At 44.5% G+C, this 115,343-nt stretch carries 109 protein-coding genes and 1 other RNA gene (2 of these 110 cut by a window edge); 71 read left to right on the top strand and 39 right to left on the bottom strand.

The features are described from left to right. The 11 genes from gyrA to INP77_RS00810 form a co-directional block, all read left to right on the top strand. Positions 1-16, top strand: partial view of a DNA gyrase subunit A gene (gene gyrA / locus INP77_RS00860; protein ID WP_194746829.1) — the final stretch only. It extends 2,558 nt beyond the left edge of the window; only the last 16 of its 2,574 coding nucleotides appear in the window; its start codon lies beyond the left edge, outside the window; its stop codon occupies positions 14-16. Positions 17-40: 24 nt separating this feature from the next. Further along, on the top strand, positions 41-1,120 hold the full coding sequence (serC, locus tag INP77_RS00855) for a 3-phosphoserine/phosphohydroxythreonine transaminase (RefSeq protein WP_194746828.1): 1,080 nt from the start codon (positions 41-43) through the stop codon (positions 1,118-1,120). A 23-nt stretch (positions 1,121-1,143) separates the two neighbouring features. Next, positions 1,144-2,226, top strand: a complete 1,083-nt coding sequence (pheA, locus tag INP77_RS00850; RefSeq protein ID WP_194746827.1) for a prephenate dehydratase — start codon at positions 1,144-1,146, stop codon at positions 2,224-2,226. Positions 2,227-2,240: 14 nt separating this feature from the next. After that, positions 2,241-3,362, top strand: a complete 1,122-nt coding sequence (gene hisC / locus INP77_RS00845) for a histidinol-phosphate transaminase (protein WP_194746826.1) — start codon at positions 2,241-2,243, stop codon at positions 3,360-3,362. Further along, positions 3,359-4,441 carry a 3-deoxy-7-phosphoheptulonate synthase gene (locus tag INP77_RS00840; RefSeq protein WP_194746825.1) on the top strand — a complete coding sequence of 361 codons (1,083 nt, stop codon included), beginning with the start codon at positions 3,359-3,361 and terminating at the stop codon, positions 4,439-4,441. The genes hisC and INP77_RS00840 overlap by 4 nt, the downstream gene beginning before the upstream one ends. Before the next feature lie 251 nt (positions 4,442-4,692). Next, positions 4,693-5,634, top strand: a complete 942-nt coding sequence (pqqB, locus tag INP77_RS00835) for a pyrroloquinoline quinone biosynthesis protein PqqB (RefSeq protein ID WP_194746824.1) — start codon at positions 4,693-4,695, stop codon at positions 5,632-5,634. 9 nt (positions 5,635-5,643) lie between these two features. Further along, on the top strand, positions 5,644-6,405 hold the full coding sequence (gene pqqC, locus INP77_RS00830; protein WP_194746823.1) for a pyrroloquinoline-quinone synthase PqqC: 762 nt from the start codon (positions 5,644-5,646) through the stop codon (positions 6,403-6,405). A gap of 14 nt (positions 6,406-6,419) precedes the next feature. After that, on the top strand, positions 6,420-6,704 hold the full coding sequence (pqqD, locus tag INP77_RS00825) for a pyrroloquinoline quinone biosynthesis peptide chaperone PqqD (RefSeq protein ID WP_194746822.1): 285 nt from the start codon (positions 6,420-6,422) through the stop codon (positions 6,702-6,704). Positions 6,705-6,718: 14 nt separating this feature from the next. After that, the gene (pqqE, locus tag INP77_RS00820; protein ID WP_194746821.1) at positions 6,719-7,900 is read left to right on the top strand and encodes a pyrroloquinoline quinone biosynthesis protein PqqE; all 1,182 of its coding nucleotides are present in this window, start codon (positions 6,719-6,721) and stop codon (positions 7,898-7,900) included. A gap of 65 nt (positions 7,901-7,965) precedes the next feature. Next, positions 7,966-9,165 carry a multidrug effflux MFS transporter gene (locus INP77_RS00815; protein ID WP_194747476.1) on the top strand — a complete coding sequence of 400 codons (1,200 nt, stop codon included), beginning with the start codon at positions 7,966-7,968 and terminating at the stop codon, positions 9,163-9,165. A gap of 177 nt (positions 9,166-9,342) precedes the next feature. Beyond that, on the top strand, positions 9,343-10,035 hold the full coding sequence (locus INP77_RS00810) for a hypothetical protein (protein WP_194746820.1): 693 nt from the start codon (positions 9,343-9,345) through the stop codon (positions 10,033-10,035). A gap of 66 nt (positions 10,036-10,101) precedes the next feature. Here INP77_RS00810 and INP77_RS00805 read toward each other — a convergent pair whose 3' ends face one another. Together INP77_RS00805 and ppsA are read right to left on the bottom strand one after the other, a co-directional pair. Further along, on the bottom strand, positions 10,102-10,905 hold the full coding sequence (locus tag INP77_RS00805; protein ID WP_194746819.1) for a pyruvate, water dikinase regulatory protein: 804 nt from the start codon (positions 10,903-10,905) through the stop codon (positions 10,102-10,104). Positions 10,906-10,949: 44 nt separating this feature from the next. Beyond that, complete coding sequence (ppsA, locus tag INP77_RS00800; protein ID WP_194746818.1) at positions 10,950-13,322, bottom strand: phosphoenolpyruvate synthase; 2,373 nt, start codon at positions 13,320-13,322, stop codon at positions 10,950-10,952. 203 nt (positions 13,323-13,525) lie between these two features. On the opposite strand from ppsA, the gene INP77_RS00795 reads away from it, so the two are divergent. The 8 genes from INP77_RS00795 (at position 13,526) to miaA (ending at position 20,864) form a co-directional block, all read left to right on the top strand. Then, complete coding sequence (locus tag INP77_RS00795) at positions 13,526-14,500, top strand: hypothetical protein (protein WP_194746817.1); 975 nt, start codon at positions 13,526-13,528, stop codon at positions 14,498-14,500. A 120-nt stretch (positions 14,501-14,620) separates the two neighbouring features. Beyond that, entirely contained in the window at positions 14,621-15,514 is an 894-nt protein-coding gene (locus tag INP77_RS00790; protein WP_194746816.1) for an NAD(P)-dependent methylenetetrahydromethanopterin dehydrogenase, read from the top strand. 7 nt (positions 15,515-15,521) lie between these two features. Continuing rightward, positions 15,522-16,631, top strand: a complete 1,110-nt coding sequence (locus tag INP77_RS00785) for an ATP-grasp domain-containing protein (protein WP_228518625.1) — start codon at positions 15,522-15,524, stop codon at positions 16,629-16,631. Further along, a complete protein-coding gene (gene mch, locus INP77_RS00780) occupies positions 16,597-17,592 on the top strand; it encodes a methenyltetrahydromethanopterin cyclohydrolase (RefSeq protein ID WP_194746815.1) in 996 nt (331 codons plus the stop codon). The genes INP77_RS00785 and mch overlap by 35 nt, the downstream gene beginning before the upstream one ends. Positions 17,593-17,668: 76 nt before the next feature. Continuing rightward, a complete protein-coding gene (locus INP77_RS00775) occupies positions 17,669-18,565 on the top strand; it encodes a RimK family alpha-L-glutamate ligase (RefSeq protein WP_194746814.1) in 897 nt (298 codons plus the stop codon). Between the two features lie 9 nt (positions 18,566-18,574). After that, the gene (locus tag INP77_RS00770; protein WP_194746813.1) at positions 18,575-19,435 is read left to right on the top strand and encodes a triphosphoribosyl-dephospho-CoA synthase; all 861 of its coding nucleotides are present in this window, start codon (positions 18,575-18,577) and stop codon (positions 19,433-19,435) included. A gap of 62 nt (positions 19,436-19,497) precedes the next feature. After that, entirely contained in the window at positions 19,498-19,872 is a 375-nt protein-coding gene (locus tag INP77_RS00765; protein WP_194746812.1) for a 4a-hydroxytetrahydrobiopterin dehydratase, read from the top strand. A 38-nt stretch (positions 19,873-19,910) separates the two neighbouring features. Then, complete coding sequence (miaA, locus tag INP77_RS00760; protein ID WP_194746811.1) at positions 19,911-20,864, top strand: tRNA (adenosine(37)-N6)-dimethylallyltransferase MiaA; 954 nt, start codon at positions 19,911-19,913, stop codon at positions 20,862-20,864. A 264-nt stretch (positions 20,865-21,128) separates the two neighbouring features. Here the strand turns inward: miaA and INP77_RS00755 are convergent, their stop codons facing one another. Beyond that, positions 21,129-22,466: an undecaprenyl-phosphate glucose phosphotransferase gene (locus INP77_RS00755; RefSeq protein WP_194747474.1), complete on the bottom strand. Its 1,338-nt coding sequence runs from the start codon at positions 22,464-22,466 to the stop codon at positions 21,129-21,131. A gap of 366 nt (positions 22,467-22,832) precedes the next feature. On the opposite strand from INP77_RS00755, the gene epsL reads away from it, so the two are divergent. The 32 genes from epsL (at position 22,833) to INP77_RS00595 (ending at position 54,966) form a co-directional block, all read left to right on the top strand. Beyond that, positions 22,833-24,029, top strand: coding sequence for an XrtB/PEP-CTERM-associated polysaccharide biosynthesis outer membrane protein EpsL (epsL, locus tag INP77_RS00750; protein ID WP_194746810.1), 1,197 nt, complete (start codon positions 22,833-22,835; stop codon positions 24,027-24,029). A 46-nt stretch (positions 24,030-24,075) separates the two neighbouring features. Further along, positions 24,076-24,981, top strand: a complete 906-nt coding sequence (locus tag INP77_RS00745) for an EpsD family peptidyl-prolyl cis-trans isomerase (RefSeq protein ID WP_194746809.1) — start codon at positions 24,076-24,078, stop codon at positions 24,979-24,981. 68 nt (positions 24,982-25,049) lie between these two features. Continuing rightward, positions 25,050-26,072 carry an SLBB domain-containing protein gene (locus INP77_RS00740; protein ID WP_194746808.1) on the top strand — a complete coding sequence of 341 codons (1,023 nt, stop codon included), beginning with the start codon at positions 25,050-25,052 and terminating at the stop codon, positions 26,070-26,072. Positions 26,073-26,086: 14 nt separating this feature from the next. Further along, positions 26,087-27,481 carry a chain length determinant protein EpsF gene (gene epsF, locus INP77_RS00735; RefSeq protein ID WP_194746807.1) on the top strand — a complete coding sequence of 465 codons (1,395 nt, stop codon included), beginning with the start codon at positions 26,087-26,089 and terminating at the stop codon, positions 27,479-27,481. Between the two features lies 1 nt (position 27,482). Then, on the top strand, positions 27,483-28,349 hold the full coding sequence (epsG, locus tag INP77_RS00730) for a chain length determinant protein tyrosine kinase EpsG (protein WP_194746806.1): 867 nt from the start codon (positions 27,483-27,485) through the stop codon (positions 28,347-28,349). Positions 28,350-28,356: 7 nt separating this feature from the next. Next, positions 28,357-29,220 (top strand): exosortase B, encoded by an 864-nt coding sequence (xrtB, locus tag INP77_RS00725; protein ID WP_194746805.1) that lies wholly within the window; start codon positions 28,357-28,359, stop codon positions 29,218-29,220. Between the two features lie 4 nt (positions 29,221-29,224). Beyond that, positions 29,225-29,896 (top strand): exosortase-associated protein EpsI, B-type, encoded by a 672-nt coding sequence (epsI, locus tag INP77_RS00720; protein ID WP_194746804.1) that lies wholly within the window; start codon positions 29,225-29,227, stop codon positions 29,894-29,896. Positions 29,897-29,921: 25 nt separating this feature from the next. Then, positions 29,922-31,211 (top strand): oligosaccharide flippase family protein, encoded by a 1,290-nt coding sequence (locus INP77_RS00715; protein WP_194746803.1) that lies wholly within the window; start codon positions 29,922-29,924, stop codon positions 31,209-31,211. Positions 31,212-31,246: 35 nt separating this feature from the next. After that, a complete protein-coding gene (locus INP77_RS14995; protein ID WP_194746802.1) occupies positions 31,247-31,810 on the top strand; it encodes a CatB-related O-acetyltransferase in 564 nt (187 codons plus the stop codon). Then, positions 31,803-33,017 carry a Coenzyme F420 hydrogenase/dehydrogenase, beta subunit C-terminal domain gene (locus INP77_RS00705; protein WP_194746801.1) on the top strand — a complete coding sequence of 405 codons (1,215 nt, stop codon included), beginning with the start codon at positions 31,803-31,805 and terminating at the stop codon, positions 33,015-33,017. The genes INP77_RS14995 and INP77_RS00705 overlap by 8 nt, the downstream gene beginning before the upstream one ends. Then, positions 33,014-34,195: a polysaccharide pyruvyl transferase family protein gene (locus INP77_RS00700; RefSeq protein WP_194746800.1), complete on the top strand. Its 1,182-nt coding sequence runs from the start codon at positions 33,014-33,016 to the stop codon at positions 34,193-34,195. The genes INP77_RS00705 and INP77_RS00700 overlap by 4 nt, the downstream gene beginning before the upstream one ends. A 12-nt stretch (positions 34,196-34,207) precedes the next feature. Further along, positions 34,208-35,695, top strand: a complete 1,488-nt coding sequence (locus INP77_RS00695; protein WP_194746799.1) for an O-antigen ligase — start codon at positions 34,208-34,210, stop codon at positions 35,693-35,695. A gap of 3 nt (positions 35,696-35,698) precedes the next feature. Further along, a complete protein-coding gene (locus INP77_RS00690) occupies positions 35,699-36,682 on the top strand; it encodes a glycosyltransferase family 2 protein (RefSeq protein WP_194746798.1) in 984 nt (327 codons plus the stop codon). Position 36,683: 1 nt separating this feature from the next. Further along, positions 36,684-37,823 carry a cellulase family glycosylhydrolase gene (locus INP77_RS00685; RefSeq protein WP_194746797.1) on the top strand — a complete coding sequence of 380 codons (1,140 nt, stop codon included), beginning with the start codon at positions 36,684-36,686 and terminating at the stop codon, positions 37,821-37,823. Between the two features lie 34 nt (positions 37,824-37,857). After that, complete coding sequence (locus INP77_RS00680) at positions 37,858-38,655, top strand: WecB/TagA/CpsF family glycosyltransferase (RefSeq protein ID WP_194746796.1); 798 nt, start codon at positions 37,858-37,860, stop codon at positions 38,653-38,655. Beyond that, on the top strand, positions 38,652-39,788 hold the full coding sequence (locus INP77_RS00675; RefSeq protein WP_194746795.1) for a glycosyltransferase: 1,137 nt from the start codon (positions 38,652-38,654) through the stop codon (positions 39,786-39,788). The genes INP77_RS00680 and INP77_RS00675 overlap by 4 nt, the downstream gene beginning before the upstream one ends. Beyond that, positions 39,772-40,950 carry a glycosyltransferase family 4 protein gene (locus INP77_RS00670; RefSeq protein WP_194746794.1) on the top strand — a complete coding sequence of 393 codons (1,179 nt, stop codon included), beginning with the start codon at positions 39,772-39,774 and terminating at the stop codon, positions 40,948-40,950. Before INP77_RS00675 ends, INP77_RS00670 begins: the two co-directional genes overlap by 17 nt. A 127-nt stretch (positions 40,951-41,077) precedes the next feature. Beyond that, on the top strand, positions 41,078-42,133 hold the full coding sequence (gene rfbB / locus INP77_RS00665; RefSeq protein WP_194746793.1) for a dTDP-glucose 4,6-dehydratase: 1,056 nt from the start codon (positions 41,078-41,080) through the stop codon (positions 42,131-42,133). Continuing rightward, complete coding sequence (gene rfbD / locus INP77_RS00660) at positions 42,130-43,017, top strand: dTDP-4-dehydrorhamnose reductase (protein ID WP_194746792.1); 888 nt, start codon at positions 42,130-42,132, stop codon at positions 43,015-43,017. Before rfbB ends, rfbD begins: the two co-directional genes overlap by 4 nt. Before the next feature lie 10 nt (positions 43,018-43,027). Next, on the top strand, positions 43,028-43,915 hold the full coding sequence (rfbA, locus tag INP77_RS00655; protein WP_228518694.1) for a glucose-1-phosphate thymidylyltransferase RfbA: 888 nt from the start codon (positions 43,028-43,030) through the stop codon (positions 43,913-43,915). Beyond that, positions 43,915-44,460: a dTDP-4-dehydrorhamnose 3,5-epimerase gene (gene rfbC, locus INP77_RS00650; protein WP_194746791.1), complete on the top strand. Its 546-nt coding sequence runs from the start codon at positions 43,915-43,917 to the stop codon at positions 44,458-44,460. The genes rfbA and rfbC overlap by 1 nt, the downstream gene beginning before the upstream one ends. Continuing rightward, positions 44,461-45,627 carry a nucleotide sugar dehydrogenase gene (locus INP77_RS00645; protein WP_194746790.1) on the top strand — a complete coding sequence of 389 codons (1,167 nt, stop codon included), beginning with the start codon at positions 44,461-44,463 and terminating at the stop codon, positions 45,625-45,627. Between the two features lie 117 nt (positions 45,628-45,744). Next, positions 45,745-46,734: a UDP-glucose 4-epimerase GalE gene (galE, locus tag INP77_RS00640; RefSeq protein WP_194746789.1), complete on the top strand. Its 990-nt coding sequence runs from the start codon at positions 45,745-45,747 to the stop codon at positions 46,732-46,734. A gap of 70 nt (positions 46,735-46,804) precedes the next feature. Beyond that, positions 46,805-48,214, top strand: a complete 1,410-nt coding sequence (locus tag INP77_RS00635) for a mannose-1-phosphate guanylyltransferase/mannose-6-phosphate isomerase (protein WP_194746788.1) — start codon at positions 46,805-46,807, stop codon at positions 48,212-48,214. 28 nt (positions 48,215-48,242) lie between these two features. Then, positions 48,243-49,667 carry a phosphomannomutase gene (locus INP77_RS00630; protein ID WP_368667870.1) on the top strand — a complete coding sequence of 475 codons (1,425 nt, stop codon included), beginning with the start codon at positions 48,243-48,245 and terminating at the stop codon, positions 49,665-49,667. A gap of 35 nt (positions 49,668-49,702) precedes the next feature. Further along, on the top strand, positions 49,703-51,274 hold the full coding sequence (gene lnt, locus INP77_RS00625) for an apolipoprotein N-acyltransferase (RefSeq protein WP_194746786.1): 1,572 nt from the start codon (positions 49,703-49,705) through the stop codon (positions 51,272-51,274). A 288-nt stretch (positions 51,275-51,562) separates the two neighbouring features. Then, positions 51,563-52,084, top strand: coding sequence for an FxDxF family PEP-CTERM protein (locus INP77_RS00620; RefSeq protein WP_194746785.1), 522 nt, complete (start codon positions 51,563-51,565; stop codon positions 52,082-52,084). A gap of 47 nt (positions 52,085-52,131) precedes the next feature. Next, the gene (locus INP77_RS00615) at positions 52,132-52,767 is read left to right on the top strand and encodes an FxDxF family PEP-CTERM protein (RefSeq protein ID WP_194746784.1); all 636 of its coding nucleotides are present in this window, start codon (positions 52,132-52,134) and stop codon (positions 52,765-52,767) included. 77 nt (positions 52,768-52,844) lie between these two features. Further along, the gene (locus INP77_RS00610) at positions 52,845-53,378 is read left to right on the top strand and encodes an FxDxF family PEP-CTERM protein (protein WP_194746783.1); all 534 of its coding nucleotides are present in this window, start codon (positions 52,845-52,847) and stop codon (positions 53,376-53,378) included. A 26-nt stretch (positions 53,379-53,404) separates the two neighbouring features. Beyond that, on the top strand, positions 53,405-53,920 hold the full coding sequence (locus INP77_RS00605) for an FxDxF family PEP-CTERM protein (protein ID WP_194746782.1): 516 nt from the start codon (positions 53,405-53,407) through the stop codon (positions 53,918-53,920). Positions 53,921-54,054: 134 nt separating this feature from the next. Continuing rightward, positions 54,055-54,483 (top strand): PEP-CTERM sorting domain-containing protein, encoded by a 429-nt coding sequence (locus tag INP77_RS00600; protein WP_194746781.1) that lies wholly within the window; start codon positions 54,055-54,057, stop codon positions 54,481-54,483. 27 nt (positions 54,484-54,510) lie between these two features. Next, positions 54,511-54,966, top strand: a complete 456-nt coding sequence (locus INP77_RS00595) for an FxDxF family PEP-CTERM protein (protein WP_194746780.1) — start codon at positions 54,511-54,513, stop codon at positions 54,964-54,966. A gap of 57 nt (positions 54,967-55,023) precedes the next feature. Here the strand turns inward: INP77_RS00595 and dapC are convergent, their stop codons facing one another. Next, the gene (gene dapC, locus INP77_RS00590) at positions 55,024-56,220 is read right to left on the bottom strand and encodes a succinyldiaminopimelate transaminase (RefSeq protein ID WP_194746779.1); all 1,197 of its coding nucleotides are present in this window, start codon (positions 56,218-56,220) and stop codon (positions 55,024-55,026) included. A 15-nt stretch (positions 56,221-56,235) separates the two neighbouring features. Here dapC and INP77_RS00585 point away from each other — a divergent pair, with 15 nt between their 5' ends. Next, positions 56,236-57,156 (top strand): DMT family transporter, encoded by a 921-nt coding sequence (locus INP77_RS00585; RefSeq protein ID WP_194746778.1) that lies wholly within the window; start codon positions 56,236-56,238, stop codon positions 57,154-57,156. On the opposite strand, the gene INP77_RS00580 is transcribed toward INP77_RS00585, so the two are convergent. The 11 genes from INP77_RS00580 to INP77_RS00530 form a co-directional block, all read right to left on the bottom strand. Further along, positions 57,142-58,923, bottom strand: a complete 1,782-nt coding sequence (locus INP77_RS00580; protein ID WP_194746777.1) for a tetratricopeptide repeat protein — start codon at positions 58,921-58,923, stop codon at positions 57,142-57,144. The two genes, INP77_RS00585 and INP77_RS00580, sit on opposite strands and share 15 nt — an antisense overlap. After that, complete coding sequence (gene mnmC / locus INP77_RS00575) at positions 58,920-60,896, bottom strand: bifunctional tRNA (5-methylaminomethyl-2-thiouridine)(34)-methyltransferase MnmD/FAD-dependent 5-carboxymethylaminomethyl-2-thiouridine(34) oxidoreductase MnmC (protein ID WP_194746776.1); 1,977 nt, start codon at positions 60,894-60,896, stop codon at positions 58,920-58,922. Before mnmC ends, INP77_RS00580 begins: the two co-directional genes overlap by 4 nt. Positions 60,897-60,932: 36 nt before the next feature. Next, positions 60,933-62,222: a cyclopropane-fatty-acyl-phospholipid synthase family protein gene (locus INP77_RS00570; protein ID WP_194746775.1), complete on the bottom strand. Its 1,290-nt coding sequence runs from the start codon at positions 62,220-62,222 to the stop codon at positions 60,933-60,935. A gap of 16 nt (positions 62,223-62,238) precedes the next feature. Continuing rightward, positions 62,239-63,012, bottom strand: coding sequence for a DUF1365 domain-containing protein (locus INP77_RS00565; protein WP_194746774.1), 774 nt, complete (start codon positions 63,010-63,012; stop codon positions 62,239-62,241). Further along, on the bottom strand, positions 63,009-64,262 hold the full coding sequence (locus INP77_RS00560) for an NAD(P)/FAD-dependent oxidoreductase (RefSeq protein ID WP_194746773.1): 1,254 nt from the start codon (positions 64,260-64,262) through the stop codon (positions 63,009-63,011). The genes INP77_RS00565 and INP77_RS00560 overlap by 4 nt, the downstream gene beginning before the upstream one ends. Further along, positions 64,262-65,206 carry an acyl-CoA desaturase gene (locus INP77_RS00555; RefSeq protein ID WP_194746772.1) on the bottom strand — a complete coding sequence of 315 codons (945 nt, stop codon included), beginning with the start codon at positions 65,204-65,206 and terminating at the stop codon, positions 64,262-64,264. Before INP77_RS00555 ends, INP77_RS00560 begins: the two co-directional genes overlap by 1 nt. A 73-nt stretch (positions 65,207-65,279) precedes the next feature. Beyond that, positions 65,280-65,777: a lipocalin family protein gene (locus INP77_RS00550; protein ID WP_228518623.1), complete on the bottom strand. Its 498-nt coding sequence runs from the start codon at positions 65,775-65,777 to the stop codon at positions 65,280-65,282. Between the two features lie 38 nt (positions 65,778-65,815). Next, positions 65,816-66,454: a DUF6134 family protein gene (locus tag INP77_RS00545; RefSeq protein ID WP_194746770.1), complete on the bottom strand. Its 639-nt coding sequence runs from the start codon at positions 66,452-66,454 to the stop codon at positions 65,816-65,818. After that, a complete protein-coding gene (locus INP77_RS00540; RefSeq protein ID WP_194746769.1) occupies positions 66,451-67,218 on the bottom strand; it encodes a DUF1295 domain-containing protein in 768 nt (255 codons plus the stop codon). The genes INP77_RS00545 and INP77_RS00540 overlap by 4 nt, the downstream gene beginning before the upstream one ends. After that, positions 67,215-67,748 carry a DUF2878 domain-containing protein gene (locus tag INP77_RS00535; protein ID WP_194746768.1) on the bottom strand — a complete coding sequence of 178 codons (534 nt, stop codon included), beginning with the start codon at positions 67,746-67,748 and terminating at the stop codon, positions 67,215-67,217. Before INP77_RS00535 ends, INP77_RS00540 begins: the two co-directional genes overlap by 4 nt. Positions 67,749-67,763: 15 nt before the next feature. Further along, positions 67,764-68,807, bottom strand: coding sequence for a cyclopropane-fatty-acyl-phospholipid synthase family protein (locus INP77_RS00530; RefSeq protein WP_194746767.1), 1,044 nt, complete (start codon positions 68,805-68,807; stop codon positions 67,764-67,766). Between the two features lie 206 nt (positions 68,808-69,013). Between INP77_RS00530 and INP77_RS00525 the strand changes: the two genes are divergently transcribed. The 5 genes from INP77_RS00525 (at position 69,014) to INP77_RS00505 (ending at position 73,819) form a co-directional block, all read left to right on the top strand. Continuing rightward, the gene (locus INP77_RS00525) at positions 69,014-70,801 is read left to right on the top strand and encodes a PQQ-binding-like beta-propeller repeat protein (RefSeq protein ID WP_194746766.1); all 1,788 of its coding nucleotides are present in this window, start codon (positions 69,014-69,016) and stop codon (positions 70,799-70,801) included. 287 nt (positions 70,802-71,088) lie between these two features. Then, entirely contained in the window at positions 71,089-71,535 is a 447-nt protein-coding gene (locus INP77_RS00520; RefSeq protein ID WP_194746765.1) for a hypothetical protein, read from the top strand. Positions 71,536-71,656: 121 nt separating this feature from the next. Further along, a complete protein-coding gene (locus INP77_RS00515; protein WP_194746764.1) occupies positions 71,657-72,154 on the top strand; it encodes a hypothetical protein in 498 nt (165 codons plus the stop codon). Further along, on the top strand, positions 72,151-73,050 hold the full coding sequence (locus INP77_RS00510) for a response regulator (RefSeq protein ID WP_194746763.1): 900 nt from the start codon (positions 72,151-72,153) through the stop codon (positions 73,048-73,050). Before INP77_RS00515 ends, INP77_RS00510 begins: the two co-directional genes overlap by 4 nt. Then, positions 73,001-73,819 carry a hypothetical protein gene (locus tag INP77_RS00505; RefSeq protein WP_194746762.1) on the top strand — a complete coding sequence of 273 codons (819 nt, stop codon included), beginning with the start codon at positions 73,001-73,003 and terminating at the stop codon, positions 73,817-73,819. The genes INP77_RS00510 and INP77_RS00505 overlap by 50 nt, the downstream gene beginning before the upstream one ends. Before the next feature lie 277 nt (positions 73,820-74,096). On the opposite strand, the gene ssrA is transcribed toward INP77_RS00505, so the two are convergent. The 4 genes from ssrA to INP77_RS00485 all read right to left on the bottom strand — a co-directional run bounded on the left by ssrA (position 74,097) and on the right by INP77_RS00485 (position 79,345). Beyond that, positions 74,097-74,461, bottom strand: a transfer-messenger RNA (tmRNA) gene (ssrA, locus tag INP77_RS00500). 69 nt (positions 74,462-74,530) lie between these two features. Continuing rightward, positions 74,531-75,160 (bottom strand): hypothetical protein, encoded by a 630-nt coding sequence (locus INP77_RS00495; protein ID WP_194746761.1) that lies wholly within the window; start codon positions 75,158-75,160, stop codon positions 74,531-74,533. 2 nt (positions 75,161-75,162) lie between these two features. After that, positions 75,163-77,928 carry a site-specific integrase gene (locus INP77_RS00490; RefSeq protein WP_194746760.1) on the bottom strand — a complete coding sequence of 922 codons (2,766 nt, stop codon included), beginning with the start codon at positions 77,926-77,928 and terminating at the stop codon, positions 75,163-75,165. A gap of 1 nt (position 77,929) precedes the next feature. Continuing rightward, on the bottom strand, positions 77,930-79,345 hold the full coding sequence (locus INP77_RS00485; protein WP_194746759.1) for a site-specific integrase: 1,416 nt from the start codon (positions 79,343-79,345) through the stop codon (positions 77,930-77,932). Positions 79,346-79,401: 56 nt separating this feature from the next. Here INP77_RS00485 and INP77_RS00480 point away from each other — a divergent pair, with 56 nt between their 5' ends. From INP77_RS00480 to INP77_RS00470, 3 genes are read left to right on the top strand one after another with little or no spacing between them, the layout of a single operon-like run. Further along, positions 79,402-80,403, top strand: coding sequence for a hypothetical protein (locus INP77_RS00480; protein WP_194746758.1), 1,002 nt, complete (start codon positions 79,402-79,404; stop codon positions 80,401-80,403). A gap of 12 nt (positions 80,404-80,415) precedes the next feature. Continuing rightward, positions 80,416-80,847, top strand: coding sequence for a hypothetical protein (locus INP77_RS00475; RefSeq protein ID WP_194746757.1), 432 nt, complete (start codon positions 80,416-80,418; stop codon positions 80,845-80,847). Next, positions 80,840-81,217: a hypothetical protein gene (locus INP77_RS00470; RefSeq protein WP_194746756.1), complete on the top strand. Its 378-nt coding sequence runs from the start codon at positions 80,840-80,842 to the stop codon at positions 81,215-81,217. The genes INP77_RS00475 and INP77_RS00470 overlap by 8 nt, the downstream gene beginning before the upstream one ends. A gap of 27 nt (positions 81,218-81,244) precedes the next feature. Here the strand turns inward: INP77_RS00470 and INP77_RS00465 are convergent, their stop codons facing one another. Further along, the gene (locus tag INP77_RS00465) at positions 81,245-82,792 is read right to left on the bottom strand and encodes a hypothetical protein (protein WP_194746755.1); all 1,548 of its coding nucleotides are present in this window, start codon (positions 82,790-82,792) and stop codon (positions 81,245-81,247) included. 170 nt (positions 82,793-82,962) lie between these two features. Between INP77_RS00465 and INP77_RS00460 the strand changes: the two genes are divergently transcribed. Beyond that, positions 82,963-83,823: a hypothetical protein gene (locus tag INP77_RS00460; protein WP_194746754.1), complete on the top strand. Its 861-nt coding sequence runs from the start codon at positions 82,963-82,965 to the stop codon at positions 83,821-83,823. Here INP77_RS00460 and INP77_RS00455 read toward each other — a convergent pair. The 3 genes from INP77_RS00455 to INP77_RS00445 all read right to left on the bottom strand — a co-directional run bounded on the left by INP77_RS00455 (position 83,820) and on the right by INP77_RS00445 (position 90,087). Further along, entirely contained in the window at positions 83,820-84,851 is a 1,032-nt protein-coding gene (locus INP77_RS00455; protein WP_194746753.1) for a glycosaminoglycan attachment site, read from the bottom strand. The genes INP77_RS00460 and INP77_RS00455 overlap by 4 nt on opposite strands. A 266-nt stretch (positions 84,852-85,117) precedes the next feature. Then, positions 85,118-88,231: an AAA family ATPase gene (locus tag INP77_RS00450; RefSeq protein ID WP_194746752.1), complete on the bottom strand. Its 3,114-nt coding sequence runs from the start codon at positions 88,229-88,231 to the stop codon at positions 85,118-85,120. After that, entirely contained in the window at positions 88,228-90,087 is a 1,860-nt protein-coding gene (locus tag INP77_RS00445) for a hypothetical protein (RefSeq protein ID WP_194746751.1), read from the bottom strand. The genes INP77_RS00450 and INP77_RS00445 overlap by 4 nt, the downstream gene beginning before the upstream one ends. A 365-nt stretch (positions 90,088-90,452) precedes the next feature. On the opposite strand from INP77_RS00445, the gene INP77_RS15060 reads away from it, so the two are divergent. The 9 genes from INP77_RS15060 (at position 90,453) to INP77_RS00400 (ending at position 95,778) form a co-directional block, all read left to right on the top strand. Next, entirely contained in the window at positions 90,453-90,899 is a 447-nt protein-coding gene (locus INP77_RS15060; RefSeq protein WP_194746750.1) for a helix-turn-helix transcriptional regulator, read from the top strand. A 229-nt stretch (positions 90,900-91,128) separates the two neighbouring features. Beyond that, a complete protein-coding gene (locus INP77_RS00435; RefSeq protein ID WP_194746749.1) occupies positions 91,129-91,437 on the top strand; it encodes a helix-turn-helix domain-containing protein in 309 nt (102 codons plus the stop codon). A gap of 241 nt (positions 91,438-91,678) precedes the next feature. Continuing rightward, the gene (locus tag INP77_RS00430) at positions 91,679-92,134 is read left to right on the top strand and encodes a hypothetical protein (RefSeq protein WP_194746748.1); all 456 of its coding nucleotides are present in this window, start codon (positions 91,679-91,681) and stop codon (positions 92,132-92,134) included. Between the two features lie 87 nt (positions 92,135-92,221). Further along, complete coding sequence (locus INP77_RS00425) at positions 92,222-93,172, top strand: AAA family ATPase (protein WP_194746747.1); 951 nt, start codon at positions 92,222-92,224, stop codon at positions 93,170-93,172. Beyond that, positions 93,156-93,560, top strand: coding sequence for a hypothetical protein (locus tag INP77_RS00420; RefSeq protein WP_194746746.1), 405 nt, complete (start codon positions 93,156-93,158; stop codon positions 93,558-93,560). The genes INP77_RS00425 and INP77_RS00420 overlap by 17 nt, the downstream gene beginning before the upstream one ends. A 10-nt stretch (positions 93,561-93,570) precedes the next feature. Beyond that, positions 93,571-94,011 carry a hypothetical protein gene (locus INP77_RS00415; protein ID WP_194746745.1) on the top strand — a complete coding sequence of 147 codons (441 nt, stop codon included), beginning with the start codon at positions 93,571-93,573 and terminating at the stop codon, positions 94,009-94,011. Positions 94,012-94,038: 27 nt separating this feature from the next. Continuing rightward, positions 94,039-94,500 (top strand): hypothetical protein, encoded by a 462-nt coding sequence (locus INP77_RS00410; protein WP_194746744.1) that lies wholly within the window; start codon positions 94,039-94,041, stop codon positions 94,498-94,500. 65 nt (positions 94,501-94,565) lie between these two features. After that, complete coding sequence (locus INP77_RS00405; RefSeq protein WP_194746743.1) at positions 94,566-95,324, top strand: metallophosphoesterase; 759 nt, start codon at positions 94,566-94,568, stop codon at positions 95,322-95,324. Between the two features lie 148 nt (positions 95,325-95,472). Continuing rightward, complete coding sequence (locus INP77_RS00400; protein ID WP_194746742.1) at positions 95,473-95,778, top strand: transcriptional regulator; 306 nt, start codon at positions 95,473-95,475, stop codon at positions 95,776-95,778. Between the two features lie 477 nt (positions 95,779-96,255). On the opposite strand, the gene INP77_RS00395 is transcribed toward INP77_RS00400, so the two are convergent. From INP77_RS00395 to INP77_RS00385, 3 genes are all read right to left on the bottom strand, one after another. Further along, positions 96,256-96,699, bottom strand: a complete 444-nt coding sequence (locus tag INP77_RS00395) for a ProQ/FinO family protein (RefSeq protein ID WP_194746741.1) — start codon at positions 96,697-96,699, stop codon at positions 96,256-96,258. Positions 96,700-96,815: 116 nt separating this feature from the next. Next, entirely contained in the window at positions 96,816-97,601 is a 786-nt protein-coding gene (locus INP77_RS00390) for a quinoprotein dehydrogenase-associated SoxYZ-like carrier (RefSeq protein ID WP_194746740.1), read from the bottom strand. Between the two features lie 233 nt (positions 97,602-97,834). Beyond that, positions 97,835-98,392: a hypothetical protein gene (locus INP77_RS00385; RefSeq protein WP_194746739.1), complete on the bottom strand. Its 558-nt coding sequence runs from the start codon at positions 98,390-98,392 to the stop codon at positions 97,835-97,837. A gap of 228 nt (positions 98,393-98,620) precedes the next feature. Between INP77_RS00385 and INP77_RS00380 the strand changes: the two genes are divergently transcribed. Next, the gene (locus tag INP77_RS00380; protein ID WP_194746738.1) at positions 98,621-99,940 is read left to right on the top strand and encodes a J domain-containing protein; all 1,320 of its coding nucleotides are present in this window, start codon (positions 98,621-98,623) and stop codon (positions 99,938-99,940) included. An 81-nt stretch (positions 99,941-100,021) separates the two neighbouring features. Here INP77_RS00380 and INP77_RS00375 read toward each other — a convergent pair whose 3' ends face one another. The 13 genes from INP77_RS00375 to INP77_RS00315 all read right to left on the bottom strand — a co-directional run. Next, on the bottom strand, positions 100,022-100,747 hold the full coding sequence (locus INP77_RS00375) for a hypothetical protein (protein ID WP_194746737.1): 726 nt from the start codon (positions 100,745-100,747) through the stop codon (positions 100,022-100,024). A gap of 40 nt (positions 100,748-100,787) precedes the next feature. Next, positions 100,788-101,240 (bottom strand): hypothetical protein, encoded by a 453-nt coding sequence (locus tag INP77_RS00370; protein ID WP_194746736.1) that lies wholly within the window; start codon positions 101,238-101,240, stop codon positions 100,788-100,790. 52 nt (positions 101,241-101,292) lie between these two features. Then, positions 101,293-101,802 carry a thermonuclease family protein gene (locus tag INP77_RS00365; RefSeq protein WP_228518622.1) on the bottom strand — a complete coding sequence of 170 codons (510 nt, stop codon included), beginning with the start codon at positions 101,800-101,802 and terminating at the stop codon, positions 101,293-101,295. 20 nt (positions 101,803-101,822) lie between these two features. Continuing rightward, complete coding sequence (locus INP77_RS00360) at positions 101,823-102,746, bottom strand: DUF4407 domain-containing protein (RefSeq protein WP_181256652.1); 924 nt, start codon at positions 102,744-102,746, stop codon at positions 101,823-101,825. Beyond that, entirely contained in the window at positions 102,743-104,479 is a 1,737-nt protein-coding gene (locus INP77_RS00355; protein WP_194746735.1) for a hypothetical protein, read from the bottom strand. Before INP77_RS00355 ends, INP77_RS00360 begins: the two co-directional genes overlap by 4 nt. A gap of 12 nt (positions 104,480-104,491) precedes the next feature. Further along, positions 104,492-105,805 (bottom strand): DUF4407 domain-containing protein, encoded by a 1,314-nt coding sequence (locus INP77_RS00350; protein ID WP_194746734.1) that lies wholly within the window; start codon positions 105,803-105,805, stop codon positions 104,492-104,494. A 47-nt stretch (positions 105,806-105,852) separates the two neighbouring features. Then, positions 105,853-106,359: a hypothetical protein gene (locus tag INP77_RS00345; protein ID WP_194746733.1), complete on the bottom strand. Its 507-nt coding sequence runs from the start codon at positions 106,357-106,359 to the stop codon at positions 105,853-105,855. Next, positions 106,360-108,345, bottom strand: a complete 1,986-nt coding sequence (locus INP77_RS15055; protein WP_194746732.1) for an OmpA family protein — start codon at positions 108,343-108,345, stop codon at positions 106,360-106,362. A 152-nt stretch (positions 108,346-108,497) separates the two neighbouring features. Continuing rightward, complete coding sequence (locus INP77_RS14990) at positions 108,498-108,611, bottom strand: YHYH domain-containing protein (protein ID WP_194747471.1); 114 nt, start codon at positions 108,609-108,611, stop codon at positions 108,498-108,500. A 283-nt stretch (positions 108,612-108,894) separates the two neighbouring features. Then, positions 108,895-110,106 (bottom strand): MFS transporter, encoded by a 1,212-nt coding sequence (locus tag INP77_RS00330; RefSeq protein WP_194746731.1) that lies wholly within the window; start codon positions 110,104-110,106, stop codon positions 108,895-108,897. Between the two features lie 16 nt (positions 110,107-110,122). Continuing rightward, positions 110,123-111,553, bottom strand: a complete 1,431-nt coding sequence (locus INP77_RS00325) for an efflux transporter outer membrane subunit (RefSeq protein ID WP_194746730.1) — start codon at positions 111,551-111,553, stop codon at positions 110,123-110,125. Next, positions 111,550-112,698: an efflux RND transporter periplasmic adaptor subunit gene (locus INP77_RS00320; protein ID WP_194746729.1), complete on the bottom strand. Its 1,149-nt coding sequence runs from the start codon at positions 112,696-112,698 to the stop codon at positions 111,550-111,552. The genes INP77_RS00325 and INP77_RS00320 overlap by 4 nt, the downstream gene beginning before the upstream one ends. Then, a protein-coding gene (locus tag INP77_RS00315) for an efflux RND transporter permease subunit (RefSeq protein WP_194747468.1) crosses the window boundary here: on the bottom strand, positions 112,682-115,343 show its 3' portion. 536 nt of this gene lie beyond the right edge of the window; only the last 2,662 of its 3,198 coding nucleotides appear in the window; its start codon lies beyond the right edge, outside the window; the stop codon is at positions 112,682-112,684. Before INP77_RS00315 ends, INP77_RS00320 begins: the two co-directional genes overlap by 17 nt.

Here is a 115,343-nt window from a genome sequence, read left to right as displayed (position 1 = left end):
CGACATCGAAGAATGACCTTACTCAAGAATATTTAGGCACATGAAACAGATTTTTAATTTTTCTGCCGGGCCGGCAGTGTTACCAAAACCTGTGCTGGAACGTGCCCAGGCTGAAATGCTGGATTGGCATGGTTCAGGCATGAGCGTGATGGAAATGTCTCATCGCGGCAAGGAATTTACCAGCATTCTTGAGAAAGCCGAAGCCGACTTACGCCAGTTATTAGCGATTCCCAGCAATTACAAAGTCTTGTTTTTACAGGGCGGGGCGATTGCAGAGAATGCCATCATTCCCATGAACCTGTTAAACGGCAAGTCTGCTGATTATGTGGTGACGGGTTCCTGGAGCAAGCGTAGTGTTCAAGACGCAAAAGCTTATGGCCAGATCAACATTGCCGCAACGGCAGAAGCAGATGGCTTCACTCATGTGCCCGCATTTTCCGACTGGAAGCTCAATAAAGAGGCGGCCTACGTTCATTACTGCACCAATGAAACCATCAATGGGGTGGAGTTTCTTGAGGTGCCTGAGACGCATGGTGTGCCGATTGTTGCCGACATGTCTTCGCATATCCTGTCACGCCCGATTGACGTTTCAAAATACGGTGTGATTTATGGCGGTGCGCAGAAGAATATAGGCCCTGCCGGATTGTGCCTGGTCATAGTGCGTGAAGACTTGCTGGAGCAGGCTTCTCCGCTCACGCCGGCAGTGTTTCATTGGAAAACGCAGGCAGACAACCAAAGTATGATCAATACGCCACCGACTTACAGCATTTATATTGCTGGTCTGGTGTTTGAGTGGTTACTGGCTCAGGGTGGCGTGGAAGCGATTGAGAAAATTAACATCGCCAAAGCCAACCTGCTGTATGACTATCTGGATCAAACCGATTTTTACAGTAATCCGATTGAGCACGCCTATCGTTCGCGCATGAATATTCCCTTCCGTTTGCGTGACGAGGGCTTGAACGAAGCCTTCCTCAAAGCAGCGGATGCGCGAGGCTTATTGCAACTCAAAGGTCATCGCTCAGTCGGCGGCATGCGTGCCAGCATCTACAACGCGATGCCGATTGAAGGCGTGCAGGCACTGGTCGCCTTCATGCAGGAATTCGAAAAAAATAATTCGTAAAACACATTAAAATTAAGCTTTAAATGTCTGATTTATTAAAACAATTTAGAGATAAGATTGACGCAATTGATGCGCAGGTGCTTGCGCTCGTCAACGAGCGTGCCAAGTTGGCACGCGAAATCGGTCATTTAAAAGATGATGGTGTGATCTACCGACCCGAGCGCGAAGCACAGATTATCCGCCGCCTGCAGGCTGAAAATCAGGGCCCGTTAGCGCCTGAAGCCGTGAGCCATATTTTCCGCGCCGTCATGTCAAATTGTCGCGCACTGGAGAAAGAGCTGGCCATTGCTTTTCTTGGCCCGCTGGGGACTTATAGTGAAGAGGCTGCACTCAAGCAATTTGGCGAGGGTAGACAGGCCGTGGTGTGCGGCAGTATTGATGAGGTCTTTCGCACAGTAGAAGCCGGGCAGGCAGATTATGGCGTTGTGCCGGTCGAAAACTCAACCGAGGGCGCGGTGGGCATTACGCTGGATTTACTATTAGGCAGTGCGTTGCAGGTGGTTGGTGAAATCACTTTACCTGTGCACCACTGTTTGCTGTCGGCGCAGCAGGATCTCAACCAGATCACGCATGTCTTTTCGCACGCCCAGTCGCTGTCGCAATGTCATGAATGGTTGAACAAGGTACTGCCCAATGCCCAGCGCGAAGCAGTGACCAGCAATGCACGCGCTGCGCAAATGATCCATGAATTGGTTGCCACACAAGGCACGTTTGCAGCGGCAATTGCCAGCAAGCGCGCGGCAGAACTGTTTGACTTGAATATCCTCGCCGAGAATATTGAGGATGATCCCAAAAACACCACGCGTTTTCTGGTGTTGGGCAATCATGCTGTCGCGCCATCCGGCCAGGATAAGACCTCGCTGGTGATGAGCGCACATAACCAGCCAGGTGCTGTCCTGCAGTTGCTGGAGCCTTTATCGCGTCATGGCGTGAGCATGACCAAGCTCGAGTCACGTCCTTCACGCCAGAATCTCTGGAACTATGTATTCTTTGTGGATATTGAAGGTCACCAGCAACAGCCGGCAGTGCAGGCGGCCTTGCAAGAGCTGGCTGCACGTGCCACTTTCCTTAAAGTGTTGGGTTCTTACCCAACCGCCATTATTTAACTACGTCTTCGATTATGTCTGACTTATCCAGCGATACTATTTTGTCTGCTTTGGCGCCTGCCAATATTCGTGCGATTGCGCCTTACCAAGGCGGTAAACCGATCAGTGAACTCGCTCGCGAGATGGGCCTTAACGAAGCCGATATTGTCAAATTGGCATCGAATGAAAACCCGCTGGGCATGAGCCCCAAGGCGCAAATGGCGGTAGAAGAGGCCATTGATGACATCGCGCGTTATCCTGATGGTAATAGCTTTGCTTTGCGCGATGCCGTAAGCCACAAGTATGGCGTCGCTCCCTCGCAAATTGTGTTTGGCAATGGTTCGAATGATATTCTGGAATTAGCGGCGCGCGCATTTTTGTCTGCAGGCGATGAGGTGATTTATTCGCAACATGCGTTTGCCGTGTATCCCTTGGTGACACAGGCCGTTGGTGCCACTGGTGTGGTGGTGCCCGCCATCGACTTTGGTCATGATTTGCCTGGTTTTTTAGGTGCTATGACACCTAAAACCAAATTGATTTTCGTGGCAAACCCAAATAATCCAACGGGTACATTGATTCCTAAAGCAATATTAAAGGATTTTCTACGCCAGGTGCCTAAAAATATTCTGGTGGTATTGGATGAAGCCTATGACGAGTATCTGTCAGCCACGGACAAATCTGAAGCGATTGGCTGGCTAAGCGAGTTTGAAAACCTGATCATTTCGCGTACTTTTTCCAAAGCCTATGGTTTGGCCGGATTACGCGTTGGCTTTGGTCTGATGCATGCCAGCCTGGCTGATTTGATGAATCGGGTACGGCAGCCATTCAATGTGAATAATCTGGCACAAATTGCAGCGACAGTGTCTTTGCAAGATGACGACTTTGTGGCGCGCAGCTATGCCGCCAATCAGGCCGGGATGGCGCAAATTACCCAAGGCCTGACGCAATTAGGCTTGAGTTACATCCCGTCATTCGGCAACTTTGTCAGCTTTAAGGTGACCAATGCGGGTGCCGTTAATCAGGCCTTGCTCAAGCATGGCGTGATTGTGCGGCCGGTGGCCAACTATGAAATGCCGGATTATCTGCGCGTCAGCATCGGCCTGTTTAGCGAGAATGCACGTTTTCTGGACGTGCTGGAAAAGATTTTAAAGTCATGACTGCATACGAAAAATTAGCCACCGACGACGTCAGGGTGCTGGAAGTTAAACCGCTCATCAAACCTGCAGAGCTGTTGTCACGCCTGCAGGAAAGCACGGTGAGCACACAAAATATCCTGCAGACGCGCACGGCCATTCACCAGATTCTGCATCAGGGCGATGACCGCTTGCTGGTCATTGTTGGGCCATGCTCTATTCATGATACCGAGGCGGGCATGGAGTACGCCAGGCGTCTGCTTGACGTTCGTCAGCGCCTGGGTAACGAGTTGCTCATTGTGATGCGGGTCTATTTTGAAAAGCCGCGTACAACAGTTGGCTGGAAGGGGCTTATCAACGATCCGCATCTCGATGGTACTTACGACATTAATTTGGGCTTGGAAAAAGCTCGCCGATTTTTGCTCGATGTAAATGAAATCGGCATGCCAGCCGCCACCGAGTTTCTGGATGTGGTTTCCCCGCAATACACGGCAGACCTGGTCAGCTGGGGCGCCATTGGCGCCCGTACGACCGAGTCGCAAATCCACCGTGAGCTAGCCTCTGGCTTGTCCTGCCCGGTGGGCTTTAAAAATGGTACCGATGGGGGCGCCAAAGTCGCGATTGATGCGATCAAGGCCGCTGCCAGCCCGCATCATTTCCTGTCAGTCACAAAAGAAGGCGAGTCGGCGATTTTTGCAACCAAGGGCAATGAAGACTGCCACGTGATTCTGCGCGGCGGCAAAACCCCTAACTACGATGCAAACAGCATTGCGGCGGTGTGTGATCAATTGGCTGAAGCGGGGCTGGCGCCTGTTTTGATGGTGGATTGCAGTCATGGCAATAGCCAAAAACTGTATAAAAACCAGATGGTCGTGGTCGATGATGTCGCGACGCAAATTGCTGGCGGAGATGCCCGGATCATAGGCGTTATGCTGGAGTCGCATCTCAATGAAGGCCGTCAGGATCATACGCCTGGCTGCAGCCTGAATTATGGTCAATCGATCACGGATGCCTGTCTGGGTTGGGACGACTCGGTCTCTGTGCTGGAGACACTGGCCTCAGCCGTGAAAGCCCGGCGCGCTAAGCGCGCTGCTGAGGAATAAGCCTCTCTGAACATCCGCCGTGCTCGAGAGCACGGCTTTTTTACGCCCATTTGCGAGCAAAACCTGAGTGCTCATGATAATCATGAGGGGGGAATCATTGTGAGTAGCAGGCTCTGACTGCAACGCATGCGTATGATGCCAGTCTTACTGATGAACAAGTGGCAAGCTGTTGCTGCAAGTGCAAACACAGAATTGTTGTATGATGCAGCGGTACAACACGATTAGAAGATCCAATGGAATAACGAGCGATTATGCATATACATGTTTTAGGTGCCGGGGCAGGCGGGGGCTTTCCGCAGTGGAATTGTAATTGTCAGAACTGTGATGGTCTGCGTAAAGGCACGATCAAGGCCAAACGCCGTACGCAATCATCCATCTGTGTCTCCAGTAATGGCATCGACTGGGTGTTGTTCAATGCCTCCCCAGATGTATTGCAGCAGATCCAGGAGTTTCCACCGTTGCAACCTGGGCGCGCCATTCGTGACTCAGGCATCCAGGCGATCATTTTGATTGATGCGCAAATTGACCACACGACAGGCTTGTTCATGTTGCGTGAAGGCCAGGTCAAGCGTGAGATTTATTGTACACAGGCCGTCTATGGCGACTTGACCTCTGGCAACCAGATTCTGAATATTCTGGGCCATTATTGTGGCGTGAATCATCATGAAATCCCGATTGATGCCAGTGATATCAGCCATGCGCACAGTTTTGAGATTCCCAACGTGCCCAATCTGCGGTTTACTGCCGTGGCCTTAAAGAGCGCAGCACCACCATATTCGCCACACCGCAATGACCCGCATCCGGGCGATACCATAGGCGTATTGATTGAAGAAATCACCACAGGCAAAAAGTGCTGGTATTCCCCAGGGCTGGCAGAAATTGAGCCGCATTTACCACCACTGATGCACCAGGCGGATTGCATTATGGTCGATGGCACTTTTTGGACCAATACTGAAATGCTGGACATGGGCTTGATGACCAAGACTGCACGTAGCATCGGTCATAATCCCCAGTCTGGCCCAGGCGGCATGATAGAAGAGTTGGACAAGTTTGGTACGGATAAGGCAGTGCGCAAGGTACTGATTCATATCAACAATACCAACCCCATTTTAAGGGAAGATTCCGCCGAACGCGCCATTCTGTCCGATCACAAGATCGAGGTGGCGTATGACGGCATGGACATCATTCTATAGGAGAGCATTATGAACGCAGTCAGCCACGATAACTTGCCATGGTCCCGCGAGGAGTTTGAAGCCAAACTCCGTGAAAAAGGGCAGGGCTATCATATCTATCACCCACTGCATATGTTGATGTATGAGGGCAAGTTGAGCCGAGAGCAACTGCAATGCTGGGTTGCCAACCGCTATTACTACCAGATCATGATCCCGCAAAAAGATGCGGCTATCATGTCTAACTGCCCTGATAAAGAAGTGCGTAAAGGCTGGATTCACCGGATTACGGATCATGATGGCTATGAAGGATCAGAGGGCGGCATAGAGGCTTGGGTCAAACTGGGGGAAGCCGTTGGCTTGACACGTGAACAGGTGACCTCACTCGAACTGGTGTCACCTGGCGTCCGTTTTGCGGTAGATGCTTATGTGAACTTTGCCCGTCAGCGCCCTTGGCAAGAAAGTGTCTGCTCCAGCCTCACCGAATTGTTTGCACCACACATCCACCAGCAACGCATCAGTTCCTGGCCCACCATGTATCCGTGGGTAAAAGAAGAAGGCTTTATTTACTTTAAAAAGCGTTTGACCGAAGCCCGTCGTGACGTTGAGCAGGGCCTGGATATTACGCTGGATTATTTCAGTGTCAGCCGTGACATGCAGTTGCGTGCGCTGGACATTCTGCAATTCAAGCTGGATGTTTTGTGGGTGATTGCAGATGCCATCATGCTGGCCTCTACGCAGGTTAAGGTCGAAGACCGCGACTATACGCGTCAGCCCGTGATTAAATTCAGATAAGCGAAAGCATTGTGATGGAAAACAACATTCAACATTCAGATATTTACGCCATTGCCTTGCATCATCGCTTTCAATGGGAAGAAGCACAGCAGAGTTATGTCATTCTGTTTCCTGAAGGCATGGTCAAATTGCATGGTGGCGCAGGCGAAATTCTGAAACGTGTGGATGGCAAGACCAGTGTCGGTGAGATCGTGGCTGATCTGAAGGCCACGTTCCCCGACGCGGAAGACATTGAATCCGATATCGTCGGCATGTTTGACCTGGCGTTGGGTAAAGCCTGGCTACGCAAAATCAATTAAGCAAAGGTAACAACATGGCACAAATGAATAACGGTGTAGCATCCAGCGTGACGCGCAAACAGCCTTTATGGTTGCTGGCGGAAATCACCTATCGCTGTCCATTGCATTGCGCCTTCTGTTATAACCCGACCGATTATGACAAGCATACCAAAAACGAATTAAGCACCGAGGAGTGGATCAGAGCCTTGCGTGAAGCCAGAAAAATGGGCGCCATACAGCTGGGCATCTCAGGCGGGGAGCCTTTGTTACGCGATGATATTGAAGAAATTGTGGCAGAAGCGCACAAGTTGGGCTACTACAGCAACCTGATTACTTCTGGCGTTGGGCTGACCGAAAAACGTATTCAGGCTTTTAAAGAAGGCGGCCTGGATCATATTCAGTTATCCATGCACGATATCACTGAAGAAATCAACAACTTCATCACCAATACCAAAACCTTCGAACTCAAGAAAAAAGTCGCGGCCATGATCAAAGACCATGGCTATCCCATGGTGTTAAATGTGGTGATTCACCGCTATAACATTGGGCATGTCGACAAGATTCTGGAGATGGCCGAAGCGCTGGGGGCTGATTATGTCGAGCTGGCCAATACGCAATATTATGGCTGGAGCCTGGTCAACCGTAGCCAGCTGATGCCGACGCGCGAACAGCTGGCAGAGGCCGAGCGCATGACCAACGCTTTTCGTGAGCGGGTAGGCAACAAGATGAAAGTATTTTTTGTCGTGCCGGATTATTTTGCCGATAGACCTAAAAAATGCATGAACGGCTGGGGCGAGGTGTTTATGATCGTCACCGCCAATGGCGACGTATTGCCTTGCCACTCGGCGCGTGCGCTGCCCGGACTGACCTTCCCGAATGTGCGGGAACATGGGCTGGAGTGGGCCTGGAATGAATCGCCAGCCTTCAACAAATATCGTGGCATGGATTGGCTCAAGGAACCTTGCCGCAGTTGCGATGAAAAAGAAAAAGACCTCGGTGGCTGCCGCTGCCAGTCTTATTTGCTCAGTGGCGATGCTGAGGCTGCTGATCCGGTCTGCACCAAGTCACCGCATCGACATTTAATTGATGAAGCAATCAAGGATTCGGAAAACCCTTTGTTACGTGAGCAACCGATCATTTTCCGTAACGATAAAAATTCCAAGAAATATGTTGAAGGCGATAAAGAGCGTATTGAGCAGTTTCACGCATTGCCTTGATGCCTTGATCACCTGCATAATGTCAAAGGTGCCTGTTGGCACCTTTGCTTTTTAAAAGGGTATTTATTTTGCTTTCCCGTGCTTCTCTTTTGGTCCTGGTGCTGGCCATGCTCGCTGCTTTAGCCCCGTTTGCAATTGACACTTATCTGCCAGCCTTTCATGTGATGGCCGCTGAATTCGGCACAGATGAGCTGGCGATCCAGCAGAGTTTGACCTTATATCTACTCCCTTATGCTGTGATGACGCTATGTCATGGCGCGATTTCAGATGCGATTGGACGCATTACCACGATCAAATGGGGCCTGGCGATTTTTATGCTGGCCAGCCTGGGTTGTGCATTTGCACCAAACGTGCAGACCTTATGGCTGTTCCGCGCGCTACAGGGCGTCAGTGGCGGGGCAGGTAACACGGTGGCACGCGCGATGGTACGCGACCTGTTTGACGGGCCGCAAGCGCAACGGGTGATGGCCACGGTACAATTACTCTTTGGCATTGCGCCTGCGGTGGCTCCCATTCTGGGCGGCGTATTGCTGGGCATCCATTGGCAAGCCATTTTTCTCTTTCTGGCATTATATGCGGCGGTTGCCCTATGGATGGCGGTGCGTCATCTTCCCGAGACCGTCACCCCAGAAAAACGCATTGCTTTTTCCGTCGCTGGCATCGCCCACACCTATGGGCAAATGCTTAAGAACCGGCTATTTTTATGTTTGATCACTTGCCTCGGTCTGAATTTTTCGGCGTTTTTTATTTATGTGCTGGCCAGCCCAGTGTTTCTGGTCAAACATCTGCATTTAAATAGCCAGCAATTTGGCTACCTGTTTATTCCTACGGTCACCGGAATGATGCTGGGCTCTTGGATTTCTCGCTATACAGCGGGCAAGGTCGCTGCGGCCAGGCTGTTACGCTGGGCATTTGCCTGGATGGTCGCCATTGCAATATTGAATGTCTGCGTGCAAGTGGCGGCTAGCGATCAGCTGCATGAGGCCTGGTGGTTAGCCATTTTGCCTATTGCCTTATTCAATATCGGCATGGCCACTGCCATGCCGGTGCTATCCATTGCCGCGCTGGATTGTTATCCAAAATTACGGGGGACGGCTGCCTCGGCACAGGCGTTTATGCAAATGCTCTGTTCGACGCTGAGTTCGGCATTGGTGGTGCCATTGGTATGGCACTCGCCCTTGACGCTTGCCTCCGCCATGCTCGCAATGACAGGCGTGAGCGCGTTGTTGCTGTTTTTCGTGCGTAGATTAAAGGTCCGCGCTTAATGTGAGCTTCATCGTCACTTTTCTCTGCTTACTTTATCAGGGAAGGTGCGATACGCTGAAATATAGGGCATTTCCCGATTTGATCGCATGTTTGATACACCCACAGCTGTTTTAAGATAAAGCTGTAAACACTTGCCTTAAGTGAGTGATCCTAAAAAGAAATAGTGGGAGTCAAATATGGAAATGAACCGCGAACAAGAAGCGCAAAAAGCGTATGTCAGGCTGCTGACCGGTCAGGGCGTCAGCCAGCGTGTTCTGGTACAGCGTGAATTTGTCATTGTTCGGTTAAGTGCATTTTTGAAAGATATTCCTGCAGATGGTAGCCATTATCGCCAGGCCGTAGACCGCTTTATTGCCAGTATTGATCCGGCAGAGATTCCAACGGTCTTACCGGTGATTCGTGAGTTTTTCTCGTTTTGGGTACGCGACATCAAGGCGATTGCCGCCATGAGCCAGGCGAAAGTCTTTAGTGGCACAACACCGGTGACCACAGTCACGCAGGATGAGCTGTTCAAGCATTGGTATGAGTTGGATAAAACCGTATTGAATAGCCAGGAAAAACAAACAATTGATGCATTTGAGCAGGTGATACTGATGCGTGGTTACGAGCCATCGGTATTCAAAGAGCGCATGCGCATGGCCAAATGTCTGCTACTTTCGTTGCGTCATGTGTCATACAAGCAATCACACAGCTATCGCCAAATGGTCGATCGCAATCTGCCTCTGTTCAATGCGCTGGGTTCCCAGCATACCTTCTTGAGTGTTTCGCGCGAGTTTTATTATTTCTGGCGTGCTGATATGCTGAAACCGCAATCTGCACCAGCCAAGCCTGCTGTGAGCCAATCACGTGATATGGCCATGGCGGCATAATTGCCTGAGTCGCGACTTGGCTGCATCATCCCTGATATTGGGGAAAAGTAACAAAAAAACGCCAGCTTAACGCTGGCGAATTTTTTGCAGGATCAATGCCGCCAGCTCTTCAATCGAGCGGCTCGTCGAGTCCGCCCATGGAATGCCAGCCTTACGCATCATGCTTTCGGCAATTTCGATTTCCTTACGGCAGTTATCCATGGAGGCATAAAAGCTGTCTGGACGGCGCTCGCTACGCACGGAGTGCAGACGCTCAGGTTTGATGGTCAGACCAAAGATTTTGTCCAGGTTTTTTTGTAAAGCCGCGGGCAGGGCACCGCGTTCAAAGTCTTCTGGAATCAATGGGTAATTGGCCGCCTTGATACCAAACTGCATGGCCAGGTAAATACTCGTCGGTGTTTTCCCGCAACGAGAAACCCCGATCAGAATCACATCTGCTTCATCCAGCCCCGAGTTAGTCATGCCATCGTCGTGGTTGAGCGTGAAGTTAATCGCCTCCATGCGCTCAAGATAACTTTGCCCTTTGACGCTATACGCAATGCTGGCGCCAGTCAGAGGCTCTTGGTTAAGCTCGGATCCCAGCGGGTAGATAAAGCGATGGAACAGGTCAATAAAGTAAGCGTTGGCTTGCTTTAAATGATTACGATGCTCACCGTTACCGATGGACATAATGACGATAGGACGAATCCCGTCCTGCTCAGCCACTCGTTGGATATGTTCAAACGCGGCTTGTACTCTTTCATCGTTATCGGTGAAAGGCAGTCGGGTCGTGGTGAATTGTGTGTTTGGAAAATGCTCTAGCAGCTTGCTCAAGGCACCCGCCGTAATCCCCGTACCATCAGAAATAATAAATACAGAACGGTGATTCATACAGGTAGGTGCCTCAAGTCAAATGCTGTTTTAATACTGACTGCTTATTTTTTTGTCAGACGTTGCCAGGTCGCAACCACGGTATCCGGATTCAGCGACACGGATTGGATGCCTTCGGCAACCAGCCACTCAGCAAAGTCTTCGTGGTCAGAAGGACCCTGACCGCAAATCCCGACGTATTTGCCCAGACGGTTGCAGGTATTGATGGCCATCTTCAACAGCACTTTCACTGCATCATTACGCTCGTCAAACCCATCGGCCAGGATGCCTGAGTCACGGTCCATGCCCAATGTCAGCTGTGTCAGGTCATTGGAGCCGATGGAGAAGCCATCAAAGTACTCCAGGAACTGCTCTGCCAGCAAGGCGTTGGCCGGAATTTCACACATCATGATCAGGCGCAGACCATTTTCGCCGCGCTTCAGGCCATTGGCTGCCATGATTTCGGTCACGGCACGCGCTTCTTCCAGCGTACGAACAAACGGAATCATCAACTCAACATTGGACAAGCCCATTTCATCACGTACTTTTTTCATGGCCTGGCATTCCATGGCAAAACACTCTTTAAAGTCTTCAGCCATGTAGCGCGCTGCACCACGGAAACCAATCATTGGGTTTTCTTCATCGGGCTCATAAATGTCGCCACCGACCAGTTTTTTGTATTCGTTAGACTTGAAGTCTGAAGTACGCACAATCACTGGTTTTGGATAGAAAGCCGCGGCAATAGTCGCCACGCCTTCGGCCACTTTGTCGATGTAGAACTGTTTGGGGCTGGCATAGCCGCGGGCACGGTTCTTGATCGTCGCCTGTATGGCTGCCGGCATGGCGTCAACGTTCAGGATAGCTTTCGGGTGAATGCCAACCATGTTGTTAATCACAAATTCCAGGCGGGCCAGACCTACACCGTCATTTGGGGTTTGCGCAAAGGTAAACGCCATATCCGGGTTGCCAACGTTCATCATGATCTTGCAGGGTGGTTTGGACAGCTCGCTATTGGATTGCGTAGACACTTCATAGTCCAGCGCACCGTGATAGACAAAGCCGGTTTCACCTTCTGCACAAGACACCGTCACAATCTCGCCATCGCGCAACAGGTCAGTCGCGTTGACCGAGCCTACGATCGCAGGAATGCCCAGTTCACGTGCAATAATCGCTGCGTGGCAAGTGCGGCCGCCACGGTTAGTCACCAAAGCGCTGGCGCGCTTCATGACGGGCTCCCAGTTCGGGTCAGTCATGTCGGCAACCAGAACATCCCCTGGCTGTACTTCATGCATTTCAGAGGGATCCAGCACGATACGCACAGGGCCCACGCCTACTTTTTGTGTCACGGCACGACCGGCGACCACTGGCACGGAGGCGTGTTTTTGCAGCTTGAAGGTTTCTGTGACGTTGTTGGCCGCTTCCTGGGATTTCACTGTTTCAGGACGGGCTTGCAGGATGTACAGTTTGTTATCCAGACCGTTTTTACCCCATTCAATATCCATTGGACAGCCATAATGCTGTTCAATCGTCATGGCATAGCCGGCCAATTCCAGAATGTCCGCATCAGTCAGGGAGTAACGGTTGCTTTCAGCTGGATCAACTTCCACGGTGTGGGTGGATTTTCCGGCTTGTGTCGCATCTGAGAATATCATCTTGATCAGTTTTGAGCCCATGGTGCGACGCACAATGGCTGGCTTGCCTTGCGCCAGCAATGGCTTATGTACATAAAACTCATCCGGGTTGACCGCGCCTTGCACCACCGTTTCACCCAAGCCGTAAGAAGAGGTGATGAACGCGACATCACGGTGGCCGGATTCAGTATCAATGGTAAACATGACACCGGCACAGCCAATGTCTGAACGTACCATTTGCTGCACACCCGCAGACAAGGCAACATCGGCGTGCACAAAGCCTTTGTGTACACGGTAGGAGATAGCACGGTCGTTATATAAAGAAGCAAACACTTCCTTGATGGCGTGGTTGATGTTGTCCAAGCCATGAATGTTGAGGAAGGATTCTTGCTGACCGGCAAAAGAAGCATCAGGCAAATCTTCAGCGGTGGCAGAAGAGCGCACCGCAAACGTGGTCCCTGGCGCTGATTTTTCAATCAATTTGGCATAATTGTCAGCAATCGCCGCCTGCAGGACAGGGGGGAACTCAGCTTCCATGATCCATTGGCGAATTTGCGCGCCTACGCGAGCCAGTTCTTGCGTGTCATCAGCATTTAGCTTGTCTAGCAAATCGTTAATCTTGTTGTTCAGTCCGCCTTGCGCTAAAAATTCACGGTAGGCATCTGCGGTCGTTGCAAAACCAGTCGGAACGCGCACACCTTTGGCAGAGAGCTGAGAAATCATTTCACCCAGTGAAGCGTTCTTGCCGCCCACGGATGGCACATCGGTGTTTCGTAGATTCTCAAATGGAATAACATGACTTACCATATAAAACCCTTAATGATTTAAAACTGGTGATAATCTATCGCGAAATGCAATGGATTGAATTCGATAAATAGAGGCCGTTTGCCAGACATCGTCTGATTATAGAATGACTTTTATTCCGTGCATTATGCCAAAATCATGTTTTAATGTCACGTCAACGTCAAAGACGTGAAATAATTTTTTTCACACTAAATAATATTAATGCCATGAATGCTCAGATCCCTGTCGATCGTTCGGTCAGTGTGGCCACTTATGGGCGTTTGCACCTGGGTTTTTTTAACCTCGGTGCGGACGATACGCGCCGGTTTGGCAGCATGGGGGTGGCGATCGATGCCTTTCAAACCGCGCTGACTGCCAGTATCGGTCCACAGTCTGCGCCACTGGACAGCTGGGCCGCTGCCATTGTACACCGTCATCTGGCTGCGCTTGGCGTGCAACAAGCCGTCAATCTGAATATACAGCAGGCAATCCCTCGCCATGGCGGGCTGGGCTCAGGCACGCAGATGGCCCTCGCCATTGGCGTCGCCCTCAATCACCTGTTTGCTCACACACTCACTGAAGCGCACATTGCAGCCTTGCATCAGCGTGGTGGTCGTTCGGGCATAGGCATTGGTACCTTTGTTCAGGGCGGCCTGATTGTCGATGGCGGCCGTGGCCCGAATACCGTGGTGCCTCCCATTCTGGTTAGGCATGCGTTTCCGCAAGACTGGCATTTTTTGCTAATCACCGACAATAGCCGCGATGGCCTGCATGGGCAAGGTGAAAAAACAGCATTCCAACAATTGGCCCCGCAATCGGCCGCAGCCACCCAGGCGATACAGCAGCAACTGCTCAGTCACGGGCTGCCTGCTTTAATCGAGCAGGATTTCGCTGCATTCAGCCAGTTTGTAGGCGATTTGCAAGCCTACAATGCCGAGTATTTTGCCCCGGCCCAGGGTGGCCTCTACGCCAGCCAAGGCGTCAGCCAGATTCTGGAGCAGCTCAAAGCGCAGGGGCATCGTGGCTTGGGGCAAACCTCCTGGGGGCCGACCGGATTTGTGTTATTACCAACGCGTGCAGCAGCGGTAGCCTTGCAGATGCAATTGCTTGCCCGGTATGAAGATCGGCCTGCACTGGGGTTTATCGTCACGGCAGCCATAAATTCGCCAGCCTTGATTGAGGTCAAGGCATCTGTCGATTAACTTTTATTAAGATAATTTTGAAAAGTTACAATTTTCACGGTCTGCTCTTGATTTTGAACGGGGCTCTTAGTGTGTATATTTGAGCCTGAATCTATTTAACAAACGGTTTCAGGGGGAACAATGAAGAAAACCAGCATTATGCATTTGTTTACAGCCGCAAAAAATGCGAGTCCATTTGATGTCAATATGGCATTTGATGCAGGCTATGAAAAAATTATTTCTTATACCGACGTCACCCTGAATGAAATCATTCCATTGACTCAGGATGCCATTTTCTCCCGCAGTCCGAGTGGCCTCAAACAACAGGCCTTGTTTTTTGGCGGCCGTGATATTCAAGTCGCGCTTGAAATGCAGAAGCAGGCACGTAGTGCCATGTTCAAACCTTTTGAGTGTCATACCTTTTCCGATCCCTCTGGCGCGTTTACAACCGCTGCAGCCATGTTGGCCAAGGTTGATTTTTACTTGCAAAAGTCCGGCAGCGGCCTGGGCAAGGAAAAAGTCGCCATTTTTGGTGCCAGTGGTACGGTGGGTTCTACCGCGGCATTGATCGCGGCACGCCAGGGCGCAACGGTGCTAATGGTGGCACATGCCGAAATCGCGAGCATGCAGGCTTATGTGGACAAGTTGTCGACCAGTTACGACGTCAAATTGCAAGTGGTGGATGGTAGCAATGAAGCTGCGAAAATGGCGGTGTTGAACGAAGCCAGCGTGGCCTTGTGTGCAACCCCGGCCGGCGTGCGCGTGCTCGAAGTGCGTCATTTTGCCAACTCCAAAACACTGAAGGTGGTTGCTGATGTCAATGCCGTTCCGCCGTCTGGCATTGAAGGCGTCGACACCTTCTCGAATGGTGGCATGATTGAAGGCACGCAAGTCGCCGGTTTTGGTGCGCTGGCGATTGGTCAGCTCAAATATGTCACCCAGAATAAATTGCTGGAGCAAATGTTGCAGAGCGAGAGCCCGATGCACATTGACTATCACGAGGCATATGAATATGCCTGTGCGCACGTAGAATAGGCTGCGCTTGCGGTTGGCCATTTTGTCGCACAGTGCACGCATTTATAGCCAGATGGCACGACGTGAGGGCTTTAACGTGTTGGCTGTGGACGCGTTTGCGGATGCCGAGACGCGGCAAGCCGCAGAAGCCTGTGTTATCTGGCCAGGGTTTGACAACCCAGGGGCTGCACACGTGATGGCCGACCTGCTTGCGCAACTCGATGCGTTTGCGCCAGAGGCTGTTGTGTTCGGTTCAGGATTTGAAGCCAATACAAAAGCGTATCAAGCATTGTGCGAGCGCTATCCGGTGTACACCAATGCTCCTGAGGTCGTGACGCAGGTGAAGGACCCGTTCGTATTGCAGCAGACTTGTGAGCGCAGCGGCGTAGCATCGCCTATGGTGACAAGGAAAAAGCCGATTTCTGGCACTTGGCTGTATAAACAGATTGGAGCATGCGGTGGCGGACATGTGCAGATCGACGATTGCGCAACGACAGCGCCGTCTATAGCTTCTGACCAAGCCTATTGGCAAGCTTTTCAAGCGGGCCAGGCCGTTGGTCTGTTGTTTATCGCACAGTCGAACGCATGCAAGCTGATTGGCGTACATGCGCTCAAACAGCGTCCCGGCGGCTTTACCTACGCCGGCGCGAGCCGCCTGCACGATGAAAAAATATGGGCGGCAGCGCATCAGGTGTTGAACGCGCTCCTGCCAAACTTAAATTTGATAGGCTTGAATAGCCTGGATGCGATCTGGGTAGAGGACACTTTACATGTGCTCGAGATCAATCCACGACTCAGTGCCAGCATGCGATTGTATAGCCAGATGCCTCTGATACAAGCACATCTGGCCAGTTGCCAGCAAGCGCAAGGGCCTGCACTGAGTCGACCGACAGGCTACGCTAGCCATTGCATGGTTTATGCCCAACAGGCTATCACGGTCGGTTCACTCGACTGGCCAGAATGGGTAGAAGATCGGCCAACAACCCATGAGATTGCAGCCGGACAACCGGTGTGTAGTCTTTATGCTGAAGCAGAGACTGCGTGCGGAGTGCGCGCGGCCTTGCAAGACCAAAAAACACAACTTGAAAAATTATGGGGGACGTATGTCTGCAAGCACATCGAATTCAATATCCACTAATGAGCAACCGTCAAGCATTAGCGTTCAACGCTACAGCGCACCGCTAGTTGCTGAGCTGGTTGCCAATGCAGCCGCCTTGGGCTGTGTGGTATCCACGCACGAGACAGGTGCAACCATCGTCGATGCCGGCATTCAAGTGCCGGGAGGATTGGAAGCCGGTCGCCTGATTGCTGAAATCTGTATGGGCGGACTCGGTAATGTGGCCTTGCGCCATGTGCCGCAATTTGCCAACTGGCCATTAAGCGTGGTGGTCACGGCCAAACAACCGGTGATTGCCTGCCTGGGCAGCCAGTATGCCGGCTGGGCGCTGTCCCATGAAAAATTCTTTTCGCTGGGTAGCGGTCCTGCACGGGCGATTGCACAGCGTGAAGAGGTGTTTAAAGACATCAATTACCGCGACCAGGGTGAGCAATCGGTATTGGTCCTTGAAACTGACAAGGTGCCGCCTGCCGCCGTGATTGAAAAAGTATCCAAAGACACCGGGCTTCCGGCGAATAAACTCACCTTTATCCTGACGCCTACACGCAGTGTAGCCGGTTCATTACAAGTGACTGCGCGCGTGCTCGAAGTAGCCTTGCATAAATGTCACGCCTTGCATTTTGATTTGTCTGCCATTGTGGATGGATACGGGATTGCGCCGGTGCCTGCACCATCGCCAGACTTTATCGTCGGCATGGGCCGCACCAATGATGCGATTTTGTTCGGTGGCTTTGTGCAGTTGTTTGTGAATACGGACGATGCTGCGGCAGAAGCCCTGGTAACACAATTACCTTCTTCCGCCTCCAAAGACTATGGTCGTCCTTTTGCTGAGGTATTTAAAGCGGTGAATATGGACTTTTACCAGATTGACCCGATGTTATTCTCTCCGGCCAAAGTCAGTGTCAGCAATGTAAAAACGGGCCGCACATTCTTTGCTGGAAAATTCAATGAAGATCTTTTAAATCAATCTTTTGGTAGCTAAATCTAAAGTGATTTAATATGTTCTGAACGCAGGCGTCGGGTCTCAAAACCTGCACCTGCGTCATCGTACAAGCCTTATGCAAGTTGTTCCCATTTTTACTGACGAAGTGGCCCAAGCCGGTGGCTGGCATGGCCAGAGCTTGGCTCAGGCGTTTGCCCGTCGTGGCTGGCAAGCGCTGATGGTGTCACTGGATAGCTGTCATCTGAGTATCGCCAATCAGCAGGTGCTGATTCATATCCCCGGCTTGACCCAACCAGCCCCCATGGCCTTTGTGCGTGGGGTAGCCGCAGGCACGACACAACAAATTATTACGCGCATGAACCTGCTGCATACTTTGCAGCGGCAGGGCATGGTCATTTATAACTCGGCACGTGCCATCGAAACCACGGTGGATAAAGGGCTCACCAGTCAATTGCTGGCAGAGCAGGGCGTGGCGACGCCAGCTACCTGGGTTTGTGAGCATCGGCACATTGCGCATATGTTGATGCAGCAGGCACTGGATACTGGAAAAACGCTAGTGATCAAGCCGTTGTTTGGCTCGCAAGGCAAAGGCGTGCGTCTCATCGAAAGCCGTCAGCAGTTTGCCCTGCCACAGGACCCTTTCGTTGATGGCGTGTATTACTTGCAGGAAAAAATTGAGTGCGGGCCTTACCAGCATGATTACCGTGTGTTTGTGGTGCGCGGGGAGCCGATTGCCGTGATGCAGCGACAAGGTGACAGCTGGTTGCATAATGTGGCGCGTGGCGCACGTTGCAGTGCTTGTGACGAACAGGATGTGGCTGACATTGGCGTGCGCGCTGCACAGGCTGTGAATATCGCCTATGCCGGGGTCGACGTGATGCGGGATAAACATGGCAAATTGTGGGTGATCGAGGTCAACAGTATCCCGGCCTGGCGTGGGCTGCAAAGTATTACCTCGTTTGACATCGCGGATGTGCTGGTCAATGATTTGTTACAGCTGGCTGATGCTTAAACGATGCAGATGAATACACAGATTCAAACCGCCTATTTACAGGCTTGTCTGGCCGAGCTCGAAGCGCTCAAGTCCGGCAATGTGCATATTTTTGCTGATGGACATGGCATGCAGGTCCAGCATTTCGTTGAAAGCGCACACGTCTCGGCACCCGCCCTGTGTGATGATGCACAATTTGGCAAGCGCAGCCTTGGGCAACGTGTTTTGCAGGCCTTGCAGGCCACCTACACCCAAGTCGGTTGTAATACTAATCTGGGGATTGTCTTGTTGGCCGCGCCGCTGGTACAGGCTACGGTGGATTATGCGGCTTTGCCGTTAAAGACCGGCTTGCAGCAAGTCTTGCAGCAGACCACAGTGGAAGATGCGGCAGCGGTCTATGCCGGGATTCGTCTGGTGAATCCGGCCGGCATGGGGCAGCGCAGTGAGCATGATGTTTCAGAAGCGCCACAGATTACCTTGTTGCAAGCCATGCAACTGGCCAGCGCGCAGGATGAAATCGGCCGTCAATACAATGAGGGCTATGCCCGTCTGTTTGAGGAGGCACTGCCCCTTTATCTTGAACAATGCCAACGCTGGGAACGTCCCGCCTGGGCGTTGACGGCGGCTTATTTGTACTGGCTTTCCAGCGTGCCGGATAGTCATATTGTGCGCAAATATGGCTTGCTGACAGCGCATGAGGTGCAAACTACCGCCGGGCAGCATTATCAGGCACTGCTGGCGCTAGATAATCCTAAAACCTACCTGCCTGCATTGCTGGCCTGGGATCAGGCACTGAAAGCGGAGCGCTTAAATCCAGGCACCAGTGCGGATTTAACGGTCATCACAGCCATGTTGGCAAACATGCAAACAACTGGCGCCCACACCCTGTAAGTCAATGCCTGACCTGCGGTATACTGCAGGATTGACATGTTTTAGTCAGTCTGGAGCCGCGTATGTCCGAGCAAGTATTCACCGAGCAGGAAATTCAACAACTTTTGAGTAGCTCTTTGCCGCATTGGTACTATGAAGAGGGCTGGATACGCCGCAAATATAAAACCAATAGCTGGAAAGGGACGCTGATGGTGGTTAACACCATCGGTCATCTAGCAGAAGCGGCTTGGCACCATCCTGACCTGACGGTTTCTTATGCCTTTGTCATCGTCAAGTTATGCACGCACAGCGCAAAAGGCATCACGATGAAAGACATCGAACTCGCCAGAAAAATTGAAGAGGTGATTCAATGGCAACCTGCTCAGCAAGCAGGCTCAGCCTTAGAGGGCACACCACAAGATGACCTCCGCTTTAGTTACGTCAAATACGACCAATAACTGTTTTTACGTTTAATCTTCATTGTTGATGTTGTTGTATGCCAGCCCCAGACAAAAGCCATCTACCGCCAGCGATCTTTTTTATGGGGCCGACGGCTAGTGGCAAAACAGCCGCCACCATTGCGCTAGCCCAGCGCTTTCCGGTGGAAATCATCAGTGTCGATTCTGCGCTCGTCTATCGCGGCATGGACATTGGCACCGCTAAACCCGATGCCGAGACCTTGCGCCAGGCGCCACACCATTTAATTGATTTAATCACGCCACTGGAGCAGTATTCCGCCGCCCAGTTTGCCAAGGATGCGTTAGCGCTCATGCAGACTGCCACCGCCAACGGACGCATCCCGGTGCTAGTGGGCGGCACCATGCTTTATTTCAACGCCTTGCAACATGGCTTGAGCGACTTGCCGCCGGCAGATCCTGCCATTCGCGCGCAAATCGAAGCTGAAGCCAGCGCGGTTGGCTGGCCTGCCATGCATGCCCAATTAGCCAGCATAGACCCCAGCGTGGCTGCCAAAATCCATACCACTGACTCGCAACGCATCGAGCGTGCGTTGGAAGTGTATCGCATCAGCGGTCAGCCGATGAGTGCCCTGCGCGCGCAGTCCGAAAAAGTCACGCTACCGTTTGATATCCTCAAAATCGCCCTCATGCCTAGCGACCGCAGTGTCTTGCATCAGCGCATTGCCGATCGTTTTCAAGCCATGCTGAAACTAGGCTTTATTGAGGAAGTTCAAGGCTTGCTCAGTGCCTATCCGCAACTCACCACTGAGACACCAAGCATGCGTTGCGTCGGTTACCGTCAGGTGTTGCAGCATCTCAATGGCGAGATTGACCTGCCCACCCTGGCTGATCATGGCGTCTACGCGACGCGGCAATTGGCGAAGCGCCAACTCACCTGGTTACGTGGTATGGAAGATGTGGAAGTGCTAGATTGCTTGAGCCCGAGCTGGATCGGGCAGATGTTGACCAGAATGACCGCGCACAGCGATTAATCGCATGTGTGTGAGATTGAGGTGTAAAGTTAGGGATACGCGGAATAAGTGGCTACGCGGGCCAATTGCTGCGTTGCGCGGTACTCTAAACCTCGCTGTACACCGCGTACTATCTCGGTTTCTGCGTTCCGTGCGCCTTGCACTTTATCCCGCTCGCTCACTTATTCCGTGTATCCTTAGCTTGGTAAACAAAGCTAACCATCATAAAAAAAGCCTGACAGCGTTGTCAGGCTTTTTTTATGATCCACTTTAAAACGGATGCTATCAGTAAGCACCGTCTTGGCCGACAATGGTCAGCCAGATTGTTTTTGCCACAATCAACATATCCAGGCGAGGGCTCCAGTTCCGCAGATATTCCAGATCATAGTGCACGCGCTGTTCCATCTTATCAAGGGTGTCTGTTTCACCTCTAAAGCCATTCACTTGTGCCCAACCGGTAATCCCAGGTTTGACTTTATGACGCACCATATAGCCTTTAATCAGCTTGCGGTATTCCTCGTTATGCGCAACGGCATGCGGGCGCGGGCCAACCACACTCATGCGGCCTTGCAACACATTGATAAACTGAGGCAATTCATCCAGTGACGTTTTACGTAAAAAAGCCCCCAGAGGCGTAATGCGCTGGTCATTTTTAGTAGCCTGTGTCACCTTGCTGCCATCTTCGGTTACCGTCATCGAGCGAAATTTATACACTAGGATCTCTTGTCCATCCAAACCGTAGCGGCGTTGCTTGAAAATAATTGGCCCAGGTGAAGTTAACTTTACCCCTAACGCAATGACCAGCAAAATGGGTGAGATTAAAATCAAAACAAATAACGAGAATAAAATATCTGCCGTCCGTTTGATCACACCATCTACACCAGTAAAAGGCGTCTCGCAGACAGATACGACTGGAATACCGTTTACTTCAGAGACTCGGCCCTGGATAAGGTCGGTCACAAAAATATCTGGCACAAAATAGATTGAAGCCGTCGTATCTTTTAAATCATCCAGCATTTTTAAAATCCGAGGGTGGCTAGACATCGGCAATGCAATATAAAGTTTATGTACAGTGTGCGACTTTAAGTAACGACTTAACTCATTTAAGCTACCTAACACCGGATAGGCGTCTGTTTGCGGTAGTCGATTCGGTGCACGATCTTCAAAAAAACCTAAGATATTAATACGCTGGTAGTAGTCGCGTTGTAGGTTATCCGCCAGCAACAGGCCTTGTTCATTCAAGCCAATAATCAGCGTGTTTTGCGGAGGACCTTGCCACTCAATCAGTTTCGGGCTGGCCAACTTTAAAAGCTGCAATGCAAGAATTTGGACAATAGGTGTCGCAATGAGCCATGCAAGAATGAGCTTTTCGCTATAAAGCGTAATGTAACGCGTGATGTAAGCAAACGTTAGTACAAACGTTGCAATCACCAACCACTGGCCAATCACATCGCGGCACATTTTTACAAAGCCTTTGCGAATTTTGGCGCCACTTGGAAAAGAGATAGAAAACAGCACAATAGATGTAATAAAAATCGACATCGGAATGCGGTTTTCGGTATAAATGAACAAACCCCAGAGCACAAATACCATGACCAGAGGCTCAACAAGAGACTCCAGCATGTAGAGTGGATTGTTGGCACCAGCAGAAAAGCCTGAAAGTGTTCTGATCGGGGGTTTGGTAGTCATGGAAGTTAAAATTATTGTGATTAAGACTTAAACATAGTTTAACGCATCCGTTATAGTTGCATCAATGCCTTATTTGGGGCAATCGTCCAGATGGATAGGTGCAACTCTTCAATGAACATGGTAATCTGTCAAAAAAGTTTAATCTTAACGAATCATCATGTTTAACTTTCAGGGAATTGAAGTTTGCATGTGTAGATTTTAAAAAGTGTGGCCTTGGCGTAATACGGTCTTTGGCCTCCGTGAATAATTATTAAAACAAGTAGCTCACTTCTAATTTCTAAAACTTCACACGGCTAATGCATGTTATTAAATTCTAAAAAGAGAAAACGATCTTTATTGATGACCCGCTTAATGTGTTGTCTGTCATCACTCTACTTGGCAAATGCGCACGCTGATGAATTTGATACTTTGCAATTTAGTGCTGCAGTGAACCGCACTTGGGATAACAACCTCTTTCGCCTGAGTAATAACGAGATTTCTGACCAGATTACTACCTACAATGCCGGGGTTAAGTTAGATAAAAGCTACTCTCAACAACGCTTTATAGTTAATCTGAACTACATTGATAACAAATATCAAACCAATGAGTTTTTGGATTTTAATACCCTAAATTACGATGCCGCTTGGCAATGGACATTGACTCCAGCATTGACGGGCACAATTTCAAGTGCCACATCCAAATCGTTGGCTGGTTTTGCTGACTTCAGATCGCGTGTTCAAAATATTAGAACTAATAAAATCAATCAATTTAGAGCCGAGTATTCACCGCATAAAGTTTGGGCCTTGATTGCAGGCATTACGGAGTCTAGCGCTACAAACAGCCAAACATTCAATGCTATTCCAAATTTTGACTTCAATGCTTTTGATTACGGCGCGCGGTACAACTTTTCATCAGGTACCAGTGTTAGCTTTTTAGGGCATAGTCGCTCAGGAGAGTTCAATAGAGACTTGAATGCACTGTCACTTTTTGATAACGGTTATACTGAGAACGAATATGAGGTGGATGTTACATTAAAAGCATCAGGGAAAAGTAATTTAACTACTAAGCTCGCCTATCTTTCACGCAATTATGATAATTTCAGTCAACGTGATTATGATTCCTGGTTGGGTTATGTTAGATACGATGTTTTATTAACAGGAAAGCTTAAGTTTAATGCAGAGCTATCCCGAACAATAGGGCAATTTGATACGCCTTACAGTAGCTATACAGCCAGCGATGCTTTGACGACAAGTCTTAGTTACTTTTTTAGTGAAAAGTTAACTTTGGGTCTTAATAGTCGCTATGCGCAACGAGACTTCAAGAATCCTGTATTTTCCGGATTACCATCAAGAACCGATGAGGAAAAAAGTTTTGGTGTTGCTCTGACATGGCAACCAATAAAAAATGTTGGACTGATTTTGAATACCTCAAAATCCTCACGCGACGCATCAAGTGGATATAATTCTTTTGATTACAATGATGTCACTTCTAGTCTGACATTGGATTTGAAGATTTAGAGTCCATGATTGGGTCTTACTCACTAAAAGCAGGGATTGATACTCCATGAAAATACTAACTATATCAATAATTTTGCTGGGATTACTTTCTGCTTGTAGTGGTAGCGATCCTGGAGCCAAGCAAACACAAGTCGCAGCTAAAGTGAATGGTGATGAAATTACCGTTCATCAAATCAATGGTGAAATGCAGCGTTTGCAAGTGCCTGTTGCTAACCCTCAGGTAGTAGCAAGAAAAATGCTAGAGAGCTTAATTGACCGACAGCTATTGGTTCAAGAGGCTATGAAATTAAATTTAGACCGTACGCCAGAAGTTGTTCAATTAGTGGATGCTGCCCGTGCACAAATTTACGCTCAAGCCTACTTGGCTCGCAAGGTGTCTACATTAGGGCAGGCGACCGAAAAAGAAGTGCAACAATTCATGGTTGAGCATCCAGAGGTATTTAGTCGGCGCAAAGTTTTTACTACTGCAGACATTATTTTTGCCAACAACCCTGCTAAAGTTAATCCTGATACTTTGAAAAATCTGGTAAGCAATGCCGAAGAGCTAAAGACTTGGTTAAACAGGCATCAAATTCACTTTGAAATTGCTGAAGAAACCATCCCCACCGAAGCCTTGCCCAAAGAAGCCGTCAGCTTGGCAGATCAGGTAAAGGTAGGGGATTTATTGTTTATGCATGATGACATTAAAGTGGTCGCGCGCAGCATTGCTAACATCGCTGAGGTTCCATTGACTGAGCAACAGGCATTGGATATGGCCACCAAGGCTGTCAATGAGCGTAAACGCCAGCAGCTTATTTTGGATGAGCTACAGCGCCTAAAAAAACTGGCTCAGATTGAGGTGCTGGATCCCAATTTAAAGTCTGAACCAGCGGCATCAACGGCTAAAGCTTCGCCTGCCTCAACAACTCAAAAAGCACCGAATACGGTGGACCATGGCTTAAAAGGGCTATAGATCAATCTGACCTTTGCCGATAACGTATCGTCTGCTTGACTAACACTACTATTTATTGAGACCTACATATGAAATTGTTAACGCGCTGTTTGTTTCTTTTCACCATGCTATTTCCGATTTGGGCTTTTGCTGATTACACCCTAGGCACTGGTGACTTTGTAAAAGTTACCGTCTATGGGGATGCAGAGCTGACCCGCGAAATTCGCATAGCCGAAAATGGTATTTTGACTTTCCCATTGATTGGTGAGGTCAAGGTTGGTGGATTATCCACAGTTGAGGCTGAAAAGAAAATTGCAGAGCAACTGCAGCGCGGTGGCTTCATTGCAAGCCCACAAGTGTCTGTTGTTGTGATTCAGTTTCTAAGTAAGACCGTTTCTGTACTGGGTGGGGTGCTCAAGCCAGGTCGGTATCCTGTCACACGACCTTCCGATGTCAAAGACATGATCGCTGAAGCAGGTGGGATCACGCCAGATGGTTCAGAAATTGTGACTGTAGTTCGCGGCGACAAGCGAACAGAACTCGATTTACATGATGTAATTAATCAACACGCAAGTAAAGAGGAAATAACCGTTGTAGGCGGTGAGACGATCTATGTAGGTTCACGTGACGTAGCAGTAGTGGGCCAGTTGTTGCGTCCTGCTAAATATGGCATTCAGGGTGGTATGCGCAAAATAAGTGACTTCATCTCTCTTGCTGGTGGCCCCACAGAGCTGGCTGGAGAAGTGCTTTTTTACACGAGCTCTATCTCAGGAAATGCTATGACTGAGCAAATCAATATAGATGAGCTATTTAAGTCACCAAGCTCTCCTCAAAATAAGCAGGTTTATCCAGGCGATGTGCTTTATGTGCCTAAAGCACCACAAGTGTATGTGTATGGTGAAGTGCAGCGGCCAGGTATGTATAAAATTGATAAAAACATGACCGTGATGCAAGCCATTGCCAAAGCGGGAGGGTTAACCATGCGTGGGACACAACGCTCAGTAAAGCTTCATCGTAAAGATGAGCATAATGAAATCGTCAAACAAACCCCTAGCTTGACCAGTGTGTTGCAAGATGAGGATGTTTTGTATATTGAGGAAAGCTTGCTTTAAGCAAAGGTTATACTATGAATTTTTCGCAATTTTTGTTGATATTAAAAGCACGCAAAAAGATCATTTCTTGGACCTTTTTGATTGTTGTTGGCACAACCATAGCTATTAGTTTAATTTTACCGAAAAGTTACACAGCTACCACTTCATTAGTTGTAAATTATAAAGGGGTTGATCCTTTGAGTGGTATGGTGATGCAGGCGCAATTAATGCCAGGCTATATGGCTACCCAAGTGGATATCATCACTAGCCATGCAGTCGCCGTAAAGGTTGTTCAAAATCTAGGGTTGACTAATAGTCCAGTCATTAAGCAACAGTTTGAAGAAGAAACGAATGGAGCTATCAGGATTGAAGACTGGTTGGCAGATTTGTTACTCAGAAAACTTGATGTAAAACCTTCTCGTGAAAGTAGTATTCTCGATATAAGTTACACAGGTAGTGATCCACAGTTTTCTGCAGCGATAGCAAATGCGTTTGCTGAGGCGTATCAGGAAGCCAGTCTGCGTTTGAAGGTTGAACCTTCCCAAAAGGCGGCAGGATATTTGCTTACTCAAGCAAAGAGTTATCGTGAAAAGCTCGAGCAGGCACAAGTAAAGCTTTCGCAATATCAGCAAGAAAACGGGTTGACCAGTATTGCTGAAAATCTTGACGTCGAAAATGCCAAATTAAATCAGTTGGCCAATCAACTGATTTTGGTGCAGGCGCAAGCGCTCGACTCGTCATCACGACAAACAAATGCTAACGCTGCCGGTGACGCCTCTCCTGATATTTCTGCAAGTCCTGTAATACAAAACTTAAAATTTTCTATCGCACAAGCTGAGTCTAAGCTCGCTGAGGCTGAAAATAGACTTGGTAAAAATCACCCTCAGTATAAAGCAGCACAAGCAGAGGTGAATAAACTCAAGTCGCAACTCGATGTCGAGGTAAAAAGAATCGGCAGTAGTGTTGGAGGTAGTGCTCGCATCTACAAACAAAACGAAGCCATGCTCAAAGCTGCGCTGGCTGCTCAGAAGCAAAAGGTTCTTGATTTGAATCGCTCAAGAGATCAGTTGATTGTATTGCAACGTGACGTTGAGACGGCGCAAACTGCATATAACAATGTTACGCAACGATTGAATCAGACTAGTATTGAAGGTAAAGCCAATGAGAGTGATATTTCAATACTTAATACTGCAATACCACCAGATAAGCACTCAAGTCCCAAGCTATTACTAAATACATTATTGTCAGTTATTCTTGGCAGCATGCTGGGAGTTGCTTTTGCACTATTTTCTGAGATGGTTAATAGAAAAGTGCGAAGTGTTCATGATATATCTGACTTGGTCGATTTGCCCGTATTAGCAATTATTCAATCAAATACTTCAAAAATGAAAACGAGTGCATTACTCCCACGTTTTGACAAAGGCCGTTAACATGAGTCAGCAAGTTATAAATTCTAATACACACGATAATGTCTCCAATATTGGACGTTTGCTTTTGGATATGGGCAAAATTACACCAGAAGACACCGATAGAATTTTGCGTAAACAAAAAGATGCAGGCATAAAGTTTGGAGATGCTGCAAAACAGCTTGGACTAATTACAGAAGATGACTTGCAGCAAGTATTATCTCGTCAATTTGATTACGCATATTTGCCAGCAGCTAACGCGCAGTATAGCCCTGAGTTGGTGGCAGCTTATCAGCCATTTTCACCTCAGGTTGAAGGCTTCAGGGCATTGCGTAGTCAAATCATGTTTCGTTGGTTAAATGAAGGTTTTAAGGCTTTTACTGTTGTTGCATCAGATATTGAGGAGGGGACCAGTTATATTGCTGCCAACCTCGCTGTTGTTTTTTCACAGTTAGGAAAAAAAACATTATTGATAGATGCGAATATGAGAAAACCATATCAGCAACGTATATTCAATCTAAAACAGCCTTACGGTTTATCTGATATTTTAGCTGACCGCACTCCTGGCGCAGATGCATTATTCAACATTCCAGACTTTACTAATTTAACAGTTTTAAGTGCGGGTACCGTGCCACCAAACCCACAAGAACTAATAGGGCGTCCAAACTTTCCACAGTTAGTTAAATATGCCAGCTCAATTTTTGATGTAATCATTATAGATAGCCCTGCAATTACTCAAGGCTCTGATGCACAGATGCTGGCTTCTGTAGCTCGTGGGTCAGTTTTAGTCTCTCGAATGAACCATACTTCAGTTGATCAACTCAAGCTTTTAAAAAATCAAATTGAGGGTGCTGGGTCGAATATTATTGGTGCAGTAGTTAATAATTATTAGGTCCTCCATGCAAGCAATAGTCCCTGAGCGAGTGTCTTCTTTATTGTTGGCTTTTTGGCCGACCATCCTTGGTTTTTTGGTGTTAATCACACCTACTTACTTATATTTAATTGATGCAGTCTGGAGTAGCTCGGATCAGGCTCATGGACCATTAGTCTTTGCAGTAGTCCTCTATTTGTTCTATGACAAACGTCACGCATTCATGCAACCCAATAAACCGGCGCTCATATCAGGTTGGGTACTGTTTGTTGGTGCGCTCTTATCTTATGTTATAGGGCGCTCGCAAGATATATTGATTCTTGATATGGGTGGGCAAGTTATGCTGATTGCTGCCCTTATTTTGCTATTTAAAGGATGGAAAGTATTGCTTGCACTATGGTTTCCTCTGTTCTTTATGGTTTTCATGGTGCCATTGCCCGCCTTCTTTGTTGATGCTGTTACCATGCCAATGAAGATCGCAGTTTCGCAAGTGGCTGAGCATGTATTGTATTGGTTCGATTATCCAATAGCGCGTACAGGAGTTATTTTGCAAATTGGTCAATATCAGCTGTTAGTTGCAGATGCATGTGCTGGTATGCATACATTGATTTCGCTTGAAGCTTTGGGATTGCTATACCTAAATTTGGTTAAGCATGATTCATTTGCCAGAAACTGCCTGCTTGCATTGTTTATTGTCCCAATTTCTTTTACCGCCAATACTATTAGAGTGATAGCCATTACCTTGATTACCTATTACTTTGGTGATGAGGTTGGACAAGGGTTTGTACATGGATTTGCTGGCATCGTCCTATTTATCGTTGCATTGATTTTAATTATTACACTTGATTCATTAATACAAAAAATTGTAGTTTCGCGGTTATCCAAAGAGTAAATTAATGACCTTAAAACAAATGATTTTGTTAGTATCCATGTTTGCGGCTACAGTTGCAGCAATTTATTTGGAGCCTACGCAAAAAATTGCAGACGAGAGAAAAAGTTTCGTATTAGCTAATATCATTCCTCAACAGTTTGGCGATTGGAAGTTAATTGACAGTTCAGAAGGTGGGCGGATTATTAATCCTGAGCAGAATACTTTGATTAATAAGCTGTACAGCCAGACATTATCACGCACATACGTAAATAGTAAGGGTGAGCAAGTCATGCTCGTCATTGCCTATGGCGAGGATCAAAGTGATGGAACCCAATTACATTATCCCGAGGTTTGTTACCCGGCGCAGGGCTTTCAGATTATCGCGGCAGAAAATAGTTTGCTAAAGACATCATTAGGGAGCAAACCGGCAAGAAAACTGATTGCCACATTCTCTACACGCGTTGAACCAATTATTTACTGGACAACTATTGGGAATAAAGCAGTTTTTCGTGGCAAAGAAACCCGATTACAGAAATTAAAATATGGCTTACAAGGCAAGATTCCAGATGGGATTTTATTTCGTACCTCATCAATAACGCCTGACACTACACACGGCTTTGAACTACAAGTTTCTTTTATCAATAACTTGCTATCAGTTTTGCCGGAAAATAATTTGAATGCAATTGCTGGCTTATAAGCTGTAAATTTGTTTTAAGGTTGTGATGTTTAAAAACACCATTTTTATGGGATTAACAACTGCAGCAAAAATGCTGTCTGGTATTGTTGTATTCGTTGTGATGGCACGCTTACTTGGCCCGCATGACTTTGGGTTGGTTGCATACTCTTTTACACTAGCTAGTCTTTTTGTATTAATTGTTGATTACGGTTTTTCTCAACAATTACTCAGAGACATTGGGGCTGATCCTCATAAGGTAGAAGACATTATGGGGCGTGTATTTGTCGCTAAGTTATTACTTGGTTGTTTAACATTAATACTTTGTGAGTTTTATATCTATTTTGTAGGTGTTGATTCACAAGCAAGTATTGTATTTTGGCTACTGCTTATCTCTTGCATATTTGCTTCATTCTGTGAGTTTTTTAATACTGCTTTGAGAGCGGTTGGACTATACAAAATAGAGACAAATATCGCAGTGGCTGGATCATTAGTACATTTTTTTATATTACTAATTTTCATGTTAATAAAACCAAATGTAATAGTCGTTTCTAGCGCGTTTTTATGTTCTAGAGTTATTTTCTTTACATTATCTTGGTTATCGTACAAAACTAACGTTGGAAACTTGCAGATTAATTTTAACCTAAGGGACATTAATCAAACATTCAAATTGGGTCTACCTTACGCTGCTGATGCAGGGTTTTCAAACTTTTTACAACAGGTTGATACGTTGATCGTCAATCATTATTTAGGTGTGGGAAGTGTGGGCCTGTATCAAGCTGCAACAAAATGGGTTCAAGGTTCACTGCAATTCGCACCTGTGCTAGCTAACGTTTTTTTACCATCTATTGCTGCCTCTCCCCAACACTCGGCAAAGCAGGTTAATCTAATCAAGAAATTAAACGTTCAAATGATAATACTAGGGGCTGTTTGGTGGGTTTTCTTTGAGTTTGCGGCAGAAACTTTATCAATGAAAATTTATGGCGATAAGTTTCGTTCAATTAATGAGTTATGGCCTTTCTTAGGAGTGTTGGTTTTTGTTCGCTATTGTGCGGGCTCGTTAGGGGTGATACTAACAGGCATGGGTTTTCAAAAAATTCGTCTTTATGCGCAGTTCAGTGGGTTCCTGGTGCTTGTATTAGTTTCACCATACATTGTTAAAGGTTTTGGTTTACCAGGGATGGTAATTGCACAAACTTTATCCATTACAGCACTAGTGATTAGTTATCTATTTTTTGGAGCCAAGAAAAAAATTAAATTCTCGTATAGCCCATTCATGGTAGTTTTGATTGCTTTTATCTTGCTGATAACAACATGTTTATTTATAACTAAAAAATGATTAATTTTTTTCAAAAATGGCGATTGAATCGCTGGATGAAAGATCAATTTACAAGTTCTAATCTTCGTAAGTATTTTCTCAAGAACTACCAGATTGAGGTTGGTATGTATTCTTATGGTTGTTTTGATGAACGAAGAATAGCGAGAGGTACAAAAATAGGAAGGTTTTGTTCAATAGCACCAACTGCATATATATTTAATGGTAATCATGGAATAACATTCCTAACGTTGCATCCATATGCTTATAACCCAGCACTAGGGATAGTGCCGAAAGAGACAATTGCTAGAAGTGTTTGTATTATCGAAGATGATGTTTGGCTTGGACACAACTCAATAATAACACCTAGTGTAAAAAACATTGGACGAGGGGCAATTGTTGCTGCTGGGGCTGTGGTTACAAAGAACGTTCCACCATATTCCGTAGTTGCAGGTAATCCGGCCAAAATAATTAAATATAGATTCACTCCTGAAATTATTAAGGAAATTGAACAAACTAAATGGTGGGAGCTGGATTACCAAGCAATAAAAGAAATTGTCAATTTAAAGCCAGATTTAATATTTGACCCGATTTCTTATTTTGAAACGAAAAAGCATGAATAAAAACTCTTTAAATACTATTCAGCAAAATGGATATTGCACTGGCTGTGGGATTTGTACATCAATTGCAGACCCTGGTCAGATTCAAATGCAAATGAGCTCGTCCGGGTTCTTACGTCCTGTCGAATTTAGTACTATTTCACCACTAAGTCAGCAATCCATTCTTGAGGCTTGTCCTGGAGTTCATTTAGAGCATTCAAGTGCAAATACAGAAAAATTTCATCCTATTTGGGGGCCTCTTGTAAAAACAAGAACAGCGTTTTCATTGGATCAGGATATTCGTCGCCAGGGTTCATCCGGCGGGGTGGTGTCGGCATTGTGTGTATATTTATTAGAGATGGGGATTGTCGACTTTGTGGCACAAACTGCGGTAAGTCCTACTGACCCTCTAAAAAATATATTGCAGAAAAGTAGAAATCGTGAAGATGTGCTTAGGGCTGCAGGATCTAGATATGCGCCTTCTGCGCCATTGGAAAATATTCGTGAAATGCTAGAAACTGGAGAGCGTTTTGCATTTGTCGGCAAGCCTTGTGATGTCGCAGCGTTACGTCATTATCTCGATGCTAATCCTGAGTATTATAAACAGGTCAAGCTTTTGATTTCATTTATGTGTGCCGGTGTTCCTAGTATTAAAGGGACTCACGAGGTCCTGGAAAAAATGGGGGCTGATAAAAATCAATTGGCATCTTTCAGATATCGTGGTGATGGGTGGCCTGGAAAAGCTCGCGCCATACAGCATGATGGGCAGATTTTTGAAATGGATTACAACTCTTCCTGGGGTGAAATTCTTGGACGAAGAGTGCAGTTTAGATGTAAGTTGTGCCCAGATGGCACAGGTGAGTTTGCTGACGTTGTGTGTGCGGATGCCTGGTACGGTAAGGATGGATATCCAGACTTTACCGAGAGAGAAGGGCGTAGCATGCTTTTGACTCGAACCAAACTTGGTGAGGAGTTGGTGAACAAAGCTTATGACGCTAAAGTTATTGATATGTCCGCCTTGCCAGTTACCGATATTGAAAAAATGCAGCCTTATCAGGCGTTAAGAAAAAAAGTTGCTTTAGCGAGGCTAATTGCTGCTGGTTTAGCTAATAAGAAATTTGTTAATTTTAAAAGAATGGGCTTAGTCCGAGCTAGCTTTATGATTAATCCGATTAGCTTGCTGAGAAATGCCGTTGGCACTTACAGACGAACAAAGGTAGAAAAAAGTTGAAAAAATCTAAAATAAAAATTGGTTTGCTTTGGCACTCGTTAACTTCGGATAATTTAGGAGTAGGGGCCTTAACTGAGTCGCAAATTGCAATTTGCTCAGCCGCTGCTAAAAGAGCTGGTGTAGACGTTAGCTTTACAGTTATTGGTACGTCTGGTGGCCGCGCACCCACGCTTAATAATGTAGAAATTCAACAAGGGAATCCCGTTTCTATTCGTCGCACAATATTAGGCAATGCCCCATATCTTGATGATATTGAGCAGTGTGATCTGGTGTTGGATATTGGTGAAGGGGATAGCTTCACAGATATTTATGGCCTTTATCGTTTTGCTTTCTTATGGGGTAGTAAAGTTGGCGTTTTAATGAGAAAGCGCCCTCTAATTTTAAGTCCGCAAACTATCGGCCCATTTAATTCGGTGATCACTCGTTTTCTTGCCGCCCAAGTAATGAAGCGGTGCGAGAAGGTGTTTGCCCGTGATGAATTGTCTACGAGCTATTTGGATGCTGCTGGCGTTAAAAAGAATCGCGCAGAAGCAATTGATGTAGCATTTAGGCTGCCGTATAAGTTACCAGAGCCAACTATTGGCGATACTGTAAATATCGGATTAAATATTTCTGGATTACTCATGAGTGGAGGCTACACTGGTGCGAATCAGTTTGGACTGACCGTTGACTATAAAGAGCTAATAGAGAAGTTGCTTCAAGAGTGGACTGCTGATCAGCGCAATACTGTTTGGTTGGTCTCACACGTAACACCTGCAAATATGGATAATGAAAACGACATGGTATCCATTCTTGAGGTACAAAAGAAATTTCCAGGGTGTAAAGTAGTTCCCAAATTCGAGAGTCCCTCTGCAGCTAAGAGCTTTATCGCGGGTATGGATTTCTTTACTGGCGCGCGCATGCATGCTTGTATTGCGGCGATTTCTTCTGGTGTACCTGTCGTCCCATTGTCGTACAGTCGAAAGTTTAATGGGCTATTTAATACTTTGGAGTATCCTTGGATCGCAGATGGTAAGGTTGATAGCACAGAGGTGGCAGTTGAAAAAATCCTTACTGGTTTTAAAAACCGAACAAATCTTAAAGCGGATGCATTGAAGGCCAAGGCTAGCGCAGATTTAAAACTTCAAGGGTATGAAAACTTTTTGGTAGATTATTTTTCAATGTTAGCCAGCAAATAATTAAGTGAACGTATGATAGGTAAGGGAACAGGGAAAAGTCTATCTATTTTGCATTTAGCATTTATGCTTTTTGCAGTGATTGGATTGGCGTTTGTTGGGCTAATTACGGCATTCTCACCCGTGCTGAGCGTTGCACTGACAGCCTCAGCAATTTTGGCTGTGATAGTGGCTTTCGCGTTATTCCATAATGATACTGGCCCTATAAACGTTAAAAACATCAATATTTTGATACTGATGTTTGTGAGCGTAACAGTTTTCTGGCCAACATTCCTTAATTTACATATTCCATTATTGCCTACGCTCAATTTACGGCGGCTTTTTGGTATGGTGATGATGGCGTTGATTATTTATTTATTAATGTCACGAAGGAGTGTAAGGCAGAATCTTGTACCGAATAACCTTACAGAGCGTGTTATTTTAATTATGGCTGTATTGATGATACTTATACGTGTCTACTCTGCTTTCACCGCGCCATTTTTCGGTTCTGCAATAGCTTTTGTTTTTTGGGAGATATGTTTATATTTCAGTATCTTCTTGTTCGCAGTCTTGTGCATCAGGGTGGATGAATCACGTAACTTTTTTATAAACGCACTAATGGCTTCAGCAATTTTCTGTGCTCTGATTGCAATTGTTGAGGCATCTACAGGTAAAAACTTTTATGTAGATTTTTTATCTCCATTGTCATCAGATAGGGAAAGCTTGAATGCAATGATGCTTTCGAGATATAGGGACGGAGTGCTTCGAGCGCAAGGCCCTTTTGAGCATCCATTACTTCTTGCTGAGTTTGGTTCTGTTGTGTTTGTTTTTGCATTAGCTCGGTTGCTTTGGCCCACTAAGTCTCAATCACGGAAGTTAGTGCTTATGGGCATTACTTCTGCTTTGATTTGTGTTGTATTGAGCTATTCACGTAGTGCATTAATTTGTACTGCTATTGGTTCGGCATGGGTGGTTGCACTATGGTTTTTAAGGCCTAAAGTACCTACAGATTCCTCTAGGGCGTTATTCCGTCTTGTGATTCTTGGTATGTCGATACTTTTTTTGGCATTCTTATCTTGGGGAGTCGTCCAAGATATTGCTCAAGGGCGATCTCAAGCTGAGTCAGAGAGTACGGCTTCTCGCTCTATTATGATGAATAAAGGTATAGACTTGATGTCGGAAAAGCCAATCCTGGGGTTTGGTGTGGGTACAGCAGTGGCCCTTGCTGGCGTTATTAGTCGAGGTATCCCTACATTGGATAATTATTTCATTATGATCGGAGTTGAGTCTGGGCTTCCTTACTTATCTCTTTTCATGCTTTTTTTCATCATCCCCGCTATGAAAAGTGCCTTTCAGGTACTCAGAGGCGATGCTGAAAGTGCTTTCCTCTCGGCGGCTTCTGCTGCTCTAATTTCTTTATTTATAATGCGCTCAGTATTGGGTATTACTTATAACATACCTATTGCATTCTTTCTTGTTGGCGCTTTAATTGCGATGCAAGCGGGTACTAGGAAGGTGGGTTGATTGATGCCAAAAGTTGCAATCGTCATTCTTAACTGGCATGGTGGGGCTGATACCGCAGCCTGTATAGAGAGCTTAGAGCATCTGAAATACACTAACTTTAACGTGATTGTTGTAGACAATGCGTCTACAGATAACTCGCTCGAATTGATCACCAATGCGATTCATAAGCAGTCAAAGTCAGATTCTGCAATTCTTTCTCAAGTAATTGATCCGGACACGATTGGATCTAAGACACAACCATCATGCGTTGACGCTAAATTTAACTTAATTAAAGCTCCAATTAATGGCGGTTTTGCATATGGAAATAATCTTGGTATCAAGGCTGCTATGTCAGATACCGATTTTGATTATGTATGGATACTAAATAATGATGTTGTTGTCGATCCTGACGCACTCACTGAATTAGTTAATAAAGCAGAACTGTCTAGCTCGCCAATGGTTGGGTCAGTACTAGTTTATTTTGATGATAGACAAACGATCCAATGTATTGGAGGGGTCCGTTTTAATATTTTTAAAGCCGTTGGAAACCAAGTAGGGCATGGCCTTACTTGGACGAAAGGCTCGAGTTTACCAGAGCCAGATAAGTTATCATATATTGCAGGTGCATCCATGCTTGTTAATATGGCGACGATCAGGCGATTTGGAATAATGGATGAGCGTTATTTCTTGTACTATGAAGAAATTGATTGGGCACTGCAGCTTGCAAAGGCTGGGAAAATGGTTGTGGCCACCAAAAGTATTGTATTCCATAAGGAGGGGGCCTCAATTGGCACATCCTCAAGATCTAAACGATCATTACTTTCTTACTATTATCTTGCTCGAAACTTGGTTATTTTTTACCGCAAAAATTATCCTTTTTTACTCATTTTTGCAGTTTCGAGAAATATAAGAGAAGCTTTGCGAGAAGTTAATTTTGGCGACTTAAGTATTTGTCGAACTATTCTAAAAGCGACATGGCATGGCCTTTTAGGGAAAGTTGGAAAGTAATATGGCAGTTACTCGAAGAGAATTTATTTTAGGAGCTGTCGCATCTTTGGTTATACCAAAAACAGTGTTAGCGGGGAGTAAAGTATTCAAGTCAGCTGGAATAGGTGTCAATTGTTTTGATTTATTTTATGGCACCTTAGTTGATGAAAGAGGTGTGAGGTCAGCAAGAGATCGACTTTGGGAGTTGTCGGATGCTGGAATCCCTTTTGTAAGATTTGCTGCCTCTCCTTTTTGGCCAAAAGAATGGAGTCTTTATCCTAAAGAGCGTTACTATAGATTGCTAGATGAAGTTTTTCTAAACGCTGAAAAATTCGGTATAGGTCTAGTTCCCTCTCTCTTTTGGAGCCCAACTTCAGTTTCAGATTTGTTCGGCGAGTCAATCACTTCTTGGGGGTTTTCTGCATCAAAAACCTCAAAATTTGCAAGGCGATACGTTCAAGATATTATTGGCCGGTATGGAAAGTACAATAGTGTTCTGCATTGGGAGTTTGGTAATGAGTTCAACCTTAATCTTGATTACTTCAATAGAGACTTCCCGTGGCCTAAAGTAAATGTTGCAATGGGTACACCTGAAAGACGTATTCCAACTGATGTTTTATCCACAGATGATTACGCGCGATTAATGACCAACTTTGCTTCTTGGGTACAGGAGATTAAACCAAGCACTCTAATATCCTCAGGATCAGATATCCCTCGGTTTGATGCTTTTAACCTCCAACAAGGAAAGAGCTCTGCTGATACAGTTGAACAATTTAGGCAAGCTGTCTGCAATGCTAATCCAGTTAAAAACTCAATAGCATCTATTCATTTTTATCCCGATAAAATTAGAAAATATTCAAAGTGGGATGCGACAGCTTCTAAATTACTGATTGAGGCTAAAGCTGCTGCAGCAAGTAATGATCAACATTTATTTGTCGGTGAGTTTGGCGTGAGGGCACAAGGTAATCCTAAAGAGGAATATGCAACCTTTGACATGATGCTGAACGCACTGGATATTGCAGGTATTGAAAGTGCAGCATTATGGGTTTATGACTTCGGTAAGTGGCAACCGGACTGGAGTGTAACACTCTCAAACGCTAGATCATGGCAGCTTAAAAATGTGCTTGAGTTCAACAATAGGCGAGCAAAACAAGCATCTTAAACAATCAAATAAAACTCGATATGGATTGATTATTGTGGAACAACAAAAGCAAGTAGTTAAATCTTTTTTTCCAAGAGTTACTGTTGGTGGCATAGAAATTGATGTTTGTTCAGAGATTGAACTCACAAAATTGATATGTGATCAGGCTATTCTTGATAGAAGTGGCGACAAGCATTGCCGCTTAGTGTTTGATGCAAATGGTCATGGCATCGCTCTTGCAGCCTTTGATCAGTCATATCGAGAGGCGTTGCAGCAAGCAGAAATTGTTCATGCTGATGGACAGGCATTAATTTGGGCCTCCCAATTTTTTTGCGATCAAAAAATCACAGAAAGAACTGCTACTACCGACTTGATTCACTCTGTTGGCAGAGTCGCAAGTGATAGTGAAGTTAAGATTTTTTTTCTTGGTGCGAAGCCCGCAGTAATTTCTAGTGCAGCTGATAGATTTCGTTCTTTGTATCCGAAAGCTAACTTGGTTGGATTCCGTGATGGTTATTTTGCAGGAGATCAAGTTTCCGAAGTTGTCTCTCAGATTAACGCCTCGCAAGCTGATATTCTGTTTATTGGTCTTGGAAAACCTCGTGAGCAGTTATTTTCTCAGCAAATCAAGAACCAGCTTCAGGTCTCTTGGGTGATTACCGCTGGCGGTTGTTTTGATTTTTTAGCTGGGAATGCACCGCGCGCTCCTGGTTGGATGCAGAGCATGGGTCTTGAATGGCTTTACAGGTTATTGCAAGACCCCAAAAGGTTGTTTTGGCGCTATCTATGGACGAATAGTGTAGCCATTTTTTTATTAATTTTTAAGTCAGGCAAAAAGGTTAACAATAAATGACTTTTAAATATCAAGCGCATTCATCTCATTATGGAGAGGTTATATTTGTTTTATCGCACGATGAACCTGGTGGGGCAAGAAATTTATGGGAGCAAATAGCAGGAGCGATTAACAAACGGGGACATGCAATTTCGTTGTGCGCTATTTATAGAAAGGATAAGGAAGAAAAAAGTGAGTGGCGCCCCATTATTAAAGGCAAATTTAGTTTACTAGATATTTTTAAAGCCATATACCTAATGTGTCGGCAGTTGAAGGCAAATAAGGATTTTATAACGCTCTCCGCGCAGCCATTGGCGAATATTATAGGCTCTATAGCTGGTTTTTTTTCTGGTGCCAAACTTAGGGTTATCTCCCATCATACTCCAGTCCAAACTTATGGAAAATTACAACAGTTATTAGATTTTTGTGTGGGTTGTACACCAGTAGTTACGAATATCATATGTGTTTCAGATGGGGTTCGTCAGTCGTTCAATAATTATCCATCTGTATACAAGCGAAAAATTATTGTTATTCGAAATGCATTATCCCCTGATGTTGCTGAGCTAATTAAATCGATTTTAGCTAACAAAGTTCCATCCTCTAATCATGAAAAATTACACATTGTTGCAGCAGGCCGTCTTGCTGAACAAAAAAATTATCCACAGTTGATTGACTCTATGAGGCATGTTAATGGTGCTTATCTCTCGATTTTAGGTGATGGCCCGGAGCGTAAAAAACTAGAGGAGCAAGTCGTGAGATTAGGCGTCCAAGATATTGTCCACTTAAAAGGGCATATGTCACACAAAGATACCTTGAATTTTATGGCTAATTGTGACGTTTTCGTTCAACCCAGTTTATTTGAGGGGCATAGTGTGGCGTTGCTGGAAGCCGCTGCTCTTGGTTTACCCATGATTGTTAGCGATGTACCTACGCAAGTCGAAGCTGTTCGGTTGGAAAATGGTGAGCTTTGTGCGGCATTAGTTCCGATTGGCGATTCGGGTGTTCTTGCAAAAACTTTGAATCAAGTAGTAAATGATCCAGTATTCTTTGAGAGCTTGAAGAAAGGATCTGCATTGATAACTGCCAATTCTGGATTTGATCGTTTGGTGGCAGATTATGAAAAGCTCTTTTCTTTGAATGCGACAGGGCATTGATGTTATGAAGTCGATTTGTTTTTATTCTACCTCTTGGCGAGGCGGTGATGGCTGGTATACACATGGTTTCGCAGAAGGGTTAGCAAATGCACTAGAGTCTAAACACTATTCATTAATTTTTCTTGCTTCTCCAATGCAGCCCCAAGAACGGGAGGCTAAATCTCAGAACTTAGTTCGATATAAGTTTAGAGCTGGTCATAATAGTGAATGGTCTCGTATTCATAAATTATTTCACACGTTGATGCGTATTGCCGAAGCGACTTTTAGTTTAATCAAGATCAGATTTAAAACCTCAGTTTTTGTCGTTACATTCCCACATTGGCTGTCTGTAACGATGTTTCAATTTATTCTTTTAAAGCTAACTGGTGCAAAGATTATTTATATTGTCCATGATCCTTTACCTCATGCTTGGAGTCTCCCTAAGTTATTTAGACGTTTTGAAAAGGCTTGTTTAGCTTCGACTTATTATTTAGCAGACCAATTAGTTACGCTGACAAAATCTGGGAATACAGTCCTTGAGGAGCAATTTGGAGTAAAAAACAATAGACTTTCTGTAGTCCCTCATGGCGTATTTGATAGTGGTAAAGCTGAACCACTTAAAAATAATCGGAAATTTTTAATCTTTGGAATGCTTAGAAGTAATAAATCTATTTTAGAGTCTATAAATGCATTCAAAAGTCTTTTAAAGACTGTACCAGATGCAAAATTGGTTGTGGCTGGTGCACCTTATTCCGCTGAGCCTGAATATTGGGCAGAGTGTGAAAAAGCCTTGAATGAGCTAGGTGGTAGTGTCGCAACTGAAATTGGTTTTGTTGAGGAGGCTCGGTTAGAAACTCTTTTTGCGGAGTGTGATGCGGTATTGTTACCCTATAAGAACTTTAACTCACAGTCTGGTGTTGCAGTATTAGCAGCCCTCTCAATGAGGCCGGTAATTGGAACAGCAATCGGCGGAATAGCTGAGTTGTTTGAAATTGGTATGTGCGGTATTCCTTTAATCGATCCTCCAGATGAAACGAGCATACAAAGTGCAATGGTGGATTTTTGTAATGTGTCAGTTTCTGAGTGGAAAAATAAGTCTGTCGAATCAAGGCAGCAGCTTTTAAACACTCTTTCTTGGCAAGCTATCGGCAAAACATTTATTCATGAACTTAAGGTTGAGTGAATATGATAGCTCTCATTAGTAAATCTGGTTTTACATTTTGAGATAATAAGATATTTAGATTTTTTAATTATTAAGACCAAAAATTTCTTTTGGTATCACTTTATTTAAATTAATTTTGGGTGTTTTTATGATATTGGTAACTGGTGGGGCCGGTTTTATTGGTAGTAATTTTGTGTTGGATTGGCTTGAGAAGCTAGAAGAGCCTGTTATTAATATTGATAAATTAACTTATGCTGGCAATTTAGATAATTTGAAAAGCCTTGCGGAAAATAAGAACCATATTTTTGTTAAAGGTGATATTGGCGATTTTGAGCTTGTAAGCAAGCTGCTTGTAGAGCACAAACCCAGAGCTGTCTTAAATTTTGCAGCAGAATCGCATGTGGATAGATCAATTCATGGCCCTGAAGACTTTATTCAAACGAATGTAGTAGGTACCTTTCATTTGCTTGAGGCTGTTCGGGCTTATTGGAATGGTCTGGATGAGGATGCGAAGCTTAACTTTAAGTTTTTACATGTGTCTACCGATGAAGTTTATGGTACCTTGGAAAAAACAGACCCTCCATTTAATGAGCGTAATCGCTACGAGCCTAATAGTCCATATTCGGCCTCTAAAGCGGCTTCTGATCATCTTGTGCGTGCCTATCACCATACCTATGGTTTGCCGGTATTAACCACTAACTGCTCAAACAACTATGGGCCCTATCACTTCCCTGAGAAGTTAATTCCATTGGTGATTCATAATGCTTTAAAAGGTAAGCCATTGCCAATTTATGGTGATGGACAGCAAATTCGTGATTGGTTGTTTGTCAAAGACCACTGTACGGCGATTCGTCGTGTATTGGCCGCTGGCCGCTTGGGTGAGACCTATAATGTTGGTGGTTGGAACGAAAAAGCCAACATCGAGGTAGTGAACACGATTTGTGCAATTTTGGATGAGCTTAAACCACGTGCGGATGGTGTGTCTTATGCAACACAAATCACTTACGTGAAAGATCGCCCAGGGCATGATAGGCGTTATGCGATTGATGCGACCAAGCTTGAAAGAGAGTTAGGCTGGAAACCCGCTGAAACGTTTGAGACCGGTATCCGTAAAACCGTGCAGTGGTACTTGGACAACCAGGCCTGGGTGGAAAATATTACCAGTGGTCAATATCTCAAGTGGGTGGAGAAACAATATCAATGAAACTCTTATTGACAGGCGGCAATGGTCAGCTTGGCTTTGAGTTACAACGCAGCCTAGCCCCGTTGGCTGATGTAGTGGTGGCGGGCTCGGCTGAGTGTGATGTGTCTGATGAGGCCGCATTAAGAGCGATGATTCAGCAGGTGCGGCCAGATGGGATCATTAATCCGGCGGCTTATACCGGTGTTGACAGAGCAGAATCTGATCAGGCTATGGCCCGAAAGGTAAATGCTGATGCGCCTCGTATCATGGGTGAAGAGGCGACTAAGCTGGGTGCGTTTGTTATCCATTATTCTACAGACTATGTGTTTGAGGGGGTGGGTGAGTCGTTTTATAAAGAGACCGATGCCACCATGCCGCAAAACGTATATGGTTTAACTAAGCGGGATGGCGAGTTGGCGTTGCAGGCGGCTTGCGCTAATAGCCTAGTGATGCGTACCAGTTGGGTGGTGGGGGCGCATGGCGGTAATTTTGCAAAAACCATGTTGCGATTGGCGACAGAGCGTGACGCATTGAGTGTTGTCGCTGATCAATATGGCGCCCCGACTTCAGCAGCATTATTGGCCGATGTGACTGCGCAATTGGTGGGACGCATTAAACAGCAAGGTCTACAAGGCTTTCCATTTGGGTTATATCATGTGGTGGCGTCAGGCGTGACTAATTGGCATACCTATGCAAAGTTTGTGATTGCTCATGCTATTAAGGCGGGCAAAACGATGAAGATTCAACCTGAAGCAATCAAACCCATAGCTAGCAGTGATTATCCTGTCCCAGCTAAGCGTCCATTGAATTCGCGCTTGGATACCCGCTTGTTTCAAGACACTTTTAAGCTCAAGTTGCCACACTGGGAGCAGGGCGTCTCTCATGTGTTAAAACAAATTTTATAGAGGATACATGATGGCAGTGAACAGAAAAGGGATTATTTTGGCGGGCGGCTCAGGTACTCGCTTATATCCTGCCACACAGGCGGTTTCTAAACAATTGATTCCAGTATATGACAAGCCGATGGTGTATTACCCATTGTCTACGCTGATGCTTTCTGGGATTAAGGATGTATTGTTGATTTCTACGCCACAAGATACACCACGCTTTGAGCAGTTGCTCGGCGATGGCTCGCAGTGGGGGATGAATATTCAATATGCGGTGCAACCATCGCCCGATGGCTTGGCACAGGCGTTTATTATTGGCAAAGACTTTATTAATGGTGACCCGAGTGCATTGGTGTTAGGCGATAATATTTTTTATGGGCATGACCTGCAAAATGCGTTGCAAAATGCATCTGCGCAAACTGAAGGCGCAACGGTTTTTGCTTATCCAGTGCATGACCCTGAGCGTTATGGTGTGGTGGAGTTTGATCAAGACGCTCGCGCGATCAGTTTGGAAGAAAAACCGACCAAGCCTAAATCACGCTATGCAGTGACAGGTTTGTATTTTTATGACAACCAAGTGTGTGATATCGCCGCCAACATGAAGCCCTCACCTAGAGGCGAGTTAGAAATTACCGATGTGAACAAACAATATTTGTCACAAAATCAACTCAATGTGAAGGTGATGGGGCGTGGCCATGCGTGGCTGGATACGGGCACGCATGAGTCCTTGCTTGAGGCCTCGTTGTTTATTCAAACCATTGAAAACCGTCAAGGGCTCAAGGTGGCTTGCCCTGAAGAGATCGCTTACCGCATGGGCTATATTTCTGCCGAGGCACTGCTTAAACAAGCCGAGCTTTATAAGAAAAATGGCTATGGTCAATATTTGATGCAAATTGTGAATGAGAGGGTGTTTTAATGCAGGCGATTAAAACAGCCATTGCTGATGTAATTGTATTTGAACCCAAAGTATTTGGGGATGCCCGTGGCTTTTTTTATGAAAGCTTTAACGAGAATGTATTTGCAGAAGCCACGGGCTTGCGCCCACGCTTTGTGCAGGATAATCACTCTAAATCCGCTAAAAACGTGCTGAGAGGGTTGCATTATCAAATTCAGCAACCACAGGGTAAGTTGGTGCGTGTGACGCAGGGTGAGGTATATGACGTGGCTGTGGATATGCGCCAGGACTCACCCACATTTGGGCAATGGGTTGGTGAAATTTTGAGTGCCGATAATAAAAAAATGATGTGGATTCCTGAAGGCTTTGCGCATGGTTTTTTGGTGATGTCTGAATCTGCTGAGTTTTTATATAAAACAACAGACTTTTATGCACCACAGCATGAGCGCGCGGTGCTTTGGAATGATCCCCAGTTGGCCATTGCATGGCCATTAAGCGAACAACCAGCACTCTCGGCAAAAGATGCTCAGGCGAAGTTTTTTGCAGAGGCAGATAAGTTTGTTTAAATGAAGATTGCCGTTGCCGGAACAGGGTATGTTGGACTTTCTTTGAGCATGTTACTTGCTCAAAGAAGTCAAGTTGTTGCCCTGGATATTATTCCTGAGAGAGTTGCGCTGCTAAACCAAAAAAAGTCACCAATTGTAGACCACGAGATTGAGGATTTTTTGGCAAACAAGCAGCTTAATTTTAAAGCGACTACAGACAAGCAAGAGGCTTACACTGGGGCTGAGTTTGTTATCATTGCCACGCCAACCGATTATGACCCTGAGACCAACTACTTTAATACACGCTCTGTTGAGGCCGTGATTAAAGATGTGATGGCCATTAACCCTAATGCGGTGATGGTGATCAAATCCACTATTCCAGTAGGTTACACAGAAAAAATAAGTGCTGAGCTCAATTGTAAAAACCTGATTTTCTCACCTGAATTTTTGCGTGAAGGTAAAGCCTTGTATGACAACCTATATCCTTCACGGATTGTAGTGGGTGAGGTTTCTGAGCGTGCGCAAACTTTTGCCAATTTGCTTAAAGATAACTGCCTGAAGCCAGATGTGTCGGTGTTGTTAACGAATAGCTCTGAAGCTGAGGCGATCAAGCTATTTGCGAATACCTTTTTGGCGATGCGAGTGGCTTATTTCAATGAGCTGGATACGTATGCGCTGTCTCATGGACTGGATTCACGCCAAATTATTAATGGCGTGTGTATGGACCCGCGCATTGGCAATCATTACAATAACCCTTCGTTTGGTTATGGTGGCTACTGCTTGCCTAAGGACACCAAACAGCTGCTGGCTAACTATTCGCAAGTACCTCAAAACCTGATTAATGCGATTGTGGAAGCGAACACGACGCGTAAAGACTTTATTGCCGATAGCATTATCAAGAAAAAACCAAAAGTGGTTGGCATTTACCGCTTGATCATGAAGGCGGGGTCTGACAACTTTAGAGCGTCTTCGATTCAGGGCATCATGAAGCGCATTAAAGGTAAGGGGATTGAGGTGGTTGTCTATGAGCCCGTGCTAGAGGAATCGGAGTTTTTTAACTCGAAAGTAGTGAATGATTTAAACCAGTTTAAGCAGATTTCGGATGTGATTATTGCCAACCGCCACGCGAAAGAGCTGGAAGATGTGGTAGGTAAAGTTTACACACGTGACCTTTTTGGTAATGACTAAATCAACCTCTGTCATGGTCAGCGTTGCTGGAGTGGTGACGCAAAAACTTAAACTTTAAAGAGTAAATATTAGTTCAGACCTCTTCACTCAATAATTAAAGATATAAGGATACTTACAATGCGTGTGTTAGTGGTGGGTGGTGCCGGCTATATTGGCTCACACATGGTTAAAATGCTTCTGGACTCTGGTCACGACGTGATTACGTTGGATAACTTGTCTAGCGGGCATCGCGATGCTGTGCTCGGTGGTGTGTTTGTTGAGGGGGATCTGGCTGATATCAATTGTTTGGATAAAGTATTTACTGAGCATCACCCAGAGGCGGTGATGCACTTTGCTTCCTTTATTCAGGTGGGTGAGTCCGTCCGCAAGCCAGATATCTACTACCGCAACAATGTCACAAACACTTTAAATTTGCTGGATACCATGCTCAAGTTTGATGTGAAAAAATTTATTTTCTCATCCACGGCAGCGGTATTTGGTGAGCCAGACTATGTGCCGATTGATGAGGCGCATCCTAATCGCCCCTTAAACCCTTATGGCCGATCAAAACTGATGATTGAGCATGTTTTGGCGGATTATGCCAAGGCTTTTGATTTCAGGTCTGTTTGCTTACGCTATTTTAATGCTGCGGGCGCAGACCCAGAGGGTCAGCTGGGTGAGCGCCACGACCCTGAGACACATTTAATCCCGTTGATTTTACAGGCCGCCTCTGGGCGTCGTGAAAACATTCAGGTGTTTGGCCGTGACTATGATACGCCGGATGGCACATGTATCCGGGACTATATTCACATTGTAGATTTATGCGCTGCACATCTTGCTGCGTTAGATTATTTGGAAAGTGGTGGCGAGAGTGACCGCTTTAATTTGGGCAATGGTTCTGGCTTCTCTGTGCAGGAAGTGCTCGATGCAGTGCAAAAAGTCTCTGGCAGATCGGTTAAGGTGATTGATGGCCCGCGTAGAGAGGGAGATCCGGCAAGACTGGTCGCTGACGCCAAGCGCGCAAGGAGTATTTTGAACTGGAAGCCGGTATTTACCGACCTTGAAACGATTGTTCAACATGCCTGGCAGTGGGAGTTGAAGTGTTCGGATCGCGTAGCTAAAGAGTAATTCATTACTTGTTCATGGTAAGTGATGCGAGAGCCTTTAGTTTTATGTATTTAATTTTTGGATGTCTTTCATGAAAATTGTTCCAGTGATTTTGTCCGGTGGTTCGGGCACCAGGTTGTGGCCGTTGTCGCGTGCGGTGTTACCTAAACAGTTGTTGCCTCTGGTCACCGATAACACCATGTTGCAAGAGACCTTGCTGCGTTTATCTAGCTGGGCCCAGGTGGCTTCCCCGGTGGTAGTTTGCGGCAACGACCACCGCTTTTTGGTAGCCGAGCAGTTGCGGCAGGTGAATTTGACGCCACAGGCAATTGTGTTGGAGCCAGTGGCGAAAAATACCGCACCTGCGATTGCGGCGGCGGCGATGGCGTTGAAGGATCAGGACGTATTGATGCTGGTGTTGCCAGCAGACCATGTGATTACCGATGTTGCGGCGTTTGAAGCGGCCGTTCGCCGTGCCTGTGTGGCAGCCACGCAAGGCAAGCTGGTGACCTTTGGCATTGAGCCGACGCATCCCGAGACTGGCTATGGCTATATTCAATCGGGGGCGGCACTGGCAGCTGATGGTTGTTTTGAAGTGGCACGGTTTGTGGAAAAGCCGGATGCGGCGACTGCAAAGCAATACCTGGATGCTGGCAATTTTTACTGGAACAGTGGCATGTTTTTGTTTAAGCCCTCTGTATTTTTGAGTGAGTTGCAGCAATATGCGCCTGCCATGGTTAACGCAGTAAGCAGTGCGGTTGCGCAGAGCTATCAGGATCTGGATTTTGTGCGGTTGCATGAGGCCTCGTTTGCGGAATCTCCATCGGACTCCATTGATTATGCGGTGATGGAAAAAACCAAACTGGCCGCCGTGGTGCCTGCCAGCATGGGTTGGAACGATGTCGGTTCGTGGACGGCACTCAAAGAGGTGCAGCCTAACGACGAGGCAGGTAATGCCACGCGTGGTGATGTGTACTTGAAAAACGTGAAGAACACCTTGGTGCGCGCAGAAAGCCGATTTGTGGCGGCGGTGGGGGTTGAAGACTTGCTGATTGTGGAAACCAGCGATGCAGTATTGGTGGCTCATCGGGATTGCGCACAAGATGTGAAAAATATTGTTGATCATTTAAAGGCCAGCGGCCGCAATGAGCATCAGGTGCATCCCCGTGTGTACCGTCCATGGGGCTGGTATGAGGGCATTGATGTGGGAGAGAGATTTCAGGTCAAACGCATCATGGTCAAGCCTGGTGAAAAGCTGTCACTGCAAATGCATCACCACCGTGCAGAACATTGGGTAGTGGTCAGTGGCTCTGCCATGATTACGGTGGATAATGTGACTAAGCTGTATACCGAAAATGAGTCTACCTATATTCCGATTGGCTCTACGCACCGGCTTGAAAATCCCGGCAAATTGCCATTGCATCTGATTGAAGTGCAGTCTGGCAGCTATTTGGGCGAGGACGATATTGTGCGCTATGAGGATACTTATGGTCGCGCTTGAATGCGATGGCCTTAACTGAGAGATGGCAGTGACTCAATTAAAAGATGTAATTCAGCAGAGTGGGGTAGCGTTTGGCACCAGTGGCGCACGCGGCTTGGTCTCTGCGCTGACTGATGAGGTGTGTGCCGCCTATACACAGGCCTTTGCGTGCACCATGCAGGCGAATTTTCGCTTTGACAAGGTGGCGATTGCGGTAGATTTGCGCCCTAGTAGTTTGCGTATTGCGCAGGCTTGCGCCAGCATGTTGCGTCAACTAGGGATTGAGGCTGTATTTTGCGGTGCAATCCCAACGCCTGCGTTGGCTTTATATGCGCAGACACGACAAATTCCAGGCATTATGGTGACAGGCAGTCATATTCCGTTTGACCGTAATGGTCTCAAGTTTTACCGCCCGGATGGTGAGATCAGTAAATCGGATGAAGCGGCCATGCTTGACTGTGAGTTGACGGAGAAGGCGGTAGATGAAACGGTACTGTCGCCCATCAATCCTGACGCCTATCAGGAATATATGCAACGTTATATTGCTGTTGCAGGGGTGAATGGGCTCGCAGGTTTGAAGCTTGCGCTTTACCAGCATTCTAGCGTTGGGCGCGATTTGATGCAGGCGTTGTTGACAAGCTTGGGCGCTGAGGTGATTTGTTTAGAGCGCTCGGAGTCGTTTGTGCCTATTGATACAGAAGCAGTCTCGGCAGAAGATGTACAGCGTGGTTTGGCATGGGCTAGACAATATGAGGTGGATGCTATTATCTCTACTGATGGTGATGGTGATCGTCCACTGATTAGTGATGAGTGCGGGCAATGGTTACGTGGCGATATTGTGGGTCTGTTGACGGCAAGAGCTTTGAAGATTGATCATTTGGCAGTCCCTGTCAGTTGTAATACAGCGATAGAAAATAGTGGTTTCTTTAAGCAAGTGATTCGCACCAGGATTGGTTCTCCATTTGTCATTGCAGGGATGGAACAACTTGCTGCAGGTGGGGCAAGCGGTGTGGCGGGATTTGAAGCGAATGGCGGTTTTTTATTGGGTAGCCCATCACCACAGTTTCCTGCATTGGCCGCATTGCCAACTAGGGATGCAGTTTTGCCAGTTGTAATTCTGCTGACCCAAGTTAAACAGCTCGGTCAAGCACTGTCACAACAGGTAGCGATGTTACCGCAAAGGTTTACTGCCAGTGACCGACTGCAAAATTTTGCCACCAGTAAAAGTCAGGCCTTGTTAGCTGAATGGTCTGTCAATATTGATGTGCTGGTAGATGCTTTAAAATTGCCGTTTGAGGTGAGTCAGGTGGATACCACTGATGGTTTGAGATTAACCTTGACGTCAAATCAGATTGTTCATTTACGCCCTTCAGGAAATGCGCCAGAGTTCCGCTGTTATGTCGAAGACGTATCTGTAGCTGCTGCCATGACACTGCTTGAGACAACGCTGACACAACTTTCCAAGTTTGCTTGATCTGTTCCTTTCCGGAATGTTTTAGTTTCATTTGAATGATGAACTTTAGACAGGTAGCGCAATTAGGTTTGAGCATTTTGCATGCATTCAAATCTCATTTGCATGAACCTGCTTATTTACTAGTCACTGCTGCAGTGTCTGGCGCACTCACCGTTTTGGGGTTTGCGCCTTTTTATTTTTATCTTGTTCCATTTGCGACGCTTTTAGTTTTGTATTGGTTGCTTGACCAGAGTAGCACGCCTGGTCAAGCTGGATGGGTTGGTTTGTCCTTTGGCTTGGGAATGTACGCGGCAGGTCTCTCGTGGATGGTGGGTACGTTGCACGACTTTGGCGAAATGCCGTCATGGCTAGCTTATATTTCTACGATCATGTTATGCCTGTATTTGGCCAGTTTTACTGCTGCGGCTACGTGGTTGGTAGTTTATACCCGGTCCTTATGGTTTTTACCTTTGGCCTGGGGGATGGCAGACTGGCTGCGCAGCTGGATATGTTCGGGATTCCCATGGTTGACAATGGGCTACAGTCAGGTGCCTTCGAGTGTCTTGAGTAGTTACTTGCCAGTGATGGGCGTGTATGGATTAAGCATCATCGTGGTGGCGATGGCAGCACTGATTTTTTACATGCTTAGGTTTCGAGGCCATAGACGCTGGATCAATGCTCTGTCAGCGTTAGTCATTGCTGGTACCGCAATGACTCTTCAGCACATCACCTGGACAACCAAAATAGGCGCTCCTGTCAGTGTTGCTTTACTACAGGGAAATATCAGCCAGCAGACTAAATGGTCTGTTGAGCAGAGCAAGCAAATTATATTGAGCTACCTTGATTTGGTTGACCAAGCGGATGCGCGCGTTGTTGTTTTGCCCGAAACGGCATTCCCGATTTATCGCTCGCAAGCGATGGGCAAAACACGTGGCAAGCTACTGGGATTGGCCTCAGAAAAACAGGCTGATATCCTTATCGGGATGCTTGATTGGCAAAACGGTGCAGAGGGCCGAAAAAAATTTAATGCTGTTGTAAATTACGGAATCTCTGGATTACAGATACAACATAAAGTACATCTGGTACCGTTTGGAGAGTTCATCCCTCTGCCGCTTTTGTTTGCACCCATGTACGCGTATTGGTTTCATATGCCGCATAATGATTTTTCAGTAGGCAAAAGGCAACCGCTGTTCTCACTTGGTCAAGCTGAGGTCGCAATTTCAATTTGTTATGACGAACTATTTGGTGGTGATTTGGCTGAATATGCCAGAAATGCAGACTACTTGGTGAGTGTCAGTAACGGGGCTTGGTTTGGTAAGAGTGCTGGTCTCGAACAGTACCTGCAATTTAGCCAGGCTCGTGCCATTGAGAATCAAAAAATCATTGTGAGAGCGAGCAATAATGGTGTAACGGCCTTTATTGATAAAACAGGTGAAGTTATAAAACGAGCGCCCAAGGACGAACGTTATATCCTCAGGCACATGGTTCAGCCCTACCATGGAAGTACGCTTTATAATCTCTGGCAAGACACGCCGTTCTGGGGACTGCAACTCATTGGTTTCATTACTCTGATCGCAAGACTATGGATTGTCAAAAAAAATTCACAAAACCATTCCACTTGTGTGTAAAATGGTGTATGTATAAGTGCACTCTAATAGTGCATCAGAATTGAAAAGCTGGTTTATTTGGAGCATAACTGGTGGCTAAAAGCACTTTTTAGCCAATATTTTAAAAATAAAATGTTTAAAATCAACATTTTAATATTTTTGTAATATTGGTATATTTCTTGCTGCGATAATAAATAATAAATGGCAGTAAGTGCTTTGAGTTTGATTAGAGTAAGTATTAGCCCAAATGGGTAGTTTTACGAATAAAAGAATTTATATATTGTATTAATAACATTGAGGAGAATTAAAGTGAGTAAATTGACAGGTTTTGCATTAGCAACATTGCTTGTATCTGGTTTTGCTACCAATGCAAGCGCCGCAACTGCAACGTTGGGTGCAGGGAGTACCAATTTGATTATTACTGCGCCATCCGGTACGAATGGTGCGAGTGTTACTTTTAATGATCTCTTTAACTTTACTTTGACTGGTCCAGGTAAAGTGAGCTATCAAGTGACTGAGAAAGAGTTCCAGTTTGGTGTTCCAACCCCTAGCGGATTTTTAACTTATCAACTGTATGATATTGATGACAGTTCTCTAACATATGGCTTATACAACTCAGCCAATCAACTAGTAACCAACTTAAACAGCCTGACGAGTGGTGCTTATTCCTTTAAGGTGTCTGGTTTGACCACAGGTCTGCTCGGCGGTCAATACTCCCTTAAAATGAACATTACGGCGCTTCCAGTGCCTGAGCCAGAAACCAATCTGATGATGTTGTTAGGCTTGGCGGCTATTGGCCGCATCGCATATCGCAAGAAAACTTCAGCTTAATTTGTTGATTAGCTGATTTTTTATATTGCGTACATGGGAGAGCTCAAATGAAATTAACAACATCTTTAGTCCTGGCTGGATTATTAACTGTAAACGGCTTTGCATATGCTGGAACACCTTCTTCCAGCATACCCTCAACAACGTCTACCAACATTTCATCTGATTTGTTTGCAGATGGAGACTTTAACGTTAGCAAGTCTTATGCAGGCAACAAGACTTTCACTGATAATTACACCTTTAATTTGAATTCTCAGCGTCTGCAAGAATTCAACTCGCTGTCCGCATCTTTGAACTATACCAACTCTAAATCTGTTGGTTGTGCACTATTGATTTTTTGTGGTGTATCAAATACCGGCTTTAGTAACTTGAATGTGACACTGACAGCTCCTTCTGGTAGCACAACGAGTGGAACGACGACAACTGGCTCCACTAACAGCAGCGTATTTGTGATTCCTATTCTGGTTTGGAGTGCAACGACATCCACCCAAAACACAGTATCTACTGACTGGATTAGTTTGCTGTCGACAGGAAACTACACACTGTCAGTTTCTGGTACGACACTGAAAAACGGTGGTGGCTACAGCCTGGGTGTGACTGCTGTTCCTGAACCACAGACGGCAGCCCTGGCAGCATTGGGTTTGGGCCTGATGGGTTTCATTGCACGTAGGAAAAGATTTGAATAAGTCTTTGCTGGATTTATTTTGCTAATTTGAGTGGTTTTTACGTTTTACAATTTATTTTATATCTTGAGGAGTAGTTCATGACTACAGTGTTTTCCACTAAAAAAGTGATCGCTGCGTTGTTTTTGAGCGCTGGTTTGATCTCTAATGCTGGTGCAGCTGCTTACAGCCTGAATACCAGTGTGGCTGCAGGCAATTTCACCAACACCTATTCTTTCAGTGTCGGCAATGGTTACACTGCAAGCTTGTTTGGTAATTTGACCAGTTCGTATGACCTTTTTACCGACACAGGCTCTCTTATCGGAACAAATGTGTCATCAATCACTCTGAGTAGCGGTGCTTTCACATCCAGCTACACGTTAACTGATGATGATGTAGCGGGTGACTCAAGCTGGTTGGCCTACACCAAAACGTTTAACTTCTCTGCACTGAATTTGACTGCAGGTAATTATATTCTGACTGTAAAAGGTAAAGCATTCTCGAGTGATACTTATGCTGGTAGCTTTGCAGTTTCAACCACAGCCTTACCTGTTCCTGAACCAGAAGCATACGGCATGATGATGCTGGGCTTGGGTTTGTTTGGTCTAGTTGGTTACCGTCGTAAATCCGCATAATCAAGGATCAACTAAGGAGATTTAGTATGTTAACCCGTCATCTGAAAACGGTTTTGCTCGCAGCAGTCGCTTCTACTTTGAGTGTGAGTGCAAATGCTGCAGTATATGGTTTAAATCAAAGCAACATTGCCCCAGGTTCTTTTTCATATACTGTTAATTTTAGTATTTTGTCAGGGAATGTTGGTTCTTTGACAGGTCAAGTTGACTCAGTATTTAGAAGCATTGGATCGACTAAGGCCGCTGGTTTTGATATTACAGACATCTTGTTATCCACAGGTAGCTTGATTAAAGCTGACAATGAAGTGATAACGTCATTGGGTTCACCACGTACTAAGACGACAGATTCCTTCTCGTTTTCTAACAATGCACTGGCAGCAGGTAACTACACTTTGACTGTTTTTGGTAACTCCTACAGCTCAAATGCAAGTTTTTCTGGTGGATTCGAGGTAGTCACTTCCCCAGTGCCTGAGGCAGAAACCACAGCAATGATTGGTCTCGGCTTGGGTTTAATGGGATTGATCTCACGTCGTAAAAAACAGTAATTTGTTTTAAATTAGAAAAGGCCATGTTTTACATGGCCTTTTTTTATTGGATTAGCCCATGTGGGTCATATCGCACGGTCTGGTTTTACCGCATTATTCACCTGTCAAGTTTATTTTTATTTGGGAGATGGATTGTGAAAAAAATTATCTACAGCTTCGTTGCCGCGAGTGCTTTAATGTTTACAGGCGCGGCGTCTGCGACCTCAACTACTACGAATATTTCAAATACTGGCTCGCAAACATTTTCTATCAATGTGGTTGACACATTATTCAATGCCTCTTTTGATGGTTTGGGGATTTCTGCAGTCACCTTGTCAGGTCCTGCCAATTACTCTTTCACACAGAACTTTATTACTGATACGTGGGAATTTAATACCACTAACTTTGCGCCAGGTTTATATAACTTGAATGTGACTGCGTTGGGCGCATGGACTGGCCAATATACGACCACACTGGGCACCTTCATCCCAGCAGCGCCAGTGCCAGAGCCTGAGACCAATATGATGATGTTGTTTGGCTTGCTAGCAGTTGCTGTTGCTTTTGGCAAAACAAAATCAGCCTAATTCTATTTCCTTTTTGGAGTGATCATCATGCGTCAATTATTTAAAAACAGTATTATCGGCCTGGCGTTTCTTGGAATGTCTACAGGCGCTTTTGCAGCCACCTATTCATTTAATCAAACCAAAGGGATTGCCATTCCAGCGATTAATGAAACTGGAAGCTTTGTGTTAAGTGGCTATGCTATGTCAAGCTCGGCAACAGTTCTGGATATTAAAAATGCTGCTGGCGATGTGGTCTTGAGTTTAAACAAAAACACTGCAACCAACCAGTTTGCATTGGGTTATACCTCCTTTATTTCAGGCAGTTACACTTTGTCTTTTAACTCGGCGGTATTGGATGCAAAAGGCTCTTTTAGTTCAGCCTTGGGGTCTATTAGTGGTCAAACTGCAATCGGCGCATCTCCAGTGCCAGAACCAGAGTCTAATGCATTAATGTTGATGGGTTTGGGTATGCTCGGTCTGATCGTCCGCAGAAAACTTGCTTGATTTTTTCGCGCATGAAAAAGCCAGTTGCATGATTGCAACTGGCTTTTTTGTTTACACCTAGCGTTGATTGTAAAAGTGAGCAATCCGTTGCGCTGCGGCAATTGTTTCTTCGTTGGACGCTACTAGAGCCATTCGAATAAAACTTTGTCCAGGATTGACGCCATGCGCTTCACGGGCAAGGAATGAGCCCGGCAGCACGGTGATATTCAGGTCTTGATAGAGCTGTTTGGCTACAGCAGTATCATCTTGCTCGGTATTGATCCACAGGTAAAATGCGGCATCAGGTAGTTGCGTTTGTGGCCAGACAGTTTGCAACCGTGGTGTGACGGCCGCAAATTTTTCACTGTAAAGTGCGCGGTTGTGTTGAACGTGCGCTTCGTCATTCCAGGCCACGATACTTGCAGCTTGTACGGCGGGATTCATGGCGCAGCCATGGTAAGTGCGGTATACCGCAAACTTTTCTACAATCTCTTCATCCCCTGCGACAAAGCCAGAGCGCATGCCAGGCACATTTGACCGTTTGGACAGTGAGCTGAACATGACAATTCGTTTAAAGTCGCGACCAAGTTGATGCGCGGCTTGCAAGGCACCAACGGGCGGCTGCGCTTCATCAAAATAGATTTCCGAATAGCATTCGTCTGAGGCAATCACAAATCCGTATTGATCAGAGAGTTCAAACAGTGTTTTCCAGGCCGCAATGTCCATGACTTTACCGGAAGGATTACCGGGACTGCAGACAAATACCAATTGCGTGCGCTTCAGCACATCACTAGGGACTTGCGTGAGGTCCATCACAAAGTCGTTCTCGAGGGTGGTATTGATAAAGTAGGGCTGGGCGCCTGCCAGAAATGCAGCACCTTCGTAAATCTGGTAAAACGGATTGGGCGAGATGACCACTGGCACTTGTGAGCCCGTGTTGTCTATCACCGCTTGCGCAAAGGCGAATAATGCTTCGCGGCTGCCATTAACCGGCAAGATGGCTTTATCGATATTGAGTGCCGGGATCTGGTAGCGGCGCTGTAGCCATTGATTGATGGCTTCACGCAAGGCCGCTACGCCGATTGTGGTAGGATAGCTGGCCAGTCCACTCAGGTTGTTCGCCAGTGCTTCAGAAATGATGGCTGGCGTGGTGTGCTTGGGCTCACCGATAGACAGGTTAACGTGGCAATACTCAGGATTCGGCGTCAGTCCTTGAAACAAGTCGCGCAGACGTTGAAAAGGGTAGGGCTGGAGAAGATTTAAATGTGGATTCATAGGTGTGTATTATAAGTGACGCTTTCGCATAAACAAAAAGCTTCGCAGCAAAAAAAGTGGGCATCTTTGGCGCTGGTGTATGGCGCCTTGTGCTGGGGCGTGATTTGGTACCCTTACCGCCTGCTGAATGAGGTCGGTCTGTCTGGCGTGCAATCCAGCGTACTGAGTTATTTCGTGGCCTTGGTAATTGGTATGCTGCTGTTCTGGCGGCGGTCAGCGTATATCTCGCAGATTCCTTTTTCAGCTTATGGCTTAAGTCTGGTGGCGGGCTGGACCAATCTCGCCTATGTGCTGGCGGTGATTGATGGGGAGGTCATGCGGGTTATGTTGCTGTTTTATCTTTCGCCATTGTGGACGCTGCTGTTGGCCAGAATCTGGTTGCATGAGCCCTGGCATCTGCCGCAACTGGCGGCGATAGGCTTGTCTTTGCTTGGTGCGACCTTGATGCTGACAGACGGCCTATGGATTTGGCCGTGGCCACAATCCACCTCAGATTGGTTAGCGTTATCCGCCGGCATTGGTTTTTCGCTGACCAATGTGATTACCCGTTACTCCACCCACCTCTCAGTTGCGGCAAAAGGCATGCTGGTGTGGCTGGGCGTATTTGGCTTATCTATGTTGGTACTACTCTGGCTCAATGGGGTGAATGGCTTTGCATTTGTCACGGATGTGACACCCATGATGGGGCTTTGGTTGGTGTTGATCGCATTGCTACTGGTTTCTGCCACCTTGCTTGTCCAGTATGGCGTCACCAAAATCCCGGCCATTCAAGCCTCAGTGTTATTTATGACCGAGTTGATTGTCGCCGCCATCGCCGCCTACTTTTTGGCACATGAAACGATGTCTGTGACAGAAATGATGGGCGGCCTCTGTATTATTGCCGCTGGCGTATTGTCAGTCAGCACCGCTGAGACGGAAGATTCAGCCGCCGGATAAAAGCAATTGCTGATACGCCTGCTCAAGCTGGCGGCAGAAGTTGTCCGGGCTAAACAGGCGATTGGCATGCTGTTGCAAGCGCGCTTTGATGGCGGCTAATGCTGCTGGCGTTTGTGCCAGCATGACCGCACGTTGCTCCAAAGCCTGCCAATCCTGGCAAATACACTCCTCCAAGCCGAGTTGTTTGAGCAAACTTGCGCTGACGCGTGCCGGGAAGGTGCTGCCTTGCACGGTGAGCAAAGGAATGCCTTGCCACAGCGCGTCACTAGCAGTGGTATGGGCATTGTAGGGTGCGGTGTCCAGCATTAAATCTGCATGCTGCTGCCTGGCGATGTGTTGCTCGATACTGGTGCGCGGCGCGAAAATCAAACGATCAGCAGCGACGCCCAGTGCCATGGCGGCATTTGTCAAATGCTTGGCTGCCCAGACATTACCTTCGAGCAGCCACAATACGCTACCTGGGACCTGTTTTAAAATCCGCATCCAGCAGGCAAACACCTCAGGCGTAATCTTGAAACTCTGGTTAAAGCAGCAGAACACAAAGCCTTGCGCTGGCAAACCATGTGAGTGGCGGCTACCTGCGTCTGTAGTGGGTCGACGTGCATTATTCGGTTGATAGCAGGGCAATATGATCGCTTTCTCCGCCAAGGCCACTTCTGCCAAGATTTCATCCACGATAATCGCATCGTATAGCGGTACCCCATTAAGCATGCCCATGCTGCCGGGATACCCCAACCAGTTGACGTGCTTGCGCGCCGGTTTATAAGCGGCGACGCCACTGCGACTGCGTTGAGTAAAGCCGGTTAAGTCTACCAGCAGGTCAATCTCCGCTGCGCGCATATGCTGCGCCACCGCTTCGTCTGTCATGTTGCTGATTTCCAGCCACTGATCTGCGGCCGCATGAAAAGCGTGCCATTCGGCAGACTGATCATTGTGGCTATTACTATATAACAGTATTTCAAACTGCTCGCGATGGTGTGCAGCGATGACCTCAGTGACCAAATAAGCCAGGGGGTGTTTACGAAAATCCGAGGATAGATAAGCCACTTTGATGCGCGCACCTGCTGATTTGGCCGCTGGCGCAGCCAGTGGTTGGATGTGCGCGTAATGTTGTTGCGCCCAACGGCTGGCACAGGCTAACTGCTCCTGATCCGTGGTGCCTGGCATGGCCAGAAAGGCAAATGGCGGGATTTGTGCCTGAGGCAGCGCCTGTAACGCGTGACGCACCTCTTCAATGGCTTGCTCAAGCCCTTGCCAGTCAGCCATATGCTGTTTTTGATGGATCCAATGCACCTTTGCGTGCAGCAGTTTGGGATTTAATTGCAGGGCACGCGCATAGGAAGCCACTGCCAAGTCCAGCTGGCCTTGCTCACGGTAGGCATTGCCCAAATTGTTATGGCATTCCGCATCTTGCGGATCCAGTTGCAATGATTGCTGGTAGTGCTGGATGGCGAGCGCGGTTTGCCCAAGTTTGCGCAGGCTATTGGCCAGATTAAAATGCACATCGGCCTGCTGCTTGTCTTGTGCCAGTGAACGCCTGAAAAAGGTGGCTGCCAAAGTTTCATCTCCGCGCAGGCTAGCCACATTACCGAGTTGCATCAATATCTGCGGATGTTCTGGCACCAGTTGCAGGGCGTGCTGAAAAGCGCTTTCCGCCGCATTGGCTTGCTTGGTTTGCAAGTAATACCGTCCCAGCTCGTAATGCAGTTCCGGGTCATATGGCGTGCGGCTGAGCTGCTGCTGAAGTTTGGCTAGCTGATCAGTCATATTTTCTCTTGCTCACTAAACGGCTGTAGCAATGGCTTCCAGCCGGCCTGTTTAAACAATAACCGCTGCGGATGCAGACCTAGCCAAAAAGTATCCTCAGAGAGTTGTGGCAAGGTATGGCCAAAGTCTTGCAGCATGCGTCTGGCTAGTAAGGCTGCACAATAAGGGGCTGTCATCAGGCCTTTGCTACCGTGCGCTGCATGCACATACAACCCTTGTGCAGCGGGCAAGTCAGCGAAGCTGTTGACGGACGCATGACTGTCCATCAAGTGTTGTAACGGCAAAAGCGGACCCACATAGGGTAAATAATCCGGCGAGCCACAGCGTAGCGAAGCCCGTGCCGAGATCACGGCCGTGTGCGCCACTGGACCAAATTGTGGGCTGAGCGTGCTCACCATATGCAGATTTTGCTCGCTATCTTCAGCACGCACGCTGGTATCCGTCTCGCCTGGCGCAAAGGTGGCCCCCATGGCATGCGTTCCTTGATACGCTGGGGTTAGATAGCCATCCCCACACAAGATGGTACGCAAGGGTTGCATCGCCGGTTGCGCGGCAATCACCCCCATTTGTCCACGTACCGGATTGACCCACATCCCACTCTCAGGAATTAAAGCTGCCGCTTCAGCCGCATTACACACCACCACGGCATCAAACATGCCCAAGGGGCTGCTATCACTGAATAGCTGCCAGCCGGAAGAAATGCGTGAAAGCTTGTCGACCGCCTGCGCTAAATGCAGCCTAATTTTTGGCTGCTTCACCATCTGCTGGCAAGCCCGCACCGGATTGACCCAAGCCCCGTGCGGGAAATATAAGCACTCATGGCCAATCTGAACGCCCGCGCATTCGCTGGCTGCTGCTGCCGTCATTTTGTGGAGCAGTGGCGTATCGACGCCTAGCTGTTCATAGCGGGCGGCAACTTTTTGCACGCGTTTATGTTCACGTGGGCTGCCACCGAGTTGTAATAACCCGACGCTCTGGAAGCCGTCGTCGCCCAGATTGAGCTGCGCATAATGCCGCAGGCTATAACTATAGCTACGCCAGGCGAGCTGGTCATTCATCGGTTTTTCGGCATTGAGCCTGGGATAGAGCATGCCTCTGGGATTGCCAGAGGCCCCCGTAGCGACTTGCTCCGAACGCTCAAACATATGCACTTCACAGCCGAGCGACGTCAATTGATTGGCTGTGCTGCAGCCCGCAATGCCTGCACCTATGATGGCCACTTTAGGCAGCGGGTTGATCGCTGGTGCCGTCGTCGTGGGCCAATTTCCACATAACATTTCACGCTTGTTGCCAAAGCCTTTAGTTTTTTGGACTGCAAATCCGGCCGCTTGCAAGCCGCGCTTGACCACGCCCGCACTGGTAAAGGTGGCGAACGTAGTGCCTGCGTGCGCACAGGTGGCCATGCTTGCAAATAAATAAGGTTGCCACATTTGCGGGTTTTTGGCCGGCGCAAAGCCATCGAGAAACCAGGCATCTGCCTTCAAGGAGAGCTGTGGCAAATAATGCGCACTGTCCCCGATAAACAAGGTCAGGCTGGCCGAGAAGGAAGGTAGCTCAAGCTGGTTAATGCCTGGTTGTAACAAGTGATATTGTGCGCAGAGTGCCGCGCTTGCTTCGGCCAGTTCTGGAAAATGCGCATGCGCGGTTCGCAAATCCTGCAAGGTGAAGGGCGCAATTTCGACGCTGACAAAATGCAGGTGGGCGTGAGCAGGGGCGGTGTCACGCCAGAGCTTGAGAGTCGCCAGAAAATTGAGGCCGCTGCCAAAGCCCGTCTCTACAATGACAAAATGACTCGCTGTGTCGGCCGGGAGCTGCTGCCAGCGTTCAGCCAAATGGTTATGCTGCAAAAACACATAACGGGTTTCTGCCAGCCCATGCTGCGGATGCTCGGGACTGACAGAAAAATAAACATCATCGAATTGGGGGGAGTAGGGCAGGCCATTGCGCCACTCCAAGACTGCATGTGTACTCATGCCGCCAAGTTTATCATGGCCGGAGCATGCGCTGCTTTAGGCCACGCGCTTAAGCTGACGATAACCAGGTTTGGCCAAAAGCAAATGCACGTCGCCCAGCGCGCATTCTGCAAAGCCACCCTCGCAGTAACTCAGGTAAAAATCCCACATGCGAATAAAGGTCTCGCTATAGCCCAGCCGCTGTATGGCATCGATATTGGCAAAAAAGTTTTCCCGCCATAGACGCAAGGTGGTGGCATAGTCCAGGCCAATATCCTGCAAGTCCACCAGCCGCAAGTCGCTGGCGCGGGTCATGCTTGCCAGCATGGCAGTGTTCGATGGAATATTCGAGCCTGGAAAAATATAGCGCTGGATAAAATCCACGGAGCGGATGGCACTGTCATAACGCTGATCCGCAATTGTAATAGCCTGAATCAATGCAACACCGTTGGGCTTCAATAACTGGCTGACTTTGTTGAAATACGTGTCGTAGTATTGATGACCGACCGCTTCTATCATTTCGATTGAAACCAGTTTGTCGTATTGCCCATGCAGATGACGGTAATCCTGCTTGAGCAGCGTGATGCGGTCTTGCAGTCCTGCTTCCGCGATTCTGCTTTGAGCCAACGCATATTGTTGCTGCGAAATGGTGGTGGTGGTCACATGGCAACCATAGTGCTTGGCCGCATAGATGGCGAAGCCGCCCCATCCCGTACCAATCTCAATCACGCGATCGTTTGCGCTAAGCTGTAATTTCTCACAAATAACCTGTAACTTACGCTCAGAAGCCGCTTGTAAACTAGCGGGTTCCGTGTCAAACATGGCAGAGGAATACATCATGGTCGGGTCCAGAAATAACTGGAACAAGTCATTACCGAGATCATAGTGCGCGGCAATATTCTTTTTGCTGCCTGCCTCGCTGTTGCTATTGAGCCAGTGAAACAGTTTGAGCACGGGCTTGCTTAGCCATTGATAGCCGCCTTCCAGTGTGTCCATGACAGATTGGTTAAGCACCATCAGGCGGATCACATCTGTTAATGTGTCTGCTTGCCAGTAGCCCAGCATATACGCCTCCCCCGCACCAATGCTGCCGCCAAATGCAATTTCTCCATAAAAACGCGCATCAAGCACGGTAATGCTGGCTTGAATCTGGTCTGGTTGTGCCTGGCCAAACACATGCGTTTCTGTACCATCCACAAGCGTAAGTTGGCCAATCTGCAGTCCTGACAAGCGTTTGAGCACCTGCGATTTGGCCAGTTGCGCTACCCATTTGGCGCGGCTTTTGGCCTTGAGCGGTTTGGTCAGGGTGTCCGTTGGCAAGGATGAAGGGCTGGGAAGGGTATTCATAGTATTCAATTCACCGTCAGGTATTTTGATCAGGATGGGGATAGAACGGCACTTTTTTGAGCCAAAGCCGCAAGGCTTGCCAATAAATCGCGGCAATCACTTTCAGTGTCATCCACGGGTACTGCCATAACAGGCGATTCAAAGTAGCCGCCTGCCAGGGCTGTCTGTGTAATTTCAAGGTGGCAAAAAACATGGACTGTTGATCTCGCCAGTTTTGCATATGCACGTTGAGGACTTTCGCCGGCAATGAAAATTGCCATTGATACTGGATATCCATAGGCATAAATGGCGAAACATGAAAGTCTTTTTTGAGACTGAATACACCATTCTCGGCCGTATTCATGGCATGCACATAAGCAAACCGTTCTTTCCATGGAGTATTGGTAATGTGGCTCACAATCGCTTGTAACTGGCCTTGCTCATCGTGGCAGTAATAAAAACTCACGGGATTAAAGCAAATGCCCCAGTAACGGCAATGCGTCAGCAAGCCGATGCGACCTAATGGACGCTGCCCGGTTTCCTGTTCAACCAGGTTACGCACGCTGACATCCAGCGGCTCGTGGCTGGGCCCCAGATAGTCCTGGCGCCGAAAATAAGCCAGATTTGGTTTAAGATAAGACCATAAGCGATTGTTTTTAAAAAGCTTTGGCAATTCATCCAGATCCAGATACAACATAAACAGCCGGTAGCGAAAACCATGCAGGGTTGGCTGTAGCCGTTGATGGCTCACCCAACCTGTATAAATGGCACTTTGCAAGCAGTCTGTTTGCAATGCGGCGGGGGGACTCATAAATGCATCGCCTGAAAATGTTGTATGGCCGCCAGTGCACTGACCACGCCGTCCTCGTGAAAACCGTTGCGCCAGTAGGCGCCGGCATAGCCAGTCCGGTGTTTGCCACTGATCTCGGCATGGCGGGCTTGTGCCTGGGCGCCTGCCAGCGTGTACAAAGGATGGCGGTAGTGCAGCTTTTTAATCACCTTGTCTGGCGCGATGGCATCGGTGTAGTTCAAGGTGACCAGTAAAGGCTCGCTGGACTGGATGCCTTGCAGGATGTTCATGTTATAGGTGACCTGCACCTTGTCTGTCGCTTGCGCCGTAACGTGGTAGTTCCACGCCGCCCAGGCTAGCTTGCGTTGCGGCATCAGACGGGCATCCGTATGCAGATATACCGTGTTATCCTGATAGGGAATGGCGCCTAGGATGTCGCGCTCGGCCGTTGTGGCCTCAGCGCCCAATATCTGCAAGGCTTCATCACTGTGGCAGGCAAAAAAGACAAAATCAAACCGCTGTGATTGCCCGTTTTGCGTGGTCACGCTGACGCCCTGTGCATCGCGTTGCACAGCCTGCACTGCTGCATTAAGCTGGATGCGGTCACGATAGCCGGCAGTGATTTTTTCCAGATAGCGCGCAGATCCGCCGACGATGGTGCGCCACTGCGGCCGCTGGTCTACCGTGAGCATGCCGTGATGGTGAAAAAAGCGCACAAAGAAGCGGGCAGGGAACTGCAACATCTGTTCGGCATCAGTTGACCAGATCGCGGCCCCCATAGGCACGATGTAGTCGCGGATGAATTGGCTTGAATATCCCTGCTGTTTTAAATAGTCACCCAGCGGAATTTCATCGCCTGCAGCGAGCAGGGCCAGTGAGGTTTTGTTAAAGCGCAAGATATCCAGAATCATGCGGTAAAACGCTGGAGACAGTAAGTTGCGGCGCTGGGCAAACAGACTGTTTAACGTCGTACCGTTATATTCCAGCCCGCTGACTTCGTTGCGCACGCTAAAGCTCATATTGCTGTCACGCCAGACGACACCCGTTTCACGCAAAATGCGCTCAAACTCAGGATAGGTTTTATCGTTAAATACAATAAAGCCAGTATCTACCGCATGCTTCTGGCCACCAACCGTCACCTCATGTGTGTGCGTATGGCCACCGATGTAGTCGTTAGCTTCAAACAGGGTGATGTCATGCTGCTGATGCAAATAATAGGCAAGGGTATTACCAGCGATACCGCCGCCGATAATGGCAATCTTTAATCCCATTACAGCGGCCTTTCCTGATGATGCTGATCGCGCACCTCAACTGGCACTTGCTTTAAATTCCAGATTAACCCCAATGCAGCCATTATTCTCAGTCCGTAATAGGTCAAATCAATCTCCCACCAGTAAAAACCTTGTTTGACCGAACCCGGAAAATGATGATGATTGTTGTGCCAGCCTTCCCCCAGCGTCAGCAGGGCAATCAGCCAGTTATTGCGACTGTGGTCGCGCGTGGCATAACGGCGGCTACCCCAGACATGCGCCAAGGAGTTGACACAAAAAGTGGCGTGATAAAGCGCCACGGTGGACACCACAAAGCCCCACACCAGTAACTGCCAGCCGTTGGTTTGTAATTGTGGCGCATAATGTGCCAGCGTAGTCCCCAGTAAAAAGATGCCTAAAGCCAGTGCGAGCGGCACCAGGCTGTCAAAACGGTCCAACCAGCAGAGTTCACGAAAACGCGTCAATTCACGCACACGCTCTAATTGCGTCTTGAAATTGGCATGGCTCAGAAACCAGCCTAAATGACTCCACAGCAAGCCATGCTGGTGTGGGGAATGGATATCTTGCGGCTGATCTGCATGCACATGATGACTGCGGTGGTGGGCGGCCCACCACAAAGGACCGCGCTGTACTGCAGTGGCTCCAATCAAGGCAAATAAGAACTGTCCAGCGCGCGAGGTTTGAAAGGTCTTGTGGGCAAAATAGCGGTGATAAAAGCCGGTAATCGCAAACATGCGGATCAAATAAAGCCCGATGGCAAAGGCCACCGCAAAAGGACTCCAGCCCACCCAATATATAGCAATCAGGGCAAGATGCAGGCCAACAAACGGCAGCACCCGCCACCAGTCTATGCTCTCCGCATGCGCACTGGCTGGCGGCTGGTAGCGCTGGTTATCCAGCCAGCCAATGAGCCGCCATAGCAGCCCGGTGATTCTGTGTTGCATGATTCGTCCTCTCTCAAATACGCGTCGCCTGTTGCGCGTATGGTGATGTTTGTTTGATCAACAACTCACCCTTTTATTGTGGTTGATGCTTGAAAACCTCTAGCTTGCTGGTGTCGTAGCCCATGGCCCGGATTCTAGCGACCAATTGTTCATAACTGGCATGATCCAGTGTTGGTTTCCTCGACATCAGCCAGACATAATCCCGTTTGTTACGCGCAATAATCGTATGCTGGTAATCCTGGTCCAGGTAAGCAATCAGGTATTCTGATTTGAACGGCCACACAAACTGCATGTGCCACTCGGCATTGCCAGTGCCCGGCACAATAAAACCCGTCGGGTGATAGACTTTAAGTGGGCCTGTGAAGCTGCCCTGATTAAAGGTGAAAGTAGTGGCAATACTGCCATCCGAAGTCTTTTCATAGCGCTCAACCGGATTGTAAGGATCCTTTTCAATGAAAGTCGGGATCGCTGCAATCACATACCAGTCACCCATAAAACGGTCCAAATCCACTTGCTCAACGGTTTTAATCGGAGGCAAGTTTTGGCAAGCGGTCAGAGAAAAAATACCCATTATACAAATCACTTTAAATAATTTATTCAACATATTGATTAAATAAGTTTATATTTAATTTTATAGCCTTCTGGCGTAATCGACTCCAACGCCACCCACTGCTGTTGCTGATCGTACCAAAGCGTAATTTTCAGTTTGTCTTTACCCTTTAAGCGGCCATTGAGCCGGTATTGATGGGTGAGGGTGGTCTGACCTTTCACCTCTATAGTTTTGCTGCCTTCATCCGTGACAGTCACATCCAGATATTCTGCATTTTGTGGGTTAAGTAAACGGGATTGCTTGAGTATTTCGGGATTCCAGTAAGCAAAGGTCATGATACAGCCTGGCAGGGTTTGCGCACTGCCATTTTTCTCAAGTACAAACTGATTATTTTGTATCGCCCCTTTGACGTCGGTGATTTCTTTATTTTCCTCGGTGTGTGCCGTCAGTTGAGACAGGCAGTTGCCTTGCCACTGTTCATCGGCCTGGTGCTGGTAGCGATAGGCATTAATAAACAGCACTTTGACCTTGAAATTGGCGCGGCTTTGCAATTGGTTCTGATCCAGGCTAAAGGTGTGCGTCCCAATTTTTTGCTGGTCCAGGTAGACCTCAAATGACCACTCCTGCGCCTGTAGGGGAATAGCGAATAACAGCGCTAGGCCAGTTAAAGTGTGTCGCGTGGTAACCTTAGTTTTCATTTTTCAGCTCGCTTGGGGATCCCGGGAATAAATGCATTGGTATTTTTGACATATTCGGCATACCCGGGACGACGGCTGTGGATAGTCTGCTCCATCAAACTCACACCACTGACTTTTAACAGCAAGAACGTCATCAAAAGCGGAGACACCCAAACCCAATAGCTCGCTGATGACGCCGCCAACAGTGCAAATCCCCACCAGATCAGACACTCGCCAAAGTAGTTTGGGTGGCGGCTGTAGCGCCATAAACCAGTATTCAGTACCTGGGTTTGATGTCCGGCGGAAGCCCTGAATCGTGTGAGCTGCAAGTCCGCCACCACCTCCCAATATAGACCGAGCACAAATAACAATACACCGGCCAGGTCCAGCCAATTCAAGGCAGCAGTGCTTGAGATGGCCGCGAACAGTGGATAAGAAATGATCCAGGCCAGCAGCGCCTGAAAAGCGAACACAATGTAAAGGCTTTTCAACCAGAAATAAGGCTCATTGTTTTTGCGTATCGTGTCATATCGATGATCTTCTTTGCCCCAGTTGCGCCAGGTTAAAAAAATACTCAACCTTAGCGACCATAAGGTCACTGCGAACAGCACCAGGCAGGCGCGGAATGAAAGGTCTTGCATGAATATGGCGGTGACATAGGCCGTGATGGCAAAGAACAGGCTCCACATGCTATCCACATGGCTGTAGTGTTTGGTGATAAAACTTAAGAACCAGCCGCAAAGTGCAAACAACACAATCGCGATCAGCGCGTAGTAATAAATCATGTTTGCTCCAAAGCGAGAGACTGGTTAAAGCGATGACGTAACCACAGCATGAGTGGTAACAGAGTGGCCCATTCAAAGGCAAACCAGGCCAGGCTGTAAAGGCCTGGTAATTGAATGGCCCCCACACTTTCAGCCCCTAAATAAGCAAGGGGGCCGAACACTGCCCCCAGCATGAACGCCAAGGCATATTTATGTTGTAACCAGCGCATACTGACGTTCAGCGTGGTGGCAAAGGCAAGCCATAAGGCCAACATCCAGAGCGGGATGTAGGCCAACCACTGCGTATGGTTTTCAAATAGGATCCATTGCAACTTATATGCAAATTGGTCTGCCACTGCGCCAATGACTGCCGTCAATAAGAGCGGCAACGTTTGCGCCCAACCCTCGACCAGCGATAAATGCAGCAGGGTATAGAGCAGCACTGCAGCGAAAACGGCTGTACTCAAGCCGGGTTTAGCGGACAATATGCACAGCCACCAGATCACTTGAAAAGAAATAAAATTAAATATAATCAATTTCTTATTGGTCATATTTAATCTTTCAGATTATCGTTTGGCAAATAAATAGTGGCTGACCCACCAGGTCTGGCCATGGTTGTAACCGAACAGTTCTGCGCAGGCCATGAAAAAAATCCGCCAACGTTGACGCCACATTTCTGCATCGGCCTGGCCATAGATAGACGCCAGGACAGGGGTCAGTGCTTGATGGTTTTGGTCCATCAGTTGCAGCCAGGCGTTCGCCGTTTTTTCATAATGCGTACCATCCCAGCGCCATTTGTCTAACAGTTTCAAATCATCCTGAAAATACAGCGGCAAATCATCACTAGGCATCATGCCACCACTAAAGAAATACTGGCTCATCCAATCATCTTCCGCTTTGACATCAAAAGCATAAGGGGTGTAGCGGTGGACAAAAATATGCTTGAAAAACAAACCACCCGGCTTCAGCCAGCGCGCTACTTTGCCATAGAGCACTTGGTAGTTGCGCATATGTTCAAACATTTCAACCGAAACAATGCGGTCGTAAGTTTGCTCGGTATCAAACACATTCATGTCTGCAGTGAGGATATGAATGTTTGACAGACCACGCGCTTTTGCCTGACCCATAATATATTCACGCTGCGAAGCGGAGTTTGAGACCCCCGTAATCTGCGCCTGCGGATAATGGCTGGCCATCCATAGCGTCAGCGAACCCCAGCCGCAACCCAACTCTAAGATATGTTGACCATCATGCAACTGGGCATGTGCACAGGTTTGCGTAAGCGCAAGTTGCTCGGCTTCATCAAGCGTACGTGTGTCCGGCAACCAGAAACAGCTACTGTATTTGCGATTGCTGCCTAAACAATATTGATAAAAATTGGCAGGTACTTCGTAATGCTGTGCATTGGCTTTTTCAGGCAGTGGCGCGATCTCTGCCTGAGCCATTGCCTGCACAAATTGGACCAGACTAGACTGCGCATGCTCACAATCCTGTTCAGAAATTTCTTCCAGCCTTGATTTGCACAAGCGCTGAATGCCTTTACGGATCAAAGCATCAGAGAGGTAGCCTTTTTCAGCCAATTTTAAGGCAAATGTTACAGGTGAAGTCATGATGATAATTATTGTATTAACTAAATGATCCTAGTATAAGTCCATTCGTTCTCCAGATTAGTTTCATGGATAGAAAACTTTTTATCACATCCAAAATTTAGGTGAATGTTGCTGGAGTTTACAGAGGGATATGCTGAACTCGTTGCCGGATAAGTTTTAGGTGTATACTAATCTGTATAGTTAAAAATATAGCCGGGGTTATCATCATGCAAAACAACACTTCGACGGTATGTGCTGTAGTGACACTTTCTGTCATGCTTATGGCTTGTACGCATGCCAGCAAGCCAGAAAAATCAGCATCCTCAAATGTCGATTGGCCTAACTATGGCTTGAATCTGAAGGCGCAGCGTTACTCTGCTTTGTCTCAAATCAACCAGAAAAACGTTCACCAGCTTGCGCTCGCCTGGAAGGTCGAAACCGGCGTAAAAGCCACGTTTCAAGCCACTCCGATTGTGGTCAATGGCGTCATGTATGTCAGTTTGCCCTACAACCATGTGTTGGCGCTGGATGCGGCGACGGGTCAACAGCTATGGAAATACACGCACGACCGCAAACCAGACTGGCCGATGTGCTGCGGTCCAGCTAACCGTGGCGTAGCCGTGGCAGAAGGCAAAGTGTTTATTGGTACAGTGGATGCCAGGCTGATTGCATTGGATGCCAAAACGGGCGCAAAGCAGTGGGATATTGATGTCGCCGCTAATCAGGTGAGCACCGAGCACCAGGACGCCTTAAGTGGTGATGACCCCAATAAAACCCGCAAAGTGACAGGGGGCACCGGGGTAGGCATTGCGATGGCCCCGGTTGTTTATAATCATAAGGTCATGATAGGCATTACCGGTGTCGGCTATGGCTTGCATATTGACAATCCACGCAGTGATGCGCCTTTGGGCGCGGTGATCGGCGTCACAGGCCGTTATGGCCGTCCAGGCTTTTTAGCGGCTTATGACGTGAATGATGGTCATCAGGTCTGGCAGTTTGATACGATCCCCAAGCAGGGTTGGGAAGGGCAGTTTGTGACTAAAACGGCCGATGGCAATCAGTTTCACAGAGACACCGCCGCTGAACGGACAGCACTTAAAGACTACCCTGACGCCGCAAAATTTGGCGGGGGCTCAGCCTGGAGTACACCAGCCATTGATACCGCAACCAATACCCTATACTTTGGCACAGGCAATCCCTCTCCACAAATGAACGATATTTCGCGCCCAGGCGATAACTTATATACAGTTTCTTTAGTGGCGCTCGATACCGAAACCGGTCAATACAAATGGCATTATCAACAAGTCCCTCACGATCTTTGGGGCTATGATCTCGCAAGCCCACCAGTCCTGTTTGACTATCAATTTCATGGCAAGACTATTCCTGCCGTGGGGCAGGCCAGTAAAACGGGCTGGTTTTACATTCACGACCGCAACACGGGTCAGTTCTTGACCAAGTCAGCCCCATTTGTGCCACAACACAATTTATTTGCCAAGCCAAGTCAAGAAGGTACTGTCATCTATCCAGGCATTTTAGGCGGTGCCAACTGGTCACCTGTCAGCCTCGATGAAAAACATCAGAAAGTTTATGTGGCTGCAATGCATAGCCCGATCAAATATACCGTTCACGAAACCACAGTGAATCCGGGCGAAAAACCTATTCGCTATGCGGCCAGTGAACCCACAGACGACCCTAGATGGGGCGTACTCAGTGCAATTAACCTTACTGATGGCAATATTTTATGGCAGCGAAAAACGAATCAACCATTGGTTGGCGGTGTTCTGAGCACTGAAGGCGGTCTACTTTTTTGCGGTGAGGGTACTGGTGCATTTGCTGCATACAACAGTAAAAATGGTGATGTGTTATGGCAATATCACTCGCAATATGGTGTGAATGCGCCACCAATTACATATATGGCTAAACAGATTCAATATATTGCAGTGGTGAGTGGCGGTAATTCATTGTTCGGTTTTAATCAAGGCGATGCAATCTTGGTATTTAAGCTTTTGCAGTAATGCTAAGTATCTATTTAATCTATTTTATAGATTAACAATCCCAACATAATTATTAAGACATATCTAAGGCGAATAAACTTTGTTTTTCGCCTTCTGATAAATGGCGAAGCTTCGTCCTTTTTTGTTCGCATAATGTATATTATGTTAAATTAATAAAATTCAATAAGTTATCATTTTCACAGAAATTTAGTTCTTTACTATCAGAAAGCATCACATACTCCGCCAGAAGATTACTTAAAGAGAGTGTTTACTGGTGCTTTACTAAATGAAAACTTAAGACATTTTAAATGATTGCAAATAAATCAATATTTACATTACCTTACAAAGTGCTAGTATTAGCTTTCAAACAAGAAAAAGGGAAGAAAATGAGGGAAGAAAAACAAATTGCAAAAGTACAAACGCAACTCACCCTGCTCTGGTGCTTAAAAATTGGGGAATTCCTAGGGACCATAGATCAGCAGAAACTTATCCATCAGTTAAACTTGAAGCCTATTGTCCTCAGAAGATGGTTATTGGGTAAGATGGTGGTCCCTAGCACTATCATTTATCAAGTAAAACAACTGGCCTATGCACCACCACGTTCACGCAAGTGTAGAAAATTACGCATGACTGCGTGTGGTGAACAAAATTTAGCTTCACTGAAGGTAAGGTGTGAATGGAAGATCCGTTTTTTTGATGAGATGAATAAGCGAGCAAAGTACAAGTTTTGTAAGAAATTAAAGCGGATCATTTAATTCACCGCGTAAATCCAATGAATGGCAATTGAAAAATTTACCTGCTTTTTACACCATTTATTCAGCCTTCAATCCTTTTTAAGCTGCGTTAGCATCAATATCCTATTGTTGGAGATGCTACATGCAGCTTTTGCCTACACAGGAAATGGTGAAAAAAATATCTGACTCCTGGTCGTTTGTAAGCGGTTCCGCTTTCAACTTCAAGGAAAGTCAGCGCTATACATTTCACAATCATGACAACCTCATGGCGGTTGTTCTTCCACTTTATATTGACCAATTACCGCAACATGAGTCGATTGCGATTGGTTTGATATTAGATGATGCTGAGGCACACAAAATCGCATCTCATATGTTTGGCTTATCTTCTGACGAATTATCCGATGAGGATGTCAAAGATGCCAAAAAGGAGACATGCAATATCATGGGGGGCGGCTTGATTGTAGATGAGCACAGTGAATTGGGCCTACCCAAAGAGATTCCTTTAGAAGAGTTCTTTGAACTCCAAAAAACGGCAACATTTAGCCGTTTATTTGTAAGCGATAAACCAAACGAAGACCTGGTGAATCTGGTGATCTTCGATGTAAATAATCATAAGTTTTCAGGGGTATTTTCATTATGAGCACAATGACGGGTGAAGCAGCCAAATTCTTGATTGTGGATGATAGTCGTGCAATACAAAGTATTATCAAACGTGCGATTGAAGGATGTAATTATCCAAAGCTCGAAATTCAAACTGCGACAGATGCTGAAGCTGCGATGAATATTCTCGAGGGCTATCGCCCTGATTTGATTATTACTGACTGGCACATGCATAAAATCAGTGGCCTTGAATTTTGTCAGCATGTCTGCCAAACATACGGAAAAAAAATCCCAATTGGCTTTGTGACCACGGAATCTGCCGCCGAAAAAATCGATCAGGCTTATCAAAGTGGTGCAAGATTTGTAATTAACAAACCCTTTCAAGACATTGATTTAAGATCAAAAATATTGGAGATCATTCCAGTGGGCGGAATCACTGAGCAGCCTGCGGCTATCCCAGAGAATCTCGCGACTAGCCATCAAATGCTCTCAAGCATGCTGAAGGGTCAGGCTTTTACGCTAGAGCCCTGCCCTCCACTGGGCTTAACGGATTTGACTGAAAACAATTTCATTGGATTGTTTGGCGAAAACGGGAAAACACCCCCCGTCAATGCGCTTGCCATCATGGAAATGAACGCTGTAGGCCTGTTGTGGGCGTTGAATAATGAAAAACCCGAAATGCTTAAAACCATACTCGCCAGTGGTGGCGCCAGTAACGACCAACTAGATGAAGCGAGAAGGTTCATGGATGAGTTTGGTGCGGGTATGTCAATTGGACATAAAAATGGTCCATTGAAACTGGCTAGATCAAGTATAGTCAGTCGGCAATTTCCCCGCCTTGAGATGTCGTTGAAGAGCAATGCTGGCCGTATGGACTATCGAATCCATGTACCAGAAATCGGGACAGGATTTATTACTTATATCAAACTCCTGTAAGGAGAATAGGATGCCATTTTCTTGGGGTGAATTACTGAGCGGTGCCGGGATTATCGTTAGCTTGGGTGCCGCCTTTTTATTAGTCAAGTTGCTCATCAGCAATACATTACAGCAGGAAAAGTTTTTTAACGCACTGGGTAAGTGCTATACAGAGCTCGAGTCATCCAGCGATCGACTAGACACGCTCTGTACTATTCTGGATAGAAGATTTTCCAATTATGAGGAAAATCATAAACAATCAGATCCATTGTTAATCAATAGCATACAGCGTTTTGATAAAGTAGCACAGGAGATCAGGGATCGTCTGGATGATTTATTGCTATCGGAAGCCTCGGATAACATTATTGCTGAGCGATTGAGTGAGCCCGTGCTGCAAGAGCTGAATAAATTGCAAACACATCTAGAGCAAATGGCTGGTCAACTCCGGCGCAATAACAATTTGTCTGCTGACGAAAATGTCGAAATGGCTGCCATGAGAAAGCGGATTGAAAGCTATCAATCCATGATGATGAAAGCAAGATCAGAAGCCAAAGAGGCTGAAAACACCATGGCGGAATTGCGCCAGGAAATACAGCAACTACAGGTCATGAACAATCGCCCACTGCAATCAGCCAATGATGCATTCACAAAAGAGCTACAATTCCAACTGAATGAAATGGAACAACAAAAACGCAGACTTGAGGAACAGCTTGCGGCATTAAGCACAGAGAAACAGCGCAATGAAATCGAGAAACAATTCATTGAAGACCGATTTATGGAGTTATCCTAACGCAGATGCAAAACAAAAAAGCCACCCAAAGGTGGCTTTTTGTTTTACGCTCATTGTTCAATCAAATCAATGCATTGAACATTTCAAATGGTGGAGCTGGGGGGAATTGAACCCTTATCTAAACACTTGAGTGCAATTTTTGCACTAAACCTAGACCAGGCCTGAAGAATAAATGTGCACAACTGTGCACATTTAAAATTAAGTTATTCTGATTGTTTCAGAGAGTACTTACGCCAGAAAGTAAAAAACCCAACTGAATATTCAGTTGGGTTTGATGTGGTGGAGGTGGCGGGTTTCGAACCCGCGTCCAAAAGCACTCTACAGACAGTTCTACATACTTAGCTGTGTTGTTTAATTTAACCGTACACTCACCAACGAGCAAGCAAGGGTAAAGCGAGTCACCTTAGATTTAATGATGTATTAAGTAACCCAACACACCACGATCTTCTCTTAATGACGCTGCTGCCAGTTACCTGGCCCGACCGAGAAGCCCTTCGGTGCAGCGTTCAGCCGGTATTAAGCGGCTAAAGCGTAAGTTTCGTCGTTTGCGACTATACTTGTTCAGATGGATTTACGAGGGAACCTGAATCCTCGGTATGCCCTGCACCGCTTCGCAACCTCTGTCGAATCCAAGTCACCCCCAGAGGCATAAGTTACGTATTTGCAATTTGCAACTTTGTTCCTTATGACCCAATTATATCATTTTTGATCCTAATGTTCCTGTTCATCTAATTTATGCAAATAGGTGATAAATGGTTTCAGAATACTGCCCTTCGCAACTACATTGTTATTAGGTGATGCGGACAAGTCTATAATTTGCCCTAGATTAGGGTCTATTATCAAGATTTCTCCAAGCTGATTAATTCTGTCAATTACACTTTTTAATACTTTAGCTGTATCCGCATACGCTAAATACCAATCCTCATTTAGGGTTAACCTATCTTCGGATTTAGCAACTTCGAAATTAGATGATAATTTAATAGAAAGTGATTTCTTCAGTAAAGAAACCTGATTTTTTAAATTACTGTTTTCCAACTGAAGATTTATTGAAAGAGCCTTGAGCATTACATTGTCGAGTTTCTCTATTTTGATAGATTGGTATTCCAAAGATAACAATGACCAATAATTCAGCAGCAATTTATAATAACTTTTATTCCTTTTAAGAGTAGTCCTATGAATCGTAGTCTGCTGAGATATATATGCGATTAAGTCTTTCAAATTAACAAACACCATTTTTTGATTAGACATAGACTGCAATATAAATTTGATTAAATTAGCTTTTGCTTCCACAGACTGAATCTTTGCCGGTCCAAAATTATTAGATCCTTTTCTTGCCCCCATCGTTATCTTTTGTCCATCAAGTGATTGCTGATGAGCTTAGGTCTAGTTTTAGCCAAATTCTGAGCTCGTGAGCTTTGCAAAAGCTTTGATATGTCTTCAAAACCTAGATTGTGCGCTTCTGCAAAAGGTTTTATGAGGCTCATGAATACTTTGATCTCATCTCCGGGATCAATTTCAAGCTCGAGCGCTAATTCCTTCTGATTATTCATAGCTAATAGCTTACGTACAAGCATAGAAGACTTAGCTCTTATTTCACTGGTCTCAAGGGTGGGATATGCATTAGAGTCTGAAATTCTTTGTAACAGAAACTCGTTAGCATTAGACTTTCTTGAAACTAGCTTTAGGTGTTTTTTAACAATTTCTGGAGAGTCAACATGGTAAAGATTGCCGTTGCTATCGAGCTTTTTTAAGTCTTCAAGCTTGTGACTAAGTATATCTTCAGACAAAGTCCATCCTGTGTATTCTCTGGCGTCAAGTTCTTGCTCACGATATAAACGTTCAACAATGTTGATAGACTCTTGAGTTTGTAAATCCTTGAGTGTGTTTATTCTTTTGGTAATAGACTGAATTCTCTCTACTAGCTCATTTTTCTTAGCTGCAATCCCGGGTAAATGGTCCACACATTTTGCAGCTAAATTGCAAAGACCGCATCTTTGATTACCTCCAATTTTTTGAACTATATCTGAAGGACACTGATTTCCAACAGGACATACATGTGTCGAATGCCATTTGAGTGAACTCGCAGGACTGTCGATCAGCAAATCTAATGCATCATCATTATCTTGACTTTGATCTGAAGACCAAAAGCTAATTCCGGGAATAAAACCGAAGTTATTAAGAGTGGCTTCTTTACTTCCATTAAAGGCCTTTCTGAGAGCGCTGGAGCGCTCTTCAGGATGAATGTATACGTCACCAGCGCCCAATGGTTTAGAGATGTCGAGTTTCTTTTCAAACTTCTCTAGTTTTGAACGAATACTTTCTTGAGATGGCACTTGATAGTAATTCGTCACAACCGTACTAGCATGGCCTATTTGGGCACAAATTTCTGAAACCTCAAAATCACCATCTTTCAGAGTTGCATATGTAGATCTACAAGAATGCGGAGTGAAGGGCGTGGATGTTTTAATCTTTGAAAAATTTTTATCTTTACTAATATGTCCATTAAGGCTGCCAAATCCAGGAGTTTGGGGGCTCAGATGAATTAATTTTAGAAAGTTATTATTCGGATTCAATGAATTGTAGTAAGTTTGGAATCCATATAAAAATTCCAACCATCTTTTGGAATACGCACTGTCACTGCAAGGGCCTACTGAATTGCATGATCTAAACAAAGGTAGGATTGGATCAAACCGAGAGTTGTCTCTGGATTCATAATTACATAAGGTATCTTTATCAAGTTCCTCCAAAGATTCCTGAAAATATTGTTCAGCTAATATTGAACGCCTATTACGCCAAGATATAAGTGTGGTCCAGGGTTTGTCCTTAGTTTTGTCTGTATTGACTAATAAGTCAGTGTATTTTTCGGGAGGTTCATTAGTGTATAGTTTGTCAATTGGAGTTTTAACGGTATTGACGCTATCCCAAGTATTTCGATCAAGCCACTGTACACTTTGACCTCTTAACCCAGTCTCAAGCATACACATAATTATTCTATGAATGCTTAAAACAGGTAGATGTAAAAATCGAACTCCATTCTTACCACGATTGATTTTAGAACCATTGACATAAATTCCTGCCTTACCTGCAGGGTGTGTTGCGATGGTTCTTTGAGCAAAAGGATATAAATTTGGAATCCACTTCAAAGGATAAACTTTGCCCCTAAAAAAAATTATGGGCATAAATCCATAAGCTGCTGTATCGAAACCATATTTTTCACCGTAAGGTTTATCTCTAAAAGCATTCCTTTCATAACCGATATACATGAGATACTCACCAAAGGCCTCTACTCCTTGTGAGTACAGAACCATGTGCGCAAATACATTCTCTGAGAAAGCTGGTTTGTTAGTTTTACTCCTTGCTTTCGATTTTCTAAGATCAAACAACAATCTGAAGGGATTAACCATTGCTGAGCCTACGACGTTGTCATGGCTTTCGAATTTCGTAATTACGTAAGCAAAGAAGGTCTCCAGAGTTCGAACAACATTATTAATCCCATCAATACTTTCTCTTCTTAGGGCAATCAGATCTATTAATGTAATCGGTTTTTTAACGGACAGAGGATTTTGCTTAATTTCTTCATCTTTGTCCACAAAGACTGTTCTTAAAAAATCTTTGGGTGCAAAAGGCAAAATAACATCAGAATCGGAGTTTAATTCTAGCCACCAAGGTAAATACAGGAAAAGGTAATCAGAAAGGATATGAAGTGCAGCTCGTGGTTCACTATCAGTCTCAAAACCTTGTACAACTTTGCGATAATGTAACCAACTGCACATAGTAGGAAACCATATCTCACCCAACTTCTGAATGTCGATGTGCTCTCTCCCTATGTAGTTGGTCGGGTTTTGCAGCCAGCCTTCAGGTCTGAGTTTACCTGTCCTACTTCCTTGATATAGTGATACGTATTGAACAAGTGATTCCTGAGTATTTTCTATGGCCAGATTCAATATAAATTGAACCTCTGGGGATACATAGCCTTCTATATCCGTCACTCGGCGTCTTTTAGAGTTTAATCGAATTTGTTCTTGTTGTTTTGGCGTAACAACTCGCACTCTAGAACCTGTTCTAGAAATTTTAGAGCCTTTGGGAAAATCTTCTAAATTTGGTTCCATCTTACTTTTCCTTGTTTGGTAGAATATTTTGGGCATTCCCAAAAGTTCTAGCGTCGTACAATTCGAGCTTCCGCTTGATATTTTTGAGTTTGGGCCTGGCGTATTTCCGGGTAGTTAATATACTTTTATGGCCCATGAGCATCTGAACTTCAACTTCCGTCAGTCCTGGGTTTGGCTGATCTGGAATAACTATGTCATTCAACATAAATACCCCATAAGCATGTCTGAATGAGTGCTGAGTCCAAACATACTTTTCATTCAACGGCGGCCCTTTTATTCCTGCTCTCTTGACAGCCCTTTTAAATGAGGAATTTAAGGTCGCATCTGAGGCACTTCTATATGGTTGCCCTACTTTCTGGCAATTTATGTATTGAAAAACAAAGTCATTTCCATCTTTAGGAAGCACATATTCTTGTTTTCGATATTCCATCAATGCTTCGAAAAAAAAGTCTTTGTATGGTTGAATCAGATATGTCCAAGATGCATCTCTACCTTTAAATCTGTTTGCTTTTTCATTTTTACAAAGATCTCGCCCATGTCTAGTAAGGTGCGGATCAAGCACGTAGACCGCTCGGTCTTCAAAATCTATGTGTGCCCACTCAAGGTTTAGAGCCTCCGACCTTCTGATTCCGCTTGCCGCAGTTAATAACCACAACGCTTTATCTCTCCAACAGCTAGCTGCTTTTAATAGATTTGGAAGTTGTTCCATTGGAAAATCATAGATACCACCATTTTGAATATATCTAATAGATTTCGAAGCCAAGCCGGCAGGCCGTGATAATCCTTTGGCTTTAACTCGCATCACTGAACCAAGTACTGAGTTCTGCTTTATTTTTTTAATTTCATAAGGACTCAACGTCTTGGAGTCTGTAACTGCAGAAAATAGAGGGCGAGGATCTATAAATGCATTCTCAACAAATGACGGGTCGAGCTTCCCTTTGAGAATTGCTATTTCCTTCATATCCATTTCTAGTTGAGAATTCATATAAATGAATCCATTAAGAGCGGCTAATGTATTACTCCAGCTGGCTGGCTGAATTGAAGTGATGCCCAAATTAAGAGCCACTTGGCGAAGTTTCTGCTCAAGTTCAAGATATCCATCTTCATACTCTATTAGGTCCCCTCTTCTTAGACCAAAATTAAGTGCTGGGCCATCTCTTAATAAGACAAGGTAATAATCAATAGCATCATCGATTTCCTTACGTGAAACACTGCCTTTTCCAAGAACTCCAACTTCATAAAAATAATCAATCAGATTCGATACAACTTCGCCATAACGTTTCTTCGTTGGATAAGCATTTTCATTGATTACTTTCATATACATATCAAAGGAAGAAATTGGATCCCCCTCTGAATCAATCAATCTCCATGATGCACGTCCTAACAATTGTGTTTCGATTTTTGAAACATTCTTCATGTCTAACCCTTATCTGATCCGAATTTGAATAACTTCGTCTATGGATAACAAATATAATGATCTGCTTATCTAAACAAAAGGGTGGTGCAAAAGGCTACTTTCACCCGACTACGGCTATGACAAAAGAAAAAAAAGGTAGAAATTCAAGAGATCAATTTTTAAAATTTAGAACTCTAGTGTGGTATTGGGGGGTACGTTTCAAGACGGGCTTAAAGAATGGGAAATTAGATGTTCTATTCACACCCAAGGCTGAAGGTAGGAGTTACATAACTCGCATCAAAATGTTTGAAGAAATTGAGAAGTTTGGTAGTTCACTATCCGATGGATCTCATCATCGGCGATCGTTTGACTTATTGAAGCTGGTAAATGATGATGACCGGTTAAAAGGATCTAAAAATCTTTATGAATCAGCTTTCTGGGAATACCTCATTGAAAGTGAATCCTCGGTTGAATCTGCGATGATTCAAATCGAAAAAATGGTTGTGAAATTGGAACTTCAAAATGCTCCCTTGAAGAATCCAGAGGATATTAAGAATGAAGAACTACATCACATTTACGACCATATCCATTATGAGTATGCTTACATGGCCGTCGCGGAGTTAATAAAAATAAGAAATATAAAAGATGCTCCAACAAGAGAGTACGCAGATATTCTTTTTAGCTTCGGTAGTTCTCTCGAGTTTCTCAAGCTAGTTAAGGACTTAGATTTTCAACTTCTTGCCCGCTATTTCAACACTCTCTGTTTATTCATAGCGATTTATAGATATTCAATGCTAACAGGGAATTTTGAGACTTTGATTTCATCAGCAGATGCGATCAAGGACTTACTAAATATTTTAGACAGGCCTGTGAAATGGTTGGGCCCGAATAAATTCAAGTCGAATTTAATCGAAACCATCTACTCGAAAATTTTTCATCCATCTCGAAGTTTGACTAGGCCTTTAACAGTAAATCTTAAAGAGCCTAGTTATGAGGATCACAATCCACTTGCTTTGAATGCTTTTATTGGCAAAATTAACCAAGTCCACAGAAAATATCGACCATCGAATCCAACTTGAAAGTATTACAAAATGACTGAGACAGAGTGGAATGAAGCAATGCCTATTGTCACAAGGCAAATGAGGGATTTCATAAGGGAATATCGCACCCCGTTGGTTGAACACAAAATTGAAGAAGAAGGCGATTATGGCGAGCTATTAGGTAGTGGAGCATTCGTTGATCTTCTAGGGCAAATTTACATACTTACTAATGAACATAATGCTAGAAAAAGAGAGAAAGGCGCAATTTTGGGATTTTCGCTCTTAGAGGATGACAGGATTGTGCAAGTTATTGGCAACCATCTCTCAGATCCACATCCTAAAGATTTAGCTGTACTTCCAGTTAGTTTAGCTGCTTGGAGTGTCTCAGAAAATAAATCTAAGGCGATAGTGGATCATCAACTGAACCCTACATTCGCCGGTTTCCGGAGAGTTATTAGCATTTACAGGTTTTTCAATGGATAACTCTAGGTTTAGTTTCGGGGGAATGGTTTCTGAAGGCACTTGTTACATTGGGCGTGAAACCCCCTGCCCTATGCACAAAGATGTGGACCCTTCCTTCCATTTTGCAATTGAATATTTGCCTGACCGAATGGAAATATTGGATTCTGATAGGCCGGCGCCCAGGCCAAATGGATTTAGTGGTTCAATTGTGTGGGATACAGGATTTGTGCGATGCCATCAGGAAGGTTTAGAGTGGAATCCAAACATGGCTAAAGTTACTGGAGTCGTGTGGGGCTGGCCTTCATCTCATGGTGTGATTGTGGCCACAAAAATCGAACATATCCATCCTTTCCTAGAGGTGGCAAAAAGCCAAATTCTGGCTCAATTGTAATCCCAGTAGGTTATTAAAAATGAGCCTCTATTGCTGGCCATCTAAAATGTATTCATGCATACAAGTAAAAAGTTCATCCGGCACCCACTCAATATCAATTACGTCACCGGGTTGTAAACCACTTAAATTTGCATCAAATTTGGGAAATATATTTAGGAAAGTCATTCTTAAAATAGGTAAGGTAACTTCCTTGTCAAAGAGTTTAATAATCTCAGGTTCCTCCTGAATAGTTTGAATTCCCGTTGGCTTATCACTATTTTGCATAGCAATTAAATGATTGCTGTTTTCGTCTATGATCATCTGGCAAGTGATTTTTGAGGTTAATTGATCTCTGGTGTAACTCACTTTACCTAAGAAGGTGTCGGCTACATCCCATAATTTCTTGATTTCATCTCTAGTGAATTTCACTGCTGGGTTATATTGGACATTGACGCTCAATTTTGAAGCTATTGTTCTGCAATAACTTGTGTAATCCAGAAAGTTCCTAGACAAATAAACGAACTCAAACTTACTTAAGTCCTGGCCAACCGATTGCACTGCAATCTCGCCATTTCTTTCTATTGAAGTATAAAACTTCCAACCCTCATTCAACTTTGTAAAAAATGAATGAATTCTTTCAAAATATGGAAGAGTATTAATTTCTAATCCAATCCATTTTTCATGATTGATGGCTAGCGAAAATTTAGATTCAACAGAACTTGCAGGATCAAATATTTTGAGTGTGAATTTAAGAATGCCATCGCAAGCATAACCTTCAAAGGTTAATGCTTTGGTACCTACAGAAAATTCTCCATTTATATCGTAGAAGTTTTCTATTTCATCTGTGTCAGCATTCTTGAGCCAAACTTTTTGAAGAACTTTTGTTTTTGGAGATGTAAAAGATAGCTGTCCACCAGCCTGCTTGGATAATTCTATTAATAATTTTGATCCCTCTATTTGGGCTGAACTTGAGTCCATGGTTAGATCAGTACCCTCTTCCACAAATTTCAGAAAAGCTTCACTTTCTTTGGCACTAATATGCATCGACAGTGATACATCTTGTTTGGCTTCAAATGAAAATGTAGTCAAACCATCTATGTAGTTAGACTTAACATCAAATCTAGGATCTAAAGCTTCCAGGGAGCTACTTGTGGCTTTATGTATATTTGATATAGCTTGAGGGAAGAAGCCGGTAGGCATTCCAGTGAATGCACTCTTTAGGCTACTATCAACAGACTTTTGATCTGGTATTTTGTTTCCCAGTTCATCCTTCGCTAATTGCTCGGCTGAAAGCTTCCATTCATTGAGAAGTCGTACCGTGTAAAAGTCGACATCCGAGTCGATTTTTCCAGCACAGTTCCGACATAACCAAATTCCATTTTCAAAGGCGATTCTTTCTTCAACTGAGAGAGAAGGATCATGTCTTGGCCCACCTACAGCTGCCGCAGTAATATGAGCAGCTATACCAATGTTATTCACCTTTCTTTTGCTTGAAGGGCCCACCGTGGGAACTCTGCAATCTGGATTTGAACAGCGTGCAGAAACTCTAGATTTGAGTAGTTGAATTACTGGTTTCTTGAAATCATCTCTGGCCATAAAACTACCTTTTATTTTTTTAATCAATTCAACATCAAACCACTACGAAATTTTATAATCATGTTAAAAGATTTTAGTGCTAGGAATCAATCCGGTTGAGATTGAAACTCAAGGCCTATTTCATTACTAATAAATATTCGAAGCTTATACAAATTTACAAGGGGCTAATTGTGCTTGGGGATATAGCTGTAATATTGAATGTATGGGACAGGTACAAAAAATGGAGAAATTCAAAAAACTCCACTATATCTTCCAGATTTATTGAGGTTTTTGAAGCTCATGGAATACATCGCAATCAGATTCCTCGATTCTTGGATGGTCTATTAACGATAAAAGATATCCAAGATGATTCTGCACTGCTTGAAAAATTGAACAATGAATTATTAGACAAAGTTTCCACACTATTTTCCATTAGACGTGAGTGGTTAGAAGGTGCAGACTCACAAATTCATTGTGAAAATGATTTCTACAAATATCCCCTAGAATTCTCTAATTTCATCGACCAAATAAAAAAAGAGAATCCACATCATAACTTGAGGGGCTATCTCTACATATCCGACAGAAAATTCAAACAAAATGACCAAGCGATTTTAATCCTGGAAGAGACGATCGGCGAAATTGGTACCAAGGCTATATACCGCTACCATCTATGCAACAATTGGGATTTTACGTATTGGAAATCACGAGCATACCTGACTGCATGCATTGCAATTGCATCTAAAAAAGGGGTATTTATACATGGTAAATATGCTCCTCGGAAATCAATTATGGAATTAGCATTTGGTCAAAAATTCCTAGGAATTATTGATGGACCAGGTTTTCATTCCATGCAAAAAGGAAATTGGTTTCCAGAAGATATGGTTTTAGACCCAGATGCTTTCCTAAATGGGGTGGACGCAGAAATTGAGAATTATGGAATCAAGAGCGGGTTGAAACTGTGGTTGTCTTTGGAAGAGAAAGGGCTTATGCCCACAGAAAGTAGAGATAATGTGCGATCACAATTCGAGAATTTCTTGAAGAAATTAAATTAACTTGAAGTTTTAGGAGTAATAGTATTAATCATTCGACAAAATAGAAAATCGTCTGGATGATCGAAATAAAGCTCTCCATCGGGTTTTATATGTGCTTGTGCTATTCGCTCATGATCGAATATTCTTGGTGAAAGCGGGTGTTTAGCATAAGGATTATGGAATATGCATAACCCATCTAATAAATCTTCGTTATATTCTGCTTTGCTTGCATTTTTAACGATTGGCTCCAATCCATTCGGATTAGGATGAAATGTGGTGTAAAAAGACATGGCATCTGGATTATTAGCCATAGCCCTAATTTTCCCCCAAGTGGCCACATCACTATAAATTACCGCACTGATATCGGAATATTCTGGAGTGCAGAAATAGCCTAACGGTAGGAATACATTCTCTTTTTTGAATACCCCTGCAACGTTATAACTCACCATTTTGGTAGCGCCCGATGCGATAGTCTCATCCTCATCATGATACAGACCATACAATGCACTGATAATTGGCCTCATAGCCGCGAAATGAGAGAAAGGTGCATGGAATAACGCAATTGCCAATACGAATGGTTTATTTTGAGCGTGAGATAGTTTTGAGTAATTATTTCTGAATTTTGTTACTTTTGAGATAAAACTATTACATACTCGAATGGTGGCTTCAGAATTGAATTCATTAAACCCTTTAGGCATGTCACTAATATCAAATCCAATGGGCCCCTGCCCTCCTTTAGCTGGAGCTGATATCGTTGCCTCAATATTGAAACCCTCTTTACCATTCACTACAAAATCCGGAGCGTGATGCGAGAAGTCTATCTCCGCTCCCAATTTTTTAAGACAGGCATGAAGGTATAGCTCCCACATGCTTGACTCGAAACTTAACTGAAACTCATGGCAGAACTTTCCATCTCTATCCACCATTCCTTCAGACCATTCCAACAGCAATGCACGCTCCGGTTCAAATGACTCTCCCAACAGTTTTTTGTAAATTGGATGAAGTTTATAGGCTTCAGCTACAGTTTTGAAAAGAGGTAATGTAGCCATATTTATAAAAGCTCGCTTATAGTGAATTGGTAATTCAATTAGACCAGTACATCTTCCGTAAAATACTCATTCCCACATTTTCTGTGGATAACTCAGTGGAATAGATATTAGTAGTTTTAGTAACTACATGATTCTCATGCGGATTCAGATAGTGACTAAATTTTGACCTCAAAGTTAGTTGTTGTTGAGAACCAAGCTAGAACTCACCCTGCTAGATATAATTTCACAGGTTTACAGAAGCCTGCAGCTTGAGGAAGCTCCTCGCATTATGAGCTCTTGCGAGTTAACTCAAAAGTTCTGAAATCATTGTCTAAAAAAGCAAATTTATGAGCAAATAGCCCTGCAATTTTTTCGTCAGCGGTTGCAAAAAATAGTTGCCTATCTGAGTTGATTACAAGATTTCGTAAGTAATCCAGAAAAGACAAAGCATTCAAGTCGTCAACGTGTGAAATAGGATCATCCAACAAAACCAATCTTGGGCCCACATCAACTTGAGCATTCATTGCCAAAAACATCGATAAAGCATATGCGGCGCGTTGACCGGTGCTAACTTGATTGAGTTTAAAACGTACACTGTCAGATCTGCGAACCAATGGCTCCTCGACAGAATTAGAAATCATGTATTCTGATGGGGTGTGAATTCTTCTGAAAATATTATCTGCAACTTCATGTGTATCTTCAACAATCGTCGCACTTGCAGCTTCAATAGAGTGGTTTTTAATAATATCGTCTAGTACAGTCTGTACATCCCTCAATTGCTTTAAGGAGCCTTCGTACTGATTGATTCGAGTTTCAAGTTTTTGGACTTCCAACTTCTTATCATTAACGTTGCTAGAGTGATTTTCTTCGCTTTCAATAAATTGATGAAGCCGTTTGACTTCCAAATGTACATTTTCCAAAGCTGAATAAATGGATAACAAATCTTGATCTGGATCTAATATAATCAATTCATTTTCAACAACTTCGACGGACAATGCTCGAATTAGAATCATGATTTTATGAGCTAATTGCTGCCGAACTTCGTCAATAGATTGGCTGGTATCAGCTCGAAGTGAAATAAGTTTCTTTTCTATTTTTAAATCAATATCCTGTATATCAGATTCAATGGCTTCAATTTGCGTTTGAAGGCCACCTAGAATCTTGCTTGCATTCTCTTTTGCAATCAGAGTATTTTTCAGGTCGTTTTTAATCGACTCATTTTCTAACAGTACCTGGCAAGCCTCGTGAATATCCTCTAAATGAATACCAACGGCCTGGTAATCTTGCAAGCTCTTTTCCAGTGTCTGCTTCATGCTTTGAGATTTAGTCTTAGAGTCCGCCCAATACTGAATACCTTTTTGAACGTTTGAAACAGTAATTGAATCCATGTCACTTGTCAGGAATAGACTGCACTCCTGCATGGACATCAACCAATCTAAGTCTTTAGAAAGTGAGTCAGTCAGTTCAATTTTTCTGTCGATTTCTGCACTAAGCTCCAAAATTAATGAATCCATTGGAGAGTTTGAGAGAGCATTTATACGACTAATTAAAATCTCTGGTTCAAAGGGAGTTTTGCATGTCGGACAGAACGATTCTGAATGGTCATGCTCCATGACTTGGAATGCCCAGTTTTTTAACTCTCTTTTTGCTGTTTCAATTTGAGAATGTGTACTTAATAACTCTGCATAGCGCGTTGTATCGCTTACGGTTTGATTTGATATCTGATCAATCTGATATCTGCAAGCACTAATTGCTGAAGGTAACGTTATATTTCCCCATCTACTTTCCCATCCCTCCGGAGATTCAGCGTCAGGCAATAAAGCAAATAATTTCGAATTTTTGATCAGAAAATCAGTGACTGTATGCAATTCATCAGATATTCTAAAAATATCAGTCAGTACATCATTGGGTATCTTAGAAATAACTGAATAACTTTCCTCAATTTCAGATTTTCGGGATACAGCCGCATAGTGCAAATTTTCAGTGAGTGCTTTGCTATTAAGGGACTCATTCAAATCTTCAGTGAGTTCTACAAGGCTCTCGTACTCCCTACGAATCGTAACCAAGCTCAGAGGGACATTTACCCAATTTATTCTGTTAAGAATGCTCAACTGAGTAGTTAACTCTAGCAACCTATCAGCTAAGCCAACATTTACCTGATTTTTAGAAGTAGGTAAATCCTTCCATCTTAAAAGCTCAAGACTCTTAACTACAATATCGAAAGTTGAATCAGATTGCTGAGGGAATACTTGCAATTTTTCAAGCTCAGAATCTTTGATGCTTTTATCTGATACTGCTTTAACTCGTTCAGATCTAATTGATTTTATTTTTGATTTGATTTCTTCTGAAACATCGTGAATTCGTTTCCACATTGACGTGGCTTCAGAACCATTAAGTATGGTTGATAAACTTTTTGCGTTATCTGTTGCCTTGCCTTCTGTCAACAAAGTAAATTCTGCGGCGGCATCAGTGTTTAGAAAATTAAAACGAGCAAATTGGTTCGGCAACCGATTCTGTGTTGCTGTGTCGTCAGCGCCATACCATAAGCGTTGACGTGTTTTGAAATCAGAGATAGCTTGATCAACTGAAGTTTTAACTGTTAATCCTGAATCGAGCCTCCCCTCAACAGTTGCATGCGTCAGCAGTCCTGAACGTTTAGATGCGCCACAATAAAGGAATTCGATACCTTCCATGAGAGAGGTTTTCCCTACTCCATTAACACCGAAAATAAGATTTGCTTTACCAAATCCTTCAAAGCACTTTTGCCCTGCATGAGATCTAAATCCTTCTAGATTGATACTAGATAGGTGCGATCCAGCTAATGATTTACTTGTTTCTTCCCCAGAAGTCTTTTTATTTCTAATCGTGTTTTTTGTGTTTCCTGTGGCTATTCCTCTAACGACATCAGCAATTGGTCGATTCACATCCAAAATATCATCTTGGTTGATCAAGTTAAGTTTTTTTGACCATACCTCTATGACATCAGCCGATACCTCTGGCTTGCTGGATGACTCTACAGAATCTATTTCTTTTAATACTCGGTCAATTTCATCTTCGTAAACCACGAATTTTCTGGCGTAATTTTTATCAGCTTCTAAATTTCGTTTATATGTACGAAATTCCGAGTTGTTCTTGAGATCGTTGCCAACTACAAAGTAAAGATAGCTGTTCCACCGTAAGTCATTTGAGAAATCCCTATCAAAGTATATTGGCCCCATAATCGAATCAAGATATTCATTTAGTTCTCCAGCGGTATCTGGCAACTTACTGTTTAGATCAAATACATAGGCTGCAACATCCCGTTCGCCATTTCTCCGGATACCCTTCAAAATGCCTGAAGACACCTCGGTGACATTCGCAAACTTGTTCCAAAGCTTACTTCTAACTAGTTCAAGGTTCATTCGGTCTTTCCTCCCAACGAATCGTTTTGAGTCATCCTAGAGGGTTGACTAATATCTACCGGTGAATATCCCGCAGGTTTAATATAAGAAACGCCATCCGTATTTATATAATTTTGTGTGCCCTTAGAATCCACATAAAGAATGCAATATCGTGGCGGACTGCTGTTGTCATAATGGCTTTTTTCAAACATTTTATATTCATTTGCAGACAGTAATCGTTCTGGTTCTGGCGGGGGGCCTGCGAGGGCTTTTCTAATTTGCGAATCGTATAACTTGATATTCACAAGATCAGAAATCATTCCTAAATGTACAACAGTGGCAAAAGTACCGTCTTTCGCCACCACATTGCGGTTGGGATTTGTACTTGACCAATTAAAGTTGAATCCCTGATTGAGTGCGCTCACTGCAGATGGCCATGTATAGTCTTCACTACGCAGTTCAGCTATTGCTCTAATAGAGGAAAATCTTGCGGAGCGAAAACTTGTGACATCTTTAGCCGTATCTTGGAGCACTGTCATGCGATGGACAAATTCTTGCTCGGAAAGCTGCATGGAATCAATTTTGTTGGGGGCAAACCAATCTTGCCTTATACCAAAGCCCCCGGCACTAATGGCCAATACACGCTCTGCGGAAACGGGGCAAGCTTGATATACAGTCTGTAGATCATCTAAATCTACCCCTTCAGACTTGATCACGCTCAGACGATCAGTAAATCCATCATTTGGCCAATCGTGCTTTGCTTTTGGTTCCACCCATTTTGCTGATTGGTCTTGCCATATGAAAGTTTTTATCGCTTTGGGCCCAGTTCTTGTCGATAAAGGTTTAGCTAAAGCATGGTGGTGTACTTTCGTCGATTGGAACAAAAATGCTCTGGGTTTGTAATCGAATATGAATGAATGAGCGTGAATATGAGCGTTGTAAGTATAGTAAATACCATGCTCATGATTGCTTTTTAAGGAGACCTCTTTTAGGTCAACTTCAGGCGATTGGAGATACCATGCAGATCCACCAATATTGCCCCATGGAATCACCTTATCATTAATTACAGCATTGATATGCTCTGCCCAATTCAAACAGATTAATTCAGTTTTACCAGCTGCTTGGAATAGTTCTAGGCGATATTTTTTATATACTGGATGCCGTGGGTTATTGTTTAGCTGGATATGAACTAAAAGAAGTCCATCATAGTATGCATCAATTTGTGACTTTTTAAATTCAAACACATCTGAACATATCAAAGTAATTAGACGCACCTCTTGTGGATAGTCGCCGAAGACATATACGAATTTACCGGGCAACATTCCTTTAGCCTCAGTATTATCTTTGTCTCCAGAAGGACATGTTTTGTATTGGACTAGTAAAACGAGTTTTAAGGACTCGTCAACTAATGACTTTGTCTCAAAAATATATACAACTGGATTTCGATATCGTTGAGTTGTAGTTTCAACTGGAGATGTGTCGTCATCCAAGACTACTGCTATGTCTCGTAGATTATCGCGAATATTTGCTAACTCACCCAGTTTCAAGCTTTCGCAACCAAGTATCCAAAGCTTTCCTGCATCTGGACGACTGCCACTAAGAAGTAACTCACTCAAAGCTTGCCATGGGATGCTATATTCAGGGCTAATGACTAGATCGGGCTGGACATCTAATTCATTGATCAAATTGAGAAAAGATCGTGCACGTACACGTGCCTTTTCATCAGCATTCCCAATAAAGTCGTCTTGTATGAGAATGTGCCCAGAAGGTTGGTAAGCTAGCGTAGTATAGAGAGTTTCTGTAGCTTGCAAAGCATTGAGAATTGGATGATCCAAGTTGGAACTTTTAAGCTTCTCCCTGGCCGAAATAATTTCCAATTCAATTGCCTCTCAAATGCATTTTGTTTTTCCTTTTCGAAGGATATTCTTAATTCTTCTTATAATTTTAAAGCATCTCTTAATCTTACCAATTTTCCAGTGTGTCTTCCATTAACTTTAGTCGTTGTTAAATAAAGATTGCGTGTCACAAGTATGATTTTTTATTTGGATAGACTAAATCTGATATCAAATAAACCCTTAAAAAATAGAGCTGCCGATATCCGATTTCGATTAGTTGTAAAAAATATTCTAACTACAATCATTCCAATCTAATAATAATGAACTTTATTAAATATAATCAATTGGTTATGTAAATATCGCCTGCACTGTAGTACACTAAATTATATTTTTTTTGCATTTAAGAAATGAGCCCAGCCGCTACACTTTTACGGCACTTCAGAATTAACCGGGGATACCAACAAAAATACGCAGCATACCTATTAGGGCATGATCAAAGTTATTTAAGTGGTATTGAAAATGGTTACACAAGTGTCAATTGGAACAAGTTCAAAACAAAGGTTACTTCTGGTTACCAACTAACGGATGCAGAAATTGTAGAGCTAGACGAAGCTATTAAACTTTCAAATCACAAGATCACTCTACCTCTTACAATGTCCGAGGAAAACTTCAAGGTTGCCCACGAACTTATAAATACAGTTGAGTTTTTGAATCCAGTCGAATTGGAGCTATTTCGAACGAACCTGTCACTCCTCTCCCAGAAGAGTCAGGAAAATTCGATGCATTGGATTTCTCGGGCAGCACTCATGAAGTTGGCTCGAAATTCCGCTCATCGACTCAAAACATCTCTGTAGTTTTTGCAAAAGCAGACATGCTAAAAGACGCAACTGTCGCTGGAGCAACTCCAAACCACTCAAAATACATCTCATTACTACCTATCTATTATTAGATAATAATTTTTCAATGGATAAAATGCGGTATAAATAAGCAGACTCTGGTACAGAACACCAAAGTGTGCCCTATATGTTGTAGTCATTTCGGGCACATAATGGCTTTATATAATCCTTTATGAGGACTATATAAATGGATTTTGACAAAGCCTTTGGTAAAGCTGTTAAGGATATAAGAATTAGCCGTGGCTTAACTCAAGAGTTTTTTACTGACATTTCGAGTAGAACTCATATTTCGAGACTGGAGCTAGGGCAAAGTGGAGCAACTTTGAACTTTATCAATAAAATTGCTGCTGCACTCAATGTGCATCCTCTGACCATCATTTCACTTGCTTACTTGAATACCGGGAATATCACAGATTTGAGCGAGCTTCAAAATGTAGTAAAGAAAGACATTCAAACACTAGGCTCAAAAGAATTACAGGCTTTAATCAAAGATTGATTTGAACTGCGTAACGATCGAACACCATTAGGTCACATCAGAGGATCAACAGATTTATGTCAGCAAAATGGTCTTTGGGTTTGCAGACTGCAACTACTTCCTACCACCCTTCTCAACCGCACCACACTACATACTTACTCGAATAGCCTCCGATATTAGTAAATTTTACTAATTAGTTTTCTATAGCAACAAATTCGTCATATAGGGCACAATTCAGCAATCCCAATTCCGGAGTTGTGTCATGCAAACATTAAGTAAATCCAACTTTCTATCAAACCTTATGACTTCCGAAGATGGGCCAACACCCTTTGAGGTGTACTTCCCTATCTGCATTTTCACCAACGCTAGGCCATGGTTCGTGTGCGAAATAATTGAGTCAGAAAATTACCAAGATAACTCCATAGTATTTATTTCGAATGCGGATGCACTAAAGAGCCTTCAGGATGAGTGCTCATTCAAATCTTTATGGTGCGGTATCCCTGGGACCCTTTCCGATAGTGGCGCAATAGAATTTCATGAACTAAGCGAAGTTGAAAGATCAGAAATTGAACTTGATGGTAGGGCTACAACTATCTACAGGCTTAAATTCAAAAGTGGAAAACTGATTACTTATGATCTTTCTGAAACTGAGTTTCCGGCCGAGGTATTACTTTTTGAACCACTTCTGTCACAGCCTCCTCAAGAGAAATCACATTAATACGTGAGTTGTCCGAACAACTTCACACACTCCAAATATCCAAGTTAATTAGTCGGTTGCTTTTCATAGCAACCGTTTGGAGTTGCTATGTCAAAAAAAACCGTACCAATCGTAAACCACGATAAGCTTGTTGAACTTGTTAAATCACACGATAGAAGAGCAAGTGATATCAAGAGCAGGCTTGCACCAGCTCTCAAAGGTCTGTGGAAGTCTAGAAGGCCAAATAAAGTCATCAGTACAGAAATTGACTTTGAAGCATTGAGGGTTTCGTTTCCTCAATTCAAAGAGGTCATCAATTACATTCAGTTGCAAGCGAATGTCTCCAGGAAATTCAATAGGCCTTTCAAGCTGTCGCCAATCCTGCTTCTCGGGGATGCAGGTCTCGGCAAAACACTATTCGTAAGTGAGACTGCCAAGCTTCTAAAGCTTCCATATTTTGAAATGTCCCTGGCAACAGTCACTGCAGGTTTCGCTTTGTCAGGAACCAGCCTGCAATGGGGAGAAGGCAGCCCAGGCTTCATTATCAAAGCATTGGCTGAATCTAAAACTGCCAATCCAATTATCCTGATCGATGAAATTGATAAAGCCGGAGGAGATACCAGGTATAGCGTGATCTCGTCATTCTATACATTGCTGGAACCTCACACTGCCAGCAGGTTTAAAGATGAAGCTATTCCACTGGAGCTAGATGCGAGCAATGTCTCTTGGATTGCAACTGCTAATGAGTCCAGCACCATCAATCGCCCCATTCTGTCCAGGATGAAGCTCTTCCAAATCAAGCAACCTCTGCCCACCGAAATGCTGGGGGTTATCGATAGCATTTACTCAATGCTGTTAAAACATAACTCCTTGGAGTCATTTCTGACCGCATCACTTGAAGAGGAGGTTAAACAGCATTTGGCTTATCTATCTCCTAGAGAGGTAAGGCTCTCTCTTGAAGAAGCGATGATGAAGGCATTTCTCGATCAGCGTGATCGAGTTTGTGTAGACGATCTTCCAAGCATTAAACAGGAGGTACAGCGTGTCGGATTCCTCTAGTAAAACTACCAAAGGATTTGATCCTGTTGCTTTCGTTGAGAAGCTGGAGATTGGCAAGAAACTCTTTGTTGCCCACCATCAATTGAAGTTCGAGGAAGGTTGGGCTGACATTTTTGCTGACTTTGTCAGTGCGATCAAAAATCTTCAAGTCATCATCAGAAGTGCTGATGATCGACATGACTTCCTGGACATCGAAGTGGACCTATCAAAAACCAGTCATGCGAAAGAGGTCTATTCAGCAATCCTTAAAGCCAAGCATGACTCACTCGCTATTTGTGCCAGGTGCGGAGTGGCTAAAAAGAAAGGTAACGGAATTAAGTACTGCCAGTATTGCAACTCGAAAGTTAATCGGTCCAATAAGACCGGCACTTGGTTAGATGAATATTAAGGAGAAATTTATGGAAAAAGATAATTTAAACGACACCCTCGAAGCTTTATTGCCCAAGGAGCTCGACGACATCATCACTCAGAATCGACACATCATGCAATTGGAATATGCGAGTGCAGAGGATTTAGCCAAAATGCATAAGGACATCCCTGTGACAAATCTGCGTGGAGTTCTAACTCAGGCATTTGTCTATAAACGCATCGTTCCAAGCAAGAATGCTGAAGTTTTTTGTCTTGTTGGATTCAACAGCGATCAGGAGGCCTTCCACACCTCACAAGTTGTTGCATACGATAACGTTAACAATGTAGCTTTGACCGCTTCTGGATCACATTACGTGGTTGAGAGCTTCAAGACTGGTGCACCAGATCTGTTATTGCTACTTCATATTTGCTACATGTTTCACCGAGATGGCATTGGTAACTATTTTGGCGCTAGGCCAGTTACCTATTGAGAAACTCGGGCTTGAAGTTCATCGAATATGAGTCAGTCTAGCTATGACAGCTTGTTAAGGAAGTTGCATGAGGATTATGGTGAGCATATCCCCAAGAATATTGATGACATCATTAGACTTAATAGAGAGTTCCTAAGCCTTGAGTTGGCCTCACCTGAGGACATGCTAACGCTTCAGATGCCATTCATCATTAGTAATCTGAGAGGCCATATTGAAGGTGGATTCATCTATAAAAGGATTTATCCAGTTTTCAATAAATATACGTACTTTCTGATCGGGCGTCGGGTAGGCAAACCCTTATCGAGTGCAGTGCATACCTCACCGGTGATTGGCTACGATCCGGAGAACCAAGTCGCACTCACTGCGACTGGTTCTCACTATTTAGTCCATGAGCTCATTGCTCCAGACCCGTTCTTGCTGGTCAATTTGTGCGGTTTTCTGCACCGGGAAGGCATAGGAAGTTATTTTGGTGTGCCCGGCTATTCATAGATGAAGACACTGCCTTCGCATAGCCATTATCAGTGGCTGGCTAGGTCAAGGATTAGGAGGAGATTTTGAAGATATTAGTGTTAAGTGACTTACACCTAGAGTTTGCACCTTTTTACCCTGCAAAAGATAAGGCGGATGTAGTTGTACTAGCCGGAGACATCTGGACTGGCGATCAAGCTATACCATGGGCAAGAAATGCTTGGCCAGATACTCGAATTGTTTATGTCGCCGGCAATCATGAGTTCTATAAACGCGATCGGTTAAAGGTTCTCGACGATCTGAGGTCATCTGGTGAGCAATATGGTGTGGATTTTCTGGAGAACGATGAAGTCATTATTAATGGCGTTCGTTTCCTGGGATGCACGCTTTGGACAGACTTTCAGCTGTTTGGAGAGTCAAAATACCAAGATTCTTTACGAGAGGCCAATAGAGGACTCAATGACTTTCGATTAATCATGCAGAACAACTCAAGATTCACTGCTGAAGACTCGGAAGCGTTACATCATGAATCCAGGGCCTGGCTGAAGGAAAAGCTATTTGATCAGCCCTTCAATGGGCAGACTGTGGTTGTCACGCATCACTGCCCGAGTTGGTACTCTGTTGCTGAGAGATTCCAAAATGTCCCATTGGCACCTTGCTTCGCATCGAGACTAGAGAATTTATTTGGCGCCAGTACGCTTTGGATACATGGGCATACTCATGACAGTTTTGATTATGTACTCAGTGAAACGAGAGTGGTCTGTAATCCCAGGGGATATGTTTTGGGTAGGAATGAGAATGAGGATTTCAATCCAGATTTAATTATAAGATTCGAAGGTAGATGATGATAAATAGGCTGGTCATATTTCGAGGCACTTGGAGCCAATCAGCCGCCTATCTCAATTAAGAATATATCCGGTCAGATATATTCATCTATTTTATTGGGGAATTACAGTAAAATATATCAGCTCGAATATATTTTGATGAGATGTAATGAAAATCCAAATCAACACGATGGCAGAATTGGGTGAGGTCATTCGCGCAACACGAAAGGCTAACAAGATCCGGCTAGATGACTTAGCTGGCATGGCTGGAGTAGGTCCCGTTTTTGTTGGTGATGTTGAGTACGGTAAGGAAACAGCTCAGATGGGCCGAGTCATTAAGCTTATGAGTGAGCTTGGTCTAAAATTTACGGTTGATGTGCCAACGTCGGCAGAACCTTACCTAGAAAAGATTCGCAAAGGAAAGGGTCTTATTCGCCCAAGTAAACGTAAAGCACACAAGACCACAAGTACATGACACGCTCACTATTGGCTTACATCAATGATGAAATGTAAGCTCCCTACCTGCCACAGGCAATTAAGTTAATGAAACCTGTCCATATGTTTTCGAAATAGTGATTAATAATCATGAAATTACTGAGCGATAGATGAATATCGGAAAACATTAGACTGAATAATTTGAACACACATATAGCCAGTGAAATACCAGCTAAAGTAACAGGGATTATTAAATCGAAGTTGGATTTAGTCAGGGTACAAAGTCTAAATATAGATTTTAAAAGCAGAAGATGTCCCTGTCTTGTAGGGATTGTGTAGGCTATGGAGTTGCCACCATTTAAACTGTAATGGTCAATGTCAGCCCATAAAACTTGATAGTTGATACTGACCAGCCCATTTGATCGGCTGAATGAGTATCCACCAGCTTGATTGACCTGCTCCCCGTTTGCCGTACCAGTTTATTCAGGCATTATAGTCTGTAGAGATGCTATTCGATTTAAGATTTAAGAGTATCACCGACAGGTATGGACGACGCAACTTTTGGGGTTTTGGCTTTCCTTGCCATGGCTCTTGCTTGTGCGGCCCCCTTGGCTTCTACAACACCTGCAGGGTTTCCATCCAAATCAACGCGTACGGCACCTTCTTTGGAAGCGCTCCAATACCGAGAGGATTTGCACCATGTTTTAATCGCTAACTGGATATCCTCTTTTGAAATGCCAATCTCTTCTGATCGAGCATAAAGATCGTCCAGGATACCAACTTTTAGGGGGACCTTAGGGTTTGGATTCTTAGGGAAAGTCTTGGGAAACAGCTTTTGTAACTTACCTATGATTAATACGACTGGATCTACGGAGGCAGTCTTTGGTGATTTGATTGGTTTTGCAGATTTGACCTCTGCAGCAAGTTGCTTTTTGAGGTCGGCAAGTTTTTCTAGGCCCATACTATTCTTTTTCCCTAATATATTGATCATTATCCATTAGATTAGGAGGTATTACTATCGGCTAGGCAAAGATATGAAGTTGGAGGCTATTGCAAACATCTTGTAACTGTTGATGATTAAAAAGTGGCTTTCAAATCATGGGAGAATTTTTTGCCAAAATTATCTTCAGCAATGACACCAAGCTCTCCTTGCTGTTTAGGTATAAAGGTAAAACGAAGGTACGGATTTTCGCTGGTCGATACTCCCAAATCGGCCTCAAATAATAACTCACCATTAAACCTAAAAACTGTTTTATTAATGTAGTTAGCTGGGATTTTCTCTTTCGTTTTGGAGTCATGCTGAAGCCCGCTGAGCATTGGATGCTTGATCATAAAGGCAACGTGAGAGTTGCCCCCAGGAACTCCGGAAAGGTTTAATCTTATTCGACCAATATCTGGATTTAATGCCAGATCCTCGACATTAACATTGCCACCGCACCCTCCCCCGGCCTCTACATTAGTTGTGGCCATGTAAAGTTTGCCTTCAGCAGTCTCACCGATAATGCGGATATTTGACTGCTTATCCATCCGGATGCGAGTTTCTAATTTCAGATTGCCTAGCAACCCACCAAGTTTGTAAGTAGCCGCCAATGGAATTGGATTCCCATCCAAAATCAAATAGAGCTTCTCTATCCTTGAAGGCGTCTTATCATTATCAATAGTAATTATTAAGGGAACCTGACTACCATTTTCAGATATCCGAGGGCCAGCAATCTGCATAAACTCAGATACCTCTATGTGGCGACTATCAAAATATTTACTTTGAGCCTTTTGCCATAACTCTTCTGCGGTTTCTGCCATGGCAGTAGTGCTAAAGAATAATCCGGCAAAAAGAACAGCCCAAACTTTAAACTCGTCTGACATTAATATCATTCCCCACCCCCCCAAAAAAACATACCATCTGGTTGGTATTCTATATGGATGATATTATTTGTAAATGGAATGATGAATAAATTTCAGACTTGATAGCCACACCAACTGGAGACTTGAATTGCCCTACTCTTCTCATAAAAAAATTCAAAGAAATCATCATGGACATCTCGGTGCTACGATACATATTCAAATCCAAATCCAGATCTAATCCTCTTTGCACAATCTTATGTCAGAAGTTCCGAAAGCTTAAATGATTCAATTGGCGCACCGTGTGATGGTTTGCACTCAACTAGTATGTCTTGATCCAAGCCCATATCGCCAGCGTTAGCTCGCTGTAGAAGCATTCGCAACCTATCTGATTCGATATTTATACAATGGAATATCCCAAGATCGTATAGATAATTTTGGCGAAGCTCAGTGAGTTTCTTTAAATCGTCTATTAGATCGGCAGCTGACAAGTTGGGTGAAACTTTGACTTCGATTGCTGCAATTTGATTATCGAAGTTTCCGGGCGTATGAAAAAGAAAGTCAGGCATTCTCTGCGCGCTCAAAGGCCAAACCTCGTACCGCTGTGCTATATCTGTTGAAATAACAGCTTTAACCAACTCGCTATGAAGATAGATATTTCCAATGGGACCATTTACTCGCTCATGATGATGCATTGCAACTCTTAAAAAATGATATAGCTCGTAACAATAAACACGTTCAGCATAGCCAAAATAACCCGACCCTACACGGTTAACAGCATAACGAAACCACTCTAAGAAAATTGCAGAGTCCATGAATACACTCACTAATCACATTTTGTAAAAATTTAAGAGAAAAATAAGGAGGCCAGAGGAAGTACTCTAGAAATACCTTTCATCCGTTGCTAGATATAGCAGAAAAGCCAGTTGCACGATCACATTACCCAATGTTTAATGAATTTTAGACGGTAAGGTAGGGTATTATTCGTCAAAAGTTAAATAATGATAATTGCTGCCTCATTTTACAAACCAGGGAAAAAATAATTGAGTTCAAAAGACCCTAAAGGCTACTACAAAATATTAGGCATAGATTTTAGCGCCACTGAATCCGATATCAAATCGGCATTTAAAAAGAAGGCGATGGAGTTACATCCGGATAGAAATAAAGCCAAAGACGCTACACAACGTTTTCAGTTGTTAAACGAAGCACTCAGTGTACTCAGTGACCCTGACCTAAGAGCTGAATACGATACCTCACTTGTTGAAACTGTTCATCACACACCTGAGGAGGATGAAGATCCACCAGAGCCCGCTGTTTGCTCTGTATGCGATAAAGTATCAGCCCAACCAAGGTATTCAATTTTCTATGACGTAAGAAGCTTCCTCTTTTATACGTCCAAAAGAGCTCACCAAGGCATTTACTGCAGCGTATGTGCCGAAAAACAAATATTGAAGGCCTCCTTGACTACATGGCTGTTTGGATGGTGGGGCTTACCGTGGGGTCCAATTTACTCGATTCAAACACTATTAGTTAATATGTTTGGAGGAAAACGCCCTAACGATATGAATGCTCGTCTGACTTTCTATCAGGCATGGGTATTTGCATACAACAACAAACTGGATGTCGCATATGCCGTGGCACAAGATGCATTGAAGTTTGCCAATAAACTCCCAAGGAGAAATGCATCACAAGAAACTCTTACTTTAAAAAATGACATTGATAATTTAATTAACACCCTTACAAAAAATGGTGTTAATACGGTAAAACTAATCAACTCATGGGCACTTTTCAATAAAGCTTTTTATATACAAGCCTCAGTCATGCTTTTGGTTTTTGGGGTTGTGGCAGATGCTCTTTACAATGAAAGTAAACGAAACATCAATAACTCCAATGGAAGTAGCTACTCGGCTTCAGAGCAAATTGCGGAGCCAATACAGCACAAGCCAGCCTACACTCGCCCATTAGAAGATCCGAATGGAAACGAATGGCCTGACTTTCCAACATATGTCGATGGGTATCCGCAGCTTAGGACGAACGGTAAGTCCAAGGTAACAGTAGATAACAATAGAAACGATTCTGATGTATTCGTTAAACTCTATGCTCTTCAAAACAATGGCGCTGCTCCTGTACGGGTATTTTTCATCCCAGCACATAGCGACTTCACAGTCGAAAATATTACGGCAGGTGAGTATGACCTAAGATATCAAAATCTGGATAGTGGAAAACTGTCCCGCTCAGAATCATTTGTAGCTAAAGAGAGACAAACAGATGAAGGCATTGAGTTTAGTGTCTTTACGATGACACTATATAAAGTCGCAAATGGCAACATGCATACATATGCCCTTGATGAAGATGAGTTTTAGGAAGCAAATCTCATCGATTTATTGTAAGCGTTGTAGCTGTCATCACTTGTTGAGGAGCAGTTGGTACTGAAGCGTTAGCAATTAATATTGCTCTTGAATTTCATTAATCCTTGCTACATTCGCTTCTTGATGGCAATTAATGATATGAATTTGCTCTCTATTGAAGTTGATATGTGAAACATTTGAGTTTATGTTACTTGCATGATCACTCAATATACTCCCGCATTTCTTATTTTTATTATCCACAAAAGTTAGATAATCTGACCTCCTACCATCCAAATCGCTCTGGCTTGCAGATGAATCGTTGAGTAAAGACATGTAACGAGCCCGTAGTTGTTTCTCAGACTCAGACCATCTGTAAAAATCCTCACGAAATGAAGGTTGTTCATCAGCTGGGATAGTAGCATGCGCCTTAGTATCTGAAGTGCCGTCAGATGTCTCATGTTGATGCCCTGCAGCTTCCGATATGAAATCGATGGGATTGGTTTGTTCGGTGCCCATCTCAGGTGGGACCTCTGCCCCTGACTCAACTTCTTCAACTTCACTGCGGTCTATAAACGTACCTTCATCCAACTGAACAGTCTCCGTTAGATTATTTTGTTCCTGCTCTGTATTTTTATTGTCACCATATAGGCCGACTATTATCAAAATCGCAAAGAATAGAACGCCAACTAGCAAACCCTCCCGGCTAATCTCTATATTTTCGCTGCCGCAATTTGGACATTTATTTGATAGATTTCTACCACGGGGATACCAGGTGTCTCCGCAATCTTTGCACTTATTCTTCGGTCTTTTTGTTTGTGCCATTTCAGAGGCTCTTGGATTATTTGAAATTGATAAAAGTTAGCTAGGTCTCTAAGAGCTGTTGAGAGTAACTTTGTATACGCTCTTGCTCGTCTTTCATTTGAACCAAACCAACAATTGCAAAAATGAATGCCGCCAGTGCTCCAATAGTTTGTTGAATTGCATTTATCATGGAGTTTGAGCTTAAATACCAAGATGCTACGATACTAAAAATCGTAAAAATCCCGAGAATTGTCGTCATCACTACCCCAGCAATCACTTTTCCCTTTGGCGCTACTCTGAAGGTAATGTATATGTATAGCCAACCAAAAACTCCAGAAGAAATCGTTGGCAAGATATATCTAAACCACCAGCCATCCTCGTGGAAGTCACCCTGAAACTTCATTAAAAGCCAATGTAGAAATACAAATAGCATGGAACCTAGCAAGCCGCCTAATATTGAAGCAAATGGTAATAATGGCCAACGCCACCATTGTGATGATTGTTGTTTTTCCATTTACAGTCCTCTTCCTTTTATTATCAGCTCGTTTCTTAGTGAGTATTTTAACTCAGTGCTCACTCTTCTTTTTTCTCCAATCCCAAGGCGGTATCGGATTAACTTCACTCCACAAGCCCAATTTGGAAGCGTGAGCTTTTAGCTCTTCATCTGAGTAAAGCTCTCGGTCTGAAGGTAATTGCTCATTTTGATATTTCTTATAGTGCCAAGCTAACCCCTTCTTAATTTGCTCCAAGTTCACATCTAGCTTATTAAAGCTGATTTTCCCTATTACCCTGCCATATCGATCATATTTAGAATATTCGACAAATACATCTTTATCGTAAATCAAATCAGAAAGTGATTTCTTCGAGACTTGGCCAAATGGCTGTGCTTTCTCAGGAGCGTCAATTCCTGAAAGCCTAATTTTGTATTGCTTGTGCGAGTCTACAAGCAAAGTGATTGTATCGCCGTCAACGACACCTACTACATGCCCCCTCAATGAATCAGCACTTGCTGAAGAGCACAACAGCAGGACAGCGCTAACTAATATAAGGTTTAGATTTATTTTTCTCATTTTCATCACTCTGGTTACGCCTGTTCTTACTCTTGATTTTCAATTTCGGAAGTCGTGAATTTTCTTGACCTCATCACACGCTCAGCTTGAATAAATCGATTCTCTGTATGCGTTCCTTGGAAATTTACCCTGTAGTAATCTTTGAAAATACCGTTGTCGGCAAGCGAGATTTGATTCTGGAACTCGACCTTGAACTCATACACCCCTTTAACCCAAAGCATCCTTAAAAAGATGGGCACGATGTAAAGATGAATCGCGACTACAAAAATCAAGAGAGTCAGTAGTGGATTCTGGTTATAGATCTTGTCAAGCAACCCCATAAAGCTTTGTGAACTCTGTATTAAAAGCTCCTCCTGATTGTCATTGAGCTCTTTGAAGACCTGACTCTCGCTGACTGCCATCTGATCATTAGAAGTTTCATCCATGTGTGCTTCAATGAGCATTTGCGCCTTTGACTTGATTTGGCTCTCTTCATTCTGCATTAATCTGTCAATATCTGAAGCAGTTACAACATGATTTACTTCACGGTGTAATAACAAAATATTGAGCGGTGCCCCTAAAGATAGAGCTAATACCAATGCCATGATTATTTGTGGAATTGCGTTTTTGATTTCATCAGAAGTAATTCGTGAGGTGCCATCTCCAATTCCAGAAATTGTTAAACACGCACGGTAAATATTGAATACGACTAAGAACCAAATAAAGCCTGTGACCAATGCAATTGAAAAATTCACATAGTCGCTGTATTTACTATCAATTACGGATGCTTCCAATATGTTGTAAACGGTATAAATAACACTTATGAAGCTCAAAAGGCTGACCATTAAAACCAATAAGCCAATGTATAGATTTCTTCGGCGTTCATGTAATGGGCAGTCATATATCAACTGGGTGTCCACGCCTGCGGAGGCATACACAAAGCCCTTTAGCGCATGAAACAGTTTCTTCACAATGAACTCCGCTTATTATTTTTAATAGCTTCTCTAAGAGACCTATAAAGATCATCGCCAGTAGAGTTTGGCTTCCTCTTGCGCTCTTTCACATTAGACTTGTACAGTGGGTGTTGTATTGCTGTCTCATCAAACGGCTCCCCTTCTTTGATAAATCTGTTTCTTATGTTTCTGATAACTGTTCTAAATATCCGAAACTGCTTATGAAGGCTCACACGGTTAAATTGAATGCTTTTTAATTCATACCTCAATATCACACCCGTATTTATATAATCTCTGTAGATATAAGGCCCACCTACAAATAAGATTACAAACAAACTTAGAATAATCGCCAAGAAGACGTGTTTGACAAACCAACCCGTATAGTTAAATAGAATTGACGGATTTTGAAGTTTTTTTGTTTTCACTTCTTCAATACTTTGTACATTCTTGGCTAGCATTTCATCGATGAACTGCAATTCTGATTTAACGATACCCTCTTCTGCCTCCAAGCATTTAGCAAAAGTACTTTGTTCAAATCCTGAGTAAGTTTTACAGTAATCACCCGCAGGGAGCATACCGTCCATATCTACCCTGCTCATTTCTTTATAAAACTGGCCTTGACCCCAAGTCAGCAAAATAGGAAATTGCAATTGCAACGATTGATATAACCTAGGATTTTCCTCATCACTTGCGAACTCAGAGGCAGTAGTTCTAAAGGTATTGTTAAGCTCGACTGATTCATTCAAGTTTTTCAAGAAAGATTCTACTAGCTCGCCACGCTCATCATTACTCAAAGACATAACATAGCTACTTTCCTGGTTCTCCCAGTTGATCGTTTTACTGATCTTCGCACTATCAGAACTTGCCGATAAGCTAAACAAGAAATACGACGCCAACGGTTTTTTATTAGCTACGATTGAAATTAAGCTATCAGTATCAACCGAATGAGAAAACATCCCGGCATTGGGTGGGGTTAGTTCGAGCGAATGATCAGATGTGACTTTGGAAGGCCCTCTGTAAACAAAAAGACTTATGTCCCCTGCACTTATGTTGTCGTAATAGCTTTTGATTTTGGCATCTAAATCGACACCATAAACCTTTGAGAGGGAAGTAACATCGAAACCCAAGCCGACTAGTTTATTCTTCAGTTGTTCTAAAGTGTCTTTGGAATCACCATCATCAATCAACATTGCTTTTTTCACGTATTTGGCCGTGACATTTGGTGCATTCTTATCAGCGAGATTCCGATAGGTTTCTAACTGAATAAGCCTCAAGTTTTTTTGTGCAGAATAGTTTTTGTATTGATTGGATATCGATTCAATCTGGGTATCCAGATGGCGAATAGAAACATTCGACTCCAATTGATCAGTCAGAGATAACCACGCCAGCAAAATTGGCTGCGAAAACAGCAAACCAACCATGAAATAGCTTAATGGTCGAAATTTAGAGGGTTGCCATTTCTTACGCTCTAGTGGCTTAAGATTGGACTCCATACCACTTGTCGTAACAAGCAAAACATTTAGAGAGACTAGTACAAAAAATGCGATAAAAAAACTAATCACCCCTGAAAGAACACTAACTGCTGCATAGCTGACGATATACCCTATCGACAAAGCGCAAAGTAGTGTTCCGGCCAAAGCCCATATACTGAGTGCAACCAGTTTGAATTGGTCTTCTCCCCTGAGTCGTTCAATCACCTCAGGGTTGAAGCCATTGAATTCAAAAAGCACTCTTGAAATAAATGCCTTCATAATTCGTATTTACTAACTGTTTTCAGTAAAGTACTTTTCAGGATTTGCCTGAATGTCGCGTTTCATCTTTCTTAAGTATGCTTCTTGTGCAGTTTTAGATAACTCACGTTCGGCGGCCAAAGTGGCTACCTCATACTCCTCAATAATTTTCGCTTGATGGAAGTTGGGCGATACCGCACCAATCGGTGAGAGATTCTGGCCTGCTTGAATCAATGGGTACTCTTCAATGCCAAACTTAGCCGTCACAATCCTATTTTGGTTTTCACTTAGCAGGTCATATGGACCTCTAATAAACATCATCTTGATGAAGATTGGAGTGACCTCAATAATAATCAGTAAAAGCATTAGCAGCTTCGAAGATGTTGGAAACAGCTCATGAGCAATATTGATCCTATTTCCCAGACCATCAATATTCACTGCACGGCGCGTATTCTCCATATGCGCCTTGGTCTTTTCTTCTGACAGTTGCGTAAGTTCAGTCTGCAGTTGAGCAATATCTGTCTTTAAGTGACTAATGTCTTGCTCTAATCTCGGTTTCTCTTCTTGAAGTTCAGCTTCCATTTTCTCTAGGTTGGCCATTTTGTCACGCCACGCCGGACCACGGCCTGCCGTTCCAGTTTTAGTATTACCACCAGCCTCATCTTCTAAGGTTTTCCGTTGATTTTTGATATCCAGAAGGCCGCCATTTAATCTGGACTCTTTCTTCTGAAGCTCTTCACGTTTTTCTTGTTTCCGCCCGTTTAGATCAGCTTCTCTCATTGCAAAACCGGCATTTGAGCCTTCATCATATTTTTTTGTTTGTTCCGTCTGTCTAACTTCTAACTCAGCATTGATTTCAGATTGAAAGACTCTAATTTCCAATGGCGCAGAGATACATATCCCGATGAATACTGCCATCACGATACGAGGAAGACCATTGATCAGTTCATCCCACGTAATCTTCTCAGTACCATCACCATGCCCTGTGGAAGTAACGATGAAACGATCCAGGTTGAAAATCACCAACGCCCAAGCAATGCCACATACAATCGCCCACAAGACACTCATGGGATCCGATACCTGTTGCTCAGGAGTTAGTGCATAACTGATCTTAGGGCCAAATACTGTGTAAAAGGCATATGAGCCAGACAAGAAAGCAAGAACAGAGGTGGCTAAGATCACTCCTCCGATACCTTCTGCTTTGACGCGCTCTGAATGTGGGCATCTTCTGATGAGTTGTTCATCAATACCGGCGCAGAACCACAGGAACTGCCTGATTCTCCCTGCTTCACATTTATAATCGTATTTATCCAAATCCTTTGGATCAGAAGTTTCAACTGCAGCCATTCTCACTCCCCTTGGTTTTCAAGTGTTTACTAACTCTTGCTAATACATTAATGAACCAAAGGCTCATTGGTTGATGCTTCATTGCTAAACTTAGCCTTTGATACTCGCATATTGATAAATCTTGGCGTCATTGATACTTTGCGAATGTTTCTTAGAGCTTTGTTCGACCTAGCTCTGTTTAATTTGTACACAAATGCTCGCCAATCCAACAATATTTGCTTTGCCTCTTCGATTGGCTTTAAAGCCACTTTTGGCATATTTGGCGGTGTGAGCTTCCAATCAGCTTTAGCCACGTCGAAATATGTCTTACTACTACTGAATAATGTGCTGGTTTTAATTACCAATTGCGCACCAATAGGTACCGCTATCATCACGGCGTTAACTGCAGGTGATTTGATCTTTACAGATTTCCATTGAGGATGACTTTTCGAACTAATAACGACCTTACATTTGCCTCGAATATAAACGTTCACCCAAGTGAGTTGCCGACCAAAGGTCAGTTTAGGATGAGCAAGCTTTAATTCCACTGTAGATTTAGTCTTAAGAAATAGCATTTACTGTTCACCTTTGGTATCGGCTTCACAATTGCCTTTAAGCTCAACCCTAATATTCATTTTCTGAGTTTCAGGATCTGGATCTGTTGTTAGTGGTTCAGAGCTACCAACACCTCTAACTATTAACTGCTCAGAGTTAATGTTTTCGTTATCCAATATCCATTCGGCAACAGCATTTGCTCGCTGCTTACTCAATCTCATGTTTCTGGCATAACCAGCGGGGTTTGGCATTCCGTTTTCAAATGTCTCCCCAGTTTGATCTGCATGACCAGTGATAATGAATTTTTTCGACTTGTCCTGCTCTGCCATCCAGGAGGCTAGTTGTTCAAGTTTAGTAATTGCCGTTTCTTTGATAACGAAACTATTTCTTTCGAATAAGCCCAACTCACCGAGGTAAACACTGGTATTACAGTCATCTAAAACATTTGGATTTGATTTTAAGTCGCCAGCAGTAACTTTCTTATTTGAGGCGTTTGACCCAGTTAAAGATTTGACTTTATTTTCACTATACTTTGCGGTCTGCTCTACGACAGTATTCTCAACCACTTTCTTAGTATTCATGAGCTGAGAAGCAACAGAATGCTTTTTAGCACTATGGCTTGAACTTTCAGGATGACTAATGTCGCATTTGGGTTTTATGCAATTCATAGTCAACATGACCGCCAATGCAAAGGCAATGGCTAATACAGTTTTTGCAAAACAATCTCTAATGAATGCTGAAAGAATAAAACTGACGAGAATTATTGCTTCCCAAATTCCAAATGACGAAAGGTCATAACAAGCATGCTGCTTAGCATTTGAGAATGCCACCAATAAACTAAACAGCGACACTCCAATTAGAAAACTTCTGAATTTTTTCTTCTGTACTGCATCCCGAATGGTCAAACCTCGCTCTTGGACTATATCTCCAAGTACGCAAACTGCTTTGGTCGAGAAAAAGAAAAATAAAGCCTGTACAAGATGGCACCAGAAAAAGTCCTTCCAGCCTCCATCTGACCTAAAATAAAAGAAAAGACAAAAGGTCAGTATCGATAGCAATATGTTATTGCATAGCCAACACTCGTCAACCCGGCTCTTCGCCAATATATCGCGAACTCCCCCGCCTCCAGTTTTAGGTGTATCAGTCTCAAATTCATTTTTATCTGAACGGGGTGCTAATGGTGGAGTGGGGCCTTTACCTGATATTCCTGGGGTATTAGTCGAGGGTGCAGAACCATCTGTCAGTGTCTGCTCTTGCGGCACTGATGTTTGAGTCGCTGATGCAGCCGCAATTGCAGGGATATTTTGTACTTCTGGCGGAGAATTTACCGCGTTTTCAAACTCTTCTTCTTTAACCAAGCAAGCGCACAACGTACCTTTGATATGCCCAGCGATTTTATTTTGATCTAAAAATTCTTTTTCAGAAATTCGTTGCCAATCATAGATGACTAAATCGGCAAGATTTGCCGGCAAATAGTCTTCCGAATTCAAATCTTTTACTAATATAGAATTGCTGAAGTCTTGTCTGATTGGCTTGGGATCGGCCTTGATTGGCAGATTTGGACGCCTATCAGTGAATTTGTAATTGATTAGATGGCCACGGGCTATCTTTATGTCGTAGTCTCGATGGTAATTTTCTTTTACAGCCAGGACATTTGGAATCCCTGTGTTTGAAAGTGTACCGACGAAATCGCCTTCAAACTCTCCGATAAGCCAGATTCCCTTAATGTCTCTTTTCAGGGTTAAATTAGGAGCTAACCAGTTACTACCATCATAGTCCCACCAGTCATACGCTAATGACCCACATTGAATACAATGTTGAGGTACGTGACTATGAATTATTGAGTTATTACATGTTTTGCAGATGTAGGAAATCTCTGAATCGATTTCGCGTTTGATAATGTAGGCAGGGGCTATTCCACATTTTTTGCAAATAGATTGAGGCGCTGTCAGATTCCATTGACACCGCTTGCACCTCATCACTAATCGGAAGCTTTGAATAGCCACCCTGTCGCTCCCCTTTTATTTTTATTTCAGCTTTTAATTTTTTATGACACTTGGAAGCTTATTTTAGACTTCTACGCTTCGCAAACTCAGCTACAGTTATAGAGCCTTTTATAATCTAGTTTTTCTTTCTTCTGTTTTAAACTTCTTTATTGTTAGTGGCAGTGGTAAGTACCAGCTTTTTTATCATGGTGACAACCTTGCTTATTAGTTCTGCCAGAATGCGCATTAGCTACTAAACAGCTAAATGTAAAAATCAAAAATACCATCAAAGTAAATCGATTCATATCCCCTCCCATATGGGTCTTTCATTCTTTTTAGGTACGTCAAAAAATATACCTAACGCCGATGAACCTATTTTGATAGGTAAGTATGATTATGATAAATGTTAATCAATGTATTTGCACCCATATAATTACTAGTCTGCTTATATTGCATCCCAGCCTTCAGGAAAAGTAAAAACGGTGATCGCCGTTTTGCTTTAAGCCTATTTTTCCAATAACGATGACATTCAGGTCATAGGTATCGATTTGACTCAAAGCAACAAACCAATTAACGCTCCTGCATCCTGAAGGCCACCACGACTCCTGAAATCAAACTCACAACGCCTATGACAGTAATCGCTAAACTGAATCCAAAGCGGTCAGCCATGATACCGGCTGAAAGAGCACCGATGGCATATCCTAGATCACGCCAAAACCGATAGACACTCAGAGACTTAGCCCTCCAGGTTGGATGTGAAGCATCTGACACCGCCGCGATTAGGCTTGGATAAACCATTGCAGTACCAATACCCATCATCATGGCTGCAAGAAACCAGTATTCAAACTTATCTGTCATTGCGGTCAGGATTAGCGCAATGCCCTGTATCCACATGCCAACCACAATCAGGCCTTTTCTACCCCATCGGTCGCTAAGAGGTCCGGTGACAAGCTGGCCTATACCCCAGACCATTGGGTGTATTGACCTGAGTAAACCGGTATTAGCCACGCTCAAACCAAAAGTATTGAAAAACAGTGGCAAGATTCCCCAACTCATTCCATCATTTAGGTTATTGATCATTCCCGCTTGAGATGCGGCAAAGAGATTACTATCCTTAAAAGAAGTGAGTAGAAACACCTCCTTGAATGTCATAGATGAGGTCTGTTTTGGGTTAATGCTGGCTTCAAGCTTCACGTGTTCACTTGTATCTCGTACCAACAACAAAGTTAACAACGAGCCGGCCACAGCATAAAAAACACCTAGCAAAATTGGAGCAGGACGCAACCCATAACTACTTGCAAGATATCCTGTTACAAGTGCAGTTACTCCGACTGAAAAGTAACCTGCGAACTCATTTAAGCCGACAGCTGTTCCCCTACCCTTTGGGCCAACCAAATCTACCTTCATAATGACAGTCATAGACCAAGCGAAGCCCTGGCTTAAACCTAGCAAGATATTTGCACCAATGATCCAATTCCAGGATGGCGCAGCAATGATTAGAAATGGGACAGGCAAACCAAATATCCATCCCAAGATTAATACTTGCTTACGCCCCCAATAATCTGCCAGTTGCCCAGAGATTAAATTTGCAAAAGCTTTGACCAATCCAAAACTGATAATAAATGAAGTGATTAGGGTCGTTGACTCAATATGAAACTCCACTTTACCTATCAAAGGAACAACAGTTCGTTCAACACCAACCATGCCCCCCACGAAGGCATTGATGAGTATTAAAAGTGAGAATTGTTTCCAATTCTCTTTGAGGCCAAGTTGAATTCTCATGGTTGATGCTCAAGTATTAACCAGCTTCTTGGACATTCTTACTCCAGCCTCCACCCAAAGCTCTTATCAAATCAACACTAGCTCTTAACTGCTCTGTGTTCAAGATGAGTAGTGCTCGCTGGGAATTTAATGATGCAGTTTGAGCAGAAGTCACCTCCAGATAGTTCGCAGCTCCCTGCTGATATCTGTTCATCGCAAAACTCAGACTCTTCTTTGCGGCTTCTGCGGAAGCTTTCTCTGACTGTGCAGCAGTATGATAGTAATTTAGCTTGGCTAGATTATCTTCGACCTGCTGGAAGGCCTCTAATACCACTACCCTATATCTCGCCCCGTTTTCATTCAGAATGGCTTCTGCTTCTGCAACTTTAGCTTTGCGTAATCCACCATCAAATAACTGCAAGAGCATCCCCGGCCCAATAGACCAAAAGTTGCTAGGGGCAGTTAACCAATTACCGGCCGAAATGCTCTGATAACCGTAAGTCGCACTCAGATTGACAGAAGGATATAAGGCGGCCTTCGCGACCCCTATCGAGGCATTTGCGGCCTCTACCCTTCTTTGTGCTGCCGCAATGTCTGGCCTTCTCTGCAGTAATTCAGAAGGAACACTGATTGGTATTTTTGGAAGATCAATGATATCGTCCCGACTTACAAGCGAGAAACTGGATGGGGATTGGCCGGTCAGCACAGCTATAGCATGCTCTGAAATAGCGCGCTGCGCTTTAGCCTGCTCTAGTTGAGACTTGGCCGACTCAAGCTGCGCCTCAGCTCGGGACACATCTAAGCCTGGGGCTATACCATTGTCATAGCGAATTTGAATCAACTTCAAGGCTTTGGCGTTTGCGTCCACAGTTTCCTGTAATAGGTGTAATTGCTGATCAATCCCTCTTAACACAATAAATTGATCTACAAGCTTAGTCTGTAGGCTTAGTTTTACAGATTCTAAATCTGCAGTAACTGCAGCTGCCCCTGCTTCACTAGCTTTGACACTGCTACTTACCCTTCCCCATAGATCAACTTCATATCCGGCTTGCAGACCAACAGAATACAGAGAGTAGGTTGGCGGCAAATTGAATGTAGATGGTACTAATGGCCGATTCTCAGAAGCTCTATTCCGGCTTGGACTGCCATTCAAGGAAAGCCCAGGGTACCTGCTGGCTCCCGCTTGATCGACATAAGCTTGTGCCCGTTGGTAAGTTGCATAAGCTGCAGCAAGGTTCGAGTTTCTCTTAAGTAGCAACTCCTGAAGCTTATTGAGCTCGTCATCCTTGTAATAGGTCCACCAAGATCCTCTAGGAATTTGATCAGAGGGCTCTGCTTTAATCCAAGGTGCTGTTTCTTTGTATTCTGGGGCAACTTGCACCGTAGGCATCTTGAGATCAGGTATTAGTGAGCAACCAGCAAGAACCACCACTAACTTCAAAGCTAATAGTTTCCGCCAAAAACTCATACTTTATCACCTTTGACGCGTACCTTCAGTCCATTGGAAATATCATCAGGTGGACTATCGATCAGGCGATCGCTAACACTAAGTCCCTGTTGAACTTCAATTGTTTTCCCCAGATCACGTGCAACCTGAATGCTCTTGAGTACCACTTTGTTGTCTGGGCCCAGAGTGGCTACGAGAACACCGTCCTGGCGAATAATTAATGCACTAGATGGGATTGTCAGTGTTTTAGCATCGCTCCCAAGTTCCAATTTTGTTCTCGCAAAACCACCTGCAGTTAATTCAGCGTTAGGATTTGGCACCATGAATTGAAATAAAGTACTTCCAGAATTCGGATCCACTGACTGAGATGAAGCTACATAAGTAGCCTTATATGTTTTACCAGGCTTACCAGGAATACTTACGTTGGCAACAACTTCTTTACCAATACTGGAGACGTAATTTTCTGGAACACTAATGTACAACCGAAGCTTGGTTGTATCTGATACAACAAATAGTGGCTTTGCTGATCCACCTCCCAATTCAATCAATGCTCCAACATCTGTATTCCTGGAAGTCACTATCCCATTAAATGGGGCAATTAACTTTGTGAACCCTTTCAAAGCTTGGATACGATCAAGGTTAGCTTGAGCAGCATTTACCCTGGCTTGTTTTGCTGCTTGATCGCCAACGCGCTCATCTACCTCCTGTTTGGAAACTGAATCAGTTCCTTGCATGGCAACCCATCGCTTTGCAGTTGAATTGGCAAGATCAGCACCTACTTTTGCACTGGCAAGATCAGCTTTAGCTTGTAACAGCTGTTGATCTAGGTCTGGCGTTTCAATTTCACCTAATACTTGACCATCCTTTACCTGAGCTCCAATGTCAGCATTCCATTTTTTAAGGTATCCACTGACCCTGGCGTAAATCGGAGCTTGGGCGAACGGTTGAAGTCTGCCAGGCAACTCAATCGTTTGTATACCATTATCATTGGTTGGACTGACCAGTATGACTGATGGGACCGCTTGCTCCTTGGTCCATCCATCTAGTTTCTTGCTTTCAGTGGCTCTTATAACCGTTCCGTAGCTTACGATACCAATACCCACTAGTGCCAATATGAGACAGCTATTTAGAACGATACGATGTGAATCTTTATGCTTGGATGGCATTTACTTCTCCATTGCTGAATTGCTTATTCGATGACTCTTTCGATTTGGAATGCACCATACTGAAAACAATAGGTACCAATAGCAGTGTAGTGACGGTAGCAAATAACAACCCGCCAATCACAGCTCGACCAAGTGGAGCATTCTGCTCCCCGCCTTCACCAAGCCCTAAAGCCATAGGCGCCATACCGATGATCATGGCTAATGCCGTCATTAGAACTGGTCGGAACCTGACGAATCCGGCCTCAAGGGCTGCCTGAGTCGCATCACCTAACTCAGCAAGACGTTCCCTTGCAAAGCTGATGACCAGCACACTGTTGGAAGTTGCGACGCCCATACACATGATTGCGCCAGTCAGGGCGGGTACTGATAATGGTGTGAAGGTTGCAAATAGCATCCAGATAATGCCTGCAATTGCCACTGGAAGAGCACTGATGATGACGAATGAATCGCTCCACGACTGGAAATTGATCACAATCAACAGGTAGATCAGAACAATGGCCCCTAGCAATCCAAATAACAGACCTGAGAAAGCACTTTCCATAGTTTGAACCTGGCCCAATAGATAAACAGTCGACCCTTTTGGAACCGAGTCACCGTTTTCAGCCAATATGCGCCTTATATCATCGGCAACAGCACCAAGGTCCCTTCCTTGAGTTGCCGCATGAATTTGAACCATAGGCTGGATGTCATACTGACTAACCAGTGCATTTGAAGTTGAACGAGAGAAATCTGCAATGCCACCCAGAATCTGGGGAGCAAACCCTGGACGGGAGCCACTGATCGGCATATTTTCCAGATCAGACATTTCTCCCATACGATACTGCGGGGTCTGCATGACAATAGGATAAGAAACACCATTCGCAGGGTTTAACCAGAAAGTTGGCGCAACTTGACTGCTACCTGCTAATGAGACCACTAAACTATTGGTCACATCACGTGCATTAAGACCAACCTCTTGAGCTCTAGACCTATCGAAGTCCACCTTGATGACTGGATTCTGTCTGGACTGCTGAACTCGTACATCTGCAATCCCAGAGACCTGTTTAATCTTAGCTACCAACTTGTTGGCGTAATCGAAGTTTCCGTTAAGGTTATTTCCTCGGATTTGGATATCGATTGGAGCAGGAGTACCAAAATTTAAAATTTGGCTAACAATATCTGCAGGCGGAAAGGTGAATACAGTATCTGGAAATTTGCGAGGTAATAACTCTCTCAACTGTTTCACATATTCAGCAGTCGGCCTATGCTCTTTGGTTAATGCGATCTGAATATCACCATCCTGAACACCCATAACTCCAGTATTGTTGTAAGTCAGGTTAATCGCACTTGATGAAATACCAATGTTATCTACGAACGTGACTATTTCGTCAGAAGGAATAAGTCTTCTGATTTCTGCCTGAATTTGAGCAAATCTTGCAGAAGTCTCTTCAATTCTAGTTCCAACAGGTACTCGAACGTGCATCAGTATTTGACCACCGTCCACTGCAGGGAAAAAATTCTTCCCAAGAAACGGAATCAACGTTGAACTCAGAATGACAAGGGCCATAAACCCAAATACAAACATCTTCCGGTTATCAAGGGCCAACTCAAGCACACCACGATAGTTTGTTCTGAATGCTTCAAAGCGTTTTTCAAATCCCCTTTGGAACATGACCAACACATTCTTGGAGACTGGTTGTTCCTCATGCTCACTTTCTGAATGAGGCTTAAGGAGGTACTTGGCCATAGTTGGCACTAGTGTTCGAGAAAGAACAAATGAACTAACCATGGCAAACATTACAGACTCAGCCATTGGCACAAATAAGAATCTAGATACACCCTCCAAGAAAAACATTGGAACGAATACGATACAGATACACAGTAGGGAAACGAATGCGGGTGTTACAATCTGACGTGCGCCATCCAAGATCGATGTTTCTACATCCTTACCATGCTCTAAATGCCAGTTGATATTCTCAATGGTCACTGTTGCATCATCGACCAAAATGCCCACTGCCAACGCCAATCCACCAAGAGTCATAATATTCAAGGTCTCGCCCATGTAAGCTAAACCAGCTACGGCACCTAAAATGGATAATGGAATTGAGATGGCAATGATAACCGTGGATCTCCAGCTCCCCAAAAATAGCAGGATCATCACGCTGGTTAAGGCAGCAGCAATACAACCTTCAAGCACCACTCCTTTGATAGCATCACTAACAAAGATTGACTGGTCATTGATTGGTCGGACTTCCAACTCATCTGGCAAGGTTGGTTTGATTTCCAAAACCTTACTTTTGATTCCCGAAACGATAGAAATGGTAGAAGTAGCACCACTCTTCAATACTGAGAGTAATACTGACCGTGATCCGTCTACATGAACCACGTTTGTCTGGGGCGGATTTCCATCACGCACATGTGCAACATCACGAATGTATACCATTGCTCCATTGACGGATTTGATAGGCAACCTACCAAGCTCCTCAAGAGCGGAAGGAGCGTTGTTCAATTGGATTGTGTATTCCTTGCTGCCAATTTTCTGTGTACCTGTTGGCAGTACTAGATTTTGGTTTGCCAGTGCATTTGCAACATCCTGAGCAGAGAGTCCTCTTGATTGCATTGCCTCAGGATCCAGGTCAATTTGTACCTGGCGAGTTTTACCACCT

This window comes from Methylophilus sp. 13 (assembly GCF_015354335.1).
Classification (GTDB): Bacteria; Pseudomonadota; Gammaproteobacteria; order Burkholderiales; family Methylophilaceae; genus Methylophilus; species Methylophilus glucosoxydans.
Note: the sequence above shows the minus strand (reverse complement) of the source record. Positions and strands in the feature narration are given on the sequence as shown.

Excerpts from the sequence above, each read along its gene's own strand:
- epsL (WP_194746810.1), top strand. The coding sequence starts at position 22,833 with ATGTTATTAAATTCTAAAAAGAGAAAACGATCTTTATTGATGACCCGC.
- INP77_RS00355 (WP_194746735.1), bottom strand. The coding sequence starts at position 104,479 with ATGAAGGCATTTATTTCAAGAGTGCTTTTTGAATTCAATGGCTTCAAC.
- INP77_RS00555 (WP_194746772.1), bottom strand. The coding sequence starts at position 65,206 with ATGCAACACAGAATCACCGGGCTGCTATGGCGGCTCATTGGCTGGCTG.
- INP77_RS00330 (WP_194746731.1), bottom strand. The coding sequence starts at position 110,106 with ATGAGAATTCAACTTGGCCTCAAAGAGAATTGGAAACAATTCTCACTT.
- epsI (WP_194746804.1), top strand. The coding sequence starts at position 29,225 with ATGACCTTAAAACAAATGATTTTGTTAGTATCCATGTTTGCGGCTACA.
- ppsA (WP_194746818.1), bottom strand. The coding sequence starts at position 13,322 with ATGGTAAGTCATGTTATTCCATTTGAGAATCTACGAAACACCGATGTG.
- INP77_RS00610 (WP_194746783.1), top strand. The coding sequence starts at position 52,845 with ATGACTACAGTGTTTTCCACTAAAAAAGTGATCGCTGCGTTGTTTTTG.
- INP77_RS00695 (WP_194746799.1), top strand. The coding sequence starts at position 34,208 with ATGATAGGTAAGGGAACAGGGAAAAGTCTATCTATTTTGCATTTAGCA.
- hisC (WP_194746826.1), top strand. The coding sequence starts at position 2,241 with ATGTCTGACTTATCCAGCGATACTATTTTGTCTGCTTTGGCGCCTGCC.
- INP77_RS00795 (WP_194746817.1), top strand. The coding sequence starts at position 13,526 with ATGAATGCTCAGATCCCTGTCGATCGTTCGGTCAGTGTGGCCACTTAT.
- INP77_RS00345 (WP_194746733.1), bottom strand. The coding sequence starts at position 106,359 with ATGCTATTTCTTAAGACTAAATCTACAGTGGAATTAAAGCTTGCTCAT.
- INP77_RS00320 (WP_194746729.1), bottom strand. The coding sequence starts at position 112,698 with ATGCCATCCAAGCATAAAGATTCACATCGTATCGTTCTAAATAGCTGT.
- INP77_RS00415 (WP_194746745.1), top strand. The coding sequence starts at position 93,571 with ATGGAAAAAGATAATTTAAACGACACCCTCGAAGCTTTATTGCCCAAG.
- INP77_RS00840 (WP_194746825.1), top strand. The coding sequence starts at position 3,359 with ATGACTGCATACGAAAAATTAGCCACCGACGACGTCAGGGTGCTGGAA.
- INP77_RS00550 (WP_228518623.1), bottom strand. The coding sequence starts at position 65,777 with ATGGGTATTTTTTCTCTGACCGCTTGCCAAAACTTGCCTCCGATTAAA.
- INP77_RS00495 (WP_194746761.1), bottom strand. The coding sequence starts at position 75,160 with ATGGGGGCAAGAAAAGGATCTAATAATTTTGGACCGGCAAAGATTCAG.
- INP77_RS00470 (WP_194746756.1), top strand. The coding sequence starts at position 80,840 with ATGGATAACTCTAGGTTTAGTTTCGGGGGAATGGTTTCTGAAGGCACT.
- INP77_RS00540 (WP_194746769.1), bottom strand. The coding sequence starts at position 67,218 with ATGATTTATTACTACGCGCTGATCGCGATTGTGTTGTTTGCACTTTGC.
- INP77_RS00350 (WP_194746734.1), bottom strand. The coding sequence starts at position 105,805 with ATGGCTGCAGTTGAAACTTCTGATCCAAAGGATTTGGATAAATACGAT.
- INP77_RS00325 (WP_194746730.1), bottom strand. The coding sequence starts at position 111,553 with ATGAGTTTTTGGCGGAAACTATTAGCTTTGAAGTTAGTGGTGGTTCTT.
- INP77_RS00475 (WP_194746757.1), top strand. The coding sequence starts at position 80,416 with ATGACTGAGACAGAGTGGAATGAAGCAATGCCTATTGTCACAAGGCAA.
- INP77_RS00515 (WP_194746764.1), top strand. The coding sequence starts at position 71,657 with ATGCAGCTTTTGCCTACACAGGAAATGGTGAAAAAAATATCTGACTCC.
- INP77_RS00510 (WP_194746763.1), top strand. The coding sequence starts at position 72,151 with ATGAGCACAATGACGGGTGAAGCAGCCAAATTCTTGATTGTGGATGAT.
- dapC (WP_194746779.1), bottom strand. The coding sequence starts at position 56,220 with ATGAATCCACATTTAAATCTTCTCCAGCCCTACCCTTTTCAACGTCTG.
- INP77_RS00615 (WP_194746784.1), top strand. The coding sequence starts at position 52,132 with ATGAAATTAACAACATCTTTAGTCCTGGCTGGATTATTAACTGTAAAC.
- INP77_RS00645 (WP_194746790.1), top strand. The coding sequence starts at position 44,461 with ATGAAGATTGCCGTTGCCGGAACAGGGTATGTTGGACTTTCTTTGAGC.
- epsF (WP_194746807.1), top strand. The coding sequence starts at position 26,087 with ATGAATTTTTCGCAATTTTTGTTGATATTAAAAGCACGCAAAAAGATC.
- INP77_RS00365 (WP_228518622.1), bottom strand. The coding sequence starts at position 101,802 with ATGAAAATGAGAAAAATAAATCTAAACCTTATATTAGTTAGCGCTGTC.
- INP77_RS00520 (WP_194746765.1), top strand. The coding sequence starts at position 71,089 with ATGATTGCAAATAAATCAATATTTACATTACCTTACAAAGTGCTAGTA.
- INP77_RS00690 (WP_194746798.1), top strand. The coding sequence starts at position 35,699 with ATGCCAAAAGTTGCAATCGTCATTCTTAACTGGCATGGTGGGGCTGAT.
- INP77_RS00425 (WP_194746747.1), top strand. The coding sequence starts at position 92,222 with ATGTCAAAAAAAACCGTACCAATCGTAAACCACGATAAGCTTGTTGAA.
- INP77_RS00410 (WP_194746744.1), top strand. The coding sequence starts at position 94,039 with ATGAGTCAGTCTAGCTATGACAGCTTGTTAAGGAAGTTGCATGAGGAT.
- INP77_RS00400 (WP_194746742.1), top strand. The coding sequence starts at position 95,473 with ATGAAAATCCAAATCAACACGATGGCAGAATTGGGTGAGGTCATTCGC.
- INP77_RS00770 (WP_194746813.1), top strand. The coding sequence starts at position 18,575 with ATGAATACACAGATTCAAACCGCCTATTTACAGGCTTGTCTGGCCGAG.
- INP77_RS00705 (WP_194746801.1), top strand. The coding sequence starts at position 31,803 with ATGAATAAAAACTCTTTAAATACTATTCAGCAAAATGGATATTGCACT.
- INP77_RS00385 (WP_194746739.1), bottom strand. The coding sequence starts at position 98,392 with ATGGACTCTGCAATTTTCTTAGAGTGGTTTCGTTATGCTGTTAACCGT.
- INP77_RS00635 (WP_194746788.1), top strand. The coding sequence starts at position 46,805 with ATGAAAATTGTTCCAGTGATTTTGTCCGGTGGTTCGGGCACCAGGTTG.
- pheA (WP_194746827.1), top strand. The coding sequence starts at position 1,144 with ATGTCTGATTTATTAAAACAATTTAGAGATAAGATTGACGCAATTGAT.
- INP77_RS00715 (WP_194746803.1), top strand. The coding sequence starts at position 29,922 with ATGTTTAAAAACACCATTTTTATGGGATTAACAACTGCAGCAAAAATG.
- mch (WP_194746815.1), top strand. The coding sequence starts at position 16,597 with ATGTCTGCAAGCACATCGAATTCAATATCCACTAATGAGCAACCGTCA.
- pqqB (WP_194746824.1), top strand. The coding sequence starts at position 4,693 with ATGCATATACATGTTTTAGGTGCCGGGGCAGGCGGGGGCTTTCCGCAG.
- galE (WP_194746789.1), top strand. The coding sequence starts at position 45,745 with ATGCGTGTGTTAGTGGTGGGTGGTGCCGGCTATATTGGCTCACACATG.
- INP77_RS00595 (WP_194746780.1), top strand. The coding sequence starts at position 54,511 with ATGCGTCAATTATTTAAAAACAGTATTATCGGCCTGGCGTTTCTTGGA.
- epsG (WP_194746806.1), top strand. The coding sequence starts at position 27,483 with ATGAGTCAGCAAGTTATAAATTCTAATACACACGATAATGTCTCCAAT.
- lnt (WP_194746786.1), top strand. The coding sequence starts at position 49,703 with ATGATGAACTTTAGACAGGTAGCGCAATTAGGTTTGAGCATTTTGCAT.
- INP77_RS00530 (WP_194746767.1), bottom strand. The coding sequence starts at position 68,807 with ATGACTTCACCTGTAACATTTGCCTTAAAATTGGCTGAAAAAGGCTAC.
- INP77_RS00790 (WP_194746816.1), top strand. The coding sequence starts at position 14,621 with ATGAAGAAAACCAGCATTATGCATTTGTTTACAGCCGCAAAAAATGCG.
- mnmC (WP_194746776.1), bottom strand. The coding sequence starts at position 60,896 with ATGAGTACACATGCAGTCTTGGAGTGGCGCAATGGCCTGCCCTACTCC.
- INP77_RS00580 (WP_194746777.1), bottom strand. The coding sequence starts at position 58,923 with ATGACTGATCAGCTAGCCAAACTTCAGCAGCAGCTCAGCCGCACGCCA.
- INP77_RS00810 (WP_194746820.1), top strand. The coding sequence starts at position 9,343 with ATGGAAATGAACCGCGAACAAGAAGCGCAAAAAGCGTATGTCAGGCTG.
- rfbB (WP_194746793.1), top strand. The coding sequence starts at position 41,078 with ATGATATTGGTAACTGGTGGGGCCGGTTTTATTGGTAGTAATTTTGTG.
- pqqC (WP_194746823.1), top strand. The coding sequence starts at position 5,644 with ATGAACGCAGTCAGCCACGATAACTTGCCATGGTCCCGCGAGGAGTTT.
- INP77_RS00375 (WP_194746737.1), bottom strand. The coding sequence starts at position 100,747 with ATGGCACAAACAAAAAGACCGAAGAATAAGTGCAAAGATTGCGGAGAC.
- INP77_RS00395 (WP_194746741.1), bottom strand. The coding sequence starts at position 96,699 with ATGGGCCTAGAAAAACTTGCCGACCTCAAAAAGCAACTTGCTGCAGAG.
- pqqE (WP_194746821.1), top strand. The coding sequence starts at position 6,719 with ATGGCACAAATGAATAACGGTGTAGCATCCAGCGTGACGCGCAAACAG.
- INP77_RS00775 (WP_194746814.1), top strand. The coding sequence starts at position 17,669 with ATGCAAGTTGTTCCCATTTTTACTGACGAAGTGGCCCAAGCCGGTGGC.
- INP77_RS15060 (WP_194746750.1), top strand. The coding sequence starts at position 90,453 with ATGAGCCCAGCCGCTACACTTTTACGGCACTTCAGAATTAACCGGGGA.
- INP77_RS00525 (WP_194746766.1), top strand. The coding sequence starts at position 69,014 with ATGCAAAACAACACTTCGACGGTATGTGCTGTAGTGACACTTTCTGTC.
- INP77_RS00545 (WP_194746770.1), bottom strand. The coding sequence starts at position 66,454 with ATGAAAACTAAGGTTACCACGCGACACACTTTAACTGGCCTAGCGCTG.
- INP77_RS00605 (WP_194746782.1), top strand. The coding sequence starts at position 53,405 with ATGTTAACCCGTCATCTGAAAACGGTTTTGCTCGCAGCAGTCGCTTCT.
- INP77_RS00755 (WP_194747474.1), bottom strand. The coding sequence starts at position 22,466 with ATGCTGGAGTCTCTTGTTGAGCCTCTGGTCATGGTATTTGTGCTCTGG.
- INP77_RS00370 (WP_194746736.1), bottom strand. The coding sequence starts at position 101,240 with ATGGAAAAACAACAATCATCACAATGGTGGCGTTGGCCATTATTACCA.
- INP77_RS00505 (WP_194746762.1), top strand. The coding sequence starts at position 73,001 with ATGTACCAGAAATCGGGACAGGATTTATTACTTATATCAAACTCCTGT.
- INP77_RS00490 (WP_194746760.1), bottom strand. The coding sequence starts at position 77,928 with ATGGAACCAAATTTAGAAGATTTTCCCAAAGGCTCTAAAATTTCTAGA.
- xrtB (WP_194746805.1), top strand. The coding sequence starts at position 28,357 with ATGCAAGCAATAGTCCCTGAGCGAGTGTCTTCTTTATTGTTGGCTTTT.
- INP77_RS00740 (WP_194746808.1), top strand. The coding sequence starts at position 25,050 with ATGAAATTGTTAACGCGCTGTTTGTTTCTTTTCACCATGCTATTTCCG.
- INP77_RS00675 (WP_194746795.1), top strand. The coding sequence starts at position 38,652 with ATGACTTTTAAATATCAAGCGCATTCATCTCATTATGGAGAGGTTATA.
- INP77_RS00745 (WP_194746809.1), top strand. The coding sequence starts at position 24,076 with ATGAAAATACTAACTATATCAATAATTTTGCTGGGATTACTTTCTGCT.
- INP77_RS00535 (WP_194746768.1), bottom strand. The coding sequence starts at position 67,748 with ATGACCAATAAGAAATTGATTATATTTAATTTTATTTCTTTTCAAGTG.
- INP77_RS14990 (WP_194747471.1), bottom strand. The coding sequence starts at position 108,611 with ATGGTATTTTTGATTTTTACATTTAGCTGTTTAGTAGCTAATGCGCAT.
- pqqD (WP_194746822.1), top strand. The coding sequence starts at position 6,420 with ATGGAAAACAACATTCAACATTCAGATATTTACGCCATTGCCTTGCAT.
- INP77_RS00430 (WP_194746748.1), top strand. The coding sequence starts at position 91,679 with ATGCAAACATTAAGTAAATCCAACTTTCTATCAAACCTTATGACTTCC.
- INP77_RS00805 (WP_194746819.1), bottom strand. The coding sequence starts at position 10,905 with ATGAATCACCGTTCTGTATTTATTATTTCTGATGGTACGGGGATTACG.
- INP77_RS00485 (WP_194746759.1), bottom strand. The coding sequence starts at position 79,345 with ATGAAGAATGTTTCAAAAATCGAAACACAATTGTTAGGACGTGCATCA.
- rfbC (WP_194746791.1), top strand. The coding sequence starts at position 43,915 with ATGCAGGCGATTAAAACAGCCATTGCTGATGTAATTGTATTTGAACCC.
- serC (WP_194746828.1), top strand. The coding sequence starts at position 41 with ATGAAACAGATTTTTAATTTTTCTGCCGGGCCGGCAGTGTTACCAAAA.
- INP77_RS00465 (WP_194746755.1), bottom strand. The coding sequence starts at position 82,792 with ATGGCCAGAGATGATTTCAAGAAACCAGTAATTCAACTACTCAAATCT.
- rfbD (WP_194746792.1), top strand. The coding sequence starts at position 42,130 with ATGAAACTCTTATTGACAGGCGGCAATGGTCAGCTTGGCTTTGAGTTA.
- INP77_RS00570 (WP_194746775.1), bottom strand. The coding sequence starts at position 62,222 with ATGAATACCCTTCCCAGCCCTTCATCCTTGCCAACGGACACCCTGACC.
- INP77_RS00390 (WP_194746740.1), bottom strand. The coding sequence starts at position 97,601 with ATGTCAGACGAGTTTAAAGTTTGGGCTGTTCTTTTTGCCGGATTATTC.
- miaA (WP_194746811.1), top strand. The coding sequence starts at position 19,911 with ATGCCAGCCCCAGACAAAAGCCATCTACCGCCAGCGATCTTTTTTATG.
- rfbA (WP_228518694.1), top strand. The coding sequence starts at position 43,028 with ATGGCAGTGAACAGAAAAGGGATTATTTTGGCGGGCGGCTCAGGTACT.
- INP77_RS00685 (WP_194746797.1), top strand. The coding sequence starts at position 36,684 with ATGGCAGTTACTCGAAGAGAATTTATTTTAGGAGCTGTCGCATCTTTG.
- INP77_RS00450 (WP_194746752.1), bottom strand. The coding sequence starts at position 88,231 with ATGAACCTTGAACTAGTTAGAAGTAAGCTTTGGAACAAGTTTGCGAAT.
- INP77_RS00455 (WP_194746753.1), bottom strand. The coding sequence starts at position 84,851 with ATGGCTACATTACCTCTTTTCAAAACTGTAGCTGAAGCCTATAAACTT.
- INP77_RS00480 (WP_194746758.1), top strand. The coding sequence starts at position 79,402 with ATGATCTGCTTATCTAAACAAAAGGGTGGTGCAAAAGGCTACTTTCAC.
- INP77_RS00670 (WP_194746794.1), top strand. The coding sequence starts at position 39,772 with ATGCGACAGGGCATTGATGTTATGAAGTCGATTTGTTTTTATTCTACC.
- INP77_RS00435 (WP_194746749.1), top strand. The coding sequence starts at position 91,129 with ATGGATTTTGACAAAGCCTTTGGTAAAGCTGTTAAGGATATAAGAATT.
- INP77_RS00565 (WP_194746774.1), bottom strand. The coding sequence starts at position 63,012 with ATGAGTCCCCCCGCCGCATTGCAAACAGACTGCTTGCAAAGTGCCATT.
- INP77_RS00560 (WP_194746773.1), bottom strand. The coding sequence starts at position 64,262 with ATGGGATTAAAGATTGCCATTATCGGCGGCGGTATCGCTGGTAATACC.
- INP77_RS14995 (WP_194746802.1), top strand. The coding sequence starts at position 31,247 with ATGAAAGATCAATTTACAAGTTCTAATCTTCGTAAGTATTTTCTCAAG.
- INP77_RS00765 (WP_194746812.1), top strand. The coding sequence starts at position 19,498 with ATGTCCGAGCAAGTATTCACCGAGCAGGAAATTCAACAACTTTTGAGT.